Genomic DNA, 111,503 nt, shown 5'->3' with positions numbered 1-111,503 from the left:
GCGCAGGGTCCGTACGGTCGCGACGAGCATCAGCCAGACCACGGAGACCGGGATGAGGACCTTCCAGCCGAGCTTCATGAGCTGGTCGTAGCGGACGCGCGGGAGCGAGCCGCGCAGCCAGATGAAGAAGAACAGCAGCAGCTGCACCTTCAGGACGAACCAGAGCATCGGCCACCAGCCCTGGTTGGCGCCCTCCCAGAAGGTGCTGACGGGCCACGGGGCGCGCCAGCCGCCGAGGAAGAGCGTGGTGGCGACCGCCGAGACCGTCACCATGTTCACGTACTCGGCGAGCATGAACATCGCGAACTTGATGGACGAGTACTCGGTGTTGAAGCCGCCGACCAGGTCGCCCTCGGACTCCGGCATGTCGAAGGGGGCGCGGTTGGTCTCGCCGACCATCGTGACGATGTAGATCACGAAGGAGAGCGGCAGCAGGACGATGTACCAGCGGTCCGCCTGCGCCTCGACGATCGCGGACGTCGACATCGACCCCGAGTAGAGGAAGACGGAGGCGAAGGCGGCGCCCATGGCGATCTCGTAGGAGATCATCTGTGCGCAGGAACGCAGTCCGCCGAGCAGCGGGTACGTCGAGCCGGAGCTCCAGCCCGCCAGCACGATGCCGTAGATTCCGACCGAGGCGACCGCGAGGATGTACAGCATCGCGATCGGCAGGTCGGTGAGCTGCAGCGCCGTGCGGTGGCCGAAGATCGAGACGGTCGGGCCGAACGGGATCACCGCGATCGCCATGAAGGCCGGGATGGCGGCGACGACCGGCGCGAGGACGTAGACCACCTTGTCCGCGCGCTTGACGACGACGTCTTCCTTGAGCATCAGCTTCACGCCGTCGGCGAGCGACTGGAGCAGGCCCCAGGGGCCGTTCCGGTTGGGGCCGATGCGCAGCTGCATCCAGGCGACGACCTTGCGCTCCCAGACGATGGCGAACAGCACCGTCAGCATCAGGAAGGCGAAGCAGAACACCGCCTTGAGCGCGACCAGCCACCACGGGTCCTGGCCGAACAGCGACAGGTCCTCGGCGGCGAAGTACTGGCTCATGCCTCCACCTCCTGGGAGACCTGGGAGACCTGGGAGACCTGGGCGTCCTCGGGGGCGAGGGGCGCCGGGCCGATGCGGACGAGCGAGCCGGGCAGCGCCCCGGTGCCGGAGGCGACGCCCGTTCCGGCGGAGTTGAGCGGCAGCCAGACCACACGGTCGGGCATCTCCGTGATCTGCAGCGGCAGTTCGACGGAGCCCTCGGGGCCGCTCACCGCCAGGAGGTCGCCGTCCTCGACGCCCGCCTCGGCGGCCGTGGCGGCCGACACGCGCGCGCGTGCGGCGTGCCGTGTCCCCGCGAGGGCCTCGTCGCCGTCCTGGAGCCGGCCCTGGTCGAGCAGCAGCCGGTGGCCGGCGAGGACCGCCTCGCCGGTGGCCGGACGCGGCAACTGGCCGGCGCTCTCCATCGATTCGGTGGCCCGCGGCCCGTCCCAGGCTCCCAGCCGGTCCAGCTCCGCGCGCGTGGTGCGCAGGTCGGGCAGTCCGAGGTGGACGTCCATGGCGTCGGCCAGCATCTGCAGGACGCGGCCGTCGGTGGGCGCCAGACGGCGGGTCATCTGGTCGGGCTTGAGCGCGGCCTCGAAGGGGCGCACGCGGCCCTCCCAGTTGAGGAAGGCGCCCGCCTTCTCGGCGACCGCGGCGACCGGCAGGACGACGTCGGCGTGCTCGGTGACCTCGCTGGGCCGGAGCTCCAGCGACACCAGGAAGCCGACCTCGCGCAGTGCCGCACGCGCGCGTGCCGGGTCGGGCAGGTCGGCGACCTCCACGCCCGCCACCAGCAGGGCCCGCAGCTCGCCTCCGGCGGCGGCCTCGACGATCTCGCCGGTGGCGCGGCCGCGGCGGTGCGGGAGTCCGGCGAGGCCCCAGACGGCGGCCACCTCGTCCCGCGCGCGCGGGTCGGTGGCCGGACGGCCGCCCGGCAGCAGCGTCGGCAGCGCGCCCGCCTCGACGGCGCCGCGCTCCCCGGCCCGGCGGGGGATCCACACCAGCCGGGCGCCGGTGGCGGCCGCAGCGCGTACGGCGGCGGTCAGCCCGCCCGCCACTCCGGCGAGCCGCTCGCCGACGACGATCACCGCGCCCTCGGCGCGCAGCGCCTCGGCGGCCGCGGCTCCGTCCTCCTCCAGCCCGAACCGGCTCGCGAGGGCGTCCAGCCACTCCGGTTCGGTGCCGGGCGCGGCGGGCAGCAGTGTGCCGCCGACCTTTTCGAGGCCCCGGGTGGTGTACGTGGCCAGGGAGTACACCCTCTGCCCGTGCTTGCGCCAGGCCTTGCGCAGCCGCAGGAAGACTCCGGGGGCCTCCTCCTCGGCCTCGAACCCGGCCAGCAGGACGGCGGGCGCCTTCTCCAGGTCGGTGTACGTGACTCCCGTGCCCTCCCCGAGGTCGCGGCCGCGTCCGGCGACCTTCGCCGCCAGGAACTCGGCCTCCTCGGCGCTGTGCACGCGCGCGCGGAAGTCGATGTCGTTGGTGTCGAGGGCCACGCGCGCGAACTTGCTGTACGCGTAGGCGTCCTCGACGGTGAGCCGGCCGCCGGTCAGCACGCCCGCGCGGCCACGGGCAGCCAGCAGCCCCTGGGCTGCGGCCTGAAGGGCCTCCGGCCAGGAGGCGGGCCGCAGGACGCCCTCCTCGTCGCGTACGAGCGGAGTGGTCAGCCGGTCCGGGCGCTGCGCGTACCGGAACGCGAACCGGCCCTTGTCGCAGATCCACTCCTCGTTGACCTCGAGGTCGTTGGCGGCGAGCCGCCGCATGACCTTGCCGCGCCGGTGGTCCGTGCGCGTCGCGCAGCCGCCCGAGCAGTGCTCGCACACCGACGGCGACGACACCAGGTCGAAGGGCCGGGAGCGGAAGCGGTACGCCGCCGAGGTCAGCGCGCCGACCGGGCAGATCTGGATGGTGTTGCCGGAGAAGTACGACTCGAAGGGGTCGCCCTCGCCGGTGCCGACCTGCTGGAGCGCGCCCCGTTCGATCAGCTCGATCATCGGGTCGCCGGCGACCTGGTTGGAGAAGCGGGTGCAGCGGGCGCACAGCACGCACCGCTCGCGGTCGAGCAGCACCTGCGTGGAGATCGGCACCGGCTTCTCGTACGTGCGCTTGCGGCCCTCGAAGCGGGACTCGGCGTTGCCGTGCGACATGGCCTGGTTCTGCAGCGGGCACTCGCCGCCCTTGTCGCAGACGGGGCAGTCCAGCGGGTGGTTGATGAGCAGCAGCTCCATCACACCGTGCTGGGCCTTCTCCGCGACGGGCGAGGTGAGGTGCGTCCTGACGACCATCCCGTCGGTGCAGGTGATCGTGCAGGACGCCATGGGCTTGCGCTGGCCCTCCACCTCGACGATGCACTGCCGGCAGGCGCCGGCCGGGTCGAGGAGGGGGTGGTCGCAGAAGCGGGGGATCTCGATGCCGAGCTGTTCGGCGGCCCGGATGACCAGGGTGCCCTTGGGCACGCTGATCTCGATGCCGTCGATGGTCAGCGTGACGAGGTCCTCGGGCGGGACCGCCGCCTCTCCGCCCCCGGAGGGAGAACTGGTGGTCACAGTCATGCGTTCACCTCCAGGTGCTTGTCCGCCCAGGCCGTCGATTTGGCCGGGTCGAAGGGGCAGCCGCCGCCCGTGATGTGCTGCTCGTACTCCTCGCGGAAGTACTTGAGGGAGGAGAAGATCGGCGAGGCGGCACCGTCGCCGAGGGCGCAGAAGGACTTGCCGTTGATGTTGTCGGCGATGTCGTTCAGCTTGTCGAGGTCGCTCATGGCACCCTTGCCGGCCTCGATGTCACGCAGCAACTGCACCAGCCAGTACGTCCCTTCGCGGCAGGGCGTGCACTTGCCGCAGGACTCGTGGGCGTAGAACTCGGTCCAGCGCGTCACGGCCCGCACCACGCAGGTGGTCTCGTCGAAGCACTGCAGGGCCTTGGTGCCGAGCATCGAGCCGGCGGCGCCGACGCCCTCGTAGTCGAGGGGCACGTCGAGGTGCTCCTCGGTGAACATCGGCGTCGAGGAGCCGCCCGGCGTCCAGAACTTCAGCCGGTGGCCGGGCCGCATGCCGCCGCTCATGTCGAGGAGCTGGCGCAGGGTGATGCCGAGCGGGGCCTCGTACTGGCCGGGGCTCGCGACGTGGCCGCTGAGCGAGTACAGCGTGAAGCCCGGGGACTTCTCGCTGCCCATCGCCCTGAACCAGTCCTTGCCGTTCTTCAGGATGGCGGGAACCGACGCGATCGACTCGACGTTGTTCACCACAGTGGGGCACGCGTAGAGGCCCGCGACGGCGGGGAAGGGGGGACGGAGCCGCGGTTGACCGCGGCGGCCTTCGAGCGAGTCGAGCAGCGCGGTCTCCTCACCGCAGATGTACGCGCCCGCGCCCGCGTGCACGGTGAGTTCGAGGTCGAGTCCGCTGCCGAGGATGTTCTTGCCGAGGTAGCCGGCCGCGTAGGCCTCACGGACGGCCGAGTGCAGCCGCCGCAGCACGGGGACGACTTCACCCCGCAGGTAGATGAAGGCGTGCGACGACCTGATGGCGTAGCACGCGATGACGATGCCCTCGATGAGGCTGTGCGGGTTCGCGAAGAGGAGCGGGATGTCCTTGCAGGTCCCCGGCTCCGATTCGTCGGCGTTGACCACGAGATAGTGCGGTTTGCCGTCGCCCTGGGGGATGAACTGCCACTTCATCCCCGTGGGGAAGCCCGCGCCGCCGCGGCCGCGCAGTCCGGCCTCCTTGACGTACGCGATGAGGTCGTCCGGTGTCATCGCGAGCGCCTTGCGGAGCCCCTCGTACCCCTCGTGCCTGCGGTAGACGTCCAGCGTCCAGGACCTGTCCTCGTCCCAGAAGGCCGACAGCACGGGTGCGAGCAGCTTCTCCGGGCTGGGGTCCTTGACCTCGGTCGCCACGGTCATCACTCCCCCTCCTCGGCGGTGGGTCCGGCGGGGTTCGCCGGGTCGGAGGCCGAGGTGTCCTGCGGCGCGTCGTGCGAGCTGAGGTGCTCGGCCAGTGACGGGTCGTGCGGCGTCGCGTCACCGGGCGCCCGGTCCTGGGCTGCGTCGTGGGGTCCGCCGTCCCGCGGGTGCACCACGCGCGCGGCCTCGCCCTTGGCGAGCCGGAGGCCGGTCAGGGAGGCGGGTCCCGCGCTCCCGGACGCCTCCACCGCTCCCTCGCGCTCGTCGGGGAAGCCCGCCAGGATGCGGGCGGTCTCCTTGAACGTGCAGAGGGGGGCGCCCCGGGTGGGTGCGACCGGCACGCCCGTGCGCAGGTCGTCGACCAGGCGTTTCGCGCTCTCGACGGTCTGGTTGTCGAAGAACTCCCAGTTGACCATCACGACGGGGGCGAAGTCGCAGGCCGCGTTGCACTCGATGTGCTCCAGGGTGACCTTGCCGTCGTCGGTGGTCCCGCCGTTGCCGACGCCCAGGTGGTCCTGGAGCGCCTCGAAGATCGCGTCGCCGCCCATCACCGCGCACAGCGTGTTGGTGCAGACGCCGACCTGGTAGTCGCCGGAGGGCCTGCGCCGGTACATGGTGTAGAAGGTGGCGACCGCGGTGACCTCGGCCGTGGTCAGGCCGAGCACGTCGGCGCAGAACTGCATGCCGGTGCGGGTGACGTGGCCCTCCTCCGACTGCACCAGGTGCAGCAGCGGCAGCAGGGCCGAGCGCGAGCCGGGGTAGCGGGCGATGATCTCGCGCGCGTCGCGTTCGAGCCGGGCACGGACGTCGTCCGGGTAGTCGGGCGCGGGCAGTTGAGGCATGCCCAGACCGACTGAGTCAGGGGTGGTGGTCACCGGTCGACGCCTCCCATCACGGGGTCGATGGACGCGACGGCGACGATGACGTCGGCGACCTGGCCGCCCTCGCACATCGCCGCCATGGTCTGCAGATTGGTGAAGGACGGGTCGCGGAAGTGGACCCGGAAGGGGCGGGTGCCGCCGTCGGAGACGACGTGCACCCCGAGCTCGCCCTTGGGTGACTCGACCGCCGCGTACGCCTGTCCGGGCGGGACGCGGAAGCCCTCGGTCACCAGCTTGAAGTGGTGGATCAGGGCCTCCATGGAGGTGCCCATGATCGTCTTGATGTGATCGAGCGAGTTGCCCAGTCCGTCCGGGCCCAGGGCGAGCTGGGCGGGCCAGGCGATCTTCTTGTCGCCGACCATGACCGGGCCGGGGGCGAGCCGGTCCAGGCACTGCTCGATGATCCGGAGCGACTGGCGCATCTCCTCCAGGCGGATCAGGAAGCGCCCGTAGGAGTCGCAGGTGTCGGCGGTCGGGACGTCGAAGTCGTACGTCTCGTAGCCGCAGTACGGCTGCGCCTTGCGGAGGTCGTGCGGGAGGCCGGCCGAGCGGAGGATCGGGCCCGTGGCCCCGAGGGCCATGCAGCCGGCCAGGTCCAGGTAGCCGATGTCCTGCATACGGCCCTTGAAGATGGGGTTCCCGGTGGCGAGCTTGTCGTACTCGGTCAGGTTCTTGCGCATCTTCTTCACGAGCTCGCGGATCTGGTCCACCGCGCCGGGCGGCAGGTCCTGGGCGAGTCCGCCGGGCCGGATGTACGCGTGGTTCATCCGCAGGCCGGTGATCAGCTCGAAGACGTCGAGAACGAGTTCACGATCACGGAAGCCGTAGATCATGATCGTGGTCGAGCCCAGCTCCATGCCGCCGGTGGCGACGCACACCAGGTGGGAGGAGAGCCGGTTCAGCTCCATCAGCAGGACGCGGATGACGCTGGCCCGGTCCGGTACCTGGTCCTCGATGCCGAGGAGTTTCTCGACGGCGAGGCAGTACGCCGTCTCGTTGAAGAACGGCGTGAGGTAGTCCATGCGGGTCACGAAGGTCGTGCCCTGGGTCCAGGTGCGGTACTCGAGGTTCTTCTCGATGCCGGTGTGCAGGTAGCCGATGCCGCAGCGGGCCTCGGTGACCGTCTCGCCCTCGATCTCCAGGATGAGCCGGAGCACACCGTGGGTGGAGGGGTGCTGCGGGCCCATGTTGACGACGATGCGCTCGTCGTCGGCCTTCGCCGCGGACTCGACGACCTCGTCCCAGTCGCCGCCGGTGACGGTGTAGACGGTGCCCTCGGTGGTCTCGCGGGTACCCGCCGTGGACGAGGGGGTGTGCGTGCTCATGAGTACGACCTCCGCTGGTCCGGAGCCGGGATCTGGGCGCCCTTGTACTCGACGGGGATGCCGCCGAGGGGGTAGTCCTTGCGCTGCGGGAAGCCCTGCCAGTCGTCCGGCATCATGATCCGCGTCAGGGCCGGGTGGCCGTCGAAGACGATGCCGAAGAAGTCGTACGCCTCGCGCTCGTGCCAGTCGTTCGTCGGGTAGACGGAGACGAGCGACGGGATGTGCGGGTCGGCGTCGGGGGCGGAGACCTCGAGCCGGATCAGCCGGTTGTGGGTGATCGAGCGCAGGTGGTAGACGGCGTGGAGCTCGCGGCCCTTGTCGCCGGGGTAGTGGACGCCGCTCACCCCCGTGCAGAGCTCGAAGCGCAGCGCCGGGTCGTCGCGGAGGGTGCGGGCCACGCGGACCAGGTGCTCGCGTTCGATGTGGAAGGTGAGTTCGCCGCGGTCGACGACCGTCCTGTCGATGGCGTTCTCCGGGAGGAGTCCCTGCTCCTCCAGCGCCCCCTCCAGTTCGTCGGCGACCTCGTCGAACCAGCCGCCGTAGGGGCGGGAGGACGGGCCGGGGAGCCTGATGGAGCGGACCAGGCCGCCGTAGCCGGAGGTGTCGCCGCCGTTGTCCGCGCCGAACATGCCGCGCTGGACGCGGATCTCCTCGCCCTGGTCGCCGCGCTGGCCGGGGAGGTTCGTGGCGGAGAGGTCCTTCTCGGGGTTGACGCCCTCGTCGGAACCCTTCCCGCCCCCCTTGCCGGCGTCGCCGGTGGCCTTCGCGTCACTCATCGCAGCAGCCCCTTCATCTCGATCGTGGGGAGCGCCTTGAGCGCGGCCTCCTCGGCCTCGCGGGCCGCTTCCTCGGCGTTCACGCCGAGCTTGGAGTGCTGGATCTTGTGGTGCAGCTTGAGGATGGCGTCCATCAGCATCTCGGGCCGCGGCGGGCAGCCGGGGAGGTAGATGTCGACGGGGACGACGTGGTCGACGCCCTGGACGATGGCGTAGTTGTTGAACATGCCGCCCGAGGACGCGCAGACCCCCATGGAGATCACCCACTTGGGGTTCGGCATCTGGTCGTAGACCTGCCGCAGCACCGGCGCCATCTTCTGGCTCACCCGGCCGGCGACGATCATGAGGTCGGCCTGGCGGGGTGAGCCGCGGAAGACCTCCATGCCGAAGCGGGCCAGGTCGTAGCGTCCCGCACCCGTGGTCATCATCTCGATGGCACAGCAGGCGAGGCCGAAGGTGGCCGGGAAGACGGACGACTTGCGCACCCAGCCCGCGGCCTGCTCGACGGTGGTCAGCAGGAAACCGCTCGGCAGCTTTTCTTCGAGTCCCATGTCGTAAAAGCCCCTCAGTCCCAGTCCAGGCCGCCACGCCGCCATACGTACGCGTACGCGACGAAGACGGTGAGCACGAAGAGCAGCATCTCCACGAGCCCGAAAACACCCAGGGCGTCGAAGGAGACGGCCCAGGGGTAGAGGAAGACGATCTCGATGTCGAAGACGATGAAGAGCATCGCCGTCAGGTAGTACTTGATGGGGAAACGCCCGCCACCGGCCGGCGTGGGCGTCGGCTCGATCCCGCACTCGTAGGCCTCGAGTTTGGCCCGGTTGTAGCGCTTGGGACCGGTCAGCGCGGCCATGGTCACGGAAAAGATCGCAAAGCCTGCCCCGAGGGCTCCCAGCACGAGGATGGGCGCATAGGCGTTCACCGCTCCTCGCTCCTCTCAGTCGGCATTGACTGCATGGGGTCCCCCCTGCTCGAGCGAAGCCGAGAGCTTGGGGGAGCTCAGTCAGACCGGCATCCGCTTCGCCCGTCTCGCGGCCCCCGTGCGTCCCCACGAAGATCGCGAACATGTGAAGCAGGTCACAAGCCCAACTGCCCCGCATCCTATGCCTGCGGCTCTGTGATCTGCGACACGGGGTGCGCCAACTGCTTTGTGATCTATACCACCTGACGAAGGATCATGAAGTCGGATGAGCAGTGATCTTCACACCCGAAGCATCCAAGTGATCACCAGACGTGATAATCACGTCCGTCACCGCTGGTCAAAGAGGTGGCTCCAATATCAACAAAGTGCGGGCCGTCGCAAACTGGCGCCGGACACCGTGTCTTGATAATGGGGCGGACATTCACACACCGGTGGTACGCGAGGGCGGAAGTGAACGCGTGCACGCGTTCACGAGCGCCGGGAGCCGCCGATTCCCGCGCGCGGGACGCGCCCCCTGCGGTTACCGTTCCGTGACCTCCACCACACCCGAGACGGCCTCCCGGAAGCCGGGCTTGGCCACGCGACGCAAGCGATGGTAAGCACAGAGCAATTCGGGCGTAACGACGAAACCCCATGATCACAGGCTTGATCATTTAAGCCCGCAATGCCCGTTTCGGTGTCAGGAAGGGGCGACACGCCCGGGGTTCGGTGGTCGATTGAACAACTGTGGCGGACCACACGTTTCTTGAAGGTATGGAGCAGCCCCTGGTACCGCTTGTACCCATGTCCCACACCGCTCACATACGTAGCCACCGGAAGCCCCGCCGCAGCGCGTCGAAGATGGCGATGCGCGCCGGAGTCACCGGTGGCCTCCTCGGCACCGTGGCAGTGGCCGGTGCGTCCGCGTCGGCGAACGCCGCGGAGCCTGTGACCCAGACGCTCGAACTCCCCACTCTCACGGCCGACCTGGCCACCCAGGTCGCCCGGTCCGCGGAGGCCACGCAGCAGGCCGCGGCCAACTACGAGCTGCGCGCCGAGCGCGACGCGGCCGCAGCCCGGGCCGCCGAGCAGGCCGAGGCGGACCTCGCGGAGGCGAAGAAGGCGGAGGCCAAGAAGAAGGCCGAGGCGGAGCGGAAGGCCGAGGCGGAGCGGAAGGCGGCCGCGGAGCGCGCCGCGCGGGACGCCGAACGTGCCGAGCTCGCCTCGGCCTCGGCCACTTCCTCGGGTTCCTCGGTCTCCGGCTCGTCCTCGGCGTCCGCCTCCGCGTCGGTGACGGCGCCCGCCAGCGGCAGTGTGTCGGCCGTCATCAGCTTCCTGAAGGCCCAGGTCGGCGACGCCTACGTGATGGGTGCCTCCGGCCCCAACGCCTGGGACTGCTCCAGCCTCGTGCAGGCCGCGTTCAAGCAGGCCGGCGTGGACCTCCCCCGGGTCTCGCAGGACCAGTCGATGGTCGGCACCGACGTCTCGCTGTCCAACCTGGCGGTCGGCGACATCCTCTACTGGGGCGGCAAGGGCTCCGCGTACCACGTGGGCGTCTACATCGGGAACGGGCAGTACCTCGACGCCGCCAACCCCTCCAAGGGCGTCGTCATCCAGGACCTGTCCGGCTACCCGGCCTCGGGTGCGGTGCGGGTGCTCTGACCCGTACATCCCCTGACGAACGGCCGGTGGCCGCCGCCCCGAGGGGTGGCGGCCACCGGCCGTTCCGGGTGGGCGGCTCAGGCCCTCGGGGCCACCTTGCTCAGGCCGTTGATGATGCGGTCCATCGCGTCGCCGCCCGTCGGGTCGGTGAGGTTGGCGAGCATCTTCAGCGTGAACTTCATCAGCAGGGGGTGGGTGAGGCCCCGCTCGGTCGCCAGCTTCATGATCTTCGGGTTGCCGATGAGCTTCACGAAGGCGCGGCCCAGGGTGTAGTAGCCGCCGTAGGTGTCCTTCAGGACGCGCGGGTAGCGCTGGAGGGCCATCTCCCGCTGGGCGGGGGTGGTCCGCGCGTGCGCCTGGACGATGACGTCCGCGGCGATCTGGCCGGACTCCATGGCGTAGGCGATGCCCTCGCCGTTGAAGGGGTTCACGAGCCCGCCGGCGTCGCCGACCAGCAACAGGCCCTTGGTGTAGTGCGGCTGGCGGTTGAAGGCCATGGGCAGGGCGGCGCCGCGGATCGGCATCGTCATGTTGTCCGGGGTGTAGCCCCACTCCTCCGGCATCGACGCGCACCAGGCCTTCAGGACCTCGCGCCAGTCCAGCTCCTTGAAGGAGGCGGAGGTGTTGAGCACGCCGAGGCCGACGTTCGAGGTGCCGTCGCCCATGCCGAACACCCAGCCGTAGCCGGGCAGCAGGCGGTCCTCGCCCGGGCCGCGCCGGTCCCACAGCTCCAGCCAGGACTCCAGGTAGTCGTCGTCGTGGCGCGGGGACGTGAAGTACGTACGGACCGCGACGCCCATCGGACGGTCCTCGCGGCGGTGCAGGCCCATCGCCAGGGAGAGGCGCGAGGAGTTGCCGTCCGCGGCCACCACCAGCGGCGCGTGGAAGGTGACGTCCCGCTTCTCCTTCGAGTCCGCGTCGCCGAGCTTGGCGTGGACGCCCGTGATGCGGCCGGTGCGGTCGTCCACGACCGGGGCACCGACGTTGCAGCGCTCGTACAGCCGGGCACCCGCCTTCTGCGCCTGCCGGGCCAGCTGCTCGTCGAAGTCGTCGCGCTTGCGCACCAGCCCGTAGTCCGGGAACGAGGCGAGATCCGGCCAGTCGAGCTGGAGGCGGACACCGCCGGCGATGATGCGGAGGCCCTTGTTGCGGAGCCAGCCCGCCTCCTCGGAGATGTCGATGCCCATGGACACGAGCTGTTTGGTGGCGCGGGGCGTCAGACCGTCACCGCAGACCTTCTCGCGCGGGAAGGCGGTCTTCTCCAGGAGCAGGACGTCGAGTCCCGCCTTGGCCAGGTAGTACGCGGTGGTGGAACCGGCTGGACCGGCCCCGACGACGATCACATCGGCGGTGTGTTCGGTAAGGGGCTGGGGCTCGGTCACAGCGTCATCTCCCCAAGGCTAGAAATAGCGGGTGCCGACGGGCACGGGACATGGGCAGTCTATGCAGCGGTACAGATCGACCGGCTGAAGGGTTGTCCCCCTGTGAACCGAGCTCTCCCCGGCGTACGGCTGCGCGTCCCGACCGACGAGGACGCCGTGACCTGGCACCGGATCTTCGACCACCCCGAGGTGATGGAGTACCACGGCGGCAGGTCCGCCGAGCTGTCCGTCTACGAGGAGCTCACCGCGCGCCAGCGCCGCCACGACGCGGAGCGCGGCTTCTGCCTGTGGAGCGTGCTCGACGAGGAGGGACGGGTCATCGGCTTCACCGGCGCCCAGCCGTGGCCGCACGAGTGGGGCGCCGCGCCGGGCGACATCGAGATCGGCTGGCGGCTCGCGCGGCCGTACTGGGGCCAGGGGTACGTCACGGCCGCCGCCCACGAGACGCTGGACCGGCTGCGCCGGGCGGGGGTGCCGAGCGTCGTCGCCCTGGTCGCCGCCGGCAACGAGCGCTCGATCGCCGTGACCCGCCGCCTCGGCATGGAGCTGGAGGAGGTCTTCACGACGCCGTCCTCCGAACGGACGGGGCACCGCTACCGGCTCGCCCTGTGACGGTGCGTAGCCGTCGGCCGGGAATGAACACGCAGCGCTTCCGATGCCCGCCCCCACGCGGTTACCCTTCCAGTACCGCTGGGGGTGACATCTGTGCGCATACCACCCGAGACACCCGAAGTGCGCGTTCCGCGGCTCGTCGGTCTGATGGCCATGGACGCGCGCGCGACGGCCGAGGCGCGGGGTGTGGTGCTCGCCGCGCCCGACCGGCCCGACTTTCCCTGGACCGTCGTCGACTACGTCGCACGCCAGTACCCGCGGCCGGGGACCGAGATCCCGCGCGGGGCGGTGGTCACGGTGTGGTTCGAGCACGGTGAGGGGGAGGGGGGTGGCGGTGCGGGGGTGCGGGAGCCGCTCCGCGGAGGGCCCCCTCCCGGGGGGTTGCGCCGGGAGTTGGACGAGCCCGGGGAGCCGTTCCCCGTCGCGCGTTGAGGTCGCTCGGGGTTGTTCGCCGACCGCGGGTTCGTTGTGGCTGGTCGCGCAGTTTCCCGCGCTCCTTCCGGGGCGTGTGTCACGCCGCCTTGAAGCCCCTGTGCAGTGCCACCACGCCACCCGTGAGATTCCGCCACGCCACCCTCTCCCAGCCCGCGCCGCGCAGGCGTTCCGCCAGGGCGGGCTGGTCGGGCCAGTCGCGGATGGACTCGGCGAGGTAGACGTACGCGTCGGGGTTGGACGACACCGCGCGCGCGACCGGAGGCAGCGCGCGCATCAGGTACTCGGTGTAGACGGTGCGGAACGGCGTCCACGTCGGGTGGGAGAACTCGCAGATCACGACCCGTCCGCCGGGCCTGGTCACCCGCAGCAGTTCGCGCAGCGCGGCATCGGTGTCCTGGACGTTGCGCAGCCCGAAGGAGATGGTCACCGCGTCGAAGGTGTCCTCCTTGAACGGCAGCCGCGTCGCGTCGCCGGCCGTGAACGGCAGCCAGGACTGGCGCTGCTTGCCCACCTTGAGCATGCCGAGGGAGAAGTCGCACGGAACGACGTACGCGCCCGCGCGGGCGAAGGGCAGCGAGGAGGTGCCCGTGCCCGCGGCGAGGTCCAGGACCTTCTGCCCGGGCCGCGCGTCGACCGCCCGCGCGACCTCCTTGCGCCATCGCCGGTCCTGTCCGAGGGAGAGCACGTCGTTGGTGAGGTCGTACCGTGCCGCCACGTGGTCGAACATCGAGGCGACTTCGTGCGGCTGCTTGTTCAGGGAGGCGCGGGTCACCGATCCATTGTGGCAGCCCGGCCTCCTCGTCGGCGTCGACGGGTGACCTCTCACGGCAGCAGGCGTGGCCTCCGCCTCGCCGCCACGTCCTCCACCCACCCGCACGCCGGCACGGACAGCGCGAGCAGCACCCAGCCGACGCCGAAGAGGAACCACTGGCTGTCCAGCGGCAGGTACGTCTCGAAGGTCGGCACGTCCCAGAACCGGTCGATCAGCGGGACGGCCAGGACCAGCGCGATCCCGTGCCAGAGACAGATCGTGACCGCTCGGGCGTTGGAGACCGTCACGATCCGGTCGAGCCGCCGGAAGCGGGCGGGTCCGGCGAAGTCGGCCGAGAACCGTTCCTTCGCGTACACCAGCAGCGTCACGGACCCGGCGGAGAGGAAGGCCCGGGCGAGGGGGACGTCGTCCAGGTCGTACGACCGTGGGGGAAGGGGTGGCGGGGGCGGCTGGCATGGCTGGGGTTGGAGTTCCGTCAGGGGCCCCGGCGGGTGCTCCCGAGGGCGCCATGCCGCCCTGCGGCGGCGCGCCGCCGTCACCGGAGGGCAGCAGTCCGGACGGGGCGGACGAGATGCCCCAGCCCATGAACGCCAGGCCGAGCACGACGGCGTAGCCGAGGCGGACGGCGCCCACGAGCACGCCGATCCGGCGCAGGAACCTGGCCCTGCGCCCGGAGTTGTCGACGAAAGCGGGGCCCTCTTCGCGTCCGGCTCCCCTGCCGCGTTCAGGGCGCCGGCCGCGCACCGGAGCGGCGGCGTGTTCTTCCACGACGGACTCGGATTGCATTCCGTGGAGGACGGTAGAGATATTTCATGTGACCGGAATTCGGTATCCGTTGCGCATGAACCATGGAAAGTCCGCCACTCTGTCTTCTCCTCAGAGGTTGCAAGTTCGCAGGTGAGAGCACCGGAAGCGGACCGGTCCGTTAATTAACCTCTCGGGGACGCGGTAATCACGAGAGGGCGGGTGCGTACGCCGTGAGGAGTTTCCTCAAGCCGGCCGCCGGGCTGGTCCGTCTGGTGACGCCGGCCTGCGCGGGCTGCTCCTCGGAATACGCAGCCACGAATTCCACGACGGCGTACGCCCCCTACGTGAGCGCCACGACCGCGTCCGACCTCGACCCGGCGGGCAGGCCCTCCGCCTACAGCCTGGCGTTCGTGATCGTGGACGGCGACGACTGCACCCCGGCGTGGGGCGGGACGGCCGCGGTCGACGACGCGGCGGTGGCGTCCCGCGTCTCGGCGCTGAAGGAGTCCGGGGCGACGGTGCGGGTGGCGTTCGGCGGGGCGTCGGGGACGGAGCCCGCCGAGGCACGCGACAGCGCCTCGGCCCTCGCTTCGGCGTACGGACAGGCGCTCGACGCGGCCGGGGCGAGTGCGGCGGACTCCGACGTCGAGGGCGACGCGCTGACGGACGCCGCCTCGGTGGACCTCCGCTCGGAGGCGATAGCGCAGCTCCAGGAGGAACGGGAGGGTCTCTCGGTCTCGTTCACCCTTCCCGTCATGCCCTCCGGCCTCGACGACGACGGCGTGGCCCTGCTGGAGTCCGCGAACGACCACTCCGTACAGGTCTCCACGGTCGACGTCATGACCATGGACTACGGCAGCTCGTACGACGGTGACATGGGCGACTACGCGGAGACGTCCGCCGAGGCCGCCCACGACCGGCTCGCGGACGTCTTCGGGCTGTCGGACGAGACCGCCTGGCACGGCCTGGCCCTCACCTCGATGATCGATGAGAACGACGTGGAGAACGAGACCTTCACGCTCCACGACGCGGCGCGGGTGCGGGAGTTCGCCGACGAGAGGGGCTTCGCCTGGGTGTCGGTGTGGGGGTCCTTCCGCAACCGGCGGTGCGACACCACCGGCACCACTCGGCACCACCGGCACCACCAGCACCACCCCCACCGGCTCCGCGACCGACGACGCGTCCACCGACTGCAGCGGGGTGGACCAGGAGGACGGGGCGTTCGCGGAGGCGTTCTCCGGCTGACCGCGGAGTGCTGACCGGGGCGGGATTCCCCTCACCGCCTCCGGTGCACCAGCCGTCCCGCGCACACCGTGGCGAGGCAGACGCCGGCGGCGTCGAAGACGGCGAGGTCGGCGCGGGCCCCCGGGACGACGGCGGTGGGCCGCCCCCGCCGCAGGACCACCACGTCGTTCCGCTCGGCGGCCGCCCTCAGTTCGGGCGTGTCCGCGTACTCCTCCAGGACCGCGACGGCACCCGACTTGAGCACCGCGTGAATGCGTTCGCGCGGGGTCGGCGCGTCCGGGAGCGGACCGACATGGACGCGGGCGGGCCCCAGGGTGCCCGGCCAGCGCCGTACGCGGGCGCCCGGGTACGGCTTCAGCAGTTCGGCCAGGGTGCCGACGGCGGCCACCCGGCCGCCCTCCACGGCTACGGCGCCCTCCTTGAGCGGCTTCGTGTCGTCCCAGGCGTGCCGCAGCTCGTCCGCGGCGTGGATCGTCAGCACCTCGGCAGCGGTCCGCGCTAGTTGGTGCCGATCAGCTTCAGCTCGGGGTGGGCCGTGCCGCCCTCGATGGCCGTGGACGAGATGTGGGAGACCACGCGGTCGTCGACGGGGTCGTTGGCCGGGTCGTCGTGGACGACCAGGTGCTCGTACGTCGTGCTGCGCTGGGCGGGCACCCGGCCGGCCTTGCGGATCAGGTCGATCAGCTCCAGCCGGTTGGAGCGGTGCCTGGCGCCGGCCGACGAGACCACGTTCTCCTCCAGCATGACCGAGCCGAGGTCGTCCGCGCCGTAGTGCAGGGAGAGCTGGCCGATCTCCTTGCCGGTGGTCAGCCAGGAGCCCTGGATGTGCGCCACGTTGTCCAGGAAGATCCGGGCGATGGCGATCATGCGCAGGTACTCGAAGATCGTGGCCTGCGTACGGCCCTTGAGGTGGTTGTTCTCCGGCTGGTACGTGTACGGGATGAAGGCCCGGAAGCCGCCCGTCCGGTCCTGCACGTCGCGGATCATCCGCAGGTGCTCGATGCGCTCGGCGTTCGTCTCGCCGGTGCCCATGAGCATCGTGGAGGTGGACTCCACGCCCAGGTTGTGCGCGGTCTCCATGATCTCCAGCCAGCGCTCGCCGCTCTCCTTCAGCGGGGCGATGGCCTTGCGCGGCCGCTCGGGCAGCAGCTCGGCACCGGCGCCCGCGAAGGAGTCGAGGCCCGCCGCGTGGATGCGCTGGATCGCCTCCTCCACGCTCACCTTGGAGATACGGGCCATGTGCTCGACCTCGGAGGCGCCGAGGGAGTGGATGACCAGCTGCGGGAACGCCTGCTTGATGGCGGAGAAGTGCTGCTCGTAGTACTCCACGCCGAAGTCCGGGTGGTGACCGCCCTGGAACATGATCTGCGTGCCGCCGAGCTCGACGGTCTCCGCGCAGCGGCGCAGGATGTCCTCCAGGTCCCGCGTCCAGCCCTTCTTGATGTCCTTGGGCGCGGCGTAGAAGGCGCAGAACTTGCACGCCGTCACGCAGACGTTCGTGTAGTTGATGTTCCGCTCGATGATGTACGTCGCGATGTGCTCGGTGCCCGCGTACTTCCGCCTCCGGATGGCGTCGGCGGCGGCGCCCAGCGCGTGCAGCGGGGCGTCGCGGTAGAGGACGAGCGCCTCTTCCGGGGTGATCCGCCCACCGGCGGCGGCACGGTCGAGAACGGCTGTTACATCGAACGACGCGAGGTCGGCCTTCTCGGTCACCGGGGTCCCTTTCAGGTGGGTGTGGGCGGTCCGGACCAGCGTACGCCTACCCCCGGAACCGCCCCACTCCCGCCTGTGGACAACCGTGCCGCGCCGCACGTCAGACCGCGTGCGCCCCGAGCAGCAGCGCGACGTACGCCCCGGCGATCAGAGCCGGTCCGATCGGGTACGCGGTGCGCCGTCCGATCCGCCGCGCCAGGGCGAGCACCAGCCCGTACAGCCCGGCGAACAGGATGCCCGCGAACGCCCCCAGGACGACGACGCCCCACCCGTACCAGCCGAGCACGGCCCCGAGCCCGAGCCCGAGTTTCACGTCGCCGAAGCCGAAGCCGTCCGGCCGGACGAGGAAGAGCACGAGGTACAGGCCCCCGAGCGCCAGTGCCCCGAACACCGCGGTGCGCCACTGTCCCGCGTGCCCGGGCACGAGCGCCGCGGCGCCGAGCAGTACGAGGGCCGCCCCGGCCAGCGGCAGCGTCAGGACGTCCGGCAGCCGGTGCACCCGCAGGTCGACCAGGGACAGCAGGACGGCGACCGGCGCGAGCAGCAGCCAGACGGCCAGCTCGGGACGGGGACCGGTGGCGGCGGCGGACACCGCGCAGGCGACGGCCGTGACGCACGCGACGGGCAGGGCGCGGCCGTACGCGTGCCCACAGGGTGCGCAGCGGGCGCGCCCCAGCCAGCCCCTGACGGGGTGCCCCGCGGGGCACGCGGAGCGCCACGGCTCCTCGGGCGGTACGGCGAGCCGGTGGGCGGCCCGGGGCAGGAGCCCGCCGGCCGCCGCCCCCCACAGGGCGGCGAGGAAGATCAGTAACGACTCGCTCATCCCGCGCGGATCACCGTCCCGCCGTCACTGACCCCACGACCCTCACGTGAGTAACGCATGCCACATTCGCGGTGCCGATACAACCCTCTGGACATGTCGCGCATCTGAAGACTTGGCTGATCAGGTCACCGGGGCCCTGATCAGGACACCGATCAGGACACCGATCAGGACCAGTCACGCAAAGATCACGACTTGCCGCCCTCATGTAGGATTCAACCTCGCTTCATACACCATTCATCACAGTGCGCATGTCAGGCGAGGATTCGACACGCACCCCCCACTCTCCAGGAAGCTTCATGAGCCACGCGCAGAATCCGGTTGCTCCCCGAATAAGCCTTGTTGTCCCCGTTTACCGGGTGCAGGGGTATCTGCGCGCCTGCCTGGACTCCATTCTCGAGCAGTCCTTCGAAGACTTCGAGGTCATCGCGGTCGACGACAACTCACCGGACGGCTGCGGCCGGATCCTCGACGAGTACGCCGCGCGGGACAGCCGCGTGCGGCCGGTCCACCTCGACGAGAACCAGGGCATCGGCAAGGCCCGCGACCTGGGCGCGCAGCGTGCGACCGGTGACTACATCTTCTACCTGGACAGCGACGACACCCTCGCGGAGAACGCGCTCCAGGCGATCGCCGACCGCCTCGAACTGACCGACGACCCGGACATCCTGCTCTTCAACCACGTCCGCACGTACTGGACGAACCGGGTACAGGAGAGCGCCGCCGGCGAACTGCTCGCCGCGGCCGGCACCGACGTGTTCACGGCACTGGAGCGCCCCGAGTACCTCACGATGTTCGCCGTCGTGTGGAACCGGGTGTACCGCCGCGAGTTCTACGTCGGGGGCGGCTTCACCTTCACCGACGGCATCTACGAAGACGCGCTGATGGTCTACAAGACCATGCTGACCGCCGAGCGCATCGCCTGCCTGGAGCAGGTCTGCGTGGAGTACCGGCAGCGGCGCCAGGGCAACTCCATGCGCACCCCCGGGCGCAAGCACTTCGGGATCTTCGAGCAGTACGCCCGGCTGTTCGAGTTCCTCGACGAGCGGCCCCACCTCTCGGCCGTGCGCCCGCTGCTCTTCGAGCGGATGGTCAGCCACTTCCTGTTCACGCTCGTCCGTGCGGACCGCATCCTCCCGCAGGACCGGCCCGAGTTCTTCAAGCTCGCCTCGGCCCAGTACAAGCGGTTCAAGCCCGCGCGCTTCCAGAAGCCCGAGGGCACGCCCGGGCTGCGCTTCGACCTCGTGGAGCGCGGCTCCTACCCGGCGTTCGCGGCGGTCGAGTTCGCGGGTGCCACAAAGAAGAAGCTGGTCAAGCGGGCCTCCAAGATGCGGACGGCGCTCGGCAGGAGGGCGTACGACCGCCTGTACCGCATGTACCTGCGGCGCCCGATCGACGAGAACCTCGCGGTCTACAGCGCCTACTGGAACCGCGGTGTCGCCTGCAACCCCGCGGCGATCTACTACAAGGCCAAGGAGCTCGCCCCGCACATCCACGGCGTGTGGATCGTGCGTCCGGGCGAGGAGGCGACGGTACCGGCCGGGGTCGACTACGTGGTCGCCCGCTCGCCCCGGTACTGGGAGGTCATGGCCCGGGCGAAGTACCTGGTCAACAACGTCAACTTCCCCAACGAGATCGTCAAGCGGCCCGGCCAGATCCATCTGCAGACCCACCACGGCACCCCGCTGAAGCAGATGGGCATCGACCAGCAGCGCTTCCCCGCCGCCGCGAAGAACATGAGCTTCCACAAGATGCTCGAGCGCGTCGACCGCTGGGACTACAGCCTCTCCTCCAACCAGCACTCGACCGAGATCTGGGAGCGCGTCTACCCGTGCGCCTTCGAGTCGATCGACTCGGGCTACCCGCGCAACGACGTGTACTTCCGGGCCACTTCCGAGGACGTCACGCGCATCCGCGCCGAGCTGGGCATCGAGGACGGGAAGACCGCCCTGCTGTACTGCCCCACCGTGCGCGACTACCAGAAGGGGTTCGTCCCCCGCCTGGACCTGGAACGGCTCTGCCGCGAACTCGGCCCCGACTTCGTCGTGCTCGTGCGCACGCACTACTTCTACGGCGCCGACCCGCAGCTCCAGGCGCTGCAGGAGCGCGGGTTGATCAAGGACGTCTCCAAGCATCCGGTCGTGGAGGACCTCTGCCTGGCCGCGGACGCCCTGATCACGGACTACTCGTCGATCATGTTCGACTACGCCTGCCTGGACCGGCCCATCGTCTCGTACGTCGACGACTGGGAGGTCTACAGCAAGGCCCGCGGCGTGTACTTCAACCTGCTGTCCCAGAAGCCGGGTGAGACCCCCGGTGCCACGGCGACCAGCGAGGACGAGCTCATCGAGGTCTTCCGCAGCGGCGCCTGGAAGGGCGAGAAGGCCACGGCGCTGCGGGCCGCGTTCCGCGAGCGCTTCGTCCAGTACGACGACGGGCACGCGGCGGAGCGCGCGGTGCGCAGCGTGTTCCTGAACCAGGGGGTGACCCCGTCGGTCCTCCCGCTCGACCAGCGCACCCCGGCGCCGGCCCCGGGAGCGGCCCGCACGGCGCCGGCCGTCCCGGCGCAGCCCTCCGGGGAGGCGGGGCTGGTCTCGGCCTGACGCCTCGGCACCACGAACTCACGGGCCCCGGTCTCCGGGGCCCGTGAGTTTTTTGCGCGTCAGCGTTCCGTCACGAAGGAGCCCATCCCTCGTGTGGTGATGATGAGCCCCTCGTCACGGAGGGCGGCGGTGACTTTGCGGACCGTCACACGCGACACCCCGAACTCTTGTTCGAGCTTCACTTCGGAGATCAGCCCGCGTACGGGGTACTCACCGCTGGCGATCCTCGCCCGCACCACTTCGGCGATCTGGTGCCACTTGGGCCTCGTCGGGTCAAATTCGAACACAGGCGAACTGTACGTAAGGGCATCCCGGTAGGCATAGCAACAGCTCTAATAGCATAGGTATAGATAGGCAGTTACATGACACACTACGGTGAGGCAACCGAAAGCCCCGGCGACGGATAGCAGCCGTCCCGGGGCATGGCCAACGCTGATCGGAGCGTCGACATGGCGGACCTTATCGTCCACCTTCTCGCCTGGGTACTGGACCTCTTCCTGCCGAGCTCGCGCGGGCGCCACCGCGCCGGGGACGTGCTCCCTCCGCCGTTCCACATCCCCGCCCCGCCACCCCGCTTCACCGAGCGCCTCGACGGCGACGCGTCCGCCGTCGTGCGCCCCTACGTCCTCACACCCGAGGAGCGTCACGCGCTCCGCTTCGCGTACGCCGGAGCCGTCCGATGACGGAACAGAACGCGCCCCGTCGGCCGATCCGCCTGTGCGCCCGCTGCGGGTGCACCACCGACGACCCGGTCCTGGTGCACGAGGTGCACGCCGCCACCGGTCCGGGCTTCAACGTCTACGCCTGCCCGGACTGCGCCCCGCACTACCCGCCCTTGCAGGACCCCCTGATCACCTGACCCTACGGTCGCAGCAGTTCCACCCGTACGTCCGCCGGGAAGCCCGTGGTCGGGCCCACGCGGCGCGCGAACTCGCCCACCGCCGCCAGCTGCGGCTGTCCGAAACGGAAGTCGAGCGTCGTGAAGTACCGCTCCAGCACCTTCTCGTCGAAGGCCTCCCAGCGGGCCGCCTGCTCGGCGACCTTGTCCACCTCCACCAGCGAGAGGTCACGCGAGGCCAGGAACGCCTCGTGCACCTGCCGGGTGACCTCCGGCTCCCGCTCGGCGTACTCGCGGCGGGCCGCCCAGACGGCGAAGACGAACGGCAGCCCCGTCCACTCCTTCCACAGGGCGCCCAGGTCGTGCACCTGGAGGCCGTACTTCGGGCCGTCGATCAGGTTGGCCCGCAGCGCCGCGTCGCCGATGAGGACGGCGGCCTCGGCCTCCTGCATCATCAGGGCGAGGTCCGGCGGGCAGGTGTAGTACGACGGGCCGACCCCGATGTGCTCCGCGAGCAGCAGCTGAGCGAGCCGCACCGACGTGCGCGAGGTCGAGCCGAGGGCGACGCGGGCGCCGTCGAGCTGGTCCAGGGGACCCTTCGAGACGATCACGCAGGACATCACGGGGCCGTCGCAGCCGACCGCGATGTCGGGGAAGGCGACCAGTTCGTCCGCGTGCCTGAGGAACTCCACGAGCGTGATCGGCCCGATGTCGAGGTCGCCATGCACCAGCTTCTCGCTGAGCTTCTCCGGGGTGTCCTTCGTCAGCTCGAAGTCGAGGAGCGTCCCGGTACGCGCGAGCCCCCAGTACAGGGGCATGCAGTTCAGGAACTGGATGTGACCGACGCGCGGCCTGGTGCGAGGATTGTCCATATCGCGAGGCTAGCCCCCATGCGGTACGGTGCACCCTCCAGGGTGGTCCGGCCGGCGCAAACCGGTGACCCGTCGGCGTGTCTCCGCCATTCGCACCGCCGCGACAAGTAGGCGCCGACCCGCAAAAGCAGAGGTCATCCCGTCAATCCGGTTCCGGAGCGTTCAAACGTCCGGGTGAAGTGATCTTGACCTCTATTGCTTTCGGCTGCCCGCATGCTAGGCTCGCCGCAAGTTGCAGTTTGGTTTCCCTTGCAGTACAGAGCCTGCGGAGCATGTAACCGCGGGCTCTCGTCGTTTTCAGACGCCGCACGTTTTTACGCTTGCAGGTTCTGGAGCAGGGCAACCCTTTGGGCCCAAGGAGGGCTTATGGCTACCGGAACCGTGAAGTGGTTCAACGCCGAAAAGGGCTTTGGTTTCATCGCCCAGGAAGGCGGCGGCCCCGACGTCTTCGTCCACTACTCCGCGATCAACGCGACCGGCTTCCGCTCTCTCGAAGAGAACCAGGCGGTGACCTTCGACGTGACGCAGGGTCCGAAGGGCCCGCAGGCGGAGAACGTCACCCCCGTCTGAGCTCTGAGCCCAGTGCTCTGATCCGGAACCGATAGCAGTACCCAAGGAGTCCCGTGCCGTCCGGCAATGGGGCTCCTGCCTTTTTCCGCCCCTCACCGCCTCGCCCGGCCCTACCGGACCGCACCCGCGCTCAGCGCCTCCAGCACCCGGCGCGTCAGCGTCTCCTGCGTGAGGTCCGGTTCCAGGCCCCGGGCCCGCAGCAGGGCCGTCAGGGACGCCTGGACCACCTCGGCGCCCTCGGGGGCGACGCGCTCGGAGACCTCGAACCACTCCAGCGGCTCGCTCCCCCGTACCGTCCAGTGCTCCAGCCGTACCTCGTGGTGGCGCAGCCGTACGCCGGTCCAGCGGGCGGCGTGCACCGGGCCGAGGACCCTCAGGCCGCCCGCGTCGACGTACACGTCGGCGCACTCGGTGAGGAAGGCGCGCTGCCGGCCGGAGAACGCCGTGGCCGGCGGCCTGCCGCCGGAGATGACCGCCTCCACCGCCCTGCGGCCGCAGTCGGAGGCGAAGGAGGCCGCGAGGACGCGGCTCTCGCCGGAGAAGTCGCCGCAGAGGCGGAGCGAGTCGGGGCCCTGGGCCCGGAAGCCGAGCCAGCGCTCGGTGAGGCGGGAGGTGCGGCACGGGCGCAGCACCGCCGTGGCGTCCCCGCCACCGCCGCGTCCGCTCCCCGCCCGCAGCCGCAGCGTCACGCCCGCGTCCAGCAGGGGCAGCGATCCGGCGCCGAGCACCTCGCAGAAGTGGACGCTGCGCCGGGCACCCCCGTGGTCCGGCGCCAGCGCCCTGATCGCGGCGGCCGCGTCCGTACCGGAGAACGTCACCCGGATCTCGACCGAGTCGAGCCGGAAGTGCGCTCCCGCGGACACGAACATCGGCCGTCCCCCTCGTCATCCGCGACCAGCTTCCCCCGAGGACCACCATTCAAGGCCCCCGGACGGGGCGCCGCTTCCGGGAAGTCCCCACATCCCCCGTCGGCGCGCTTCTTGCCCTCCGCGGCGAGGAGCATGATGGACGACGGCGGCTCGGTGCCGGGGGGTGACGCATGCGGGAACTCGTGGGCCGGGAGCGCGAGCGCCGGCTGATGGACGACCTGCTGGTCGCGGGCGAGGCCGGCGGGGCCGCGCTGCTGCTGTGGGGCGAGCCCGGCATCGGCAAGACGGCGCTCCTCGACTACCTCGCGGAACGGGCGGGCGCGCACGGGGAGCGGACGGTGCTGAGAGCCCGGGGCATCGAGACCGAGACCGTGCTGCCGTTCGCCACGCTGGGCGACCTCCTCATGCCCTTTTCGTCCCGTTTCAGGGATATCCCCGGGGCCCAGCGGGCCGCCCTGGAGTCCTCCCTCGCGCTCGGCGGCGACACCGGTGACGCGCCCGGCAACCCGTACGCGGCCTGCATGGGCGCCCTGAACGTGCTCGCGGCCCTCGGTGACGAGCGGCCCGTGGTCGTCCTCGTCGACGACCTGCACTGGGTGGACCCGTCGTCCCGGCGGGTCCTGCTGTTCGTCGCGCGCCGGCTGTCCAGCGAGCGGGTCGCCCTCGCGCTGTGCTCCCGCGAGGACCACGGCGAGACGGGCACCCGCCGCACCGTCCCGGCGGTGCAGGTCTGCGGGCTGACCCCCGACGGCTGCGCCGACCTGCTGCGCGCCCTGGACCGCGGGATCGCCCCGGCCGTGCTCGCCGAACTCTGCCGGATCAGCGGCGGCAACCCCCTCGCGCTGCGCGAACTCGCCGCCGGGCTGTCCGGGGAGCAGGCGCGCGGCGCGCACCCGCTGCCCGACCCGCCGTCCCTCGGCCGTCATCTGGAGCGCGCCTGGGCGGCCCGTATCGACGGCCTCCCCGAGACGGCCCGCCGTGCGCTGGTCGTCCTGGCCGCCGGCCGCTGCGCGGACACCGGCCGGCTGCGCAAGGCGCTGGAAGCGGCCGGGCTCTCCCTCGACGCCCTCTCGGCCGCCGAGGAGGACGGCCTGATCACGGCCGTCCCCGACGGCCTCGACTTCCACCACCCGGTCCTGCGCCCCCTGGTCCTCGGGCGGGCTCCGCTCGCCCACCGCGTCGCCGCGTACCAGGCGCTCGCCTCGGTCAGCACCGGCCCGCTGCACGCCTGGTACCGGGCGGCGGCGAGCGCGGGCCCCGACGAGGAGACGGCGGCGGCGCTCGCCGAGGCGGCCCGGGAGGCGCGGCGGCGCAACGCGCTCGCCGAGTCCGCGCTGGCCTGGCGGCGCGCCGCCGACCTCACGCCCGACCCCGCCCCGCGCGCCGCCCGGCTGCACCGCGCCGCCTCGGACGCGGTGCTCGGCGGGCTGCCGGCCGGTCCGCAGTGGTGCGAGGAGGCCCTGCGCCTTACCCCGGACCCGGTGCTGCGCGCGGACGTCCAGGCCCTGCTGGGCTGGGTCATCACCTGGAACGGCGAACCGGCGAGAGCGTACGGCCTGCTGGTGGACGCGGCGGAGGCCGTACGCGGTCACGACCCCGCCCGCGCCTGCGTGCTGCTGGCGACGGCGACGGCCCCGGCCCGCCTCGACGGCCACTTCCCGGAGGCGGTCCGCGTGGCCGAGCAGTCCCTCACCCTGGCCTCGCCGGACGGTCCGGAGCGCTGGCACAGCCTCACCGTCCTCGGCGCGGTGCTCGTGATGGCCGGGCGTACGGCGCGGGGCCGGGAGATGCTGGAGTCCGCCGACCGCGTCGGCCCGGGCGACCTCGTGCGCGACCAGCGGGTGCACGCGATCGCGGGCCTGGCGTGGTGCCGGCTGGAGGAGCCGGCGCGCGGGCGCCGCCTGCTGAACGCGGCCGTGGAGTCGGCCCGGGGCCGGAGCGCAGTGGGGGTGCTGGGCTACACGCTCGCCGTCCGGGGCGAGCTGGAGATCCGCATCGGCCAGTGGGCCTCCGCCGCCGGTGACCTCACCGAGGCCCTGCGCTGGGCGGAGGAGCTGGGCCAGCTGACGACCGTGAGCTACGCGCTCTACGGCCTGGGGTGGCTGGCGGCGCTGCGCGGCGACCGGGTGGAGTGCGAGGACCTCGTGGCCCGCGCGCGCAGGGAGTGCGGGGCGCACGGCATCGGCTGCCAGGAGCTCCACATGACGGCGGTGCTCGGTCTGTCGGCCCTGACCCACGGGGACCACGCGGCGGCCGTGGACCAGCTCGAACAGACCTTCGCCCTGGCCGTGGAGCAGGGTGTCGGCAACCCGGAGACCGTGCCGTTCGCCGCGGAGCTGGCGGAGGCGCACCTGCGGGCCGGCCACGACGCGCGGGCCGCGCAGGTGGTGGCCTGGCTGGAGGAGCGCGCCCTGGTGACGGGCCTGCCCTCCACGGAGGCGGCCGCGGCGCGCTGCCGCGGTCTGCTCGCGCCGGACCCCGAGGAGGCCGAGGCCCGGTTCGGCGCGGCCCTGGAGGCCCACCGGCGCACGACGAGCCCCTTCGATCAGGCGCGCACGCTGCTGTGCGAGGCGGAGGTGCTGCGCCGGCACCGCCGTCCCGGGGCGGCCCGGGCACCGCTCGCCTCCGCGCTGGCCTGCTTCGAACGGCTGGGCGCGACCCCGTGGGCCCGGCGGGCGGCCGGCGAGCTGGCGGCCGCGGGCGGCAGGCCGGCGGCCCGGACGGCACCGCACCCGGGCGGGGCCCTGGACCTGCTCACCCCGCAGGAGTTCCAGGTGTCACGGGCGGTGGCCCGGGGCCTGAACAACACGGAGGCCGCGGCCTCGCTCTTCGTGTCCCGCAAGACCGTGGAGGCCCACCTGACCCGCATCTACCGCAAGCTCGGGGTACGGTCCCGGACGGACCTGACCCGGCTGCTCACGGCGGCGGACATGGTGGACTGAGGCCCCCGCGAGCGCGGGAGCCCGGGCCGGGCGCCTACCGCGAGTAGAGCTTGTCGATCTCGTCCGCGAAGTCCCGCTCGACGGCCGCGCGGCGGAGCTTCACGGACGGGGTCAGATGACCCGCGGACTCCGTGAAATCGGTGGTCAGGACGGTGAACCTGCGGATCGACTCCGGGCGGGACACCAGTTTGTTCGCCTCGTCGATCGCACGCTGGAGCACGGCCAGCAGCTCCGCGTCGTCGGAGAGGAACTCCAGCGGCACCGCGTGCCTGCCGTTCATCCGCCGCCAGTGGTTGACGCCCTCGGGATCGAGGGTGAGCAGGCAGGCGACGTACGGGCGGCCGTCGCCGACGACCATGCACTGGGAGATCAGCGGGTGGGCGCGCAGCCAGTTCTCCAGGGGCGCCGGGGCCACGCTCTTGCCGCCCGCCGTGATCAGCATGTCCTTCTTGCGGCCGGTGATGCTGAGGTAGCCCTCGTCGTCCAGCTGCCCGATGTCCCCGGTCGCCAGCCAGCCGCCGCGGGTCGCCGGCGCCAGGGCACCGGCCTGCGGGTCCCAGTAGCCGCGCAGCACCTGCGGGCCCGAGACCAGGATCTCCCCGTCGTCCGCGATGCGGATGCGGGTGCCCGGCAGGGGCCAGCCGACCGTCCCCAGGCGCGGCCTGAGCGGGGGCATGACCGTGGCGGCGGCGGTGCACTCGGTGAGGCCGTAGCCCTCGTGGACGTCGATGCCGACCCCGGCGTAGAAGGCGGCGAGGCGGCGGCCCAACGGGGAGCCGCCGCAGACGACGTGGCGGAGCCTGCCGCCCAGGGCGGTGCGGATGCGGCGGTAGACGAGCGGGTCGTAGAAGGTCCGGGCCGCCTTCAGGGTGGCGGCCGGCCCGTCGCCGGTGCCGCGCCTGCGCGCCTCCAGGGCCTCGCCGTAGCGCCGGGCCACACCGGTCGCGCGGTCGAACGCCGCCGCCCGGCGGGCGAGTTCGGCCCGGGCGCGGGCCACGTTGTACACCTTCTCCAGCATGTACGGGATGGCCAGCAGGGCCGTCGGCCGGAAGCTCGCCAGGTCCGCCATGAGGTCCTCGGACGCCAGGCTCGGCGCGTGGCCCAGCCGCACCCGCGCGCGGACGCAGGCGACGGCCACCATCCGGCCGAAGACGTGGGACATGGGCAGGAAGAGGAGGACCGACGCCTCCTCCTTCGTACGGGCCGTGAAGACCGGGTGGAGCAGTGCGACGGCGTTGTCGACCTCGGCGAGGAAGTTGCCGTGGGTGAGGGCGCAGCCCCGGGGGCGGCCGGTGGTGCCGGAGGTGTGGATGACGGTGGCGAGCGAGTCGGGCCCCAGCATCCCGCGCCGTACGGCCACTTCCTCGTCGGGTATGCGGGTGCCGGCCTCGGCGAGGGCCTCCACGTGGCCCTGCTCGACGGTCCACAGGTGCCGCAGGTCGGGCAGGAGCGCGCGTTCCGGGCCGAGGGCGGCGGCCTGCGCGGCGGTCTCGGTGACGACGGCGACGGCGCCGGTGTCCTGGAGGATCCAGCGGGTCTGGAAGACGGAGGAGGTCGGGTAGACGGGCACGGTCACCAGGCCGGCCGCCCACGCGGCGAAGTCCAGGAGCGTCCACTCGTACGTCGTCCGGGACATGACGGCGATCCGGTCGCCCGGTGCCAGACCCTGCGCGAGCAGCCCCTTGGCGACCGCCAGGACCTGGGCGGCGAACTCGGCGGCCGTCACGTCCGTCCAGTCCCCGTCGCCGGTCCGGCGGCTGAGGACGGCCTTGTCGGGCTCCCGCACCGCGTTGGCGAAGGGCACGTCGGCGAGGGACCCGTGCGTCACCGGCGCGACGAGCGGCGGCACGTACGCCTCCCGCACCACACCGTCCAGACGCTGGAGTTCGGGCTCCACGAGGACGGGTCCGGAGCCGGAAGCGGTGGCAGGGACCGACGAGGCGGAGGAGGGATACGACGGAGGCACGGAGGAGGACGGGTACGCGGACGACGAATGCATGAGGGACACGAGCGACTCCTGTGACGGCGGCACGCGCTGCTCCGCCGCATGACGTACGGGCGTACGGGCCTCGGGGTGCGCGGGGCGAGGCGGCGGTACGCCGGCGGGATCCGGTGGACGGACGCCGGGGTCAGGGGCGGCCGGAGCGGGCGGGTGTGATGCACCACCGGTCAGGAACCGGATCGTACGGCTTCGTCGTGAGGGGGCTGTGCCGGTTCGACGGGGCTCCGGAGGCGGAGATGTGCGGGATCGGCACCCTCCCCCGGCGCGCTTCGCCACGCACCGTCACACACGGCCGCGCACCACCGCGTACGGCCGTGCGGAGCCCGCGCGCCCCTCAACGCGTGCCAGGGCTCCGCACGTCCCTCACGCCGGTCGCAGTCCGTGAGCCCTCCCGCGGCCGGACCATGCGCCGCGTCCCGTCTACCCCGGTCCGGCACCTCGAAACGGGATCGGCGCCCGGCGGTCCGCGACGCGCCTTACCTCCGGTAACCTGACGCGCGGTCAACTGCCCGACCGCACTGGGAGCGTGACCGATGACCGTCCCCGCCGGGCCCGCCCGGTCCACCGTGCGCACCACCCCGCCCGCGCTCGCTCCGCTGCTCGCCCGCGGGGCCCTGTTCTCCCCGTTCAAACGGCCCCGCCCCGGCGCGCACTTCCCCCGCACCCGGCTGGTCCTGCCCGGCGTCCGCGTCGACGCGGCGCGCCTCGCCGCCTACGAGCGGGTGTGCGCCGTGCCGCCCGGAGACGGCACGCTGCCCGTCGCCTTCCCGCACGTCCTCGGCTTCCCGTCGGCCATGGCCCTGATGAGCCGCCCGGCCTTCCCGCTCCCCCTGCTCGGCCTGGTCCACACGTCCGTCGAGATCGAACGGCGCCGCGCCCTGCCGCCGTCCGCGACGTACGAACTCCGCGTGGAAATGGAGGCGTTGACGCCGCACCGGCGCGGCACGGAGGCGACGGTGACGACCGAAGTACGGCCAGACGGATCGGACGGACCGGACGGGCCGGACGACGATCCGGCCGCTCGGCCCGTCTGGACGTCACGCAGCACGTATCTGGCCCGGCACCGGACCCCCGACGACGCCCCCGCGCAGACCGCCCGCCTCCTGACGGCCCGCGACCTCCCGCCCGCGCTGACCCGCTGGCGGCTGTCCGGCGACATCGGCCGGCGCTACGGCTCGGTGTCCGGCGACCGCAACCCCATCCACCTGTTCCCGCTCACGGCCCGCCCGTTCGGCTTCCCCCGGGCCGTCGCGCACGGCATGTGGGCGCTGGCACGCTGCCTGGCCGAGCACGGCACACCGGAAGCGGTCGCCGTCCGGGCGGAGTTCAGGGCACCGGTGCTGCTGCCGGCCACGGTGACGTACGCGGCGGAGGACACCCGGTTCGCCCTGCTCGGCGACGGCAAGCGGCCGCATGTCGTCGGCGAGGTGCGGCCGCTGGAGAGGTAGGCGCCGTTACGACGCCTGCCCCTGCGCGGCCTTGCCCTGCGGCTGCGGCTGCGCCGCCTGCTCGCGCGCCCGGGCCGTGTCGTCGGCCCCGTCCTCCTGGTTGCGGTTGGCCTCCAGGTCGGCCTTCGCCTTGTCGACGCGCCGGACGATCTGCTCGGAGGCGCGGTCCCGCTCCTTGCGCAGCACCACGAAGCTGATCGGCGCGGAGAGCACCAGGGCCAGCAGGATCATCCAGGCGCCGTTGGAGGCACCGAGCCCGCGGGGAGCGACACCGGTGTAGACGAGGCCCCAGACGACCACGAAGCAGCCCACGAAGATACCGAGGCGCATCAGTGTGTAGCGGAGCATCTCAACCCACTCTTCCGTTCCCGACCAAGACCTTGCGAAAGGGGCACCACCCAGTGAACCACGGCGGCACCTCGATCTTGCAGGGGGGCCGTACCCCGTTCAGCCGCTCCGTTCAGCCGCTCCGCTCAGGCGCTTCGTTCAGCCGCTTCGTTGAGCCGCTTCGTTCAGCCAAGGGGCAGCAGCAGGTGGACGTCGTCCCGGTCGTCCCCGGGCGCGACCCGTATCGCGCCGGGCACCCGGCCGACCTCCTTGTACCCGCAGGACTCGTAGAACCGCTCCAGTCCCCCGCCGCCCCGGCAGGTGAGCCGGATCGCCTCGATGCCGCCGAAGCCCCGCGCGGCGTCCGCGGCCGCGGCGAGCAGGTCCCGCCCGTAGCCCTTGCCCTGGTGGCCGGGGTGCACCATCACGGTGTAGAGCCACACCCAGTGGGTCATCAGCCGGTGCGTGTTGAAGGTGAAGAAGGCGGTGGCGGCCACGTTCCCGTCCGCGTCGAACCCGGCGAGCAGCCGGGTCCGCCCCTCGGCCATCGCCACGAAGTGCTTCACGAGCTCGGGCCGGATCACCTCCGGCGTGACCGGGGGCACGAAGCCCACGGAGCCCCCGGCGTTGGACACGTCGGTCCACAGCCGGAGGATGCCGTCGCGGAGGGCGGGTGTGACGGGTGGGTCCACCTGGAACGTAAGGGCCATATGAGGACCGTACGCATTACGTACGGTCCTCAACAAATACGGTCCCAACAGGCGAGACCGGCAGGCGGGACCGTCAGACCCGCATCGGCTGCGGCGACTCCCGGCGGGCCGGGTCCGGGCCGTCGTACTCGCGGATGACCTCGTACCGGGTGTTCCGCTCCACCGGCCGGAAGCCGGCGTCCCGGATCAGCTCCAGCAGGTCCTCGCGGGTCAGCTTGTTCGGCGTGCCGTAGTTGTCCGCGTCGTGCGTGATCTTGTACTCGACGACCGAGCCGTCCATGTCGTCGGCGCCGTGCTGGAGCGCGAGCTGGGCGGTCTGCACGCCGTGCATGACCCAGAACACCTTCACGTGCGGCACGTTGTCGAACAGCAGCCGCGACACGGCGAAGGTCTTCAGCGCCTCGGCCCCGGTCGCCATCTGCGTCCGCGCCTGGAGGCGGTTGCGGACCTTCCCGTCCTTCATGTCCACGAAGTCGTGCTGGTAGCGCAGCGGAATGAAGACCTGGAAGCCGTTCGTCTCGTCCTGCAGCTCACGCAGCCGCAGCACGTGGTCCACGCGGTGGCGCGGCTCCTCGATGTGGCCGTAGAGCATGGTGCACGGGGTCTTGAGCCCCTTCTCGTGCGCCAGCCGGTGGATCCGCGACCAGTCCTCCCAGTGGGTGCGGTGGTCCACGATGTGCTGCCGGACCTCCCAGTCGAAGATCTCGGCACCGCCGCCGGTGAGGGACTCGAGCCCCGCGTCGATGAGCTCGTCGAGGATCTCGGAGGCCGACATCCCGGAGATCGTCTCGAAGTGGTGGATCTCGGTCGCGGTGAACGCCTTCAGCGAGACGTCCGGCAGGGCGGCCTTCAGCTCGCGCAGGGAGCGCGGGTAGTACCGCCACGGCAGGTTCGGGTGCAGCCCGTTGACGATGTGCAGCTCGGTGAGGTTCTCGCCCTCCATCGCCTTGGCGAGGCGGACGGCCTCCTCGATGCGCATCGTGTACGCGTCCTTCTCGCCCGGCTTGCGCTGGAACGAGCAGTAGGCGCACGAGGCCGTGCACACGTTGGTCATGTTCAGATGCCGGTTGACATTGAAATGAACGACATCGCCGTTCTTGCGGGTCCGCACCTCGTGGGCGAGTCCGCCGAGCCAGGCCAGGTCGTCCGACTCGTACAGCGCGATGCCGTCCTCACGGGTCAGCCGCTCACCGGCCCTGACCTTCTCCTCCAGCTCGCGCTTGAGCCCGACGTCCATGCCCACACCTCTCTTCGAACAGACTTCCCCACCGTACTCCCCCGCCCGCGCGGTCCCCGCCTGCCGGACCTACTGCCCCTCCTCCGGCAGCTCCCCCACCCGGTTCTCCCACTTCGTGGAGAGCACGACGGTGGTACGGGTCCGCGAGACGCCCTTCGTCCCGGACAGCCGCCGGATGGTCCGCTCCAGCCCGTCCACGTCCGACACCCGCACCTTGAGCATGTACGAGTCGTCGCCGGCGATGAACCAGCAGTCCTCGATCTCGTTGAGCTCCTTGAGCCGCTCCGCCACGTCCTGGTGGTCGACCGCGTCGGAGAGCGAGATGCCGATCAGCGCGGTCACGCCGAGGCCGAGCGAGGCGGCGTCGACGGTGGCGCGGTAACCGGTGATGACCCCGGCCGCCTCCAGCCGGTTGATGCGGTCGGTCACGCTGGGGCCGGAGAGGCCGACGAGGCGGCCCAGCTCCGCGTAGGAGGCGCGGCCGTTCTCCCTGAGGGCCTGGATGAGCTGCCTGTCCACCGCGTCCATTGCGATCGGTTGCCTTCCGCTGGAAGTTCTGAAGTTCTTGATCGTTGGTTCTGGATCGTTCTTGAGGTGCCGGTTCAGTCCGTACGGGAGTCCGTACGGGAACCCCCGCCGAGCTCACCGCGCCACCGCCGGTACAGCCCGTGCCCGACGCCCGCCGCGTCCAGCACGCGCCCGGCGACGAAGTCCACCAGGTCCTGGATGTGGGTGGCGCCCGCGTAGAAGGCGGGCGAGGCGGGAAGCACGACGGCCCCGGCCTCGTCCAGGGCGACGAGCTGCTTGAGCGTCTGCCCGTTCAGCGGTGTCTCCCGTACGGCGACGACGAGCGGCCGCCGCTCCTTGAGGGTGACGCTCGCGGTGCGCTGCAGCAGGTCCTTGCTGAGCCCGAGCGCGACGCCGGCGACACAGGCGGTGGAGGCGGGCACGATCAGCATGCCCTTGGCGGGGTACGACCCGGAGGACGGCCCGGCGGCGAGGTCACCGGCGCTCCAGTGCCGTACGTCGTCGAGGCGCAGGTCCCCGAAAACCCCCGGCTTCCCGTCGGCCCCACGCCCGAGCCATGCGCGTAGATCGTCACGCCAGTGCGCGTCCCGGAACGAGATTCCCGTCTCGTCGAGCAGCGTGAGCCGCGAGGCCCGGCTGACGACCAGATCGACGCTCTCGCCCGCCTCGAGCAGCCCACGCAGCACCGCAGCGGCATACGGCGTACCGGACGCCCCTGAAACCCCCACGATCCAAGGCCGCCGCTGCGATTTCCCTGCGTTCACGTACTTGAGACTACCGGCGCGGTGTGACGGGCTCAGGACCGGTGGGGGGCCTTCGGGCGCACGGGGGCCGCCCGCTGTCCGGCCGCGACGCACGGAGCGCCCCGTCCGACGGCACACCCGAACGGGTCAATGCCTCACGGGATTGACGCGCGGTGCGGAACGGCCCTGGTCAGCGGTCCACGTCGTCCGTACGGGGAGACGCAGACCGCGGGACTCGGCGACGCGCAGGGCGTCGGCGAGGCACTCGCCGAGCCGGATCGCCGTGTACTGCACTTCGGCGTACGGGGACATGGGGTCGGCGAGCACCGGCAGGGCGCGCCCGAGGACGTCCGCGCCTGCTGCGAGCTGCCGGGCTTCCGCCGCGTCGGCGAAACGGGGGAGGTACCCGCCGTCACGGTCGGTGGAGAGGTAGCAGGGGTTGCCCTCCGGGGAGGTCCAGGGCAGGAGGCGGAGCGAGGCGTCCATCACGCGGCCACCTCGCCCGTACCGACCAGATGCCGGTCGAGGTCGATCCCGAAGTCGGCGGCCGGCACGAGCGCGAGACGGCGCCGCCGCTGCCGGGCGCACTCCTGCTCGTGGGCGGCGAGGTAGGGGCGGACGAGCCGGGATGCGGCGCCGTCGAGGGGGTGGTCGAGGCCGTGGGGAGAGCGGTGGGCGGGGAGGGGTGAGTCCGGTGCGGCGGAGGGTGTGGGGTGCGGCTGCCAGGGGGGCTGGGCGCCCGCGTGGTGTTTCCCGGTTCCCGGGGCGAGCGTAAGGCTCAGCCGGCGGGCGGCACGGTGGACAAGGTGGCGCATGTCGACGCTCCTGGTAAGCGTTGGCCGTGCCCCGGGGCCCTGCCAGGCCGCCGGGGCTTTGTCGACGCCGAACGCACGCCGGGCTGTAGCCCAGTACATACAAGTGCAGAGGGAATCACTCGACCGTGTCACTCTCTGTACACCTATGTCGGACGCATGAGCGACACAGCGGGCAACAAGGCAGCCTTGGACCCAATGAGCGCGCGACCGCTCTACGTTCAGCTCGCCGACATAATCGCCGCGAAGATCAAGACCGGCCAGCTCTCACCGGACAGGCCAATTCCCTCGGAGAACCACCTGGCCGACGAGTACGGGGTAGCCCGGCTCACCGCACGGCGTACCGCCCAGGAGCTCCGCGAGCGAGGACTCATCGCCACCGTGAGGGGCAAGGGTTCGTTCGTCGTGGAGCAACTGCCGGCCGACGCGCGCGAGAAGGACGAGACCGCCGACTGACGAAAAGCAGTTGTCCTCGCTGCTCCTTCGCGGCAGGGTGCGGTGACCGCCCCCTCCCACCCAAGGAGTCGCCGTGCAGCATTCCGAGGTGCCGGTCGTCACGGAGATCGCCGTGGCGGACGACGGCGCCGGACCGTACGGCATCGCGACCGGCCCCGACGGCGCCCTGTGGATCACCCTGGTGCACAGTGGCCGTATCGCACGCCTCACCCTGGACGGCGAGGTCACGGAGTACCCGCTGGACGCGCCCACGTGCGGGCCCACGGTCATCACCCCCGGGCCGGACGGGGCCCTGTGGTTCACCCGGTACCAGGACCACCGGATCGGCCGGATCACCACGGCGGGCGAGGCGGCGGCCTTCGACGTCCCGACGCCCGGCAGCGGCCCCTACGGCATCACCGCCGGTCCGGACGGTGCGGTGTGGTTCACCGAGATGAACACCGACCGGATCGGCCGCGTCACCGGCGAGGGGGAGATCACCGAGTTCGAGCTGCCCGTCACGGGCGCCTTCCCCTCGGCGATCGTCACGGGCCCCGACGGCGCCCTGTGGTTCACCCTCAACCAGGCGAACGCGATCGGCCGCATGACCGTCGACGGTGACACCGCCCTGTACCCGCTGCCCACCCCCGGCGCCGCCCCCGTGGGCATCACCAGCGACGGCACCGCCCTGTGGTTCGTCGAGATCGCGGCGGGGCAGGTCGGCAGGATCTCGGTGGACGGCGCGGTCGAGGAGTTCCCGCTCCCCGACCGCACGGCCAAGCCCCACGCCGTCGTCGCGACCGGGCCCGGGAACTGCTGGTTCACCGAGTGGGGAGCCAACCGCATCGGTCGCATCACCGTGAACGGCGACGTCACCGAGTACGACCTGCCGACCCCGTCGTCCGAACCGCACGGCATCACCGTGGGCCCGGACGGCGCTGTCCACGCCGCGCTGGAGGTGGGAGCGGTAGCGCGAGTCTCGTAGGCCCTCAGGGCCTGCGGTGTACGGACACGGCGTACTCACCGCCCGCGTAGGACTCCCGGGACCAGGTCGCGAACCTGGCCTCGGGGACGAGCCCCGCCGCACCGCACTGCGCGTCGTAGTCGTCCAGCGCGTATCCACGGTCCAGGGAGAAGCCCGCCACGAGCCGGCCTCCCGGCCGGACGTGCTTCGCCACTCCCGCCACGAGGTCCGGTTCCGTGCCCGGCGGGGTGAACAGGGGGACGTTGCCCGCCATCACCACGACGTCGAACGACATTCCCAGATCGAGGCCGACCAGGTCGCGACGGTGCCAGGGGATGCCGGGGGCCAGGCGCCGGGCGGTGTCGAGCATCGACCCGTCGACGTCCACCCCCACCACGGCGATCCCGTGCCGGGCCAGCTCGATCGCGACCCGGCCGGTCCCGCACCCCGCGTCGAGGACGGTGGCGGGCCGGAAGGAGCGCACCAGCGCGGCCTCACCGTGCACGTCCCCGCCCTCGGCGGCGATGCGGTCGAACCGGGCCTGGTAGTCCTCGCCGTTCCACACCATGCGGAGACTGTGTCACATGCGCCGCGACGGCCCGGCTCGGCACCGAGGACACCTGGTGAACAGTGACACTGAAACGATCAGTCAGAGGTGTCGGCAGCCGCGTGGTCTTCGCCGTGGCGCACGGGGGCGGCTCCGCGCAGGAACTGTGACACCGCGTCCTGGACGAGCCCGTCAAGCCGCTCCGGGCCGACCAACCCGCTGTTGACCATGGCCGTGATGCCCAGGGCGGTGGCGTAGAGGATGAGTCCCACGTCCTCGCAGTCCCCCTCCGCCAGCATTCCCTGGGCCTGCCCCTCCTCCATCAGTTCGATGATCTGGCCGAACGCGGCTGCGGCGGCCTCCGTGACCGAGGGCGCGCCCGGGTGGTGCTTGCTCGAGTTCATCAGGTCGTTCAGTGCGGCGTTCTCCGTCGCGAAGCGGGCATAGGCCGTCACGGCGGCGCGCAGGCGTGCGGCGAGATCGCTGCCATCGCCGGCCTCTGCCACGGCGGCGCGCAGTGCCGCGCCCAGGCGGAGGAACCCCGACTCCGCGAGAGCGCTGAGCAGCGCGCGACGGTCCGCGAAGTGCCGTCGCGGCGCGGCGTGACTGACGCCGACCTCTCGCGCCAGGTCTCGCAGTGACAGTTGATCGGCCCCGTGTGTCTGCAGTCTGCGCTCGGCGGCACGGAGGAGTTCACTGCGGAGGTCCCCGTGGTGGTAGGGCCGCTGCTCAGCGAGTTCAGGCATGGGTCCCAGCCTACTCACGCCAATGTTTACGTTGACTACAATGTTGTCAGTGACTACTCTTCACCCATGCTTCGTTCTCCCGCCGCGGGCATCCCGCACATGGCGAACCGAACCGTCGTCGTCACCGGCGCGAACAGCGGAATCGGCCGCGTCACCGCCCGTGTGTTCGCCGAGCGGGGCGCGCGGGTCGTCCTGGCCGTACGCGACCCGGCCAAGGGCGAGGCCGCCGCCGCGACGATGAAGGGCGAGGTCGAGGTCCGAGCGCTCGACCTCGCCGACCTCTCCTCGATCCGCGCCTTCGCCCACGACTTCCCCGGCCCCATCGACCTACTGATCAACAACGCCGGCCTGTCCCTCGGACCACTGGCCCGGACCGCCGATGGTTTCGAACTGCAGTTCGGCACCAATCACCTGGGCCATTTCGCACTCACGAACCTGCTCCTGCCGCGCATCAGGGAGCGGGTCGTCACCGTGGCCTCCCTCGGACACCGCATCGGCACCATCGACTTCTCCGACCTGCAATGGGAACGCAAGCCCTACCGGCCCAACACCGCCTACACGCAGTCCAAGCTCGCCAATCTGCTTTTCGCCGCCGAACTCCAGCGGCGACTCACCGCCGCAGGATCAGACGTCGTTTCGACAGCCGCGCATCCAGGAATCTCGGCCACCAGCCTGATGAGGGCGGAAGAGAAGCCGTCCCTGGGATTCCGCGTCGAGAAGTTCCTCACGGGCCTCGTCGCGCAGAGCGCGGAGGACGGGGCCCTTCCCACCCTGTACGCCGCCACCGCGGACATACCCGGCGGCAGTTACGCGGGGCCGGGACGACTCTGGGGCATGCGCGGCGCACCGAAACTGGTCGGACGCGCGGCCAGGGCACGCGATACCCGCACGGCACGCCGATTGTGGACGGTCTCGGAAGACCTGACCGGCGTCACCTTCCCCTTCCACGCCGCGAACGTCTCCTGAAAGGACCGCCGACTGTGCCCCCCGCGCAGAAGAACGAGCTCATCGTCGTCTCCGGGGCCTCGACAGGCATCGGGGCCGCGACGGCCCTCAAGCTCGCCTCGATGGGATATCACGTCCTGGCCGGAGTACGCACCGACAGCGAGGCCGATGCCATCCGGACCGAGAACATCGACCCGGTCACCCTCGACATCACCGTGCCCGAGCACGTCGAAGCCCTCGCTCAGCGGATCACCGACGACCGCGAGCGACGACCGCTGCGTGCTCTGGTCAACAACGCCGGCATCGAGATCAACGCACCCGTCGAGGTCCTTCCCCTGCCCCTGTGGCGCGAGCAGTTCGAGACCAACCTGTTCGGGCACATCGCCGTCATCCAGAGGCTCCTGCCGTCCCTGCGACAGAGCCGAGGCAGGATCGTCAACATCAGTTCGGTGGGAGGGGAAGCCGCGCTTCCCCTCTTCGGTGCGTACGCGGGAACGAAGTCCGCACTCGAAGCAGCCAGCGACTCACTGCGCAGAGAGGTCACCCGGCAGGGCATCCAGGTGGTGGTCGTCCAGCCCGGCGGCGTCAAGACGGACATGGCCGCCCACAGCGGAGGCATCTCGCTCGAACTGGCCGCCGGAATGAGCACCGAGCACCAGCGCCTCTACAGCGATCTCATCGAAACGACAGTGGCCACGAACACGGCGTTCCTCGAACGCGCCGTAACGGCCGAGAAGGCCGGAGAGAAAATCGCCGAAGTGACCACCACGGCCCGCCCGCGCACCCGATACACGCTCGGCAAGGACGCCGCGTTCGTCATTCCGCTCGCCCGCCATCTGCCCGACCGGCTGATGGACAGGATTCTCGCGGTAAGCCACAGGTCCCGTAAATGAACGCACGTATGCACGCAGACCCGACACCGACAATCCGCCGCGAAGGATCTCCCATGACCACATCCACCGACCGGGCCGAGCTGATCGAACTGATGGGCCTGTACGCCGACATCGCGGACCTGCGGGAGTTCACCGCACTCCCCCACCAGGTCTACGCGGACCCCGTGACGCTGGACTTCGCGTCAGTCATCGGCCTGCCACCGATGACTGTACCGCTCGCCGAGTACCTGCCGGTGCTCCGCGGAGCCTTCGCGTCTTTCAAGGCCACCCACCACTCCATCACCGGCCACGTCATCGACATCGACACCGACCGCGCGACGATCCACGCGCACGTTCGCGCCGAGCACTGGGTCCCGGACGGCCTGGCGGACAGGGGTGCCGATCGCTGGCTGGTCGTCGGCTTCTACGACAACGAAGCGATCCGGACGGCGGACGGCTGGCGCCTCAGCAGCGTGAAGCTCACCGCCCACCATCAGGAGAACGCGCACCTGTCGAGCCCCACGCCGGAAGCAGGCCGCACCAGCATCTGAGGCTCACCCACCACACGCAGTCGCGGTCGGGCGATCAGCTCTCCGCGCCCGGCGGAGCAGGAAGGCGCAGCCCGCGGGAGTCTGCGACGCGCAGGACGTCGGCGAGGCATTCGCTGAGCCGGATCGCCGTGTACTGCAATTCGGCGTACGGGGACATGGGGTCGTCCAGCACCTGGCGGGCGCGCCCGAGGGCTTCCACACCTGCTGTCAGCTGCCGGGCCTCTGTCGCGTCGGCGAGACGGGAGAGGTACCCGCCGTCACGGTCGGTGGAGAGGTAGCAGGGTTTGCCCTCGGGGGAGCTCCAGGGCAGGAGGCGGAGCGTGGCGTCCATTACGCGGCCGCCTCGCCCATACCGACCAGATGACGGTCGAGGTCGATCCCGAAGTCGGCGGCGAGCACGAGGGCGACACGGCGGCGCCGCTGCCGGGCGCACTCCTGTTCGTGGGCGGCGAGGTAGGGGCGGACGAGTCGGCTTTCGGTGCCGTCGAGGGGGTGGTCGAGGCCGTGGGGGGAGCGGTGGGCGGGGAGGGGTGAATGCTGTGCGGGGGCGGAGGGCAGGGGGTGCGGCTGCCGGGCGCCCGCGCGGTGCCTCCCGGCTCCCGGGGCGAGCACGAGGCTCAGCCTGTGGGCGGTTCGGCGGATAAGGTTGCGCACGTCGACGCTCCTTCGAAGCGTTGGCCGTGCCCCGGGAGGCCTGGACCGCCTCGCCGGGGCTTTGTCGTAAGCGACCATACCGACAACTGCGTACCACCGCGACCCACTACAACGACCGCGTACGTACGCGGTAGTCTGCGCCCCGCCCGTGCCGAGCGCGTGCATGTGCGTCACCTTGGAAACATGAGTGAGCTGCCGCGCTACGAGTACGTGAAGCTTGCGGATGCCATCGCCGACGACATCGCGTCCGGAAAACTGCCGCAAGGAGCTGCGCTGCCGGGTGAGCGAGCCATGACGCAGTTGCACGGCGTGGGCCTCGGAACCGTGCGCCGCGCCATCGTCGAACTTCGCAAACGAGGACTCGTCGCGACCCTGCCCGCGAAGGGCACCTACGTCATCGGGGCGCCCGATGCACACACGGACGCCCCGGAGAACAACAACTAGGAAGACCTACGGAGTAAGCCCCCGCACCAGCAGATCCAGCAGTGCACAAACGAACAGCGCGATGCCGATGAAGCCGTTGACGCTGAAGAACGCCCGGTTCAGGCGGGACAGGTCGTTCGGGCGGACGATCGTGTGCTCGTAGACGAAGGCGCCCGCCACTATGACCAGGCCCAGCCAGAAGAACACGCCCGCGCCGGTGGCCAGCGCGAACCAGACGAACAGGGCCGTGGTGATCGTGTGGCAGACGCGGGCGCCCCAGATCGCCGCCGGTATGCCGAAGCGCGCCGGGACCGACTTCACGCCTATCTCTCGGTCGGTCTCCACGTCCTGGCAGGCGTAGATCAGGTCGAAGCCGCCGATCCAGACGCCGACCGCGAGGCCGAGGATCACCGCCTCCCAGGACCATTCGCCGGTGATGGCGAGCCAGCCGCCGACCGGGCCCATGGCCTGGGCGAGGCCGAGGATGGCCTGCGGGAAGTTCGTGAACCGCTTGCCGTAGGGGTAGACCACCATCGGGATCACCGCGACGGGGGCCAGGGCCAGGCAGAGCGGGTTCAGCAGCGCGGCCGCGGCGAGGAAGACGACGAGGGCGACGAGCGCGCCCGTCCAGGCGTGCCGTACCGACATGGCGCCCGTGACCAGTTCGCGGTGGGCCGTGCGCGGGTTCCGCGCGTCGATCTCGCGGTCGATGATCCGGTTGGCGGCCATGGCGAAGGTGCGCAGACCGACCATCGCGACGGTCACGAGGAGCAGCTCGACCCAGTGGACGCTCTCGTCCACCTCGAACATGGCCGTCAGTGCCGCGATGTACGCGAACGGGAGCGCGAACACCGAGTGCTCGATCATGACCAGGCGCAGGAACGCCTTCGTGCGCCCCGGCTGGGGCAGGGCGGCGGATGCCGAGGTCACAGGCCGTACTCCTTCCAGCGCCGGTCCACGAGGGACGCCGTCCCCGGGTCCGACACCACCATCTCGGGCCAGCCCCCGTCACGCGTGTAGCCCTCCTCGGGCCACTTGCGGGTGGCGTCGATGCCCGCCTTGCCGCCCCAGAACTGCTGGTAGGAGGCATGGTCGAGGTGGTCGACCGGGCCCTCGACCACGGTCAGGTCACGGGCGTAGTCCGTGTTGCCGAGCGCCCGCCAGGCCACCTCGTGCAGGTCGTGGACGTCGCAGTCGGAGTCCACGACGACGATGAGCTTGGTCAGCGACATCATGTGGGCGCCCCAGATGGCGTGCATCACCTTCTGGGCGTGCTTCGGGTACTTCTTGTCGATCGAGACGATCGCGCAGTTGTGGAAGCCGCCGGCCTCGGGCAGGTGGTAGTCCACGATGTCCGGGACGATGATTTTGAGGAGCGGGCGGAAGAACCGCTCCGTCGCCCGTCCCAGCGGACCGTCCTCCGTCGGGGGCCGGCCGACCACGATCGACTGCAGCAGCGGGCGCTTCCGCATGGTGATGCAGTCGATCCTGAGGGCCGGGAAGGGCTCCTGCGGGGTGTAGAAGCCCGTGTGGTCGCCGAAGGGGCCCTCGGGGAGCATGTCCCCCGGCTCCAGCCAGCCCTCCAGGACGACCTCGGCGTTGGCGGGGACCTGGAGCGGGACCGTCTTGCAGTCCACCATCTCGATCCGCCTGCCCGCGAGGAAGCCGGCGAAGAGGTACTCGTCGATGTCGCCGGGGAGCGGGGCGGTGGAGGCGTACGTCACGGCGGGCGGGCAGCCGAAGGCGATCGCGACCGGGAGCCGCTCGCCCCGGCGCGCGGCGACCTGGTAGTGGTTCCGGCTGTCCTTGTGGATCTGCCAGTGCATGCCGATGGTGCGCTTGTCGTGGCGCTGGAGGCGGTAGAGGCCGAGGTTGCGGACGCCCGACTCGGGGTCCTTGGTGTGGGTCAGGCCGAGGTTGAAGAAGGAGCCGCCGTCCTCGGGCCAGGTGAACAGGGCGGGGAGCCGCTCCAGGTCCACGTCGTCGCCCTGCAGGACGACCTCCTGCACCGGGGCGTCGTCGGCCTTGACCTTCTTCGGCGGTACGTGGGTCATCGAGCCGAGCTTCCCGAAGGCCTCGCGCACCCCGACGAACCCGTTCGGCAGCTCCGGCTTGAGCAGCCCGCCGATCTTGTCGCCGATGTCCTCGTACGACTTCAGGCCGAGCGCCTTCAGCAGCCGCCGGTCGGTGCCGTAGACGTTCATGGCGAGCGGCATGTCCGACCCGCGCACGTTTTCGAAGAGGAGCGCGGGGCCGCCGGCCTTGTTGACCCGGTCGGTGATCTCGCCGATCTCCAGGTGGGGATCGACCTCCACCTTGACGCGCTTGAGGTCGCCTTCCCGATCGAGGGCCCGGAGGAACGAGCGAAGATCGTCATAAGCCATGCGTTCCAGTATCCGGTACGCACTACTCTGGACCTGTCACCGGGGGGCCGGACCGCCGCCCGCCCCGGGCCTCCGACCGTGACCGTGCAAGGGGACCGACACATGCTCCGGGTGCTGATGATCCTGGTGCCGCTGGCACTGAGCGTCTACGCGTTCATCGACTGCATCACCACGGAGGAGAAGGACGTCAAGCACATCCCCAAGCCTCTGTGGGCCATCCTCATCCTGCTGTTCCCGCTGGTGGGCTCCATCTCCTGGCTGATCGTCGGCCGAGACCGCACCGGCGCGACCGGCCGCATCGGCGGTGGCCCGTCGCGCCGGTCCCGTGGCGGCTGGGTCGCACCCGACGACAACCCCGAGTTCCTCAGGTCGCTGGGTGGCGACGAGCGGAAGAAGGACGGGGACGGGGACGGGCCCAAGGCCGGGAACGACCGGAACCAGGCGGAGGACAGGGACAAGGAAAAGGACGAGGACAAGAAGGACGACCCCCGGGACTGAGCCGCCTGAGCCGCGCGGGGAGCGACGCATGAAGTCACTCCCGCCGCATGCGTGGCCTCACGCGCCCGTCGTCGTGACGCCGCGCGCCGTTGCTCCGGCACACCCCGCCGGGGACAGTGGGGACGTGACCCCACGCGCACGCGGACCCCGCATCCCGACCGTCGACCTCGTCCCCTGGCTGACCGGCGACGCCGATGCCCGCGCCGAGATCGCCCGCACCGTCGACGACGCCCTGCAGACCGCCGGCTTCCTGCTGGTGACCGGCCACGGCGTGGATCCGGGGCTGCGGGCCCGCATCCGCGCCGCCGCCCGCGTCTTCTTCGCCCTGCCCACCGAGGTCAAGCAGGCGTACTCGGCGAAGGTCGGCGGCCGGGGCTGGCTCGGGCCGGACGCGGAGGCCGCCGGCTACGCGGAGGGCACCGAGACCCCGCCCGACCTCAAGGAGTCGCTGACCTTCGCCACGCACGAGCCGTTCGACGACCCCGCCGTCAACGCGGAGTGGTACGCGCCGAACGTCTGGCCCGCGGAGGTGCCCGAGCTCCGGGAGCCGTGCGAGGAGTACCTGGCCCGCATGGTGGAGCTGGAGAACCACCTGCTGTCCCTGCTGGGCGAGGCGCTCGGGCTGGAGCCGGACTTCTTCACCCGCCACATGAGCCACCCGACGTACGGCTTCAACATCAACTGGTACCCGGGGCGGGAGCTGACCGGCGAGCCGCAGCCCGGCCAGTTCCGCATCGGCCCGCACACCGACTTCGGCACGGTGACGATCCTGGACCGGCAGACCGGCAAGGGCGGGCTCCAGGTGTTCACGGACCCCGCGGACGGCGGTACCGGCTGGGAGGACGCCCCGTACGACCCGGACGCCCTCACCGTCAACCTCGGCGACCTGATGGCCCGGTGGACGGGCGACCGCTGGCGGTCCGGGCGCCACCGCGTCCTGCCCCCGCCGGCCGACGCGCCCGCCGAGGAGCTGATGTCCCTGGTCTACTTCGGGGAGTGCACACCGGGCACGCGGGTCGAGTCCGTGCCCGCCCCGGTCGGGCGGGTGGCGTACGAGCCGGTGGACTCGCACGTGTACCTGCGCGGGAAGCTGGACGCGATCGCGGTCGGCTGACGGCCCGGACCGCTCGCGGGCCGACACGGGAGGCGGCCGGCCGATCGTACCGACCGGCGGCACGGCGAAGGCCGGTGTCCGTGACCTGGGTCACGGACACCGGCCTCCGGGCGGCCGCCGGGTCAGACTCCCGAGTAGGAGTGCTTGCCCGAGACGAAGATGTTGACGCCGTAGTAGTTGAACAGCCAGCAGCCGAGCGCGATGAGCGCGATGTACGCGGCCTTGCGGCCCTTCCAGCCGGCCGTGGCGCGGGCGTGCAGGTAGCCGGCGTAGGCGACCCAGGTGATGAAGGACCAGGTCTCCTTGGGGTCCCAGCCCCAGTACCGGCCCCAGGCGTCGCCCGCCCAGATGGCGCCCGCGATGATCGTGAACGTGTACAGCGGGAAGACGGCGGCGTTGACGCGGTAGGCGAACTTGTCGAGGGAGGCCGAGGCGGGCAGCCGTTCCATCACCGACGTCGCGAACCGGCCGGGGGTGCCGCCGTTCAGCAGCTTGCTCTCGTAGCTGTCCTTGAACAGGTACAGGACCGTGCCCATGCCTCCCACGTAGAACACCGCGCCACAGAAGATCGCGGTCGAGACGTGGATGTAGAGCCAGTACGAGTGGAGCGCGGGGACCAGCTGGTCGCTGTCGGTGTACAGGACGGTCACGGCCAGACCGAGGTCGAGCAGGACCGTGGTGACCAGGGGCAGGCCGAGCCAGCGGACGTTCTTCTTCAGCGCCAGCAGCGCCAGGTACACGCCGACGGCGACGGTGGAGAAGGTGATGTTGAACTCGTACATGTTGCCCCACGGCGCCCGCTGCACCGACAGGGCGCGCGTGAGCACACCGCCGAACTGGAGGAGGAAGGCCAGCACGGTGAGGGACACGGCGATACGGCCCCAGAGGTCGCCCTTCTCCGTGCCGCCGTGCGCGCCGGGCCCGTCCGGCACGTCACGGGCGCCGGCCGCGGCCCGGACGACCACCTTGGGCCGCTCCAGCACGGCGGTGGAGCCGCCCTGTTTGACGGTGACCGCGGGCGCGTCCGCCCTCTTCACGTCGGCGGTGAGCGCGGCGGCCGTACGGCCCACCTTGCTGCGGCTGCCGAGGAGCCACTCCGCGATGTACGCGAAGAAGGCCAGCGTGAGGACGGCCATCGCGGAGTAGATCAGCACATTGCTGATCTGTGCGAGGTTCTCGTTGGTCGCGGCGGCCAGGTCGGTCGCGGCGGCCGGGTCGGTGGCGGCGAGGGTCACTGCTTGTCAGCCCCTTCGGCATCGGTGGGGTCGGCGTCGGCGTCGGAAGGGTCGGGTACGGGGTCGGGCGCGGACGGTGCCGCGTCGTGGACCAGTGCCGCGAGGTCGCCCAGCTCCTCCGGCAGCTTGGCGGACTCGCTGCGGCCGAGTCCCGCCATCTCGACGACCGTGACGCCGTCGGCGCCCCGCACGGCCCGGACCCACACGCGGCGGCGCTGGATGAACAGGGAGGCGGCGAGGCCCGCGATCGCCGCGACGGCCCCGGCGAGCGCCCAGCCGCTGCCGGGCTGCTCGGTGATCTGGAAGCCGGCCCACTCCTTGACCTCCCGCTCGAAGGTGATCGAGCCGGCGCCGTCCGGGAGCTCCATGGTCTGGCCGGGCGCGAGCCGCTCGGTGAGCAGCTCGCCGTCGGAGTCCTTGAACTCCGTCAGCTTGTCGGTGTCGAGCTGGTAGACGTTCTGCGCGATGCCCGAGTCCACGCCGAGGTCGCCGTGGTACGCGCTGAGCGCGAGGCGCGGGTTCAGCAGCGCGGGGAACTGGGACAGCATGGTGCCCTGGCCCTCGCCCGCGAAGGTCGGCACGAAGAACGCGTTGAAGCCGAGCTGCTCGCGCTTGCCGTCGGCGTTGCGGTAGCCGTCCAGGACCTTGATGGCTCCGGAGGAGGTCACGTTGCTGTCCTGCGGCAGCAGCGGCACGGCGCCCTTGTAGACGACCTCGCCCTTGCCGTCCCGTACGGTGACGACGGGCGCGTACCCGTGGCTGACCAGGTAGACCTTGGAGTCGCCGATCTTCAGCGGCTCGTTGACCTCGATGGTCCGCTGCTGCTCCCTGCCGTCGGCGCCGACGCTGTACGTCACGTCCGCCTCGAACGTGCGCGGAGTGCCCCGGTTCGGTCCGCTCGGCTCGTAGGTGCCCTTGAAGTCCTTCAGATCGAAGCTGAAGGGCTCCAGGTCGTGGTCGACCGAGAACAGGTTGCCGGACTTGAAGTCGTCGTACTGGGTGATCGTGTTGGCGAAGCCGTCGCCCTCGACGATCAGCTTGTTGCCCTCGGACTTGTACAGCTGGCCCCAGGCGAAGGCGATCAGCATCACGATCAGCGAGAGGTGGAAGACGAGGTTGCCCGCCTCGCGCAGGTAGCCCTTCTCGGCGGCGACCGCGTCATCCGCCACATGGGCGCGGTAGCGGCGCCCGCCGAGCACCTTCAGCGCGGCCTCGCGCACCTGCTCCGGCTCGGCCGCGGTGCGCCAGGTGGTGTACGCGGGCAGCCGGGTCAGCCGCTTCGGGGCGCCCGGCGGGCGGCTGCGCAGCTGGCCGACGAACTGCCAGGTGCGCGGCACGATGCAGCCGATGAGCGAGATGAACAGCAGGATGTAGATCGCCGAGAACCACACCGAGCTGTAGACGTGGAACAAGCCGAGCTTGTCGTAGATCGGCCCGAGGGTCTCGTGCCGGTCCATGAAGGCGGCGACCTTGGTCTCGTCCTGTCCCGACTGCGGGATCAGCGAGCCCGGGATCGCCGCGAGGGACAGCAGGAAGAGCAGGAGCAGCGCGATCCGCATGGAGGTCAGCTGCCGCCAGAACCAGCGGACCCAGCCGATGACGCCCAGCGAGGGCAGGTTCGGCATCTCCTCGCGGGGCGCGGTGGAGAGCTGGGAACCGGCGGCGCCGAGGTCGTCGGTGGACGCCTCGGTCTCCTTGCCGGTCCTGTCGGTGTCAGTGGTACTCATGGATCAGATCCCCACCGTGAAGCCGTTCGACCAGACCTGCATCTCCTGCACGAGGCGGTCCCACGCCCCGGTCAGCAGGAGCAGGCCGGTCGCGATCATCATGACGCCCCCGATGCGCAGCACCCACACGTAGTGCCGCTTGACCCAGCCGAACGCGCCGAGCGCCTTGCGCAGGGCGACCGCGGTGAGGACGAAGGGCACGCCCAGGCCCAGACAGTACGCGACGGTCAGCAGCGCGCCGCGACCGGCACTCGCCTCGCTGGAGGAGAGTGCCAGGACGGAGGCGAGGGTCGGACCGATACAGGGCGTCCAGCCGATCCCGAACAGCGCGCCGAGCAGGGGCGCGCCGACCAGTCCGGCCGCGGGCTTTCTGTGGAAGCGGAACTCCCGCTGGGTGAGCCAGGGCATCAGGCCCATGAAGAAGACGCCCAGCAGGATCATGAAGACGCCGAGCACCTTGGACAGGACGGCCTGGTGCTCCTGGAGCGTCGAGCCGAAGTAGCCGAACAGCGCCCCGCCGGAGACGAACACGGCGGTGAAGCCGAGCACGAAGAGGGACGCGCCGAGGGTCATCCGCCCGCGCCGGGCCTCGGCCAGGTCGGTGCCGGTGACCCCGGTGACGTACGACAGGTAACCGGGGACGAGCGGCAGCACGCACGGGGAGAAGAAGGAGACGAGGCCGCCGAGCAGGGCGATCGGCAGGGCGAGCAGCAGGGCGCCGCTCATCACCGTCTGGTTCTGGTCCGTGAGCGCGGCCAGCGTGGACACTCCGGTCACGTCACTTCTCCGCGAGGACCGGCTCGATCATCTTGCGCAGCTTGGACTCGCTCAGCGCCTGGAGGGAGCGCGCGGCGACCTTGCCGTCGCGGTCGATGACCAGCGTGGAGGGGATCGCCTGCGGGTTGAGCGTGCCCTTCTCGAAGCGCAGCATCAGCTTGCCGGTCGGGTCGTACAGGCTCGGGAAGGTGACCTCGTACTCCTTCTCGAAGGCGATCGCCGGGCCGGTGCTGGTGTCGCGGGTGTTGATGCCGACGAACTGCACGCCCTGGTCGGCGAGGTCCTCGGAGACGGTGACGAGGTTGGGGGCCTCGGCGCGGCACGGCGCGCACCAGGAGCCCCACACGTTGAGGACGACGACCTTGCCCTTGTACTCCGAGAAGACGTCGAGCTGCTCGCCCTCCAGGGTCTGCCCGGAGAGGTCGGGGGCGGCGGTGCGCTCGCCCTTCTTCACCGTGGCGATGCCCTCGGAGCTGGTGACGAAGCCGGTGCCGCCGCCACCCCCCGAGGTCCCGCCGGAGCTGCACGCGGAGACGGCCAGCGCCAGCACGGCGGCCCCGGCCGCGAGCAGGGCGGCGCGGCCGCGGCGCGTACGGGTCACACGGGTGCGGTTCTCGCGCTGCGGAGCGCGGGCACTGCTGGCGGCACTCATGTGAAAAGTTTCGCATGCCCGTTTAGGGGATCTTCCGCACCCCCCTCGGGACGGGGACCTTTCCCTACGCCGTCTTCCCCCCGTCTTCCGCGGACCCGCTCCCGCCCCCGGCCCGCCGGTCACCGGCGTCCGCGAGGAACCGCTTCCAGCCACCGGCGGGCCGCTCCCCCACCCCCAGCGACCGCAGCTCCGCCAGTACGTCCTCGCGCTGGACGTCGAGCCAGTCCGTGAACTGCCGGAACGACACCATCCGTATGTCCCCGCCCCTGTCCCGCTCCCGGGCGATGTGCTGGAGCGCCTCCTCCACGGCGTCCATGTAGATGCCGCCGTTCCACTCCTCGAAGTGATTGCCGACGAAGAAGGGCGCGCGGTTCGTCTCGTACGCCCGCCGGAAGCCGGCGATGTAGGCCTCGGTGGCCTGCTCGCGCCAGGCCGGATAGTTGGCGGGCGGGGCCTTGGTGGCGTTCAGGGACTGGTTGGCCAGCATGTTGTAGTCCATCGAGAGCACTTCGAAGGAGCGCCCGGGGAACGGTATGGCCTGCAGCGGAAGGTCCCACACCCCTTCCTTCCTGTCCGGCCACACCTGGAGCCCGCCGGGTGAGGAGGCGTCGTACCGCCAGCCCAGCTCGCGCGCCGTCGGCAGCAGGTTCTCCTGCCCGAGGAGGCACGGGGTGCGGCCGCCGACGAGTTCGCGGTCGTAGTCGAAGGGCAGCGGGTCGAGGTCGTGGAAGCCCGTGTTCGTGCGCCACTCCTTCACGAACGACTTGGCCTGGTCTATCTCGCTGCGCCACTGCCCCGGCGTCCAGTGGGCGACCGAACCGTGGCCCTCGCCGCAGAAGTGGCCGTTGAAGTGGGTGCCTATCTCGTGGCCGTCGAGCCAGGCCCGGCGCAGGTGCTCCAGCGTCGTCCTGATGTGGTCGTCGGTGAGGTAGCCGATGTCGGAGGCGCCGGGCGCGTTGTTCGGCGGCCGGTACACGCGCTTCTTCGACTCGGGCAGCAGGTACAGCCCGGACAGGAAGAACGTCATGTGGGCGCCGTGTTCCCGGGCCGCCTTCAGGAAGCGCGGGAACAGGCCGTTGCCGACGTCTCCGGCGCCGTCCCAGGAGAACACCACGAACTGCGGCGGCGTCTCGCCGGGCTCCAGTGGCCGGGGCTTCTCCGGCTGGTGGGGCTGGGGCCCCGTGTCGGCGGTGGAGCCGTCCCCGATCGGCTTCGCGCCGACTTCGGGCGGCGCGGGCTCGGAACCCTGGACGTCGCCCTTCCCACCTGGCTGGTGCCACCGGTCCCGTACGGCGGTGCCGCAGCCGGCGAGCCCCAGCGCGGTGACGGCACCCGCTCCGAACCCCAGCATCCCCCTACGGCTGATGTGACGCATCGCATCCCCCTTGGTCGCACGACGTCCCTCGTGGCCGAGAGACACCGTGTGAGAGGGCGTCACGAGGGGCGGAGTTCCGCCAGTGCGGGGATTATTTCCCGATCTTTACCGAGAAACGCTTCGATGCCGCTTGTGTACGCTTTGTTACTACGCGTACGCCGGGGGCGTGGCCGTATGGACGCTGACAGGGGGGCACGCGCCCCTCCAAGGAGCGCGGGGCGCGGGGAACTGCGCGAGCGACCACGAACGAACAACCCGCAGCCGCCGCACCACACCAGGCACCGAGCTCTCAGGCGCCGAAAGCCTTGCCTTCCCCCTTCACCCGCTTCGCCCCCGCCAGCAGATGCGCGGGCACCAGATCGCGCGCCGGCTCGCTGTACCCCACGGACACGATCTTGTCGTCCTGGTACGTGAACGTCGTCAGCGACGCGAGCGTGCACTGCCGCCGGCGCGGGTCGTGCCACAGCCGACGGCGCTCGACGTGCGACCGCACGATCCAGATCGGGAGCTGATGACTGACCAGCACGGCCTCGTGCCCCCGCGCCGCGTCCTTGGCCGCGTCCAGCGCGGCCAGCATCCGTATCACCTGCTCGGCGTACGGCTCGCCCCAGGACGGGCGGAACGGGTTGGTCAGGTGCCGCCAGTTCCCGGGGCGCCGCAGCGCGCCGTCGCCGACCCCGAAGGTCTTGCCCTGGAAGACGTTGTCGGCCTCGATCAGCCGCTCGTCGGTCGCCAGGTCCAGACCGTGCGCCTTGGCGATCGGGGTCGCCGTCTCCTGCGCGCGCTCCAGCGGGGACGCCACGACGTGCGTGACGTCTCTGGAGGACAGGTGCTCGGCGACCCGGTCGGCCATGCGGCGCCCGAGGTCGGAGAGGTGGTAACCGGGGAGCCGGCCGTAGAGGATGCCGTCGGGGTTGGCGACCTCGCCGTGCCGCATCAGGTGGACGACGGTGATGTCACTCATGCTGCCGTGGCCTCCGCCGCCGCTCGGGCCGCCGCCGGGAGGGCGTCGGCGATCCGCTGGACGGCCTGCTCGTCGTGGGCGGTGGACACGAACCACACCTCGAACGCCGACGGCGGCAGGTAGACGCCCTGCGACAGCATCGAGTGGAAGAAGGCGTTGAAGCGGAAGGTGTCCTGCGCCTTGGCGTCCTCGTAGTTCCGCACCGGGCGGTCGGTGAAGAAGACGGAGAACATGTTCGAGGCGGTCTGGAGGGTGTGCGCCACGCCCTCCTTGGTGAGCGCCTCGGAGACCAGCGCCTGGATCTGCTCCGACACGGCGCCCAGCTTGGCGTACGCGGCGTCGTCGAGCAGCCGGAGCTGGGCCAGCCCGGCGGCGGTGGCGACCGGGTTCCCGGAGAGCGTGCCCGCCTGGTAGACGGGGCCGGCGGGCGCGAGGTGGGCCATCACGTCGGCCCGGCCGCCGAAGGCCGCGGCCGGGAAGCCGCCGCCCATCACCTTGCCGAAGGTCATCAGGTCGGGGCGCACGCCGTCGACCCCGTACCACCCGGCCCGGCTGGTCCGGAAGCCGGTCATGACCTCGTCGGAGATGTAGAGCGCGCCGTTCTCGGCGCACAGGTCCGCGAGGCCCTGGTTGAAGCCGGGCAGCGGCGGCACGACGCCCATGTTGCCGGGCGAGGCCTCGGTGATGACGCAGGCGATCTCGCCGGGGTGGGCGGCGAAGGCGGCGCGCACGGCGTCGAGGTCGTTGTACGGCAGCACGATGGTGTCGCCGGCCTGGGCGCCGGTGACGCCCGGGGTGTCCGGCAGCCCGAAGGTCGCGACACCGCTCCCGGCCGACGCGAGCAGCGCGTCGACGTGCCCGTGGTAGCAGCCGGCGAACTTGATCACCTTGGCCCGCCGGGTGAAGCCGCGGGCCAGCCGGATGGCGGACATGGTGGCCTCGGTGCCGCTGGAGACGAGCCGCACCCGCTCGAGCGGCTCGACGCGGGCGACCATCTCCTCGGCGAGCGCGACCTCGCCCTCCGCGGGCGTACCGAACGAGGTGCCGCGTGCGACGGCCTCCTGCACGGCGGCGACGACCTCGGGGTGGGAGTGCCCGAGGATCATGGGCCCCCACGAACACACGAGGTCGATGTACTCGCGCCCGTCGGCGTCGGTCAGCCGGGGGCCGGCACCGGACACCATGAAACGGGGCGTACCGCCCACGGCGCCGAAGGCGCGTACCGGAGAGTTCACGCCGCCGGGCGTGACGGCCGCCGCGCGCTCGAAGAGATTCTGCGAAACTGGGGCATCGAACGGATAGCTCACACAAGCCATGGTGTCAGAGGCTCGGAGAATCCCGCGGACTGGTGTTTCCACGCACGTTTCGGCGTGCGGCCGCGGGGGAGGTCAACTGACACGATGATCGGGTTGCGCGGCGGGGGCCACGCGTCCCAGAACAGCAGTCGGGTGGAGATATGCATCGCGGTGGCGGACGGGGCGAGGGGACCGATGACCTCGGTCCCCGGCGTGCCCGGCGGGGAAGGCACCGGCGCGAAGCGGAGGAATCGACCGAGACACGAGGCGAGGCGCGCCATGGATCGCCGGGTCCCCAGAACGCACCGGGCCCCCACACCCCACCGACCCCCGCAAGCCCCCAGGGCTCCACAAGCTCACAGGGCCTCGCTGGACCGCAGGGTCTCACCAACGCGCGGGGCCTCACAGACCCGCAGGGTTCCACCGGCCCGCGAGCTGGTTCCACTGGTCCCCAAGGTGATGTCGCGGGCCCGCAGAGTCCGTCGGCCGCACAGAGCCCTCCGGTCCCCCAGCACCCCACGGTTCCCCGGAACCCGTTGCCTCCACGGAATGACTCGGCTCCACAGCACCAGCACCAGCACCCGTCGGCCTCACCGGGCCCGGCGGCCCCGCAGGGCCCCGTGGTTCCTCAGGGCCCCGTCAGTCCTGTCACTCCGCCCCTTCACCCCGCTCCGCGGCAGCAGGAGTTCCCCGGTCGCCTCCCCGATCCCGAGCGGATCGACCCCGGGCGGGCCGCTTCTGAGCGAATCGACCGTGCGGGCCGTATGGACGGTATGGACCGTATGGATCGCATGGATCAGCCCCGCAGGAGGAGCCGCGCCAACCGGAAGGGCCGGGCGGAGCACGTGGACCGCATCGACCCGGTGGACCGCGCCCTCGACCGGCTGCGGACAGGGAGCGGGAGTGGTGGCCGGGTGGGGGTGACGTACAAGTACTTCGGCGCACCGGACGGCGCGACGGCGGCCCGCGTCCCGATCTCGATGCGGCCCGAGGAACTCGGCGGCGACGAGCTCGGCATGAACGGCATGTTCACCAAGATCAAGCCGGAGACGATGGCGGCCATGGTGCTGACCGGCATCGAGGGCGTACCGCTGCACAGGGTGCCCCCGCTGGAACTGGTGGTCCTCCACCCCGACTACGCGGTGGTGAAGCTGCCCATGACGGTCGTCGACCCGCTGCGCGGCATCGGCGAGGAGGCGGTCGGCGCGGCGGCCTTCATCTGGTCCACGGTCCCGGACCGCGGCGGCCCCCGGGACGCGTTCAACGTGTACCAACTGCTGCACGAGTGGCAGGACTTCAGCCACCGGCTGCACGAGGCGGGGCACCAGCCGTACTGCCTGGTCTGGCCGTAGGCCCGGTCGTCGTCGTTTCGGTACCGGGCGATCTGGGTACCCGGCGGCGGCTTCCGTCGCCCACCCGCCTGGAGGACTGGATGCCCGTCGGCCCCCCGCAACGGCACGGCATGCCGCTGACACGCCGCACCCTGGCCGGAGGCATCCTGGTCGGGGTCGGGGTGGCGGCGTTCGTGGACGAGGTCGTCTTCCACCAGTTGCTGCACTGGCACCACTTCTACGACAGGTCGACCACCGACGTGGGACTCGTCTCGGACGGCCTCTTCCACGCGGGCGGCTGGCTGGCCACGGTCGCCGGGCTGTTCCTCTACGCCGACCTGCGGCGGCGCGACGGCCTGGTGCGGCCCGCCTGGTGGTCGGGGGTGTGCCTCGGCATCGGGGGCTTCCAGCTCTACGACGGGACGATCCAGCACAAGGTGCTGCGCCTGCACCAGATCCGTTACGACGTCGATCCGGCGCCGTACGACTGGACCTGGAACGTGATCGCCGTGCTGTTCCTGGCCGCCGGGGCGGCCCTGTGGCTGCGGGCGCGCCGCGCGGGGGCGGCGGCGCACGGGCGTGCGGACGCGCACGCCGGTACCGCATGACCGTCGCCGCCGTCCTCCTGGCCTGCGTGCTCTACACGTACGCCGCCGGCCGGCTGCGGCGGCGCGGTGACGCCTGGGCGCGGAGCCGGGAGGCGTCCTGGTGGCTGGGCGGGGCCGTGCTGGTCTGCGCGGTCGAGGTGCCGTGGGGGACGTGGCTGCCACCGTTCACCGCGCACACGGCCGCGCATCTGGGCGCCGGCATGGCGGCACCGCTGCTGGTCGTGCTCGCCCGGCCGGGCACCCTGGTGCTGCGGACCGCTCCCGTCCCGGTGCGGCGCGGACTGCTGTCGCTGACGCGGACGCGGCCGGTGCGGTTCCTCGTCCTCCCGCCGGTCGCGGCCCTGTTCGACATCGGCGGGCTGTGGGTGCTGTACCGGGTGCCGCTGCCCGCCGGTGTGCACCACAGTCCGCTGCTGTACGTGCACCTCTTCGCCGCCGGGACGCTGTTCACCTTCTCGGTGCTGGCCCTCGACCCGCTGCGGCACCGCCCCGGGCTGCCGCTGCGCGCCGGGACCCTGCTCGCCGCCGCCGCGGCCCACGCCGTGCTCGCCAAGAGCCTCTACGCGGCGGGCCCGCCCGGCACGGCGTACGCGGCGGCCGACCTGCGTCTGGCCTCGCAGCTCATGTACTACGGCGGGGACGTCGTCGAGATCGCCCTGGCGGTGGTGGTGGCGTACCAGTGGTACCGGGCCGAGGGGCGGGCGCTGCGCCGTGCGGGGCGTCCGGGCCGGCGACCGGTGCCGGTGCCGGTGTCCGTGCCGGTCAGCGGTCCGCCGCCGCGCGGCCCCCGGCCGCCCGCGCCGTGAAGCCGAGGACCGCCCCGCCCCCCTCCCGCCGCCCTGCGAAGGGCATGCCCCCGTGGGCCTCGGCCACCTCCCGGACGATGGACAGTCCGAGGCCCGAGCCGGGGAGGCTGCGGGCGGCGGGGGCACGGTAGAAGCGGTCGAAGACGCGGACCAGGTCGTCGTCCGCGATCCCGGGGCCGCGGTCGCGCACCTCGACGCGGACGGGCTCGGTGCCGCCGCCGTCACCGTCCCCGCCTGTTCCGGACGGTGAGGGCGCCCTGGCCCCCGTCACCACGATCTCGATCGGTTCCGATCTCCCGTGGTCGTCGTGGTCGAACTTCGCGGCGTTCTCCACCAGGTTCGACACCGCCCGCTGCAGCGCGCCCGCCCGGCCCTCCACCGTGGTGTCCCCGTCCGCGCGGACCACGATCCGGCGGCCGGTGCGGCGGCGGGCGAGGGCCGCCACGTCCTGGGCGACGTCGGCGAGGGCCACCCGCTGGACGGGCTCGGTGCCGGACTGGCCGGCCGCCAGGTCCACCAGCTCGTTGACCAGGTCGGTGAGTTCGCGGGCCTCCTCGGCGAGGTCGTTGACCAGCTCCTCGCGGACGGCGGCCGGTAACTCGTCGATGCGGCGCAGCAGGGAGATGTTGGTGCGCAGGGACGTCAGGGGGGTGCGGAGCTCGTGGCCCGCGTCCTGCACCAGCCGCCGCTGGTCCTCCTCGGCCCGCGCGAGCCGGACCAGCATGCGGTCGAAGGAACGGCCGAGGCGGGCCACCTCGTCCCGGCCGGCGACGGGCACCTGGATGGCCGGCCGCCCGGTGCGGGCGACGTCCTCCGCCGCCCCGGCGAGCCGTACCAGGCGCCGGGTGACGCGGCGGGCCAGCCACCAGCCGAACAGTCCGGCCGAGACGACGACCGCCCAGACCACGAGCACGGTGCGCTGCTGGAGCTCCCGCAGCAGGTCCTCCGTGTCGCTGAACTCCTGCGCCAGCTGGACGGCGCCCCGCCCGCCGCCGAGGGACACGGTGGCCACGCGGTAGCGTCCGTCGCCCTGCGCCACCTCGTCGTGCTCGGTCACCCGGCCCGCGGGGGCGGTGTCGGCCAGGCGGCGGTCCAGGGAGCGCACGGGCAGTTCCTGGCTGCTCCGGTCGACGACCGTCCCGCCGGGGCCGAGGACCTGGACGACCGTACGGCCCGTGCGCATCAGCTCGTCGCGCGGTCCGCTGCGGCCGGAGGGCACGTAGTCGCCGGGGCCGAGGTCGTGCGCCCGTACCTGCCGGCGCAGCTCCCGCACCTCGCCGGCGAACACGGTCTGCTGGTCGACCCGGACCAGCCGGGCGGCCGCGCCGTAGCCGATGAAGCCGACGAGGACGGTGACGACGGCCGCGACGGCGGCGAAGGACACCGTGAAGGTGGTCCGGAGGGAGGAGGCCCGGGGCCGGCGCGGGCGCACTCAGTCCTCCCTCAGCACGTACCCCACGCCGCGCACCGTGTGGATCAGCGCCGACGCCTCCGGCTCGTCGAGCTTGCGCCGCAGGTAGCCGACGTACACGGCGAGGTTCTTGGAGCCGGGGCCGAAGTCGTAGCCCCAGATGCGGTCGTAGATCGTCGTGTGGTCGAGGACGGTCCCGGCGTTGCGGACGAGGAGCTCCAGCAGGTCGAACTCGGTCCGGGTCAGCTCCAGCTCCCGCGCCCCCCGCCAGGCCCGCCGGGCGTGGACGTCCATGCGCAGCCCCGCCGCGGCGAGCACCCGGGCACCGGTGCCGGTACCTGTACCGCTACCGGTCTCGGTGCTGGCACCGGTACCGGTACCGGTCTCCCCCGGTGACGGCCGGGACATGTCCCCCGACGGTCCAGAACCGGCACCGTCCGCCGGGCCGCCCGTCCGGCGGAGCAGGGCCCGCAGCCGGGCGAACACCTCCTCCACGTCGAACGGCTTGACGACGTAGTCGTCCGCCCCGGCGTCCAGACCGGCGATCCGGTCGGCCGTCTCCACCAGCGCGGTGAGCATCAGTATCGGCGTGCGGTCCCCCTCGGCCCGCAGCACCCGGCACACCTGGAGCCCGTCGACGCCCGGCATCATCACGTCCAGGACGAGCACGTCCGGCGGCGTCCGGTGGGCCTGCGCGAGCGCCTCCACCCCGTCGGCGACGGCCGTCACCTCGTACCCCTCGAGGGTCAGCGCGCGTTCCAGCGCGTGGCGGATGGCGCGGTCGTCCTCGGCGAGCAGCACAGTCTGCGGCACCGCACCAGTCTGCCAAGGCCCCGGCCCCGAACCACCGGGCGGGAACGGGCGGGAACGGCTTCTTACTCGCCTCTCACCGGCGCCGGGCCGGTCGCTTATCCGGCCGCACCACCGTGTCCGGTACGCGGGGCCGGGCGTCGGACCGGAACCACGCGGGGGGAGGTTCGTATGAGGCAGACGGCGCAGCGCGCGCGGCGGGGCGGGCAGGGCGGGTACGCGCTCCCTATGGAGCCGACCCCTATGGAGCCGACGACCCACCGCACGGCGCCGGAGTCCCGGCACAGGGCCCCGGAGGCCCCGCGCGCCACGGCCGGGCCCCGGCGCATGAAGATCGTGTTCCTGCTGCACAACGCGTACGCCGTCGGCGGCACCGTCCGCACCACGCTGAACCTGGCGTCGGCGCTGGCGGACCGGCACGAGGTGGAGATCGTGTCGATGTCCCGGCACCGCGACACGCCCCGCTTCCGCATCGACCCGCGGGTCGGGCTCGTCCCCCTGGTGGACCTGCGGCCGGGCAGCGCGGACCTGGCGAACCCCGCGTACGGGCGGCCGGCCGTCGACTTCCCCGTCGAGGACGGGCGGCACCACCAGTACAGCCGCCTGACCGACCGGCGGGTCCGTGCCCATCTGTCCGGCTGCCGCGCGGACGTCGTCATCGGCACCCGTCCGGGCCTGAACGTGTACGTCGCCCGCTTCGCGCCCCGTGACGCGCTGCGCGTCGGGCAGGAGCACCTGCGCCACGACGCGCACGGCAGGGCGTTGCTGCGGGTCCTCGCCCGTCACTACCGCGCCCTGGACGCGGTGGTGACGACGACCGAGGCGGACGCCCGGGTGTACCGGGAGCGGATGACGCTGCCGGGGGTACGGGTGCTGTCGGTGCCGAACATCGTGCCGGAGGCGGGCGTCCCCCCGTCCCCCCGCACCGCCCCGGTGATCGCGGCGGCCGGCCGGCTGACCCGCGGCAAGCGCTTCGACCTGCTCCTGGAGGCGTTCGCACGGGTGGCGGCGAAGGAGCCGGACTGGGAGTTGCGGATCTACGGCGGCGGCAAGGAGAAGGGCCGTCTGCGAGAGCTGATCGAGGAGTTGGGCCTCGCCGGCCGGGCCCGGCTGATGGGCGTGCGCACCCCGATCGAGGCCGCGTTCGCGCAGGCGTCACTGGTGGTCAGCGCCTCGGACGCGGAGTCGTTCGGGATGACGCTGGTGGAGGCGATGCGCTGCGGGGTGCCCGTCGTCAGCACGGACTGCCCGCTCGGGCCCGCCGAGATCGTCACGGACGGCGTCGACGGCCGCCTCGTCCCCGTGGGCGACGTCCGTGCCCTCGCCGACGCGATGCTGGAACTGATCGTGGCCGACGGCACCCGGCGCGCGATGGGTGAGGCGGCCCTGCGGAGCGCGCACCGTTACGACCCCGCCCCGATCCTGACCCGCTACGAACTGCTGTTCGCCGAGCTGCACGCCACGCGCCGCCGACGCGGATGGGTGCGCGAGAAGGCCCGCGCGAGGGGCTGGGTACGGCGCCGGGTACGGCTGGTACGGCGCCGGGTGCGGGCGTGGCGGAGCAGGGCGGGCCGGCTGTCCACGCGGATGCGCGCGTCGACCGCCCGTACAACGCCGGGGACGCCACCCGGAGGGCCTGCCGCCCGAAGGAGCGAACAGAGCCCGGACCCCGGGCATCGCCCCGCTGCCGTCCCGGACCCCATGCCCGGCCCGTCCGGAACCAGCGGCCACGCGCGCTCGGTGACGGCCGGCCGGCCCGGAGACCCCCGGCCCGGGCCGGCCGGCACGGACGGCTGAGCGAGGCGGACGCGCCGGGCCGCCCCACGCCGGCCGGCCGCCCGCCGGATCTCGCCCGTCGGCACGGTGCGTAGCGGGGGCCGGGACGAACGGCCCACGACGGACCGGTTCGCCCCGTTCGCCACACCCGCCCCGGCTGACCACGCACCGGATCCCGCCCGCCGGAACTCACCTGCGGACGGCACCGGCCCCCTGGCGAAGCCACGGGGGCCCCGCCAGGGGGCCGCCACCGTCGGCACTGCCCCGCTACGGCCTCAGCGCAGCGAGCTGCTGCTCGAAGGGGATCACGGCGGGGAGGTCCGCCCCGGGACCGGGGGCGGTCGAAGATCCGGGCCCCGGCCCGATGTCCGTGCCGTACGCGTCCCCGGACGGGGTCTCGGGTCCACCCTCGTCCGAGTCCGAGCCCGAGCCCGAGCCCGAGTCCGCGGCCGGGGACTCGGACGAGGCGCCGGCCGCGGACTCGACCCCGCGCGGGCCGCGCAGCATCCCCGCCAGCTCCTCCGCCGCCCGCTCGATCCGCTCGGCGAGTCCCTCCGCTCCCCAGTCCTCCGAGGCCGCGTAGACCGCGGTGGGCACGGTCGTCGCGCGCAGGTACGCGAACAGCGGGCGCAGCGCGTGTTCGAGGACCAGCGAGTGCCGGGCGGAGCCGCCCGTGGCCGCGAGGAGCACCGGCTTGCCGATCAGGGCGTCCTTGTCGAGCACGTCGAAGAACGACTTGAACAGCCCGCTGTAGGAGGCGGAGAACACCGGCGTGACCACGATCAGGCCGTCCGCCGCCCGCACGGCGTCCAGCGCGGGGGCCAGGCGCGGTCCCGGGAAGCCGTTCGTGAAGTTGTGCGCGATCTCGACGGCCAGGTCGCGCAGCTCGACGACCTGGACGTCGGCCCCGGCGGGCACGCGTGCGGTGGTCGCGGCGGCCAGCCGGTCGCCCAGCAGCCGGGTGGACGACGGCACGCTCAGCCCCGCCGAGACGACGACGAGCTTGACGGTCCTCACGCGCTCCGCACCTCCTCGCCGGAGTCCTCCGTGGCCTCGGCCGCGCGGACCGCGGCGACCAGGGACCCGTGGGTGGGCGCGTCCGGCACGTTCGCCGGGCGGCCCTTCGCGAACTCCTCGCGCAGCACCGGCACGACCTCCTCGCCGAGGATGTCGAGCTGCTCGAGCACGGTCTTCAGCGGCAGCCCCGCGTGGTCCATCAGGAACAGCTGGCGCTGGTAGTCGCCCGCGTACTCGCGGAAACCCAGCGTCTTCTCGATGACCTGCTGCGGCGAGCCGACCGTCAGCGGCGTCTGCGCGGTGAAGTCCTCCAGCGACGGCCCGTGCCCGTACACCGGCGCCACGTCGAAGTAGGGGCGGAACTCGCGCACCGCGTCCTGCGAGTTCTTCCGCATGAACACCTGGCCGCCGAGCCCGACGATCGCCTGCTCGGGCGTGCCGTGCCCGTAGTGCGCGTACCGGGTGCGGTACAGCTCGATCATCCGCTTGGTGTGGTCGGCGGGCCAGAAGATGTTGTTGTGGAAGAAGCCGTCGCCGTAGTACGCGGCCTGCTCGGCGATCTCCGGGGAGCGGATCGAGCCGTGCCAGACGAACGGCGGCACGCCGTCCATCGGCGCGGGCGTTGCGGTGAAGCCCTGGAGGGGCGTGCGGAACTTGCCCTCCCAGTTCACCACCTTCTCGGTCCACAGCCGGCGCAGCAGGGCGTAGTTCTCGATGGCGAGGTTGATGCCCTGCCGGATGTCCTGTCCGAACCACGGGTAGACCGGGCCGGTGTTGCCGCGCCCCATCGTCAGGTCGACGCGCCCGTCGGCCAGGTGCTGGAGCATCGCGTAGTCCTCGGCGATCTTCACCGGGTCGTTGGTGGTGATCAGCGTGGTCGCGGTGGAGAGGACGAGCCGCTCGGTGCGGGCGGCGATGTAGCCGAGCATCGTGGTCGGGGAGGACGGCACGAACGGCGGGTTGTGGTGCTCCCCCGTCGCGAACACGTCCAGGCCGACCTCCTCGGCCTTCAGCGCGATCGCGACCATCGCCTTGATGCGCTCACGCTCGGTCGGCGTCCGGCCCGTGGTCGGGTCGGGCGTGACGTCACCGACGCTGAAGATTCCGAACTGCATCATGGCTGCCGCCCTCCAAGTTGTTTACGATTCAACTATACCTCCGGAACAGCCCTCCCGCCTTCCCTATTCCGCAGCCGTCGCCGCCCCCGGGGTGCGCTTCTCCGGTGGAGCCCGTCGGTACGGCGACCAGGACGGGGACCAGGAGACGGGGACCAGGACGGGGACCAGCATTTCGAGGGTCGCGGAGGTGCCTGGATCGGCCTCGGCCCGTTCGCCCGGAGGCTGGAGGGGCGCGACCGGGTGTGGCGGCGTCCGGCGCGCTCCGGCGCCTCTTCACCGAGTACATGGAGGTCGGGCCAGGGGGTCCCCTGCTTGAGCGAAGCCGCGAGCTCGGGGAAGGGCGGTCCTGCGCCATCGCATCCACGAGGCCCTGGAGCACGCCGGGACCGACCGCGCCATGGACCGGGCCGCTCGGGCCGCCGACCGGGCCGACCGCGCCGCCGACCGGGCCGACCGCGCCGCCGATGTCGGCTACGCGGACCAGGCCCACCTGGTCCGCGACCTCACCGCGACCGTGGGCGTGCCGCCGACGGCGTACGCCCAGGCCGTATCGCTGACACCGGACGCGGTACCAGCGATACGTACGCCGGGAGGCTCAGAGCTCCCGGTGCACCTTCGTGTTCGACGCCTGCGCGCGCGGGCGCAGGACGAGCAGGTCCACGTTCACGTGGCTGGGCCGGGTGACCGCCCAGGCGATGGTGTCCGCCACGTCGTCCGCGGTCAGCGGCTCGGCGACGCCTTCGTAGACCTTGGCGGCCTTCTCCTCGTCCCCGCCGAACCGGTTGAGCGAGAACTCGTCCGTCTTCACCATGCCCGGCGCGATCTCGATCACGCGGACCGGCTGCCCCACGATCTCCAGCCGCAGCGTCTCCGCGAGGACGTGCGCACCGTGCTTGGCGGCGACGTACCCGGCACCGCCCTCGTACGTGGCGTGGCCCGCCGTGGAGGACACCACGACCACCGTGCCGTCGCCGCTCGCGGTGAGCGCCGGGAGCAGTGCCTGGGTCATGTTGAGGGTGCCGATGACGTTGGTCTCGTACATCCGGCGCCAGTCCTCCGGGGCGCCGGTGGCGACCGGGTCGGTGCCGAGCGCGCCGCCCGCGTTGTTCACCAGCACGCCGATGGTCCTGAACGCCGTGGCGAACTCGTCGACCGCCGCGCGGTCCGTCACGTCCAGGGTGTACGCCGTGGCCGAGTGGCCCGCCGCGTTGATCTCCTCCGCAAGGGCCTCGATACGGTCCTTGCGGCGGGCGGTCAGCACCACGCGGTAGCCGGCCGCGGCCAGCTGCCGGGCCGTGGCGGCACCGATGCCGCTGCTCGCGCCGGTGACGACGGCGATACGGGAGGCGGCGGAGGGGGTGGCGGGGGCGGTCATGGACGTAACTCCTCGGTGCCGTACTGGGGCAGCGGGCTGCTGCCGTGCCGGGTCCCCGCCAGGATAGGTGCGGGATGCACGGGAGTGCCGGGGCGTCCCGTTCCGTGGGCCGTGGGCCGTGGTCCCCGGGGCGTTCGGGCGGCGGCGGACCGGACTCAGTTGCCGCCGCGGGGCGCATACATGATCAACGCCATCCCCACCAGGCAGACCAGCGCACCGGCCACGTCCCAGCGGTCGGGCCGGTAGCCGTCCGCGACCATGCCCCAGGCCAGTGACCCGGCGACGAACACACCGCCGTACGCGGCGAGGATGCGGCCGAAGTTCGCGTCCGGCTGGAGCGTCGCCACGAACCCGTACGCGCCGAGCGCGACGACGCCCGCGCCGATCCACAGCCAGCCGCGGTGCTCGCGCACGCCCTGCCACACCAGCCAGGCACCGCCGATCTCGAACAGCGCGGCGAGGACGAACAGGACGACGGATCGAACGATCACCATACGGGCAGCCTGCCATGCCGCCCCGCCCGCCGAGGACGCCGCCTCACCTGATGGGCGGCGCCTGAGCCGTACCGCCGGGTGGCATGTATGGCGGTGCACTCACGTTCCACGACCAGGGAGCCGACGTCATGCGCATCCTCGGCGCGCTCACGGCGGGCGCGGTCCTCCTCGGCGGCGCCACCGCCCTCGCGGCGGGTCCGCCCGTCCCCGAGGCCGACCTCGCCTACCACGGTCACGTCGCCCTGGACGCGGGCCGTGCCGACGTGACGCTCGTCGCGCACAACCACGGCCCGTCCCCCGTCGACGACGCCACCGTGCGGCTGCGCTGGTCGACGCCGATCGCCGACGCGCAGTCGCTGCCGCACCGCTGCACGCGGTCGGACGCCTGGACGGTGCTGTGCGGCACGGGCGCGCTCGCGGCGGACGGCCCCGGCACCACGATCAGCCTGCGGGTACGGCTGGTGGGCGCGCCGCCCGAGGTCCTGCTGGAGATCGGCACGGCCTGGAGCGGCGGCGGCGCGGTCGACGGCAACCACCTCAACGACCGGCAGCGCGTCCTGGCCCTGGACACGGACGACACGTACCGCTTCTGACCAGTCCTGCGCGCGGACGGCTCAGCCCTTCACGCAGATGACCTGCTTCAGCTTCGCCACCACCTGTACGAGATCCCGCTGCTGGTCGATGACCTGCTCGATCGGCTTGTACGCACCGGGGATCTCGTCCACCACACCGGCGTCCTTGCGGCACTCCACGCCCCGCGTCTGCTCCTCCAGGTCCTTCGTGGAGAAGCGGCGCTTGGCCGCGGTGCGGCTCATGCGACGGCCCGCCCCGTGCGAGGCGGAGTTGAAGGACTTCTCGTTGCCGAGCCCCTTCACGATGTACGAGCCGGTGCCCATCGAGCCCGGGATGATGCCGTACTCACCGGCCTTGGCGCTGATCGCCCCCTTGCGGGTGACGAGCAGGTCCATGCCCTCGTACCGCTCGCGGCTCACGTAGTTGTGGTGGCAGCTCACCTCGGGCTCGAAGGTGACCCGGGCCTTCTTGAACTCCTTGCGGACCACGTCCTTGAAGAGCGCCATCATGATCGACCGGTTGTGCCTCGCGTACTCCTGCGCCCAGTAGAGGTCGTTCTGGTACGCGGCCATCTGCGGTGTGTCCGCGACGAAGACGGCCAGGTCGCGGTCGATCAGCCCCTGGTTGTGCGGGAGCTTCCGGGCGACGCCGATGTGGTGCTCGGCCAGCTCCTTGCCGATGTTCCGGGAACCGGAGTGCAACATGAGCCAGACCGAACCGGTCTCGTCCAGACAGAACTCGACGAAATGATTTCCGCTGCCCAGCGTTCCCATCTGCTTCTCCGCCCGGTCGTGACGGAATCTGACTGATTCGGCGACCCCGTCGAACCGTGCCCAGAAGTCGTCCCATCCCGCGGTGGCGAACCCGTGCAGCCGCCCCGGCTCGACCGGGGAGTCGTGCATGCCCCGGCCCACCGGGATCGCCTGCTCGATCCTCGACCGCAGCCTGGACAGGTCCCCCGGCAGATCGTTCGCGGTCAGGGAGGTCCGCACCGCCGACATCCCGCACCCGATGTCCACGCCCACCGCCGCCGGGCAGACCGCACCCCGCATCGCGATGACGGAACCCACCGTGGCACCCTTTCCGTAATGGACGTCGGGCATGACGGCCAGGCCCTTGACCCACGGCAGTGTCGCCACGTTCTGGAGCTGCTGCATCGCGCCGCCCTCGACCGACGCCGGGTCGGTCCACATGCGGATCGGCACCCGCGCGCCAGGCACCTCGACGTACGACATATCGCCCTCGTTCCCCCGAAAAAACAACAGAAGCATGGAATGCGCAAAACCAGCGCCAAGGCCGACGAATGGGATACGGGACCGGCGTTCACGGCGTTGCGTGCGATACACATTGTGTGCGGCGGCCGCACTGGTGCGGCAAGCGAATAACCGCGAGACGAACGACCGGACGACCAACCGGACGAACGACCCCAGGAGACCACCGCGCCGGGACCGCGCGGCCGGCGGTCCGTCGAGAGGAGCCCCCGTGCAGCCGAAGGCGTACGTACCCGGTATCGCCGTGCTCCTCGCGGCGCTGCTGGCCGGCTGCACCGGCTCGGACGCCTCCGACGACGCCACCGACAACCGCCCCGGCGACACCGGCGCCACCGCGCCCGCCGCCCAGCCGGGCCGCTACCGCACCCTCCCGGAGGCCTGCGGAGCGGTCGGCCACGACTCCCTCGACACACTGCTGCCGGGCATCAGGCAGATCACGGACGTGGAGCAGCGCGCGACGGCGTACGAGGGCGAGGCCACGCTCACCTACGACACGGACCGGCGCGTGGGCTGCCGCTGGAAGGTGGAGTCGGCGACCGCGACGGACCATCTGCTGGTCGACTTCGAACGCGTGGTGTCGTACGACAACGCGGTCAGCGACGACGACGCGGCCCAGGAGATCTACGCGGCCAAGGTCGAGGCGGCCGACCTCCCGGAACCCTCCCCGACGGCGAGCGGGAGCGACGCGACGGACGCCACCGCCACGGCCGCCCCGACCGCCACCGCCACGGCCGACGGGTCGGCCGGAACGGAGGGGACGGCCGGGACCGGGAGCGGCGCGGAGGGCGTCCACCCCGACGGCGGCACCGAGGACGACCTCGGTGACGGCACGCCCTCGGGCGGCGCGACCCCTTCCGCGTCCGCCTCGGGCAGCGCCTCCGGGTCGGCCTCCGACCCGGCACCGGACCCCACCGGCGCGACCGCGACCCCGCCCTCCCTCCAGCCCCGCGCCCTCGACGACCTCGCCGACTCCGCGTTCCTGGACGACGAGCTGAGCACCGCCCACCAGCGCACGGTGACTGTGGTCTTCCGCACGTCCAACGTCATCGTGACGATCGAGTACGCGGAGCAGCCGACGACCATGACGGACGTCCCGGACAGCGAGGAAATGCAGGACAGGGCCCGGAATCTGGCCGCACGGCTGGCGGACTCGCTCGACGGCTGACCGCACTTGGGCGGCCGTCGGGCCCGCCGGCGAACCACCCGAACCACGACCGCCCTCCTTCCCCACCGCGTACCGTGGCCCCCGCGGACCCGATCCGACAGTCCGACCGCAGGAACCACGAGCGTCAGACACGTCATGAGTGAAGGAACCATGCACCGATCAGCACAGCGCGACCAGCAGCACCAGCGAGTCGAACCGGCCGGGCGGGCCGGACGCCCCGGCGGCAGCGCACGCGGGCGCCGTCTCCTCGTGGCTGCCACCGCCGTTCCGGTGCTGCTCATGGCCTCCGCCTGTTCCTCGGACTCCGGCTCGGGCGCCGGTTCGGGCTCGGGCGGCGACGCGAAGGACGAGTCCAGTGCGTCGGCGTCGCCCACGCCGTCGGCGAGCGCCGTGCAGGCGGCCGCGTACGGCAAACTGCCCGACACCTGCTCGGTGTTGTCCGAGAAGACCCTGAAGGACCTGGTTCCGGAGGGCGCGAAGTCCGGCAAGGCCATCAGCGAGGGCCAGCCGGACGTCAGCGGCGACTGCCGCTGGACCAGCCTCGCGGACAACGGCGTGGACGGCTCCCAGTACCGCTGGCTGAGCGTGTCGTTGCTGCGCCTGGACTCGGACGAGGCGCGCGGCCCGGGCGAGGAGCGGGCCGCCGAGCAGTACGAGAAGAAGATCGGCGAGGCCAAGTCGGTCGACGGCGCGAAGAACGTCAGGACCGAGCAGGTCGGCGGCACCGGCGACCAGGCGACGCTGGTGCGGTACGACCTGAAGAAGGACGAGGGCGACTTCAGGCAGCAGACGGTCGTGGTGCGGGCCGAGAACGTGGTCATCACGCTCGACTACAACGGCGCGGGTCTGGCGGGCGACAAGACCCCGGACGCCGACGACCTGTCGAAGGACGCGAAGGCCGCGGCCAAGGAGGTCGTGACGGCGGTGGCCGAGGCGAACGAGGCCGGGTCCGGGTCCCCGTCCGCCCCGGCGTCCACGGACAAGCCGGACGCGGGCTCCGGCTCCGCCATCGACAAGGACTCGGGCTCCGGCTCCGGGTCCGATTCCGGCTCCGACTCGGGCTCGTCCGGCAGGAAGAGCTGACCCGAAGTCACACGCGCATCAGACGCACAAGTCGCACCAGACGCACCGGTAATCGGCACACCGCACACGTGTGCCACCCTGTAGCGCGCAACTACACGCTTCGGGAGGGGAGAAACGGGTGGCCGCGCCACTGCAACTGACACGGATGCACCGCGTTCTCATCGGCGTGGTCGTCGCCGGTGCGGTCGTCATCGCCGGTATCGGCTTCGCGGGTTCGTACGCGGCCGTCCGTGAACTCGCCGTCGAGAAGGGCTTCGGGAACTTCTCCTACGTCCTTCCCATCGGCATCGACGCGGGTATCTGTGTCCTGCTCGCCCTGGATCTCCTCCTCACCTGGATCCGCATCCCGTTCCCGCTGCTGCGGCAGACGGCGTGGCTGCTGACCGCGGCGACGATCGCGTTCAACGGCGCGGCGGCGTGGCCGGACCCGCTGGGCGTGGGCATGCACAGCGTGATCCCGGTGCTGTTCGTGGTGACGGTCGAGGCGGCGCGGCACGCGGTCGGCCGCATCGCCGACATCACGGCGGACCGGCACATGGAGGGCGTCCGCCTCACCCGCTGGCTGCTCTCGCCGGGCCCCACCTTCCTCCTCTGGCGCCGCATGAAGCTGTGGGAGCTGCGCAGCTACGACCAGGTGATCAAGCTGGAGCAGGAGCGCCTCGTCTACCAGGCCCGCCTGCGCTCGCGCTACGGCCGCGCCTGGCGCCGCAAGGCCCCGGTGGAGTCGCTGATGCCGCTGCGGCTGGCCCGCTACGGCGTGCCCTTGGCGGACACCGCGCCCGCCGGCCTGGCCGCGGCGGGCATCGAGCCGGCACTGCTGCCCCCGGCCCCGCAGCAGCCGGAGCTGGAGCCGGCACCGGGCCCGGCACCCGCGGCCGTGGCGCAGGACGGCCGCGCCGCCGCTCCGGCACAGCTGACGAAGAGCGCACCCCGGCAGACCTCCGCCGCGCAGGCCCCTGCCGCGCAGGGTCCGCAGCAGCCCGCCCGGGCGACGAGGGCGGAAGCCGAAGCAGAGGCAGCAGCGGAGGCAGCAGGGGCGGAAGCGGAGCAGCAGAGCCCGTGGTTCGCCGCCACGACCCCGCAGGACGTCGTGTACCAGGGCGGCTACGACCCCTCGTACGACCCGGAGAAGCAGTACGAACAGTGGTACGAGGAGCAGCAGCCGGAGCAGTACCAGCCGGCCTCGTCGTCGGAGGAGACGGGCAGCTTCCCCATCCCGGCGGGCCCCGGCCGCACGCGCCAGCTCGGCGAGGGCGGCGTGCACCAGCCGCAGCAGCAGGCCCAGCTGCCCATCCCCCACCCCCGTGAGGAACCGTCACCGGCACAGGCGCAGGCCCCGGCGCCGGCCCCCGCGGCCCAGCCGGACGAGCAGGCCGAGGAGGAGGCGTACTACCAGGTCTTCCGCCAGTCGATCGACGGCAGCCTGCCCACCCCGAAGACCCTCGGCGACAACATCGAGGCGACGTACGGCACGAAGCTGAGCCCGAGCGCTCTCAAGGCCCTCTCGGACCGCTTCGAGCTCCGCTTCAACGCGGAGCTCGAGGAGGACCACATCGCCTGATCCCCGCGACCACGACGGTGGGGGCGCCCGGAGATCTCCGGGCGCCCCCACCGTCGTGACAGCCGCGATCAGTCCCCGAGCAGCGTGCGCACCCGCTCCTGCCCCACCGCCAGCAGCAGCGTGGGCAGCCGCGGACCGGTGTCCCGCCCGACCAGCAGGTGGTAGAGCAGCGCGAAGAACTTCCGCTGGTCGCCCTTGATCTCCGGCGGGAGCTCCTTGGGCGTGGCGTCGGCGGAGAACCCGGCCTGGACCTTGGGCACGCCGTACACGAGGTGGGTGAGCCCGTCCAGCGACCAGTGCGCGTCGAGCCCGTCGAGCAGCAGCCGCAGCGAGCCCCGCGCCTGCTCGTCCAGGGACTTCAGCAGCTCGGCGTCGGGCTCCTCGCGCACGATGGTGCGCTGGTCGGCCGGCACGTGGGTGTTGATCCACGCCTCGGCCCTGTCGTACCGGGGCCGCGCCTCGTCCAGCGAGCCGAGCGGGTTCGCCGGGTCGAGGTCGCTCAGGATGCGCAGCGCCTGGTCCTCGTGCCCGGCGGTGATGTCGGCGACGGAGGCCAGGGTGCGGTACGGCAGCGGCCGGGGCGTGCGCGGCAGCTCACCGGCGGCCGTGCCCACCGCGCGCGCGTGCGCGGCGACGTCGGCCGGGAGCGCGGTCCCGTCGGCGACCTTGGCGTCCAGCTTGTCCCACTCGTCGTAGAGCCGCTGGATCTCCTGGTCGAAGGCGATCTTGAAGGACTGGTTGGGCCGGCGGCGGGCGTACAGCCAGCGCAGCAGCTGCGGCTCCATGATCTTCAGCGCGTCGCCGGGGGTGGGCACGCCACCGCGGCTGGACGACATCTTCGCCATCCCGCTGATGCCGACGAAGGCGTACATGGGCCCGATCGGCTGCTCGCCCCCGAAGATCCCGACGATCTGCCCGCCGACCTGGAACGACGATCCCGGCGAGGAGTGGTCCACCCCGCTCGGCTCGAAGATCACACCTTCGTACGCCCAGCGCATCGGCCAGTCGACCTTCCACACCAGCTTGCCGCGGTCGAACTCGCTCAGCCGAACCGTCTCGGTGAAGCCGCAGGCGGTGCAGGTGTACGTGAGCTCGGTGGTGTCGTCGTCGTAGGCGGTGACGGTGGTGAGGTCCTTCTCGCAGTCGCCGCAGTACGGCTTGTACGGGAAGTAGCCGGCGGAGCCGGAGCTGCCGTCGTCCTCGGCCGCGGCGCCCGAACCCTCGGCGGCCTCCAGCTCGGCCTCGTCGACGGGCTTCTGCGACTTCTTCGCCTGGGCCGCCGGGCTCTTCTTGGTCCGGTACTGGTCGAGGATCGCGTCGATGTCACCACGGTGCCTCATCGCGTGCAGGATCTGCTCGCGGTAGGCGCCGGAGGTGTACTGCGCGGTCTGGCTGATGCCGTCGAACTCGACGCCCAGCTCGGCCAGCGCCTCGACCATGGCGGCCTTGAAGTGCTCGGCCCAGTTCGGGTGCGCCGAGCCCTTGGGCGCCGGGACGGAGGTCAGCGGCTTGCCGATGTGCTCGGCCCACGACTCGTCGACACCGGCGACGCCCGCGGGCACCTTGCGGTACCGGTCGTAGTCGTCCCAGGAGATGAGGTGGCGCACCTGGTGCCCCCGCCGCCGGATCTCGTCCGCGACGAGGTGCGGGGTCATGACCTCGCGGAGGTTGCCCAGGTGGATGGGGCCGGAGGGCGACAGACCGGACGCGACGACGACGGGTTTGCCCGGGGCCCGGCGCTCCGACTCCTCGATGACCTCATCCGCGAAACGGGAGACCCAGTCGGTGGTCTCGGTGCTCTGAGCCACGATCGGCACGTCCTTCTTTCCTCATCCGCAGCCGGGACGGTCGCACGGCTGACCGCATCCATTCTCCCAGCTCGGGCCACAACCACGAAAACGCCTTTTCACGGCGGTGGCGGGCCGGCGGCGGGACGGCGAGAACCGCCCCGTCACCCGGGAAAACCGCTGGACCCCCCGTGGGATACTGGCCACATCCACCCGTACCCACGAGGAGAACGGCACCCACTCCATGGCCTCGGTCCAGTCCCTCACCGCCTCCGTCCACCAGCGCCTCGCGAACGCCCTCTCGGCAGCCCTGCCGGAGGCCGCCGACGCGGACCCGCTGCTGCGACGCAGCGACCGGGCCGACTACCAGGCGAACGGCATCCTCGCCCTCGCCAAGAAGGCCAAGGCCAACCCGCGGGAGCTGGCGACCCGGGTCGTCGCCCGGATCGAGTCGGGTGACCTGCTGAAGGACGTCGAGGTCTCGGGCCCCGGCTTCCTCAACGTCACGATCACCGACAGGGCGATCACGGAGAACCTGGCCGCGCGGTACGCGGACCCCGACGGCCGCCTCGGCGTGCCGTACGCGGAGAACGCGGGCACCACGGTCATCGACTACGCCCAGCCGAACGTGGCCAAGGAGATGCACGTCGGCCACCTCCGCTCCGCCGTGATCGGTGACGCGGTCGTGCAGATCCTGGAGTTCACGGGCGAGACGGTGGTCCGGCGCCACCACATCGGCGACTGGGGCACCCAGTTCGGCATGCTCATCCAGTACCTGATCGAGCACCCGCACGAGCTGGACCACGAGGGGGGCGAGGTCTCCGGCGAGGAGGCCATGTCCAACCTGAACCGGCTCTACAAGGCCTCCCGTGCGCTCTTCGACTCCGACGAGGAGTTCAAGACGCGGGCCCGGCGCCGGGTGGTCGACCTCCAGGCGGGCGACCCGGAGACCCTGGCGCTCTGGCAGAAGTTCGTGGACGAGTCGAAGATCTACTTCTACTCGGTCTTCGACAAGCTGGACATGGAGATCCGCGACCCCGACGTGGTCGGCGAGTCCGGCTACAACGACATGCTGGAGGAGACCTGCCGGCTCCTGGAGGAGTCCGGCGTGGCCGTCGACTCCGAGGGCGCGCTGTGCGTGTTCTTCGACGACATCAAGGGCCCCGACGGCAACCCGGTCCCGCTGATCGTCCGCAAGTCCGACGGCGGCTACGGCTACGCGGCCACCGACCTCTCCGCGATCCGCGACCGGGTCTTCAACCTGAAGGCGGACACCCTGCTGTACGTGGTGGACGCCCGGCAGTCCCTGCACTTCAAGATGGTCTTCGAGACCGCACGGCGGGCCGGCTGGCTGAACGACGACACGACGGCCGAGCAGCTGGCCTTCGGCACGGTCCTCGGCAAGGACGGCAAGCCGTTCAAGACCCGTGAGGGCGAGACGGTCCGGCTGGTCGACCTCCTCGACGAGGCGATCGACCGCGCCACGGCCGTGGTCCGCGAGAAGGCCGAGAAGGTGGGCCTGACCGAGGAGGAGATCGCCGAGAACGGCCGGTACGTCGGCATCGGCGCCGTGAAGTACGCGGACCTCTCCACGTCGGCGGTCCGGGACTACAAGTTCGACCTGGACCAGATGGTCTCGCTCAACGGCGACACGTCCGTGTACCTCCAGTACGCGTACGCCCGTATCCAGTCCATCCTCCGCAAGGCCGGCGAGGCCCGGCCGGCCGCCCACCCGGAGCTGGACCTGGCTCCCGCGGAGCGCGCGCTCGGCCTGCACCTGGACCAGTTCGGCGAGCTGCTGCTGGAGGTGGCGCGGGGCCACGAGCCGCACAAGCTGGCCGCGTACCTGTACCAGCTGGCCTCGCACCTGACCACGTTCTACGACCAGTGCCCGGTCCTCAAGGCGGAGACCCCGGAGCAGGTGGAGAACCGCCTGTTCCTGGTCGACCTCACGGCGCGCACGCTGCAGAGGGGCATGGCGCTGCTGGGCATCAGGACGCCCGAGCGGCTCTGAGAGCCTGTGACGCGCGTGCCCCGGCCCCCGGTTCCGCCCGGGGCCGGGGCATCGGCGTGCGCGTCAGACCTTGGCGCCCACCCCCGCGTACACGTTGATGTCCGCGTCCGTGACGTCGTTGATGTCCGCGTACCGGACCTTCTCGATGTCGTTCAGCCCCGCCAGGTACGACTCCTCCGGCCGCTCCGGCACGGGGGCGGCGTGGTCCGGGCGCCAGTGGTGCGCCGGCACGACCCCCGGGGCGGCCTGCTCCAGCCCGTTCTCCGTGAAGAAGCGCTCGACGTCCTGCTTGCTGCGCAGCACGAAGGTGAAGCCACGCTCGGTGTAGGTGCGCTGCACCGCGCGTATGTTCTCCGGGTTGAGGTCCTCGGTGAGGTGGCTGAGCACGAGCCGGCTGCCGGAGGGCAGCGCGCCGAGCAGATCGCGCACCAGCGGGTAGGCGGCCTCGTCCTCGACGAAGTGCAGGACGGCGACCAGGCACAGCGCCACCGGCCGGTCGAAGTCCAGGGTCTTCGCGGCCTGTTCGAGGATCCGCGCCGGGTCCCGCAGGTCGGCGTCGATGTAGTCGGTACGGCCCTCGGGGCCGCTGGTGAGCAGGGCGCGTGCGTGGGCGAGGACGACGGGGTCGTTGTCGACGTAGACGACCCGTGACTCGGGGGCGATGCGCTGGGCGATCTGGTGGACGTTCTCCGCGGTCGGCAGGCCGGTGCCGATGTCCAGGAACTGCTGGATGCCGTCCTCCCGCGTCAGCGCCGTCACCGCGCGGCGCAGGAAGTCGCGGTTGTGGCGGACGTCGAGGTAACCGCGCGGGTTGGCGGCGAGCCCGGCGGCGGCGGCGTCGAGGTCCGCCGGGTAGTGGTCCTTGCCGCCGAGGAAGACGTCGTACACGCGGGCCGGATGCGCCTTGCTGCTGTCGATCCTCCTCCTCAGCTCCGCGGGGTCCTGGCCGAGGGCGTCACCGGACATGCACGTCTCCTTGGGAAGCCGGTCGCTGGTCGCCGGTCTTGGTCGTTGCAAGGTCAATCAAACCGGTCAACAACCTAGCCCACCAACGGATTTGACCGCCCCCGCCCCCGTGCCCGCCCCCGTGCCCGGCCCCATCCCCGGCCTCCTCCCCGGCCCCGGCGTGGTACCGGATCGTCCCCGCCCCGCCCCGCGGCGCGAGGCCGCGAGGGCCGTGACGATGTCAGTGGTCCCCCCTACAGTCACGGGCATGGCGACTCTCCCCAACCCGCTGCCCCGGCTGGCGGCCGACCCGAGCGGCCGTTCGCTCGGTCTCGCGCTCCCCCTCGGGCGACTGATCGACGCGACGGCCGAGGGCCCGTGGCACGAGCCGCTGCTGTGGCACGGCGCGTACGACGCCGCCCCGGGCGCCTGGACGGCCCTGGGCTCGCCGGCGGCGCGGGTGGGGCTGCTGCCGGTGCTGATGGAGACCGGGAGCGCGCACGGCGCGCCGGACGAGTGGGAGCTGGCGCCCGCGATGATGTCGTACCCCGGGGACCACGACGCCGAGGAGGTGCTGGCGGAGTTCTGGGACGGTGACAGGGACGGGGCGGACGAGCTTCTCGCGGCCGGGTGGCCCGGGCTCGCTGCCGCCGGGACGCTCACCGCCTCTCCGGCCGCCCGCGCCGCCGAGGTCGCCGACTCCCTCCTGGCCGACGGCGGCCGGCTCAAGGAGCCGCGCCTCGCGCTGGTCCCCGCACGCCGCAGCGCCGACATACCGGCGGCGATCGGCTGGACGGGCCCGCTGAACCACGAGAACGACGTGGCCCGGCTCTGCGCGGTGCTCCGCTCCTGGGAGGACCGCTTCGGGATACGGGTCGTCGGGCTCACCTTCGACCAGCTCGTCCTGTCGGTGGCGGCCCCGCCCGCCACCGGGGCGGAAGCCGAGGCCGTGGCCGCCGAGCACTACGCGTTCTGCCCGGACAACCTCACGCGGGGACGCCACGGCTCCCTGCGCGCGTACGCGGCCGAGGAGGTGCTCGGGCAGCGGCTGTGGTCCTTCTGGTGGGACTGACGGACGCGGCCCCGCCCGGGACGGTCAGCCCCGCCCGGGCGGCTGTCCCGCCAGCCCCTTCGCCAGCCGCCGCAGCCCCTCCCCGATCTCCTCCGGCGTCTGCGTGACGAAGCACAGCCGGAGGGTTCCCCGGTCCGGTGCACCGGCGTGGAAGGGCGCCCCGGGCACGTACGCCACGTCGTGCTCGACGACGCGGGGCAGCAGGGCCGTGGTGTCGTACGGCTCCGGCAGGCGGACCCACAGGAACATCCCGCCCTCGGGCCGGCTCCACGTGGACCCCCGCGGGAGGGCGTCCGGCAGACCGGCGAGCATGGCGTCGCGGCGCTCGCGGTAGACCACGGCCACCCGCGCCACATGGGCGTCCAGGTCACGGTCGGCCAGATAGCGGGCCGCGGCCAGCTGGTTGACGGTCGGGGTGTGGAGGTCGGCGGCCTGCTTGGCGACCGCGCAGGCCCGGCGCAGCGCCGCGGGCGCCCGCAGCCAGCCGAGCCGCATGCCGGGCGCCATGACCTTGGAGAGGGAGCCCAGCAGCACCGTACGGTCCTCCGCGCCCGGGTACGTGGCGATCCACGGCACCCGCTCGCCCTCGAAGCGCAGTTCGCCGTACGGGTCGTCCTCGACGATCCACACCCCGTGCCGGGCCGCCACCGAGGCGACGGCCGCACGGCGCGCGGCGGGCAGGGTGCGCCCGGTCGGGTTCTGGAAGGTGGGGACGGTGTAGAAGAGCTTGGGCCGCTCGCGCACGACCAGTTCCGCCAGCGCGTCCGGGTCCACCCCGTCGCCGTCGCCCGGCACGGCGACGATCCGCGCGCCCGCGAAACCGAAGGTCTGCAGGGCCGCCAGATAGCAGGGCTCCTCCACGAGGACGGTGTCGCCGGGTTCCAGCAGGGCGGTGGCGAGCAGCGACAGCGCCTGCTGCGAACCGGTGGTGACCAGCAGGCCGTCCGCCGCGGTGGGCAGCCCGCGGACGGTGTGCCGCGCCGCGAGGGCGGATCTGAGCGCGGGGTCGCCCTCCGTCGTCGCGTACTGGAGCGCCCGGCCCGGCAGTTCCGCGAAGACGTCCCGGTAGGCGGCCGCTATGCCCTCGGTGTCGAACAGTTCCGGCGCGGGCAGCCCGCCCGCGAAGTTGACGACCTCCGGCCGCTCGGTCACCGCGAGGATGTCCCGTACGGGGGACCCGCCGACCGCGGCGACCCGGGCGGCGAGCGAAGGCACTGGCGAACTGCTGGTCACGGCGGCTCCTCGGGGACACGGGAGGTGGCGCGGAAGACGGCACGGGAGATGGCGCAAGAGGCGGCACGAGAGATGGCAAAAGACCGAACCGTACCCTAAATAAACCGGTGCCTATTACATCCATACGTTCCGCCATACGGACGGGCCCCGGCACCTCTAGGCTGCCGCGCATGCTGCCCAGCGTGGACACGGTCGACGAATTGGACGAGATCATTCGGGACGAGGCGCTGCTGCGCCCGGCCGTCCAGGACCTCTGCCTGCAACTCGGCCTAGGAAAAATCAGAGTGCTGCGGTTCGAGGAGGGGTCGCTGCCGGTGTACGAGGTCGGCGACTCGCTCGTGCTGAAGCTGTATCCCGGGTTCGAGTCCGCCGAGGCCATCAGAGAGGCGCGGGTGCTGTCCCACCTGGAGGGCCGGCTCCCGGTGCCGACGCCCAGGGTGCACGCGGCCGACCTGTACAAGCACAACTGGCGCTACCTGCTGATGTCCAGGCTGCCCGGCGAGGGCCTCGGCCGGACGTGGCCGCGTATCCCGCCGGCCGACCGGGACCGGCTCGTCACCGAGGCGGCCGAACTGCTGGCCGCGCTGCACGCGATGGACCCCGCGCCGCTCACCGACGTCGTCGGACCGGCGGACTGGAGCCGGTTCGTGGCCGCGCGGCGCGCGAACGCGCTCGACCACCACCGCTCCACCGGACTGCCGCAGCCCTGGCTGGAGCAGATCCCGGACTTCCTCCGCTCCGTGCCGCTCGCCCCGTCACCGCGGGGCGTGCTCCTGCACACCGAGTTCATCCGCGAGCACCTGATCGTCGACCCGGCCGACGGCTGGCGCCTCACCGGCCTGTTCGACTTCGAACCGGTCATGATCGGCGACCCGGCGTACGACCTCGCGGGCGCCGCCCTGTTCCTCACCCGCGCCGACCCCCGGCAGCTCGGCCGCTTCTACGCCGCGTACGGCCGCGCCCCGCACCCCCCGCGCGAACTGCTCGCGTACGCGCTGCTGCACGTCTACAGCGACCTGGTCTGGAACCTGCGCGAGCTGCCCGCCCCGCCCCGGCCGCACCTGGAGGACCTGGCGGAGGCGTGGTTCGGCACGGTCGGCTGAGGCGGGCGTGCGTCCCGTCAGCCGCCCTGCTGCTCGCCGAGCGTCGTCCCCTCCTCGACCCATCCCGACCCGTCGAGCGGGTGCTCGTACGCGGGACGGCCGTTGTTACCGCTCGTACGGAACGGCCGGCCCTCGTCGTCGACGACCAGCGTCCCCTGCCGCGAGCCGCTGGACCACTTCAGCACCAGGTACCAGCTCACGTCGTACGCGGAGGCGTCGGCCCGTATGTAGTAGACCTCCGGGTCCGACTCGCTCACCTTGTACGGGAAGTCGTCGCTGCCCGCCTCGGGTTCGACACCGGGGCGGACGGCGTCCAGTGCCACGTTGAAGGTACGGGTCTGGACACCGCCGCCACAGCCGGCACCGGGGAACGCCATGGCGTAGTCGTTCCAGGCGAGCGGCGACCGCTTGGCGGCGATACGGACCGAGATGTTCTCCACGACCACCGTCTCCGGCCCGGTCCCCTGCACGGTGAGGATGATGAACTGCTTCCCCGACGTGACGGCGCCCTCCGCCCGCACCCAGGCGGCCGCGTTGCCCTCGACCGGTGGCGGGCCCACCTCGGACGGCGGAGCGTCGACCAGGTAACGGGCGTCGCAGGGGCTCTCCCAGCTGTACGGCTGCGTGTGCACGGTCAGGGGCGGACCGGACGCGGTGTCGCCGCCCTGCTCCTCGCCCTCGGCCGGGCCCGTGGCGTCGGCCTCGTCCCGCTGCCGCTCCCCCTCCTCCGGGGCGGACGCGGACGCGGAAGGCGAGGCCGTGGACGGCGAGGAGGAAGGCGACGGCGACGGCGAGGTGTCCTCATCCGCTTCCCCGTCCCCGTTCCCGGACTCGACGGGCGCGGCGACCTCGGCGTGGCCGGAACGGCCGTCGTCCTTCCCGTTGTCGGTGGGCAGGTTCACGAGCAGTGTCACCGCACCGAGCACGGCGGCGACGGCGATCCCGGCGACGACGGCCGTACGCGTACGCCGGCGCTTCCCGCCACCGCTTGCGCCCGCTCTCGCCCCAGCCTCCGCCCCAGCCCCAACCCCAGTCCCAGTCCCAGTCCCAGTCCCAGTCCCAGTCCCAGTCCCAGGGGAGCTGACCAGCTCACCCGGGCCCGCCGGTTCGTCGGTGGACTCCGCTTCGGACTCGGACCCGGGCTTGGACTCGGACCCGGGCTTGGACTCGGACCCGGGCTCGGACCCGGGCTCGGGCTCGCCCGATCTCCCCGGCTGCCCAGCGCTTCCCTGCCGCCCAGCGTTCCCCGCCTGCTCGCCCCCCGCCGCCTCGCTCCCAGCACGTGACTCATTCACCGCGCCCGAGGCGGCAGCCGCCCCCTCGCCACCCCCCTTGCGCCCACGCGCCGCGTCGGCGAGCACCCACCGCCGGTGCAGCTGCACGAGCTCCTCGGGGGACGCCTTGCAGAGCCGGGCGAGCCGCTCCACGGGCGCGTAGTCCGTGGGCACGGCATCCCCGTTGCAGTACCGGTGCAGCGTCGACGTACTCATGTGGAGCCGCTTGGCCAGCGCCCCGTAACTGAGTCCGGAACGATCCTTCAACCCCCGCAGCATCGCCGCGAAAGCGGTAGCCGCATCGGCCTCCGACACCATCTCTCCCACTCCCCGCGTCCCATTCCAGTGTTCCAGGGAAGGGCCATTCCCGCAGGTCATGACCCATTCAAGCGTTCCAGCGTCCCTGATGGCCCGCCAGGTGTGGCGGCCGGGACGGAGCGCCCCCCAAGCTGTGGTCATCCAAGCACGCCGCTCCCGGAAACCGGTCGAGCGGTCGGCTTCGACCCATCTACTCCACAGGGGGAATCAGCCATGCGCGCCTTCCGTACCTCGCTCCGTCCCGCCACCCGTACCCGGCTCCGTACGGGCCTGTTCGCCGGCGCCGCCGCGCTCGCCGCCCTCTCGCTCACGGCGTGCCAGGACGGAACGGGCGTCCAGGACGAGGGCGCCTCGCAGCCCGCCGTGACGGCCTCCGAGAAGCCCGCGGGCGGCTCGGGCTCGACCGACACCGGGATGACCCAGGCGAAGGACTCCGACAAGAACACGGCCTCGGACACGAACGCGAACACGAGCACGAACGTGGAGTCGAAGCCGAACGTGAAGCCGGACACGGACTCGGACGCAGCCGAGGGCGCGACCGAGGAGGACCCGTACGCCCCCGAGAACCGCGACATCTGCAACAGCTCCAACACCCAGGTCACCGTTCAGGAGGTGTCCCGCCCCCTGAACCACATGCTGGTCACCGTCACGAACAAGGGTGACAAGCTCTGCGACCTCCCGTACTACCCGTGGGTCCGCTTCGGCCAGATGCAGTGGGCCCCGCAGATCGCGGAGTACACCAAGCCCCAGGCCGTGGTGACGCTCGCCCCCGGCGAGTCCGGCTACGCGGGCGTCATGCTCGCCTCCGCCGACGGCAGCGGGGAGAACCCCGAGAAGGCCGACAAGGTCTCGATCGGCTTCCAGGACCTGAACGGCGAGGGCTCCGGTCCCGCGACGACGGTGAACCTGCCGGGCGACGGCGTGTACTTCGACAGCACGCTGCGGGTCACCTACTGGCAGCAGTCGATCGAGGACGCGCTGTACTCCTGAGCCGCAACGGCACACGAAGAGGGCCCCGCGCCATGCGACATGCGGGGCCCTCTTCGCGTACGGACAACGGCTAACGCAGCTTCTGCGCGACCTCGGTGGCCCAGTACGTGAGAATGTTCCGCGCCCCGGCCCGCTTGATGCCGAGCAGCGACTCCAGGATGGCGCCGTCCCGGTCGATCCACCCCTTCTCGGCGGCGGCCTCGATCATCGAGTACTCGCCGGAGATCTGGTACGCGGCGACCGGCACGTCCACGGCGTCCGAGACCCGGGCGAGGATGTCGAGGTAGGGCCCGGCCGGCTTGACCATCACCATGTCGGCGCCCTCCGCCAGGTCGAGCGCCAGCTCCCGCATCGACTCGCGGATGTTCGCCCCGTCCTGCTGGTACGTCTTGCGGTCGCCCTGCAGCGAGGACCCGACGGCCTCCCGGAAGGGCCCGTAGAACGAGGACGCGTACTTGGCGGTGTACGCAAGAATCGCGACGTCCTCACGCCCGATCTGATCAAGGGCATCACGGATGACCCCGATCTGCCCGTCCATCATCCCGCTCGGCCCGACGACGTGCGCGCCCGCGTCGGCCTGCACCTGCGCCATCTCGGCGTACCGCTCCAGGGTGGCGTCGTTGTCGACGCGCCCCTCCGCGTCGAGCACACCGCAGTGCCCGTGGTCGGTGAACTCGTCGAGACACAGGTCGGACATGACGAGGAGCTCGTCCCCGACCTCGGCCCGCACGTCACGCAGCGCGACCTGGAGAATTCCGTCCGGATCGGTCCCGGCGGTCCCCAGGGCGTCCTTCTTCGACTCCTCCGGCACACCGAACAGCATGATCCCGGAGATCCCGGCCTCCACCGCGTCCAGCGCCGCCTTCTTCAGGCTGTCCCGGGTGTGCTGCACGACACCGGGCATCGCCGCGATCGGCACGGGCTCACCGACACCCTCCCGCACGAAGGCGGGCAGGATGAGGTCGGCGGGGTGCAGCCTGGTCTCGGCCACCATCCGACGCATCGCGGGGGTGGTGCGAAGCCGACGAGGCCGTGTTCCGGGGAAGGATCCGTACTGCGTCATGCCTTCCACGCTACGCCTGTCCCAGATGCACCTTTACCGACGCGGCGTCGGCCCTACGCTCACCGCACGAACGTCGTGCACCTCGTGTGGATACGTTCCCGTCCTACTCGGCAAGGACTGCGCGGGAGAGCTCGCGAACACCGCTGACGTGCGGGTGCTTGCGTTGAAGCTCCCGGACGATGGCTCGCATACTGGGCCGGTCCCGCACCTCCGGGGTGACGCGGAAGGCATTCAGCAGAGACTGTGCCGTCTGCTCGGGCTTGCCCCACTGCCACCAGGCACGGGCCATGTCCGTGTGCAGGCGCGCCTTTCGCTCGGCGGTGGCGAACTGGTCCTGGTGCAATTGCTGGCCTGCCCTGATCGCGGCCCCGGCATCACCGAGGGCCCAGTGCACTCCCACCTCATAGAGACGCACGGATGCAGGAGTGATGGAGAAGAGGCGATCCGCCGGGGCCACAGCGGAGAGGCCACGGGCTGCCCGCGCAGCTTCGTCGATCATCGTCCGATACCTACGGGAGACCGACGAGACGTACGACGCGGTGTTCTCCATCTGGGGCGCCGTATGGTTCACGGACCCCGAAGAGCTCTTCCCGCTCGTCGCCAAGCGGCTGACACCTGGCGGCCTGTTCGCCTTCTCGCACGGCGAGACCGCCTCTCACCTCCATGGCCGCCAGCTGATGTACGGGAAGGGGCCTGGGGGCACCGAGATGACCGTTGACCGCTGGTGCTATCCCCCCGCGGCATGGGCCGAGCTGGCACGTCGCCACGGCTTCACGGACGTGCGGGCGACATGCCTTCCGGCACCGGGTGACCAGGGAATGGGGACGATCGTGGTTACAGCGCGATCGCCCTACTGACCTCGCTATGAACCAGGTCGGGATCAGGGGCAGCCGTCCGGGCGACACGACAGTCTCGGCACATCCGCTCCGGTCCCGAGCTGTGGATGACGCACCCGCAGTCGCCTTCGCAGTCCCGCCAGAGCTCCTGTCGGGGCAGCGGAAGGGCATCGCTGTCCTGAGGTGAGACCACGATGGTGTCCGCCGTGGACGGCAACGACGGTGGAAGCCACTCCCTCAGGCGGTGGGCGACCAGTGCGGCCGGATTGTGCACCTCAGGCGGCAGCCGGTCGGTCAGCACTTGCATCAGGGCCACCCGACCGACCCCACGGGCGATCCATTCGGCGGCGGCGGGCGCGAGGCACTGCACGTCCCGTTCAGAAAGCATGATCCGCTTGTCGAGCTTGCGTGCTCGTGTGAGCGCGGCGACGGCCTCTTCGTGGTGAGGCCCGGGGACCGCTTCCTCGGCAGGTGGCTCCGACGGCTGGGGAGCCGGTACGGGCTCTGCTTCGACGGGAGAGGGATCTTCTCGCTCAGGTTCGGGCACGGTCACGGGCTCCAGCTCGACGACCCGGCCGGGAACCGGCTCCGGTACCTGCTCGCGCACCGGCTCACGGACTGCCGAATCCCGGACCACCGGCTCACTCGTCCGAGCCGTACGCCCCGGCACGTGGTGCGCGTACGTACGCGTCACCACCTGCCCCGCACCCGTGCGCTCCCGCACCCGCTCGAAGTACCCGTGCGCCTCCAGCTCCCGCAGCGCGAAGGCGATCCGGTCGCGTCCTTCCGGGAAACGCCCGGCCAGCGTGCGGATGTCGACGGCCGCACCGTCGGGCAACGACAGGATGTGCAGGGCCAGCCCCATGGCGACGAGGGACAACTCGCGGTGCTGGGCGAGGTGATTGCCGATGATCGTGTACCGCTCCGGCTGGTAAGCCTTGAGCTGGATGACACCCGAAGGGCTGCCGGATCGCGGAACACCGGGATGCGGACGTACAGCAGCGTTAGTCTTGCGCACAGCCATGAGGGAAGGTCCTGCTTCCTTGGTGGTCAGGCCCTCGTCCGGGAGTGCTAGTCCCGGCGGGGGCCGTCGCATGTCTGCGGATTGTCTGAAGTTCGGTCTGTGTAGCTCTCCGGGCCGAGCCTGCCCGCCCGTTCCGCCGACGCGCCAGCCAGATCGCCCCGATTCACCCCCGCGGGTGACGTACGAGAGGTTTGGCTGGTTGGGAGGGTTCTTTCCCCGAGTTCTTTACTCCTTGACCGCCCGCCGCCCCGGCCGCTGCGCCCCCGGCTCCCGTGTTTCCGGGCTCCGGTGACGAGGGCTCCCGCGAGGCCGAGACTCCAGAATCGAGTTCGGCCCATACGGTCTTCGCCGGCACCGGCCCGATCCGTACGCCCCATCGGTCCGCCAACTCCTCGACGAGACGCAGGCCGTGTCCGGACTCGGGGAGCCCTTCGCCTACCGCTGTCGACGGCGCGGGCAACCGATCACCGCGAGTGTCGGCGACCTCGATACGCAGCGTGCCGGACCCCATGACGGAGAGGGTGAGGCGGAAGCCGCGGCCGGCGACACGGCCGTGCAGCACGGCGTTCGCCGCGAGTTCCGCGACGACGAGCCGGGCCGGGTCGGGTTGCAGCCCCCAGTCCAGCAGTTGCTCGGTCGCGAGCAGCCGGGCGAGGCGCGCTCCACGGCGCGTGGCGGAGAGCGGCACGGTGAACCGGTGCGGCGGGGACGGGATGTCGGGCGTGGCACTTCGCTCATTCACATCACTCAGCGTGTTCACACCTGCGTAGCCTGTGAAGAAGGTGCCCCCGTGCGACGGATGGCTGTCCGGGCCGCGCCCGGTTGCGTCCGGGCGGTACGGCATGACCGGCTGCGGGCGCGCGCGTTGGACAGAGAACAGCTCGGCGGGAGGGGGCGGTGGACGTGAACGACTGGGATGCGGAGCTGGAGGACGCCGAGGCCGGGGCCGTGGTGCGGACGGTCGCACGGCAGCTGAAGCTGTGGCGCGAGGCGGCCGGCCTCACACAGGCGGAGTTCGGAGCGGCGATCGGGTACGGGGAGGAACTGGTCTCGTCGGTGGAGCGGGGACGGCGCATCCCCCGGCCCGAGTACTTGGACCAGGCGGACGAGGCACTCGCGGCGAGCGGCAGGATCGCGGCGCTGAAGGAGGACGTGGCGGAGGTCCGGTACCCGAAGAGGGTGCGGGACGTGAAACGCCTGGAGGCGGGGGCCGTCGAGATCTGCTCGTACAACAACTCGGTCGTGGACGGCCTGCTCCAGACCGAGGACTACGCACGAGCCGTCTTCACCTCTCGCCGACCGCCGTTCCCGGAGGAGGAACTGGAACGGCGGGTCACCGCACGCCTGGCCCGGCAGGAAGCCCTGAACGCCGAGCCCTTGTTCAGCTTCGTGCTGTGCGAGACGACGCTCCGCCGCTCGATCGGGGGCAAGATGGTGATGCGCGCCCAACTCGAACGCCTGTTGGCGGCGGCCCGGTCACGTAACGTCGACCTCCAGGTCCTGCCTCTGAGTCGGGACGAGAACTCGGGCCTCGGCGGCCCGTTCCGGCTACTCAAACTCAAGACCGGCGAGTCCATCGGTCTGTACGAAGTGCAGCTCACGAACCGCGTGATCACCGACCCGAAGGAAACCACGGTCCTCGACATGCGCTACGGAATCATCCGGGCGCAGGCTCTCGCGCCACGGGAGTCACTGGCCTTCATCGAGAAAGTGCTGGGAGAGTCATGACGCTCAAGCCCTCTGACGGAACCGGTACCGAGCTGAACTGGATAACAAGCAGCTACAGCACGGACGACGGCCCGTCCTGCGTCGAAGTGGCAGCAACCCCCGCCCACATCCTCGTCCGCGACTCCAAGGACCCCCGGGGCCCCCGTCTCACCCTCACCCCCACCGCTTGGGCGACCTTCCTGTCCTACGCCTCCGAACGCTGACCCAGCACCCGCGCCGTGAAGTCGGCCAACTGACTCCGCAGCCGCTCCCGTTCCACCCCACGCGCCCCCACCAGGTGCTCCACCATGTCGGCCCGCACGGCGGCAAGCAACGCGTGTGCGGCGAAGTCACCGGAGCCGTCGCCGCCCCCGAACCCGGGCACCTGCTCCAGCGCGTCCCGCAGCAGGGCGTGCCACCGGTCGTAGTGGTCCGCGTCGTAGGGGCTGTCGCTGCCCGTCGCCTCCAGGGCCAGCGCGAGGTGACGGTGGTCGATCTTGAAGCAGAGGACGGCGTCCAGTAGCGCGGGGACTCGCTCCAGCGGCGGGGTGCCGGGGCCCAGCGGCGGCGGCCCCGCGGTCACGGCATCCCTCAACGGCTCCAACCGCGCCTCGTACAGCGCGCGGATCAGCCCTGTCCGGTCCCCGAATGCGCGGAACAGCGTCCCCTTGCCGACCCCGGCCGCAGCCGCGACGTCGGACATGGTCACGTCCTCGGGGCGTGCGCGGCTCGCGAAGAGCTCCTCGGCGGCGGCGAGCAGGGAGGCACGGTTGCGGACTGCGTCCTTGCGCGGCTTGCGATCGGTCATGCGGATTCTCTCCAGCTAGCTACGGGTTGCAATCCGGACCGGCGGTCCGTATCTTCGAGAGCAAGAAACCGGACCACCGGTCCGCATCGTATGCCATGGAGGCTCCCATGTCCTCGAACCCGACCACCCCTACCCCCACCGCACCGGCGGACCTCTTCCGCCACAGTCTGCGCCTGCTGCTGGAGAAGGACATCCCCGCCTGGGTCGGGCTGTGGGCCGAGGACGGCGTGGCGGAGTTCCCGTTCGCTCCCGAGGGCTGGCCTCGCCGACTGGACGGCAGGGAGGCCGTCGCGGCGTACATGCGGAACTACCCGGACCACATCGACCTGCACGACTTCCCCGACCTGACGATCCACCGGACCACCGACCCCGAGGTCATCGTCGTCGAGATGCGCGGAGTGGGGCGCCTGGTGCGGACGGACAGCCCCTTCGACATGACGTACGTCGTCGTCGTGACCGTCCGGGACGGCCGCATCACCGCCTACCGCGACTACTGGAACCCCCTCGCCCTGCAGGACCCCGCCGCCGACTTCACCCGGAGCGCCCGATGACCACCACCGCGACCGAGGGCACCGTCCTCGTCATCGGTGCCACCGGCACCACCGGCAGCCGTGTCACCGCGCACCTGCTCGCCGCCGGGCACCGCGTCAGAGCCGCGTCCCGGCGCGCCACCCCGGTACCGGGCGCCGACTCGACGCGCTTCGACTGGTACGACCCCGCCACCTTCCGCGACGCCCTCCGCGGTACCGACCGCGTGTACCTCGTCCCGCCGGTCGGCGACCCCGACCCGGCCGCCGTCATGCTCCCCTTCCTCCAGCGGGCCCGCGCCGCCGGAGTGCGCCGCGCGGTGCTGCTCAGCTCCTCGGCCGTCCCGGCCGGTGGCCCGGCCGTCGGAGCCGTGCACCAGGCACTCCCCGGCCTCTTCGCGGAGTGGGCGGTGCTCCGACCCTCGTGGTTCATGCAGAACTTCACCGGGGACCACGCCCACGCCACCACCCTCCGCGAGCACGGCACCGTCCTGACGGCGACCGGTGACGGCCGTGTCGGCTTCGTCGACGCGGGCGACATCGCGGCCGTCGCCGTGCACGCCCTCACGGACGGCACCGCACCCTGCACCGATCTCGTCCTGACCGGCCCCGAGGCCCTGAGCTACGACGACGTCGCCGCGGTCTACGGCGATGTCACCGGCCGGCCCGTGACCCACCGGCGACTGACGTACGAAGAGATGTGCGACCACCTGACGCGCACCACCGGCATCCCATCCGAGTTCGCCGCGATACTGGCCGCCATGGACCGGGCCATCGCCGGGGGAGCCGAGGACCGTACCACCGACACGGTCCGGCGGCTCACCGGCCGCCCGCCGCACGACCTGCGCACCGTCCTCCTCCGGGAGGGCGTCGGGGAGGGCGTCGGGATGCCACAGCCGACGGTGTGAACCCTCAGAGTGGTGGAAGGTCCGTGTCGGCGGCCGGCTGGAGAAGCATCAGGGTGAGGTCGTCGGCCGGGACAGCGTCTCCGGTGTGCCGGTGGAGGAGGTCCAGGAGACGGTCGAGGGCCTGATCGAGGGTGGGGGCGCGCAGAGCGGCGCGGGCGCGCCGGTCGAGAGGGAAGAAGGTGCCGTCGGCGGCACGGGCGTCGGTGAGGCCGTCGGTGTGGAGCAGCAGGCGCTGATGGGGGAGGACTTTGGCGCGCTGGACCTGGGGTTCCGGGTCCAGGCCCAGGGGCGGGGAGGGCTGGGGCGGGGCGAGGCGGGCGAGGCGGTGGTCGATGCGCAGGGGCGGTGGATGACCGCAGTTGACCAGGCGGATCTCGTCGGGAAGGAGATCGGCGATGAGGAGGGTGACGAAGTCCTCCTCACCCAGGTGGGGGCGGAGGCGGGCATCGAGGGCGCGGGCGAGACGGACGAGGTCCTCCTCGGTGGCCGCGATGTCCCGGAAGGCGGCCAGGACGGCGGCGGCCAGCGGGTAGGCGGCGGGGCCGTGGCCCCTGACGTCGCCGAGGATCAGACGGGGTCCGGTCGGGGTGAGCACGGCGTCGTGCAGGTCGCCGCCGAGCCGCGCGCCGTCGGCGGGGCGGGAGCGGACGGCCAGGGCGAGGGATGCCTCGGCGATCAGTGCCGGCAGCGGCCGGGCACGGTCCGCGTGCACCACACCCCTCCCCGAGCTGACCAGACTCCCCTCCTGTCCCTGCGGGCGGAAAGGTGTGGAGCACTTTCTCACCTCCGGCGGCGGGCCGTGGGCGAAGCGGCCGAAGTTCTGCGGGCGGGCCCGATGTGCTGCTAGCACCGACTCACCCGCGGACAGAAGCCGCGTCGGGACGAGGAGGAGTTCGCAGTGGCGGAAGAGCGGCGGGTGGGGAACCTGCCAAGGGAGACGGTCCGTCTGGTGGGGCGGCGGGCGGAGCTGGCCCAGGTGGGGCAGACGTTCCGGCGGTCGCGGCTGGTGACGGTGACGGGCGTGGGCGGAGTGGGCAAGACCCGGCTGGCCCGGCGGGTCGCGGGCGAGGTGCAGCCGGGCTTCGCGGACGGAGCGTGGTGGGTGGAGCTGTCTCCTCTCAGTGCGGGCAGAGGGGCGCTGCCGTACGCGATCGCCGAGGCGCTGCCCCTGGCCGACCAGACCACCCGGCCCATGCTGGAGGTGGTCGCCGAGTACCTGGCCGGCCGCGACCTGCTGCTGGTGTGGGACACCTGCGAGCACCTGGTCGAGGACTGCCGGGAGACGGCGGAGACGCTGCTGGCCGCGGCCCCGGGCCTGCGCATCCTGGCCACCAGCCGCCGCCCGCTCGGCCTGCCCGCCGAGGAGGTGGTCACCCTGGAGCCGCTCCCGGTGCCCGAGGCCGACGATGCGGCGGCCGAGGGCAACGACGCGGTGGTGCTGCTGACCGAGCGGGCGGCCGAGGCGGTCCCCGGATTCGCGGTCACCGACGCCAACCGGGGCGAGCTGGCGGCGCTGTGCCGCCGTCTGGAGGGGCTGCCGCTGGCGTTGGAGCTGGCCGCGGCCCGCCTGCGCGAGATGCCGCCGGCCGAGCTGAACCAGCGCCTGGCCGACCGCTACACCACCCTCGGCGACACCGACGGCGCGGACTGCGACGCCGATCCTCCCCCAAGCTCTCGGCTCCGCTCGAGCAGGGAGGGACCCCCATGGCACCAGGCACTGCGCACCGCCATCGGCTGGAGCCACCAGCTGTGCACCCCGGCCGAACGGCTCGCCTGGGCGCGGCTGTCGGTGTTCGCCGGTTCCTTCGACATGGAGGCGGCCCGCCGGGTGCTGGCCGACGAGCGCCTGCCCATCGCCCAGGTCCCGCACCTCGTAGCGGCGCTGGTGCAGGACTCGATCCTGGAGTGGACGCCCACCGGGGCCGGGGAGCGGTACCGGATGCTGGACACCCTCCGTGAATACGGCGCCTTCTGGCTGCACGAGCTGGGCGAGGAGCGGACCGTGCGCCGTCGGCACCGCGACCACTACCTGGTCCTGGCCCGCGCCGCCGACGCCGCCTGGATCGGCCCCGGCCAGGCGGCCCTGTACGACGGGATGACCGCCGAGCACGCCAACCTGCGCGCCGCGCTGGACTTCTGCCTCGCCGAGGGCGACGGAGGGACCGCGCTGGAGATGGGCGGCGTGCTGTGGTTCTTCTGGTTCGCCTGCGGCTTCGCCCGGGACGGCCGCCACTACCTGGACCGGGCCCTGGCCCTGGACCCGGCCCCCGGGCCGACTCGGGCCAAGGCCCTGTGGGCCTGCGGCATCGCCGCCATCGCCCAGGGCGACACGGAGACCAGCAGCCGTTTCGCCACCGCCTTCCGAGCCGCCGTGGCCGACGACACCGACCGTACCGCCCCTCTCGCCGCCGCCTATCTGGAGGGCGGCAGTCTCACCGTCAGCGGTCACCAGACGCGGGCCGCCGAGGTACTCGACGTATCGGCGCACACCCGGCCGTGCCGCGGGCGCTACGACGCGGCGTGGTTCCTGGCACGCGCCGCACGGGCCTTCGTCCACGTCCACCTCGGGCAGTTCGCCGACGCCTTGGCCGTCGCCGACGATCTGTGTGCCGAATGCGGTCGGCGCGGTGAGACCTGGGCCCGCGCCTGGGGCGACTACATGCGCGCCCTCGCCGCGCTGGGACTGGGCCGGGCCGAGGAGGCCGCCACCCATGCCCGCACCGCCCTCGACGGCAAGCGCCGCCTCCGCGACAGTCTCGGTATCGCCATGGCCGTCGACCTGCTCGCCTCCGCGGCCGTCGCGGCCCGGAACGCCGCACAGGCCGCCCGGTTCCTCGGCGTCGCCGAGCGGATCTGGCGCACCCTCGGCACCCCTCAGATGGGTATGCCCGAACTCGTCGCGGCCCGGCGCGCGTGCGAGGCGGAAGCGCGCCGCCTCCTCGGCGACGACGCCTACAAGGCCGCCTTCCATGGCGGCTACCACACCGACCCGGACGCCGGCATCGCCGAAGCCCTGCGCCCGTCCGGCCCCTCGCACCACGCCCCCGCACAGCCCGGACCCACCGGCTGACCAGCCAGGAACCCACGGCGACGCACCGCTGCCCCTCCGGCTGACCCCGGCCCGCCCGGAACATCCCGACGGGCGAGGGCCCGGCCTCGCCGTGAAGCCGGCTCAACCCGTCGAGGAGGCCGTGGCCGCGGGGCCACCCCTGCCGACGTGAACCGTCAGGGTGGTGAGAGGTGGGTGCCGGGGGCCGGCTGTAGGAGCATCAGGGTGAGGTCGTCGGTCGGGGCGGCGCTTCCGATGTGCCGCTGAAGGAGGTCCAGGAGGCGGTCGAGGGCCTCGTCGAGGGTGGGCGCGAGCAGGGCGCCGAGGGCGTGCTCGTCGAGGGAGAAGAAGGTGTCGTCGGCGGCGCGGGCATCGGTGAGGCCGTCGGTGTGGAGCAGCAGGCGCTGGTGGGGAAGGACCTTGGCGCGCTGGACCTGGGGTTCCGGGTCCAGGCCCAGGGGCGGGCAGGGGAGGGGCGGGGCGAGCGGCACGAGACATTCGTCGATGCGCAGGGGCGGTGGGTGGCCGCAGTTGACCAGGCGGACCTCGTTGGGGCGGAGGTCGGCGAGGAGGAGGGTGACGAAGTCCTCCTCGCCCAGGTGGGGGCGGATGCGGGCATCGAGGGCGCGGACGAGGCGGACGGGGTCCTCCTCGGTGGCCGCGATGTCCCGGAAGGCGGCCAGGACGACGGCGGCCAGCGGGGCGGCGGCGGGGCCGTGGCCCCTGACGTCGCCGATGAGGAGCCGGGGTCCGGCCGGTGTCATGACGGCGTCGTGCACATCGCCGCCCACCCGGACCCCGCCGGCGGGGCGGACGCGGACAGCCAGGGCGAGACGAGCCTCGGCCATCAGCATCGGCAGCGATCGGGCGCCGTCCGCGTGCACCGCACCCCTTCCTGTAATGAACACGGCTCGCCCCGGCTTGTGAGCAAGGAGGCGCGCAGCACTATCTCACTCGCGGTGGCGGTCCGTGGGCGAAGCGGCCGAAGTGCTGCGGGCGGGCCCGGCGCGCTGCTAGCACCGAGTCACCGCGCGCGAGGAAGCGCGGCGGGAGCGGGAAAGGGGACGGTCACGGTGGCGGCGGAGCGACGGGTGGGCAACCTGCCGGAGGAGAGCAATCGTCTGGTGGGGCGGCGGGCGGAACTGGCGCAGGTGACGCGGGCGTGCAGGCGGCACCGGCTGGTGACGGTGACCGGAGTGGGCGGGGTCGGCAAGACCCGGCTGGCCCGGCGGGCGGCGGACGAGCTCCAGCCGGGCTTCGGGGACGGAGCGTGGTGGATGGAGCTGTCCCCGCTCAGTGCGGGCATGGAGGCGCTGCCGTACGCGGTCGCCGAAGTGCTGCCGCTGGCCGACCAGAGCACCCGGCCCATGCTGGAGGTGATCGCCGAGTACCTGGCCGGGCGGGAGGCGCTGCTGGTGTGGAACACCTGCGAGCACCTGGTCGAGGACTGCCGGGAGGCGGCGGAGACGCTGCTGGCCGCGGCCCCGGGCCTGCGCATCCTGGCCACCAGCCGCCGCCCGCTCGGCCTGCCCGCCGAGGAGGTGCTCACCCTCGATCCGCTCCCGGTGCCCGGGACCGACGACGACGGTGCGGCGGACGCGGTGGTGCTGCTGGCCGACCGGGCCGCACAGGCCGTGCCCGGCTTCGCCGTCACCGACGCCAACCGCGCCGAGCTGGCCGCCCTGTGCCGCCGTCTGGAGGGGCTGCCGCTGGCGTTGGAGCTGGCCGCGGCGCGGCTGCGCGAGATGCCGGTGACCGAGCTGAACAAGCGGCTGGCCGACCGCTACGCGGTCCTCGGCACCACCGACGGCGGGACCTACGGCGTCCGTCCGCGCTGGCACCAGGCGCTGCGTACCGCGATCGGCTGGAGCCATGAGCTGTGCACCCCGGCCGAGCGGTTGCTGTGGGCGCGGCTGTCGGTGTTCGCCGGCAGCTTCGACGCGGAGGCGGCCCGGCAGGTCTGCGCCGACGCGCGGCTGCCCGGGGAAGAGGTGCCGGCGCTGCTGGGCGCGCTGGCGGACAAGTCCATCCTGACCTGGGTGCCGACAGGGGGCGGCGAGCGGTACCGGATGCTGGACACCATCCGGGAGTTCGGCACGTTCTGGCTGCACGAGCTGGGCGAGGAGGCAGCGCTGCGGTGCCGGCACCGGGCGTACTTCCTCACGCTGGCCCGCGCGGGGGACGCCGCCTGGCTGGGGCCGCATCAGTTCGCCTGGTACGACCGCATGGCCGACGAGCACGACAACCTGCGCGCCGCACTGGAGTTCTGCCTGGCCGAGCCGGCCGGGCACGCCGCGCTGGAGCTGGCCGGCGCCCTGTGGTTCTTCTGGTACGCCTGCGGGTTCGCCCGGGAGGGCCGGCACTACCTGGACCGCGCCCTGGCCGCGGACATCGCACCGAGCGGGGCGCGCACCCAGGCCCTGTGGGCCGCGGGGCTTGCCGCGGTCGGCCTCGGCGACGCGGAGTCCGCCGCCGCCCGCAGCGAGGAAGGGCTGGCTGCCGCCGAACAGCAGGGCGACGACGCCCTCGATCCCGCCCTGGGGGCCTTCGTGTGCGCCGTGGCCCTGCGGGGTGACCTGGCGGCCATGGAGGCCGTGGCCGACCGCATCTTCGCCCTGCCGCAGAAGGACGACGTACTCACCCTGGCCCCGCTCTTCGGCCTGCAGGTCCGTAGCCACGCTCTCATCTCCGCGGGAGAGCCCGCGAAGGCGCTGCTCCACCTCGAGCGGCTGCGCACGCTGTGCGACCGGCACGGCGAGCGATGGACACGCGCGTTCGGTGACTACTTCCAGGCCCAGGCCGAACTGGCGCTCGGCCGGCCCGACGCGGCGCAGCACCACGCCCGGGAGGCGTTGCGGATCAAGCACCGGCTCCACGACCGCATGGGGATCGGTCTGCTCATGGACACGCTCGCCGTGGCCACCGGCGCCGCCGGGCAGGCCGAGCGCGCGGCCTGGCTGCTCGGCCTGGCCCATCAGGTCTGGGACACCCTGGGGGCGCCGCAGATGGGCCAGCCCCAGTGGGTGGCCGCCCGCCAGGCGTGCGAACGACAGGCCCGGACCGCCCTCGGCGACCACGGCTACCGGCTCGCGTTCGACACCGGCCACGCCACCGACCTGGACACCGGCATCGCCGAGGCCCTCGTCCCGCCCGACCCGGCACCCCACACCCCCGCACAGCCCGGCGCCACCGGCTGATCAGGCCGGAACCCACGGCGATGTACTGCTGTCTCCGCCGATCAGGTCGTCGACCGCCTGCGCCGAGCAAGAAGACGCAGGGCACTTTCTCACTTCCGGTGGCGGGCCGCGGGCGAAGCGGCCGAAGTGCTGCGGGCGGGTCCGGCGCGCTGCTAGCACCGAGTCACCACGCGCGAGGAAGCGCGGGCGGGAGCGGGAAAGGGGACGGTCGCGGTGGTGGCGGAGCGGCGGGTGGGCAACCTGCCGGAGGAGAGCAATCGCCTGGTGGGGCGGCGGGCAGAGCTGGCGCAGGTGAGACGGGCGTGCGGGGAGCACCGGCTGGTGACCGTGACCGGAGTGGGCGGGGTGGGCAAGACCCGGCTGGCCCGGCGGGTCGCGGACGAACTGCAACCGGGCTTCGCGGACGGGGCCTGGTGGGTGGAACTGTCCCCGATCGGCGCGGGCAGGGACGCGCTGCCGTACGCCATCGCCGAGGCACTGCCGCTGGCCGACCAGACCACCCGCCCGATGCTGGAGGTGGTCGCCGAGTACCTGGCCGGGCGACAGGCACTGCTGGTGTGGGACACCTGCGAGCACCTCGTCGAGGACTGCCGGGAGATGGCGGCGACGCTGCTGACGATCGCCCCGGGCCTGCGGATCCTGGCCACCAGCCGCCGCCCGCTCGGCCTGCCCGCCGCCGAGGAGGTGCTCACCCTCGATCCGCTGCCGGTGCCCGGGACCGACGAGGACGAGGCGGCGGACGCGGTGGTGCTGCTGGCCGACCGGGCCGCGCAGGCCGTACCCGGCTTCACCGTCACCGACACCAACCGCACCGAACTGGCCGCCCTGTGCCGCCGCCTGGAAGGGCTGCCCCTCGCCCTGGAGCTGGCCGCGGCCCGGCTGCGCGAGATGCCGGTGACCGAGCTGAACCGGCGCCTGGACGACCGCTACGCGATCCTCGGCACCACCGACGGCCCGGACTACGACGCCGACCCGCCCTGGCACCAGGCGCTGCGCACCGCGATCGGCTGGAGCCACCAGCTGTGCACCCCGGCCGAGCGGTTGCTGTGGGCGCGGCTGTCGGTGTTCGCCGGCACCTTCGACACGGAGGCGGCCCGGCAGGTCTGCGCTGACAAGCTGCTGCCCGGCCAGGAGGTACCGGCCCTGCTCGGGGCGCTCGTGGAGAAGTCGATCCTGGTCTGGGAGCCGACCGGGGCCCAGGAGCGGTACCGGATGCTCGACACCATCCGCGAGTACGGCGCCCACTGGCTGCGCGGCCTGGACGAGGAGCGGGTGGTGCGCCTTCGCCACCGTGCCCACTTCCTGGACCTGTCCCGCACCGCCGACGCCGCCTGGTCCGGGCCCGGTCAGGTCGCCTGGCACGACCGGACGGTCGAGGAGTTCGCCAACCTGCGGGCCGCACTCGACTGCTGCCTCGCCGAGGAAGACGGGCACGCCGCGCAGGAGCTGGGCGGGGCGCTGTGGTTCTTCTGGTACGCCCGTGGTTTCTCCAACGAGGGCCGTCACTATCTGGACCGGGCCCTGGCCCTGGCCCCGGGCTCCGGGCCGGCCCGCGCCAAGGCCCTGCTGGCCCGCGGTCTGGTCGCCGTCGTCCAGGGCGACGGACTGGCCTGTCTCCGCCTCGCCGCCGAGTTCCGCGAGGCCGTGGCCGGGGACACCGACGACACCTCCGTGTTCGCCGCCGCCTTCCTGGAGGGCGTCGGTCACGCGGAGTGCGGCCGGCACGCGCAGGCGGCCGAGGTGTACGACGCGACGCCGCGCACTCGGCCCGGCACCGGGCGGTACGCCGCGATGTGGTTCCAGTTGCAGGCCAGCTCGGCCTTCGTCCGCGTCAACCTCGGACAGTTCGACGACGCCGAGGTGATCGCCACGGAACTGCGCGCCGAGTGCGTCCGGCGCGGCGAGGTCCATGTCCGCGCCTGGAGCGACTACATCCATGCCCTCGCCACGCTGGCCCTGGGACGGGCGGAGGAGGCCATGGCCCACGCCCGCAACGCCCTGGACGGCAAACGCCGCCTGCATGACAGCCTCGGCATCGCCGTGACCATCGAGCTGCTCGCCTCCGCCGCCGGCACCGCCGGGGACGCCGCACAGACCGCACGGCTCCTCGGCCTCGCCGACCAGATCTGGAACACCCTCGGCAGCCCTCAGGCGGGCATTCCCGAACTCATCGCCGCCCGCCAGGCGTGCGAGGCGCGCACCCGCCATCTCCTCGGTGACGACGCCTATCGGACCGCCTTCCGCACCGGCTACGACACCCACCTCGACACCGGCATCACCGAAGCCCTGCGCCCACCCGACCCCTCGTACCAGGCCCCCGCACAACCCGACCCCACCGGCTGACCGGGCCGACCCCCACGACGACGGCTCAGGGGTGCCCCGAACACCGGGACACCCCTGAGCCGTCGTTCCACCAGGCAGCGTACGAGGGACCGATCAGGTCGTCGTCGTCCGCCTCCGCCGAGCCCCCGGCCGCCGCTCGCTCGGCCGCGTCACCGGGTCCCCGGCCTCCAGCGCGGCCGCGCGCCGGCGTGCGCCGAAGTCCGCCAGCGCCTCCGCCAGCTTGTGCACCGACGGCTCCGGAGCCATGACGTCGACCCGCAGGCCGTGCTCCTCGGCGGTCTTGGCCGTCGCCGGGCCGATACAGGCGATCACCGTCACGTTGTGCGGCTTGCCCGCGATGCCGACCAGGTTGCGCACCGTGCTCGACGAGGTGAACAGCACCGCGTCGAACCCGCCGCCCTTGATCGCCTCACGCGTCTCGGCCGGCGGCGGCGACGCGCGCACCGTGCGGTACGCCGTGACGTCGTCGACCTCCCAGCCCAACTCGATCAGCCCGGCGACCAGGGTCTCCGTGGCGATGTCGGCGCGCGGCAGGAACACCCGGTCGATCGGGTCGAAGACCGGGTCGTACGGCGGCCAGTCCTCCAGCAGGCCCGCGGCCGACTGCTCGCCGCTCGGCACCAGGTCCGGCTTCACGCCGAAGGCGACCAGCGCCTTCGCCGTCTGCTCGCCCACCGCCGCGACCTTGATGCCCGCGAAGGCGCGCGCGTCGAGCCCGTACTCCTCGAACTTCTCCCGTACGGCCTTGACGGCGTTCACCGAGGTGAAGGCGATCCACTCGTAGCGGCCCGTCACCAGGCCCTTGACCGCGCGCTCCATCTGCTGGGGCGTGCGCGGAGGCTCGACGGCGATGGTCGGGACCTCGTGCGGCACGGCCCCGTAGGACCGCAGCTGGTCGGAGAGCGACGCCGCCTGCTCCTTCGTCCGCGGGACGAGCACCTTCCAGCCGAACAGCGGCTTGGACTCGAACCACGAGAGCTGGTCGCGCTGCGCGGCGGAGGACCGCTCGCCGACCACGGCTATCACCGGGCGCCCGCCGTCCGGCGAGGGCAGCACCTTCGCCTGCTTCAGCGTCTGCGCGATGCTGCCGAGGGTCGCGGTCCAGGTGCGCTGCCGGGTCGTCGTACCGGCGATCGTGACCGTGAGCGGGGTGTCCGGCTTGCGGCCCGCCGACACCAGCTCACCGGCCGCCGCCGCGACGGAGTCCAGCGTCGTGGAGACGACGACGGTGCCGTCGGAGACGCCGACCTCGGTCCAGCAGCGGTCGGAGGCCGTACGGGCGTCCACGAACCGTACGTCCGCGCCCTGCGCGTCCCGCAGCGGCACACCCGCGTACGCGGGCACGCCGACGGCGGACGCGATGCCGGGCACCACCTCGAACGGCACGCCCGCGGCGGCGCACGCGAGCATCTCGCCGGCCGCGTAGGTGTCGAGTCCGGGGTCCCCGGTCACCGCACGGACGACCCGCCTGCCGCCGCGCGCGGCCTCCATGACAAGATTGGCCGCGTCCCTGGCAGCAGCGGGGGCTGCAGCGGTTTTTGACGAACCGTCGACTACCGCGAGCTGCGGCGTGCCCGTGCCGGGGAACGCGTCCGAGGACGGCCCGGCGTCCGTGTCAAGGACGGCAACGCCTGCCCGGGCATGGGCGCGGACCACGTCGAGCACTTCGTGCTCGCCCACGAGGACGTCCGCGTTGGCCAGCGCCTCGACGGCGCGCAGGGTGAGGAGTCCCGGATCCCCGGGTCCGGCACCGAGGAAGGTGACGTGCCCGTGTTCCGGACCGGCGGGAAGGGTGGTGGGGCTCAATGTGCTCGCTCCCCCATCAGACCGGCCGCGCCCTTGGCGAGCATCTCGGCCGCGAGTTCGCGTCCGAGTGCCATCGCCCGGTCGTGCGTCCCGGGCACGGGACCGGTGGTGGACAACTGCACCAGCGTCGAGCCGTCGGTCGTGCCGACGACGCCGCGCAGGCGCATTTCCTTGACAATCTGCTCGTCGGCCATGGGAGCCTCCCCTGCTCGAGCGGGGTCGAGAGCTCGGGGAAGGTCGGCGAGCGCGCCCACGGGTGCGCTGCAGCCTGCCTCCAGGGCGGCGAGAAGGGATCGCTCGGCGGTCACGGCGGCCCGCGTGTACGGGTCGTCGAGCTCGGCGAGCGCGGCGACGAGATCCGCGTCGTGCGCGGCACACTCGATCGCGAGGGCCCCCTGGCCGGGGGCGGGCAGAACCACGTCGACCGACAGGAAGTCGGTCGCCTCGTCGATGCGGCCGATCCGGTTCAGCCCGGCGGCGGCGAGCACGACGGCGTCCAGCTCGCCCTTGCGGACGTATCCGATGCGGGTGTCGACGTTCCCGCGGATCGGCACCGTCTCGATGGTGCGGCCGTGACTGCGCGCGTACGCGTTGAGCTGGGCCATGCGGCGCGGCGAGCCGGTGCCGACCCGGGCGCCGTCGGGCAGCTCCTCGAAGCGCAGCCCGTCGCGGGCGACGAGCACGTCACGCGGGTCCTCGCGCACCGGGACCGCGGCCAGCGCCAGGTCGGCGGGCTGCGCGGTGGGCAGGTCCTTCAGGGAGTGCACGGCGAAGTCGACCTCACCGCGCACCAGCGCGTCGCGCAGCGCTGTGACGAACACACCGGTGCCGCCGATCTGCGCGAGGTGCTCACGGGAGGTGTCGCCGTACGTGGTGATCTCCACCAGTTCGACGGGCCGTCCGGTGACCCGGCGCACCGCCTCCGCGACCTGCCCGGACTGCGCCATGGCGAGCTTGCTCCGCCTGGTCCCGAGCCTCAAAGCCTGCTGGTCACTCATGCTTGCTCGCCCTCGGTTCTGGCGTTTCGGTCGTTCTCGGTCTCATCGGCCCGCGAGACGGCCGCGACCGTCTCCTGATCCAGGTCGAACAGGGTCCGCAGCGCGTCGGCGTACCCGGCGCCACCGGGCTCGGCCGCGAGCTGCTTGACCCGTACGGTCGGCGCGTGCAGCAGCTTGTCGACCACGCGCTTCACGGTCTGCGCGATCTCGCCGCGGTGCTTGTCGTCGAGCCCCGGCAGCCGGCCCTCGAGGCGTGCGATCTCGCTCGCGACGACCTCGGCGGCCATGCTGCGCAGCGCCACGACGGTGGGCGTGATGTGCGCGGCCCGCAGCGCGGCGCCGAAGGCGGCGACCTCGTCGGAGACGATGCGCCGCACCTGGTCCACGTCGGCGGCCATGGGCGCGTCGGCGGAGGCCTCCGCCAGCGACTCGATGTCGACCAGCCGCACCCCGGTCAGCCGGTGCGCGGCCGCGTCGATGTCACGGGGCATCGCCAGGTCGAGGAGCGCGAGCACGGGCTCGGGCCGGGGCGCCGCGGGGGCGGGCTCGGGGCGGCGCCGCTCGGGCACCCGGCCGGTCACGGAGGCGGTCGCGGCGAGCGCGGTGATCAGCTCGGCGTCGGCGGCACCGGACGCGGGACGGGTCCCCGGCCGGTCGACGGTGCTGCCCTTGTCGACCCAGGTCGCGTGCTGCTCCAGCGTGGCCGCGTCCATCCCGGCCACCGCGCCCTCGCCGAGGACGGAGAAACCGCTCTGCGCGGCCGGCAGGTCGAGGGGGCAGCCCTCCTCGGTCCCGACGGAGGCGGGCGGCAGCGGCGTCTCCTCGCGCGCGGTCGTCCGTACGGCGGCGGACTGCTCCGTACGGCCCGTACGGCCCGTACGACCGGACGCAGGGTCGGAGGCGACGGGCGGCTCGACGGCGACCGGCGCACCGACGCGGCCCTCGACCGCCGCCGCGACCGCCTCGGCCGTCAGGACCAGGCCCGTCGCTCCCGTGCAGGAGACCGCCACGTCGGCACGTGTCAGCTCGTCGTGGATCGCGTCCATGCGGACCGCGCGGGCGACGACGTCCGTTCCGTCCGCTTCGGTGAGGATCTGCGCGAGGCGCTCGGCACGGTCGTACGTCCGGTTGGCGATGACGATCTCGGCGACACCCGCGCGCGCGAGCGTCGCGGCGGCCAGCGAGGACATGGAGCCCGCGCCGATGACGAGGGCGCGCTTGCCCCGGGCCCAGGTCCCGACGTCGGCGCCGTCCGCGAGCTGCTCCAGGCCGAAGGTGACCAGGGACTGGCCGGCGCGGTCGATGCCGGTCTCGGAGTGGGCGCGCTTGCCGACCCTGAGGCCCTGCTGGAACAGGTCGTTCAGCAGCCGGCCCGCCGTGTGCATGTCCTGCGCCCGGGCGAGGGAGTCCTTGATCTGGCCGAGGATCTGGCCCTCGCCGACCACCATCGAGTCCAGGCCGCAGGCCACGGAGAACAGGTGGTGGACCGCGCGGTCCTCGTAGTGCACGTAGAGGTAGGGGGTGAGCTCGTCCAGGCCGACCCCGCTGTGCTGGGCGAGCAGCGTGGACAGCTCGGCGACACCGGCGTGGAACTTGTCCACGTCGGCGTAGAGCTCGATGCGGTTGCAGGTGGCGAGCAGGGCGGCCTCGGCGGCCGGCTCGGCGGCGACCGTGTCCTGGAGCAGCTTGACCTGGGCGTCCTGGGACAGCGCGGCCCGTTCGAGGACGCTGACCGGGGCGCTGCGGTGGCTCAGCCCGACGACGAGGAGACTCATGCGGGCATCACGGCGGGTACGTCCCCGTCGGGTCCCTTCCCGGTCTCCTTGGGCGCCTGCAGCACGGTGCCGGGCTCGCCCGCGGCCTCCTCGCCGGCCTTGCGCTGCTCGTGGAAGGCGAGGATCTGCAGCTCGATGGAGAGGTCGACCTTGCGCACGTCGACACCGTCCGGCACGGACAGCACGGTCGGCGCGAAGTTCAGGATGGAGGTGACCCCGGCGGCCACGAGCCGGTCGCAGACCTGCTGGGCGGCGCCGGCGGGCGTGGCGATCACACCGATCGACACACCGTTCTCCTCGATGATCGATTCCAGGTCGTCCGTGTGCTGCACGGGCATGCCCGCTACGGGCTTCCCGGCCATCGCCGGATCGGCGTCTATGAGGGCGGCGACACGGAAACCACGGGACGCGAACCCTCCGTAGTTGGCCAGCGCGGCGCCGAGGTTGCCGATACCGACGATCACAACCGGCCAGTCCTGGGTGAGCCCCAGTTCACGGGAGATCTGGTACACGAGATACTCGACGTCGTAACCGACCCCACGCGTCCCGTAGGAGCCCAGGTACGAGAAGTCCTTGCGCAGCTTCGCGGAGTTCACCCCGGCCGCGGCCGCCAGCTCCTCGGAGGAGACGGTGGGCACCGAGCGCTCCGAGAGCGCGGTCAGAGCGCGGAGGTACAGCGGAAGACGGGCGACGGTGGCCTCGGGAATTCCTCGGCTACGGGTCGCCGGTCGGTGAGTTCGGCCAGTTGCCACGGTGCTCCTGCGGGTAGAGCGGGGCTGCAGGCGGTCACACGTCCCCAGACCGCCCCGTCGACAGCAGGCTATGTCTTTGTGAACGCGTGCACAAAGATGGTGTCCGATTTGCCCGCCCAACGTGACCGGGCTCACGCACTTCCGGCGCCTCTGCGGGGAACCGGCGCACGAGCCCCGCCGTTCCTCAGATATTGGGGGCAAAACCGCACACTCTCCTCAACGATGCCCGCCCCCGGAATCAATTCACCATCGATCCTAAGCGACCTTCCGGGCCAGTCGGACTACTCGGTCAGGGCGGCGCGGAGACGTTGTTCATTCACGCGCCAGAACGTGTGCTGCGCGCCGTTCACCAGAACGACCGGAATCTGTTCCCAGTACGCACGGTGCAGCTCCTCGTCCTGGGTGATGTCCTTGCTCTCCCAGGGGACCCCGAGCTCCCCGCACACCCTTTCGATGACCGCCTGGGCGTCCGCGCACAGATGGCACCCGGGCTTGCCGATCAGAGTGACGAGGTGATGCGCTCCAGCCTCTTGGGCCTGCTGTGACTCACGCGGCTCGCGAGTGCTCTGAGGTGCGGTTTTCTCCGAGGTACGGCGATCGGCGCGCCGGAAGATGGGGCTCATGTCGGCCATTCTCGCGCCGCACCGTCCACAGGGCACCCCCCGCGCCCCGGCTCACGCCGGGCCCGCAGCCTGCTCCGTCCGCGCGCCGGCGCACCGTGCGGCGCAAGGCTTTAACGACACGGTCGCGGAGTGTTCACACCCTCCGAACCTCTCAGCTCCGGAAGCACTGAACGGACTGGCTATGCTCACCGCATGGCCGCTCTCGGATGGCTCACCCCTCGTAGGCGCTCCGCCACGGCGCGGAGCGTATTGGCAGGCGAGGCCTCGGCGGAGGCAGCACGCAAAACATCGCAGGACCATGAACTCACCGGCGACCTCGAGCCGCAGTTCCCGGTCCACGGTGACGACAAGGCCGCCGCCTTCTTCGACCTCGACAACACCGTCATGCAGGGTGCCGCACTGTTCCACTTCGGCCGTGGCCTGTACAAGCGGAAGTTCTTCGAGACCCGCGACCTCGCCCGGTTCGCCTGGCAGCAGGCGTGGTTCCGGCTGGCCGGGATCGAGGACCCCGAGCACATGCAGGACGCGCGCGACTCCGCCCTGTCGATCGTCAAGGGCCACCGGGTGGCCGAGCTGATGACCATCGGCGAGGAGATCTACGACGAGTACATGGCCGAGCGCATCTGGCCGGGCACGCGCGCGCTGGCGCAGGCGCACCTGGACGCGGGCCAGAAGGTGTGGCTCGTCACGGCGGCGCCCGTGGAGGTCGCCACGGTGATCGCCCGCCGCCTGGGCCTGACGGGAGCCCTCGGCACGGTCTCGGAGTCGATCGCCGGCGTCTACACGGGCAAGCTGGTCGGCGAGCCGCTGCACGGCCCGGCCAAGGCGGAGGCGGTGCGCGCGCTGGCGGCGGCGGAGGGCCTGGACCTGACGCGCTGCGCGGCGTACAGCGACTCGCACAACGACATCCCGATGCTCTCCCTGGTGGGGCACCCCTACGCGATCAACCCGGACGCCAAGCTGCGCAAGCACGCGCGCGCGTACGACTGGCGGCTGCGCGACTACCGTACGGCCCGCAAGGCGGCCAAGGTCGGCCTGCCCGCGGCGGCCGGGGTGGGTGCGGTGGCGGGCGGCACGGCCGCGGCGATCGCCCTGCACCGCCGCCGCCGCTGACCTCCCGCGCCGGCACCCTTCCACGCGCGTCCGGGAGGGCGGGACGTCCCGCCCTCCCGGACGCGCGTTCGTCGCTCCGCGTCGCCGCTCCGCCCCTCGCCTCACCCTCTCCCGCACACGGGCACAACACGCCCTGAGCGAAGCGCAACTTGGCCTGATCCGATCAATAGCCAGTCACCAACCGGCACTTGAACGTGCGTCGATCGATAACAGAAGCGACGTAATCGGCGAATTGGGCAACTGGGTGTAGCAGGGCCTGCACGAAGCGTTATTCTCCTCAGACGCAAACCGGAACCCCACCGTCGCTACGACGAGTGAAAGGTCCCGCACTGCACGTGATGGAAGCTCTGCCTCTGGGAGTCCCGTGTACCCACACGTCGGGGTTGACGCCTCGGGCCTGGCTACGCTGCGCGCAAGGGTCCTGGACCTGTTGCGCGACTTCGTCCCCACCGCGTATGCCGTCCCCGCGCTCGCCGTTCCCGCTGCCCCCGTCCGCCCGTGCTACGCGCTCGCCGACGGCATCGAGCAGGGGTCTGCGCGCAGCGCCGTCACTGCCGGCCGACGGTCCGGGGACGTCACCAGACGCGGCCGACCCGGCTCGGCGGGCACCGCCCGCCGTCCCGCCGCGGACAGTGACAGCGCGCGGATGATGGAGCTCGTCGAGCGCGCCCAGGCCGGCGAGGCCGACGCGTTCGGGCGGCTGTACGACCAGTACAGCGACACCGTCTACCGCTACATCTACTACCGGGTGGGAGGCAAGGCGACCGCCGAGGACCTCACCAGCGAGACCTTTCTGCGCGCTCTGCGCCGCATCGGGACGTTCACCTGGCAGGGGCGCGACTTCGGCGCCTGGCTGGTCACCATCGCCCGCAACCTCGTCGCCGACCACTTCAAGTCCAGCCGCTTCCGGCTCGAGGTCACCACCGGCGAGATGCTCGACGCCAACGAGGTCGAGCGCTCCCCCGAGGACTCCGTCCTGGAGTCCCTGTCCAACGCCGCGCTCCTCGACGCCGTCCGGCGCCTCAACCCCCAGCAGCAGGAGTGCGTCACCCTCCGCTTCCTGCAGGGCCTCTCCGTCGCCGAGACCGCCCGCGTGATGGGCAAGAACGAAGGCGCCATCAAGACCCTGCAGTACCGCGCCGTGCGCACCCTCGCCCGGCTGCTCCCCGAAGACGCCCGCTGAGCGTCGCCTCCTCCCCGCGCGCGAGCCGCCGGGACACCGGACCACGCACCGGCCCCGGCACGACCGGGGCCGGTCGCCTACGCTCGGCGACGTTCAACTCACGCAGTGCACGCGCCCGTTGGCGCGCGGGTTCCTTCACGCTTCGTCCGTAACCCAAGTGCCGCGCCGCTCGTTGTGCGGGATGCAGGCTCCCTGTGGTCACACCTTGGCCGACATCGATCACTCGATCGTGTTCAAGTGGTCGGGGGTGTGCAACCCTCAGGAACCCCTGGGGAGTCGACCGTCACGACGAGAGGAGGTGCCGCCAGTGATCGCGAACGTATCGGCGCACCGGCGGGCGAACGCCTTCGCCCAGGCTCTGGAGGAGCTGTCCGACCGGGGCACGGCGGCCGAGCAGCCCGAGGCCCCGGCCCCGGCTGCCGCGGAGCGAACCGAACAGGGCCGTCTGCTGGCCCTCGCGACGGGCCTGGGCGAGCTGCCCCGGCCGGAGCTCGATCCCGAGGTCAAGGTCGTGCAGCGGGCGCAGCTCGTGGCCGCGATGGAGGCCATGCTGCAGGAGGGCACGGCCGCCGGGGGCGAGGCGGCGGCCCGTTCGGTGCCCGCGCAGAAGGGAAGCATCCACCGGGTACGGGGCGCGCACCGGGCCGGACCGCTGGGGAAGCTGCGACCCCGTTCCCGGCTGAGCAAGGGGCTCGCCGCGGGCGGGCTCAGCGTCAGTGTGGCCGCGGGAGCCTTCGGCGGTGTCGCCGCCGCCAGCTCCGACGCCCTCCCCGGTGACTCGCTGTACGGCCTCAAGCGCGGCATCGAGGACTTCCGGCTGAGCATGACCGACGACGAGGGCACGGACCGCGGCCGGCTCTACCTCGACCAGGCGTCCACTCGGCTCGCCGAGGCCCGCCGGCTCGTGGAGCGCGACCGCGGTGGCTCCCTCGACCACGAGGCGCTCGGCGAGGTCCGCCGCGCGCTGAACGGCATGCAGCACGACGCGTCGGAGGGCCACCGCCTGCTCCGCGCGGCGTACCGGAGCGACCCGGACTCCCTGGACCCCATCAAGACCCTCTCCGCCTTCTCCGACTCCCACCGCGGCGCCTGGGGGGCACTGCGCGACAGGCTCCCCGTGCAGCTCGGGGACGTGAGTCAGCAGGTCTCGTCGGTGTTCGCGGCCATAGACGACGAGGTGGCCCCGCTCCAGTCACTGCTGCCGGAGTCCCCGGCCCGGAGCGGCGACGGCCGTCAGCACGGCGCGGACACCGGTTCCACCGGCTCCACGGAGCACACCGGCGGCCCGGCCCCCAGCGTCGACGACTCCGGTGCCCCGGACAGCGGCCGCAGCAGCCACCCTCCGAAGCCGTCCGCCTCGGACTCCGGTGGCGGTGAGCGCGAGGACGAGGGCCTGCTCGGCGGCAACACGGGCGGCCTGCTGAACCCCCCGCAGGAGGACACCGGCGACTCCTCCCCGTCCTCCGGCAGGAGCAGCCCGGCCGCAGAGCCGGACGTCACCCTGTCCCCACTCCTCCCGGGCCTGCTGCCCGACCTCGGCATCGACGGCGGGGGCGCCGAGTAGACCCAATCCTCGTGTACGGCGCTGGGGGCGCCCCCTGAGCAGGGGGCGCCCCCAGCGCCGTACACGAGGACACGCGCCGAAGAACGCATGCACGCGCCGAAGAACTCAGAAGAACACCGACCGCCGCTGCACCAGAAGCTTGTACAGCGTGTGCTGGATCTGCTCCCTGACCTGGTCCGTCAGGTTGAACATCAGCATCGGGTCGTCGGCGGCCTCCGGAGGATAGCCGTCCGTCGGGATCGGCTCGCCGAACTGGATGGTCCACTTCGTCGGCAGCGGCACCGCTCCCAGCGGACCCAGCCACGGGAACGTCGGGGTGATCGGGAAGTACGGGAAGCCGAGCAGCCGCGCCAGCGTCTTGGCGTTGCCGAGCATCGGGTAGATCTCCTCGGCGCCCACGATCGAGCACGGAATGATCGGCGTACCCTGGCGCAGCGCGGTCGACACGAAGCCGCCGCGGCCGAACCGCTGCAGCTTGTACCGCTCGCTGAACGGCTTGCCGACGCCCTTGAAGCCCTCCGGCATCACCCCGACCAGCTCCCCCTGCGCCAGCAGCCGCTCGGCGTCCTCCCCGCAGGCGAGGGTGTGCCCGAGCTTGCGGGCCAGCTCGTTCACCACCGGCAGCACGAACACCAGGTCGGCCGCGAGCAGCCGCAGGTGACGGTCGGCCGGGTGGTGGTCGTGCACGGCGACCTGCATCATCAGGCCGTCCAGCGGCAGCGTTCCGGAGTGGTTGGCGACGATCAGCGCCCCGCCTTCGCTGGGGACGTTCTCGATGCCCTTCACCTCGACCCGGAAGTACTTCTCGAACATCGGCCGCAGCAGCGACATCAGCACCTGGTCGGTGAGCTCGGCGTCGTACCCGAAGTCATCGATCTCGTAGTCGCCCGTGAGGCGCTTGCGCAGGAAGGCCAGCCCGCCGGCGACACGGCGCTCCAGGCCGCCCTCCCGCGGCTGGTCGAGCCGCTTCGGCGGCTCCGGCTGCTCATGCGTCACGGAAACATCATCCTGCCCGAGCGATCGCTTGGGCAGGGGCTGGACCTCACGGATCACCGCGGGCTCGCCCTTGCGCCGGTTCCCCGCGGTCCGGCGGCGTGACGGGCGCTGCAGTGCACCGGCACGCGACCGGTCGTCGTCGAACGGAATGACCTTGGCATCCGCCATGGTTGATGCGCTCCTCAGTTGGCGCTCTGTGTCGGGGGGTGGCCTCCGCCCAGGGCGGGCAGTGCGGCGAACCGGTCGACGACTCTGGCGAGGGCCTCCGGCGGCAGCAGTCCCGGGCCGCGGCTGCGGACGAAGTCGGCGAACGTCTCCGCTGTCGTGTACTTCGGCTGGTAGCCCAGCGTCTCCCGCATCTGGTTCGTCGCCACGACGCGTCCGTGGGTCAGCAGCCTCAACTGCTCGGGCGAGAAGTCCGTCACGCCCAGCGTACGCACGGCCGAGCCCAGCCAGCTGATGGCCGGCATCAGCAGCGGCACCGTCGGCCGGCCGAGCCGCCGGGCGCACTGCGACAGCAGCAGCACGCCGTCCCCCGCCACGTTGAACGTCCCGCTGTTGAGCGTCCCGCGCTCGGGCTCGTGCGAGGCGATCCGCAGCACCTCTATGACGTCGTCCTCGTGCGCGAACTGCAGCCGCGGGTCGTAGCCCAGCACGGTCGGCAGCACCGGCATCGAGAAGTACGAGGCGAGCGGCGAGTCCGCGCTCGGCCCGAGGATGTTCGCGAACCTCAGCACGCACACGGCGACGTCGGGCCGGCGGCGCGCGAACCCGCGCACGTACCCCTCGACCTCGACGGTGTCCTTGGCGAAACCGCCGCTCGGCAGCGACTTGGGCGGGGTGGTCTCGGTGAACACGGCCGGATCGCGCGGCGCCGAGCCGTACACGTTCGTGCTGGACTTCACCACCAGCCGCTTCACGGCCGGGGACTTCTGGCAGGCGCCCAGCAGCTGCATGGTGCCGATGACGTTGGTCTCCTTGACCGTGGCCCGGCTGCCGCTGCCCAGCGGGGTCCCCGTGACGTCCATGTGCACCACGGTGTCCACGTCGTGCTCGGCCAGCACCCGCCCGATCGTGGGCTGCCTTATGTCCGCCTGCACGAAGTCCGCGCCGCCCAGGTGGTGCTCGGGCTGCAGCACGTCCACGGCGATCACCCGCTCGACCTGGGGGTCGCGCTGGATCCGTCGTACGAACCGGCCCCCCAGCTGACGGGCCACCCCGGTCACGAGTACGACCTTGCCCAAGATCAGCGCCTCACTTCCAGACGTCGGGACGGCACCGAGTGCCTCTGCCCGTACTCTGCCGCGTTCCCCGTGTGCGGCCACGTTAGCGGGTTGTTGTTGCGCTGTGATGACCGTCCGATGCCCGAAGTGACGGCGCACCCCGACGTCCGACCAGACCCGGCCAGTTGTGGAACGGTCACAGGTCGGAGGCCCACCGCGCGCGTCGCGGCACCGGAGGACGACTGTGGCCCCTCACCGGAACCGGTGAGGGGCCACAGAGCGCGCTTTTCGCAGCGCTGCAGCGCTCTCGCAGAAGCGCAAGGCGACCCGGGAGGGACGAGCCCTCACGGGACACCGCCCTGACGGGGCGTACCCCGTGACGGTGCCGGTCCCCAGGGGCCGGCACCCGCAGGGCGTGCCTTACTTCTTGTTGCGACGCTGAACGCGGGTGCGCTTGAGCAGCTTGCGGTGCTTCTTCTTGGCCATCCGCTTGCGCCGCTTCTTGATAACAGAGCCCACGACTACCCTCGCTCACTTCTCATCACTCGGTGCTGGGCGCCATGGGCCCATACGACCTACGAGGGGCTAGCCTACCCGCCCGAGCCCTGAGCTCGTAATCGAGGGGGCCGAGGAGCTCACCGGCACCCCGTGGGGCAGGCCGGAGCCCCTCGACCCCTTCGATGACCATCAGGCTGTCTCCACCCCCACGTAGCTCTCGCGGAGGTACTCGTGAACCGCTTGCTCCGGAACTCGGAATGACCTCCCCACCCGGATCGCCGGCAGATGACCGCTGTGCACCAGCCGGTACACGGTCATCTTCGACACTCGCATCACCGAGGCGACTTCCGCCACGGTCAGGAACTGAACCTCGTTCAGAGGCCTCTCGCCAGCTGCAGCCATGACACACCTGAACCTTCCGCACTCGACGGCCACCGGCTTCCCCTTCCGGTGACTCTTCGTCGTTGCGCGCTCACTCCCCAGACTAGGGGCGGGTGATGCGAGTGGGGAAGAGGGGATGGCATCGGCGGCTTACTGTGACAGACACGCCCGATTGAGTACGTAGCGGGTCAGCGGTCGGTAGTAATCAGATCGCACAGCGTCATCTACCGGAACGACGACGGACACCCGCCCCTCTGCCTGTCCGACGAAGAGCGCGGGATCGTTCGTATCCGCCAGACCGATGGCCTCGAACCCCAGCTGACCTGCGCCGCAGACCCATCCGTGGTCCCCGATGACGAGTTCCGGCAGCGGTCCGCCCCGCTGCGCGACGGCGTCCAGAACCGTGCGTACCGGGAGCGGCGAATGTGTGTGCGCGCCGGTTTCACAACTCGTGCTCCGCGCGCCGGGTTCGCGTACCAGCGCGACTCTTCGTACGTAGTCGAGGTTGTACGTGCGTAGACCGAACCGGGTCGTTATGTCGACTCGTTCACCCGTCGCCGGGGTGAGAACCTCACATCCCGCCGCCGACAAGGCGTCTGCCAGCGCGCCGTAGAAGCCGAGCAGACGGTGCGGGTGCCCGGTGCCGAGGAGTACCGGCGCCCCGCGTCGTGCGGCATCCGCGAGGCGTTCGGCGAAGGCATGCAACCCGCTCAATGTCCGCTCCGGATCGATCACATCCAGCCCAGAAGTGACGCAGGGATCGTCCGAAACTCCACACTTCTCTGCCATCAAGCGGAGCAGATCCGCCTGGCGCCAGGACCGCCGGGGGTTGAGCCCGATCAGCACCCGGGGATCCCGGGCCTCGAACAGCCGGTAGCTGCGCAGGCTCTGCTCCCGCGTCGTGGCGACGGTTCCCGCGAGCCGCACGGCCAGCAGATGGGCCCGCAGCGCTCCGGTGCTCAACACACGGCCGATGGTGGCGTACGCCTCCCGGCGGCCACCCCGGATCGGCGGAAACACCGCACAGTCGGCCTAAGCGGCCGCGACGAGGAGGCCGTCACGGCGCTACGGGGCCGGTACGGTGAGGCGGCTCCGGGTCCGCCCGGACCTAGGCCAGCAGGCCCCGCAGCGGGAACACCGCACGCCGTGCCGCGAGCACGGCCTGGTCCAGCCGGTCCGCCGGGTCGTACCCGGCCTCCCAGTCCGCCCAGGAGACCGGCCACCGGCCGTCGGTCATGCGCCGGGGCGCGGGCTGCCGCGTACGGGCGTAGACCTCCTGCCGCCAGCTCTCGGGGATCACCGTCGCCGGCTCGACCGGCCGCCCCACCGCGATGGCCACGAGATGCGTCCAGGACCGCGGCACGACGTCCACCACGGCGTATCCGCCGCCGCCCAGGGCGACCCACCGCCCGTCGGCGTACGCGTGCGCCAGGTCGTGGCAGGCCAGTTGTACGGCCCGCTGGGCGTCCAGCGACACGGCCAGATGCGCCAGGGGGTCCTCGATGTGCGTGTCGGCCCCGTGCTGGGTCACCAGGACCTGCGGCCGGAAGCCGGCGAGGACCTCGGGCACGACGGCGTGGAACGCCCGCAGCCAGCCCGCGTCACCGGTGCCCGCCGGCAGCGCCACGTTGACCGCCGAGCCCTCGGCGGTCTCCGCTCCCGTCTCCTCCGGCCACCCGGTCTGCGGGAACAGCGTCCGCGGGTGCTCGTGCAGGGAGATCGTCAGCACCCGGGGGTCCTCCCAGAACGCCGCCTGGACCCCGTCCCCGTGGTGCACGTCGACGTCCACGTACGCGATCCGCTCGGCGCCCAGTTCCAGCAGCCGCGCGATGGCCAGCGCCGCGTCGTTGTACACGCAGAACCCGGACGCGGCACCCGGCATGGCGTGGTGCAGCCCGCCTGTGAAGTTGACCGCGTGCAGTGCGTCCCCGCGCCACACCGCCTCCGCCGCTCCCACCGACTGCCCGGCGATCAGCGCGGACGCCTCGTGCATACCGGCGAAGGCGGGATCGTCCACGGTGCCCAGGCCGTAGGACCCGTCGGCGGACCGGGGATCGGCGGAGGCCGCCTTGACCGCCGCCACGTAGTCCTCGCGGTGCACGAGCCGCAGGGTCGACTCCCCGGCGGCCGCGGCCGCGGCGACACGCACCTCCCGGTCGAGACCGAGGGCGCCGACCAGGCTCCGGGTCAGGGCGAGCCGGACCGGGTCCATCGGGTGGTCCGGGCCGAAGTCGTAGCCCGTTACTGCCTCGTCCCACATCAGCTGTGCGCGGCCGCTCATGACCGCCACGGTAGCGGTCCGGTCAAGTATTGAAAGATCAGCTCAGCAGATCGACCAGCTGCCGCATGTCCGCGAAGTGTCCCCGCACCCCGCTCAGCCTGTCGGCGGGCGTCATGGCCGTGAACCCGTACACGTCCATCCCCGCCGCCACGGCCGCCCGTACGCCGAGCGGACTGTCCTCGACGACCACGCACCGCTCGGGCGGTACGCCCATGCCTGCGGCCGCGTACAGGAAGAGGTCCGGCGCCGGCTTGCCCCGGCCGACGTCCTCCGAGCTGAAGACCTGCCCGTCGTCGAACCACCGGTCGAGACCGGTCTTCCGGTGCCCCACCCGGATCCGCTCATGGCTCCCGGAGGAGGCCACGCAGTACGGCACTCCATCCGCGGCCAGCTTTTCCAGCACGTCCGTGACGCCGTCCACCGGCTGCAGCTCCCGCTCGAACCCGGCGAACACCCTCCGGTGGAACACCTCGTCGAACTCCTCGGGCAGCCGCTGTCCCGTGCGTTCGAGGACGAGATCGTGGACGCGGTGCAGGGCGGCTCCCATGTAGTCGCGGATGGAGTCCTCGTACGACGTGGGGTGCCCCAGCTCGGTGAGATAGGCGGCCAGGAGCCGGTTGGAAAGGGGCTCACTGTCGACGAGAACACCGTCGTTGTCGAAGATGACGAGGTCGTAGCGCATGGCTAGACCATAAACGCCCTGAACGCAGAAATCCCCCGCACCGAAGGTGCGGGGGATTTCTCTCTCAAAATTTGTTCGGCGGCGTCCTACTCTCCCACAGGGTCCCCCCTGCAGTACCATCGGCGCTGTAAGGCTTAGCTTCCGGGTTCGGAATGTAACCGGGCGTTT

At 71.8% G+C, this 111,503-nt stretch carries 105 protein-coding genes, 1 rRNA gene and 4 pseudogenes (1 of these 110 running past the window's edge); 41 read left to right on the top strand and 69 right to left on the bottom strand.

What is annotated here, in order from left to right:
* The 8 genes in view from nuoH to IEZ04_RS17500 are tightly spaced (at most 29 nt apart) and all read right to left on the bottom strand, a layout consistent with a single transcriptional unit that may run on beyond the window.
* A protein-coding gene (nuoH, locus tag IEZ04_RS17535; RefSeq protein ID WP_189217827.1) for an NADH-quinone oxidoreductase subunit NuoH crosses the window boundary here: on the bottom strand, nt 1–1,053 show its 5' portion. The gene continues 300 nt to the left of window position 1, outside the view; the window shows 1,053 of its 1,353 coding nt (coding positions 1–1,053); its start codon is at nt 1,051–1,053; the stop codon falls past the left edge of the window.
* Nucleotides 1,050–3,584 (bottom strand): NADH-quinone oxidoreductase subunit G, encoded by a 2,535-nt coding sequence (locus IEZ04_RS17530; protein WP_189217826.1) that lies wholly within the window; start codon nt 3,582–3,584, stop codon nt 1,050–1,052. The genes nuoH and IEZ04_RS17530 overlap by 4 nt, the downstream gene beginning before the upstream one ends.
* Nucleotides 3,581–4,933, bottom strand: a complete 1,353-nt coding sequence (gene nuoF, locus IEZ04_RS17525) for an NADH-quinone oxidoreductase subunit NuoF (protein WP_189217825.1) — start codon at nt 4,931–4,933, stop codon at nt 3,581–3,583. The genes IEZ04_RS17530 and nuoF overlap by 4 nt, the downstream gene beginning before the upstream one ends.
* Nucleotides 4,930–5,772, bottom strand: coding sequence for an NADH-quinone oxidoreductase subunit NuoE (gene nuoE / locus IEZ04_RS17520; protein ID WP_189217824.1), 843 nt, complete (start codon nt 5,770–5,772; stop codon nt 4,930–4,932). Before nuoE ends, nuoF begins: the two co-directional genes overlap by 4 nt.
* Nucleotides 5,773–5,801: 29 nt before the next feature.
* Nucleotides 5,802–7,136 carry an NADH-quinone oxidoreductase subunit D gene (locus IEZ04_RS17515; RefSeq protein ID WP_189217823.1) on the bottom strand — a complete coding sequence of 445 codons (1,335 nt, stop codon included), beginning with the start codon at nt 7,134–7,136 and terminating at the stop codon, nt 5,802–5,804.
* The gene (locus tag IEZ04_RS17510) at nt 7,133–7,912 is read right to left on the bottom strand and encodes an NADH-quinone oxidoreductase subunit C (protein WP_189217822.1); all 780 of its coding nucleotides are present in this window, start codon (nt 7,910–7,912) and stop codon (nt 7,133–7,135) included. Before IEZ04_RS17510 ends, IEZ04_RS17515 begins: the two co-directional genes overlap by 4 nt.
* Nucleotides 7,909–8,463: a NuoB/complex I 20 kDa subunit family protein gene (locus IEZ04_RS17505; RefSeq protein WP_189217821.1), complete on the bottom strand. Its 555-nt coding sequence runs from the start codon at nt 8,461–8,463 to the stop codon at nt 7,909–7,911. Before IEZ04_RS17505 ends, IEZ04_RS17510 begins: the two co-directional genes overlap by 4 nt.
* Before the next feature lie 14 nt (nt 8,464–8,477).
* Nucleotides 8,478–8,837 (bottom strand): NADH-quinone oxidoreductase subunit A, encoded by a 360-nt coding sequence (locus IEZ04_RS17500; protein WP_189217820.1) that lies wholly within the window; start codon nt 8,835–8,837, stop codon nt 8,478–8,480.
* A 753-nt stretch (nt 8,838–9,590) separates the two neighbouring features.
* Between IEZ04_RS17500 and IEZ04_RS17495 the strand changes: the two genes are divergently transcribed.
* Nucleotides 9,591–10,478: a C40 family peptidase gene (locus IEZ04_RS17495; RefSeq protein WP_189217819.1), complete on the top strand. Its 888-nt coding sequence runs from the start codon at nt 9,591–9,593 to the stop codon at nt 10,476–10,478.
* A 77-nt stretch (nt 10,479–10,555) separates the two neighbouring features.
* On the opposite strand, the gene IEZ04_RS17490 is transcribed toward IEZ04_RS17495, so the two are convergent.
* The gene (locus tag IEZ04_RS17490) at nt 10,556–11,860 is read right to left on the bottom strand and encodes a geranylgeranyl reductase family protein (protein ID WP_189217818.1); all 1,305 of its coding nucleotides are present in this window, start codon (nt 11,858–11,860) and stop codon (nt 10,556–10,558) included.
* 102 nt (nt 11,861–11,962) lie between these two features.
* On the opposite strand from IEZ04_RS17490, the gene IEZ04_RS17485 reads away from it, so the two are divergent.
* Both IEZ04_RS17485 and IEZ04_RS17480 read left to right on the top strand, forming a co-directional pair.
* Nucleotides 11,963–12,472 carry a GNAT family N-acetyltransferase gene (locus IEZ04_RS17485; protein ID WP_189217817.1) on the top strand — a complete coding sequence of 170 codons (510 nt, stop codon included), beginning with the start codon at nt 11,963–11,965 and terminating at the stop codon, nt 12,470–12,472.
* A gap of 93 nt (nt 12,473–12,565) precedes the next feature.
* Nucleotides 12,566–12,904 carry a PASTA domain-containing protein gene (locus IEZ04_RS17480; RefSeq protein WP_189217816.1) on the top strand — a complete coding sequence of 113 codons (339 nt, stop codon included), beginning with the start codon at nt 12,566–12,568 and terminating at the stop codon, nt 12,902–12,904.
* 79 nt (nt 12,905–12,983) lie between these two features.
* On the opposite strand, the gene IEZ04_RS17475 is transcribed toward IEZ04_RS17480, so the two are convergent.
* Both IEZ04_RS17475 and IEZ04_RS17470 read right to left on the bottom strand, forming a co-directional pair.
* Nucleotides 12,984–13,679 carry a demethylmenaquinone methyltransferase gene (locus IEZ04_RS17475; RefSeq protein ID WP_189217815.1) on the bottom strand — a complete coding sequence of 232 codons (696 nt, stop codon included), beginning with the start codon at nt 13,677–13,679 and terminating at the stop codon, nt 12,984–12,986.
* Between the two features lie 50 nt (nt 13,680–13,729).
* Nucleotides 13,730–14,101 (bottom strand): annotated as a pseudogene (locus tag IEZ04_RS17470) (acyltransferase family protein); the annotation flags it as partial.
* Between the two features lie 555 nt (nt 14,102–14,656).
* Between IEZ04_RS17470 and IEZ04_RS17465 the strand changes: the two are divergent.
* Nucleotides 14,657–15,671: pseudogene (locus IEZ04_RS17465) on the top strand (glycoside hydrolase family 18 protein).
* Nucleotides 15,672–15,702: 31 nt separating this feature from the next.
* Here IEZ04_RS17465 and IEZ04_RS17460 read toward each other — a convergent pair.
* From IEZ04_RS17460 to IEZ04_RS17450, 3 genes are all read right to left on the bottom strand, one after another.
* Nucleotides 15,703–16,152 carry an imidazolonepropionase-like domain-containing protein gene (locus IEZ04_RS17460; protein ID WP_189217813.1) on the bottom strand — a complete coding sequence of 150 codons (450 nt, stop codon included), beginning with the start codon at nt 16,150–16,152 and terminating at the stop codon, nt 15,703–15,705.
* Between the two features lie 17 nt (nt 16,153–16,169).
* Nucleotides 16,170–17,384, bottom strand: coding sequence for a cyclic dehypoxanthinyl futalosine synthase (gene mqnC, locus IEZ04_RS17455; protein ID WP_189217812.1), 1,215 nt, complete (start codon nt 17,382–17,384; stop codon nt 16,170–16,172).
* Nucleotides 17,385–17,484: 100 nt separating this feature from the next.
* Nucleotides 17,485–18,207: a prepilin peptidase gene (locus IEZ04_RS17450; protein ID WP_189217811.1), complete on the bottom strand. Its 723-nt coding sequence runs from the start codon at nt 18,205–18,207 to the stop codon at nt 17,485–17,487.
* Nucleotides 18,208–18,503: 296 nt separating this feature from the next.
* Here IEZ04_RS17450 and IEZ04_RS17445 point away from each other — a divergent pair, with 296 nt between their 5' ends.
* Entirely contained in the window at nt 18,504–20,807 is a 2,304-nt protein-coding gene (locus tag IEZ04_RS17445) for a bifunctional glycosyltransferase/CDP-glycerol:glycerophosphate glycerophosphotransferase (RefSeq protein ID WP_189217810.1), read from the top strand.
* 59 nt (nt 20,808–20,866) lie between these two features.
* Here IEZ04_RS17445 and IEZ04_RS17440 read toward each other — a convergent pair whose 3' ends face one another.
* Nucleotides 20,867–21,094, bottom strand: a complete 228-nt coding sequence (locus IEZ04_RS17440; RefSeq protein WP_189217809.1) for a GntR family transcriptional regulator — start codon at nt 21,092–21,094, stop codon at nt 20,867–20,869.
* Between the two features lie 162 nt (nt 21,095–21,256).
* Here IEZ04_RS17440 and IEZ04_RS17435 point away from each other — a divergent pair, with 162 nt between their 5' ends.
* Both IEZ04_RS17435 and IEZ04_RS17430 read left to right on the top strand, forming a co-directional pair.
* A complete protein-coding gene (locus IEZ04_RS17435; protein ID WP_189217808.1) occupies nt 21,257–21,490 on the top strand; it encodes a hypothetical protein in 234 nt (77 codons plus the stop codon).
* The gene (locus IEZ04_RS17430; RefSeq protein WP_189218002.1) at nt 21,487–21,666 is read left to right on the top strand and encodes a hypothetical protein; all 180 of its coding nucleotides are present in this window, start codon (nt 21,487–21,489) and stop codon (nt 21,664–21,666) included. Before IEZ04_RS17435 ends, IEZ04_RS17430 begins: the two co-directional genes overlap by 4 nt.
* A gap of 2 nt (nt 21,667–21,668) precedes the next feature.
* Here the strand turns inward: IEZ04_RS17430 and IEZ04_RS17425 are convergent, their stop codons facing one another.
* A complete protein-coding gene (locus IEZ04_RS17425) occupies nt 21,669–22,517 on the bottom strand; it encodes a menaquinone biosynthetic enzyme MqnA/MqnD family protein (protein WP_189217807.1) in 849 nt (282 codons plus the stop codon).
* A gap of 366 nt (nt 22,518–22,883) precedes the next feature.
* Here IEZ04_RS17425 and IEZ04_RS17420 point away from each other — a divergent pair, with 366 nt between their 5' ends.
* Nucleotides 22,884–23,087 (top strand): cold-shock protein, encoded by a 204-nt coding sequence (locus IEZ04_RS17420; RefSeq protein WP_189217806.1) that lies wholly within the window; start codon nt 22,884–22,886, stop codon nt 23,085–23,087.
* A 110-nt stretch (nt 23,088–23,197) separates the two neighbouring features.
* Here IEZ04_RS17420 and IEZ04_RS17415 read toward each other — a convergent pair whose 3' ends face one another.
* Entirely contained in the window at nt 23,198–23,956 is a 759-nt protein-coding gene (locus IEZ04_RS17415; protein ID WP_189217805.1) for a hypothetical protein, read from the bottom strand.
* 170 nt (nt 23,957–24,126) lie between these two features.
* Here IEZ04_RS17415 and IEZ04_RS17410 point away from each other — a divergent pair, with 170 nt between their 5' ends.
* Nucleotides 24,127–26,898, top strand: a complete 2,772-nt coding sequence (locus IEZ04_RS17410) for a helix-turn-helix transcriptional regulator (protein ID WP_189217804.1) — start codon at nt 24,127–24,129, stop codon at nt 26,896–26,898.
* Nucleotides 26,899–26,932: 34 nt separating this feature from the next.
* Here the strand turns inward: IEZ04_RS17410 and IEZ04_RS17405 are convergent, their stop codons facing one another.
* Nucleotides 26,933–28,897 (bottom strand): AMP-dependent synthetase/ligase, encoded by a 1,965-nt coding sequence (locus tag IEZ04_RS17405; RefSeq protein WP_189217989.1) that lies wholly within the window; start codon nt 28,895–28,897, stop codon nt 26,933–26,935.
* A gap of 536 nt (nt 28,898–29,433) precedes the next feature.
* Between IEZ04_RS17405 and IEZ04_RS17400 the strand changes: the two genes are divergently transcribed.
* Nucleotides 29,434–30,348 carry a MaoC/PaaZ C-terminal domain-containing protein gene (locus IEZ04_RS17400; RefSeq protein WP_189217803.1) on the top strand — a complete coding sequence of 305 codons (915 nt, stop codon included), beginning with the start codon at nt 29,434–29,436 and terminating at the stop codon, nt 30,346–30,348.
* A gap of 6 nt (nt 30,349–30,354) precedes the next feature.
* Here IEZ04_RS17400 and IEZ04_RS17395 read toward each other — a convergent pair whose 3' ends face one another.
* The 7 genes from IEZ04_RS17395 to IEZ04_RS17365 form a co-directional block, all read right to left on the bottom strand.
* Complete coding sequence (locus IEZ04_RS17395; protein ID WP_189217802.1) at nt 30,355–30,696, bottom strand: DUF4229 domain-containing protein; 342 nt, start codon at nt 30,694–30,696, stop codon at nt 30,355–30,357.
* A gap of 164 nt (nt 30,697–30,860) precedes the next feature.
* A complete protein-coding gene (locus tag IEZ04_RS17390; protein ID WP_189217801.1) occupies nt 30,861–31,385 on the bottom strand; it encodes a GNAT family N-acetyltransferase in 525 nt (174 codons plus the stop codon).
* A 73-nt stretch (nt 31,386–31,458) separates the two neighbouring features.
* Nucleotides 31,459–32,622 (bottom strand): aminofutalosine synthase MqnE, encoded by a 1,164-nt coding sequence (gene mqnE, locus IEZ04_RS17385; protein WP_189217800.1) that lies wholly within the window; start codon nt 32,620–32,622, stop codon nt 31,459–31,461.
* Between the two features lie 69 nt (nt 32,623–32,691).
* Nucleotides 32,692–33,150, bottom strand: a complete 459-nt coding sequence (locus IEZ04_RS17380; RefSeq protein ID WP_189217799.1) for an Lrp/AsnC family transcriptional regulator — start codon at nt 33,148–33,150, stop codon at nt 32,692–32,694.
* Nucleotides 33,151–33,224: 74 nt separating this feature from the next.
* Nucleotides 33,225–33,914 carry a UbiX family flavin prenyltransferase gene (locus IEZ04_RS17375; RefSeq protein ID WP_189217798.1) on the bottom strand — a complete coding sequence of 230 codons (690 nt, stop codon included), beginning with the start codon at nt 33,912–33,914 and terminating at the stop codon, nt 33,225–33,227.
* Nucleotides 33,915–34,040: 126 nt separating this feature from the next.
* On the bottom strand, nt 34,041–34,379 hold the full coding sequence (locus IEZ04_RS17370) for a hypothetical protein (RefSeq protein ID WP_189217797.1): 339 nt from the start codon (nt 34,377–34,379) through the stop codon (nt 34,041–34,043).
* On the bottom strand, nt 34,379–34,708 hold the full coding sequence (locus tag IEZ04_RS17365; protein ID WP_189217796.1) for a hypothetical protein: 330 nt from the start codon (nt 34,706–34,708) through the stop codon (nt 34,379–34,381). Before IEZ04_RS17365 ends, IEZ04_RS17370 begins: the two co-directional genes overlap by 1 nt.
* Before the next feature lie 195 nt (nt 34,709–34,903).
* On the opposite strand from IEZ04_RS17365, the gene IEZ04_RS17360 reads away from it, so the two are divergent.
* On the top strand, nt 34,904–35,161 hold the full coding sequence (locus IEZ04_RS17360) for a GntR family transcriptional regulator (RefSeq protein WP_189217795.1): 258 nt from the start codon (nt 34,904–34,906) through the stop codon (nt 35,159–35,161).
* A 73-nt stretch (nt 35,162–35,234) separates the two neighbouring features.
* Nucleotides 35,235–36,125, top strand: coding sequence for a Vgb family protein (locus tag IEZ04_RS17355; protein WP_189217794.1), 891 nt, complete (start codon nt 35,235–35,237; stop codon nt 36,123–36,125).
* Between the two features lie 4 nt (nt 36,126–36,129).
* Here IEZ04_RS17355 and IEZ04_RS17350 read toward each other — a convergent pair whose 3' ends face one another.
* The gene (locus IEZ04_RS17350) at nt 36,130–36,672 is read right to left on the bottom strand and encodes a class I SAM-dependent DNA methyltransferase (protein ID WP_189217793.1); all 543 of its coding nucleotides are present in this window, start codon (nt 36,670–36,672) and stop codon (nt 36,130–36,132) included.
* Nucleotides 36,673–36,749: 77 nt separating this feature from the next.
* Entirely contained in the window at nt 36,750–37,397 is a 648-nt protein-coding gene (locus tag IEZ04_RS17345) for a TetR/AcrR family transcriptional regulator (RefSeq protein WP_189217792.1), read from the bottom strand.
* Nucleotides 37,398–37,463: 66 nt separating this feature from the next.
* Here IEZ04_RS17345 and IEZ04_RS17340 point away from each other — a divergent pair, with 66 nt between their 5' ends.
* Genes IEZ04_RS17340 through IEZ04_RS17330 form a run of 3 tightly spaced genes read left to right on the top strand, consistent with a single transcriptional unit; the run spans nt 37,464 to nt 39,765 of the window.
* Nucleotides 37,464–38,363: an oxidoreductase gene (locus IEZ04_RS17340; protein WP_189217791.1), complete on the top strand. Its 900-nt coding sequence runs from the start codon at nt 37,464–37,466 to the stop codon at nt 38,361–38,363.
* Between the two features lie 14 nt (nt 38,364–38,377).
* The gene (locus tag IEZ04_RS17335) at nt 38,378–39,235 is read left to right on the top strand and encodes an SDR family NAD(P)-dependent oxidoreductase (protein WP_229821095.1); all 858 of its coding nucleotides are present in this window, start codon (nt 38,378–38,380) and stop codon (nt 39,233–39,235) included.
* 53 nt (nt 39,236–39,288) lie between these two features.
* Nucleotides 39,289–39,765 carry a nuclear transport factor 2 family protein gene (locus IEZ04_RS17330; RefSeq protein WP_189217790.1) on the top strand — a complete coding sequence of 159 codons (477 nt, stop codon included), beginning with the start codon at nt 39,289–39,291 and terminating at the stop codon, nt 39,763–39,765.
* A gap of 34 nt (nt 39,766–39,799) precedes the next feature.
* On the opposite strand, the gene IEZ04_RS17325 is transcribed toward IEZ04_RS17330, so the two are convergent.
* Nucleotides 39,800–40,096 carry a hypothetical protein gene (locus tag IEZ04_RS17325; protein WP_189217789.1) on the bottom strand — a complete coding sequence of 99 codons (297 nt, stop codon included), beginning with the start codon at nt 40,094–40,096 and terminating at the stop codon, nt 39,800–39,802.
* The gene (locus IEZ04_RS17320; RefSeq protein WP_189217788.1) at nt 40,096–40,419 is read right to left on the bottom strand and encodes a hypothetical protein; all 324 of its coding nucleotides are present in this window, start codon (nt 40,417–40,419) and stop codon (nt 40,096–40,098) included. Before IEZ04_RS17320 ends, IEZ04_RS17325 begins: the two co-directional genes overlap by 1 nt.
* Before the next feature lie 183 nt (nt 40,420–40,602).
* On the opposite strand from IEZ04_RS17320, the gene IEZ04_RS17315 reads away from it, so the two are divergent.
* Nucleotides 40,603–40,863, top strand: coding sequence for a winged helix-turn-helix domain-containing protein (locus tag IEZ04_RS17315; RefSeq protein WP_189217787.1), 261 nt, complete (start codon nt 40,603–40,605; stop codon nt 40,861–40,863).
* 6 nt (nt 40,864–40,869) lie between these two features.
* On the opposite strand, the gene mqnP is transcribed toward IEZ04_RS17315, so the two are convergent.
* Together mqnP and IEZ04_RS17305 are read right to left on the bottom strand one after the other, a co-directional pair.
* Nucleotides 40,870–41,772, bottom strand: coding sequence for a menaquinone biosynthesis prenyltransferase MqnP (gene mqnP / locus IEZ04_RS17310; protein WP_189217786.1), 903 nt, complete (start codon nt 41,770–41,772; stop codon nt 40,870–40,872).
* Nucleotides 41,769–43,226, bottom strand: coding sequence for a menaquinone biosynthesis decarboxylase (locus tag IEZ04_RS17305; RefSeq protein WP_189217785.1), 1,458 nt, complete (start codon nt 43,224–43,226; stop codon nt 41,769–41,771). Before IEZ04_RS17305 ends, mqnP begins: the two co-directional genes overlap by 4 nt.
* Nucleotides 43,227–43,328: 102 nt before the next feature.
* Between IEZ04_RS17305 and IEZ04_RS17300 the strand changes: the two genes are divergently transcribed.
* Nucleotides 43,329–43,724 carry a PLD nuclease N-terminal domain-containing protein gene (locus tag IEZ04_RS17300; protein ID WP_189217784.1) on the top strand — a complete coding sequence of 132 codons (396 nt, stop codon included), beginning with the start codon at nt 43,329–43,331 and terminating at the stop codon, nt 43,722–43,724.
* Between the two features lie 124 nt (nt 43,725–43,848).
* Nucleotides 43,849–44,838 (top strand): isopenicillin N synthase family dioxygenase, encoded by a 990-nt coding sequence (locus IEZ04_RS17295; RefSeq protein ID WP_229821094.1) that lies wholly within the window; start codon nt 43,849–43,851, stop codon nt 44,836–44,838.
* 122 nt (nt 44,839–44,960) lie between these two features.
* On the opposite strand, the gene ccsB is transcribed toward IEZ04_RS17295, so the two are convergent.
* The 7 genes from ccsB to hemL form a co-directional block, all read right to left on the bottom strand.
* Nucleotides 44,961–46,073: a c-type cytochrome biogenesis protein CcsB gene (gene ccsB / locus IEZ04_RS17290; RefSeq protein ID WP_189217782.1), complete on the bottom strand. Its 1,113-nt coding sequence runs from the start codon at nt 46,071–46,073 to the stop codon at nt 44,961–44,963.
* The gene (gene resB / locus IEZ04_RS17285; protein ID WP_189217781.1) at nt 46,070–47,800 is read right to left on the bottom strand and encodes a cytochrome c biogenesis protein ResB; all 1,731 of its coding nucleotides are present in this window, start codon (nt 47,798–47,800) and stop codon (nt 46,070–46,072) included. The genes ccsB and resB overlap by 4 nt, the downstream gene beginning before the upstream one ends.
* A gap of 3 nt (nt 47,801–47,803) precedes the next feature.
* Complete coding sequence (locus tag IEZ04_RS17280; RefSeq protein WP_373296325.1) at nt 47,804–48,577, bottom strand: cytochrome c biogenesis CcdA family protein; 774 nt, start codon at nt 48,575–48,577, stop codon at nt 47,804–47,806.
* Nucleotide 48,578: 1 nt separating this feature from the next.
* Nucleotides 48,579–49,229, bottom strand: coding sequence for a TlpA family protein disulfide reductase (locus IEZ04_RS17275; RefSeq protein WP_189217780.1), 651 nt, complete (start codon nt 49,227–49,229; stop codon nt 48,579–48,581).
* Between the two features lie 64 nt (nt 49,230–49,293).
* Complete coding sequence (locus tag IEZ04_RS17270; RefSeq protein WP_189217779.1) at nt 49,294–50,604, bottom strand: polysaccharide deacetylase family protein; 1,311 nt, start codon at nt 50,602–50,604, stop codon at nt 49,294–49,296.
* Between the two features lie 289 nt (nt 50,605–50,893).
* The gene (locus IEZ04_RS17265) at nt 50,894–51,568 is read right to left on the bottom strand and encodes a histidine phosphatase family protein (RefSeq protein ID WP_189217778.1); all 675 of its coding nucleotides are present in this window, start codon (nt 51,566–51,568) and stop codon (nt 50,894–50,896) included.
* On the bottom strand, nt 51,565–52,884 hold the full coding sequence (gene hemL / locus IEZ04_RS17260) for a glutamate-1-semialdehyde 2,1-aminomutase (RefSeq protein WP_189217777.1): 1,320 nt from the start codon (nt 52,882–52,884) through the stop codon (nt 51,565–51,567). The genes IEZ04_RS17265 and hemL overlap by 4 nt, the downstream gene beginning before the upstream one ends.
* Before the next feature lie 770 nt (nt 52,885–53,654).
* On the opposite strand from hemL, the gene IEZ04_RS34880 reads away from it, so the two are divergent.
* From IEZ04_RS34880 to IEZ04_RS17245, 3 genes are all read left to right on the top strand, one after another.
* Nucleotides 53,655–54,215, top strand: a complete 561-nt coding sequence (locus tag IEZ04_RS34880; RefSeq protein ID WP_229821093.1) for a hypothetical protein — start codon at nt 53,655–53,657, stop codon at nt 54,213–54,215.
* Between the two features lie 80 nt (nt 54,216–54,295).
* Nucleotides 54,296–54,802 (top strand): DUF2243 domain-containing protein, encoded by a 507-nt coding sequence (locus tag IEZ04_RS17250; RefSeq protein WP_189217775.1) that lies wholly within the window; start codon nt 54,296–54,298, stop codon nt 54,800–54,802.
* A complete protein-coding gene (locus IEZ04_RS17245) occupies nt 54,799–55,608 on the top strand; it encodes a cytochrome c oxidase assembly protein (protein WP_189217774.1) in 810 nt (269 codons plus the stop codon). Before IEZ04_RS17250 ends, IEZ04_RS17245 begins: the two co-directional genes overlap by 4 nt.
* On the opposite strand, the gene IEZ04_RS17240 is transcribed toward IEZ04_RS17245, so the two are convergent.
* Both IEZ04_RS17240 and IEZ04_RS17235 read right to left on the bottom strand, forming a co-directional pair.
* On the bottom strand, nt 55,565–57,040 hold the full coding sequence (locus tag IEZ04_RS17240) for a HAMP domain-containing sensor histidine kinase (RefSeq protein ID WP_189217773.1): 1,476 nt from the start codon (nt 57,038–57,040) through the stop codon (nt 55,565–55,567). The genes IEZ04_RS17245 and IEZ04_RS17240 overlap by 44 nt on opposite strands.
* Nucleotides 57,041–57,832 carry a response regulator transcription factor gene (locus tag IEZ04_RS17235; protein WP_189217772.1) on the bottom strand — a complete coding sequence of 264 codons (792 nt, stop codon included), beginning with the start codon at nt 57,830–57,832 and terminating at the stop codon, nt 57,041–57,043. It abuts the gene before it with no gap.
* Nucleotides 57,833–58,156: 324 nt separating this feature from the next.
* Between IEZ04_RS17235 and IEZ04_RS17230 the strand changes: the two are divergent.
* Nucleotides 58,157–59,404 (top strand): annotated as a pseudogene (locus IEZ04_RS17230) (glycosyltransferase family 4 protein); the annotation flags it as partial.
* Nucleotides 59,405–59,872: 468 nt separating this feature from the next.
* On the opposite strand, the gene IEZ04_RS17225 reads toward IEZ04_RS17230, so the two are convergent.
* Together IEZ04_RS17225 and IEZ04_RS17220 are read right to left on the bottom strand one after the other, a co-directional pair.
* On the bottom strand, nt 59,873–60,622 hold the full coding sequence (locus tag IEZ04_RS17225; protein WP_189217771.1) for an FMN reductase: 750 nt from the start codon (nt 60,620–60,622) through the stop codon (nt 59,873–59,875).
* Entirely contained in the window at nt 60,619–61,737 is a 1,119-nt protein-coding gene (locus IEZ04_RS17220; RefSeq protein ID WP_189217986.1) for an LLM class flavin-dependent oxidoreductase, read from the bottom strand. The genes IEZ04_RS17225 and IEZ04_RS17220 overlap by 4 nt, the downstream gene beginning before the upstream one ends.
* Before the next feature lie 346 nt (nt 61,738–62,083).
* On the opposite strand from IEZ04_RS17220, the pseudogene IEZ04_RS34875 reads away from it, so the two are divergent.
* Nucleotides 62,084–62,293, top strand: a pseudogene (locus IEZ04_RS34875) (hypothetical protein); the annotation flags it as partial.
* 42 nt (nt 62,294–62,335) lie between these two features.
* Here the strand turns inward: IEZ04_RS34875 and IEZ04_RS17215 are convergent.
* Together IEZ04_RS17215 and IEZ04_RS17210 are read right to left on the bottom strand one after the other, a co-directional pair.
* Nucleotides 62,336–63,115, bottom strand: coding sequence for an SDR family NAD(P)-dependent oxidoreductase (locus tag IEZ04_RS17215; RefSeq protein WP_189217770.1), 780 nt, complete (start codon nt 63,113–63,115; stop codon nt 62,336–62,338).
* Between the two features lie 155 nt (nt 63,116–63,270).
* Nucleotides 63,271–63,609 carry a YnfA family protein gene (locus IEZ04_RS17210; RefSeq protein ID WP_189217769.1) on the bottom strand — a complete coding sequence of 113 codons (339 nt, stop codon included), beginning with the start codon at nt 63,607–63,609 and terminating at the stop codon, nt 63,271–63,273.
* Nucleotides 63,610–63,737: 128 nt separating this feature from the next.
* Here IEZ04_RS17210 and IEZ04_RS17205 point away from each other — a divergent pair, with 128 nt between their 5' ends.
* Nucleotides 63,738–64,202, top strand: coding sequence for a hypothetical protein (locus tag IEZ04_RS17205; RefSeq protein WP_189217768.1), 465 nt, complete (start codon nt 63,738–63,740; stop codon nt 64,200–64,202).
* Between the two features lie 21 nt (nt 64,203–64,223).
* Here IEZ04_RS17205 and IEZ04_RS17200 read toward each other — a convergent pair whose 3' ends face one another.
* Nucleotides 64,224–65,417 carry an RtcB family protein gene (locus IEZ04_RS17200; RefSeq protein ID WP_189217767.1) on the bottom strand — a complete coding sequence of 398 codons (1,194 nt, stop codon included), beginning with the start codon at nt 65,415–65,417 and terminating at the stop codon, nt 64,224–64,226.
* A 247-nt stretch (nt 65,418–65,664) separates the two neighbouring features.
* On the opposite strand from IEZ04_RS17200, the gene IEZ04_RS17195 reads away from it, so the two are divergent.
* From IEZ04_RS17195 to IEZ04_RS17185, 3 genes are all read left to right on the top strand, one after another.
* On the top strand, nt 65,665–66,618 hold the full coding sequence (locus IEZ04_RS17195; RefSeq protein WP_189217766.1) for a DUF3558 domain-containing protein: 954 nt from the start codon (nt 65,665–65,667) through the stop codon (nt 66,616–66,618).
* 150 nt (nt 66,619–66,768) lie between these two features.
* Entirely contained in the window at nt 66,769–67,701 is a 933-nt protein-coding gene (locus IEZ04_RS17190) for a hypothetical protein (protein ID WP_189217765.1), read from the top strand.
* Between the two features lie 118 nt (nt 67,702–67,819).
* Nucleotides 67,820–69,262, top strand: a complete 1,443-nt coding sequence (locus IEZ04_RS17185) for a DUF2637 domain-containing protein (protein ID WP_189217764.1) — start codon at nt 67,820–67,822, stop codon at nt 69,260–69,262.
* Nucleotides 69,263–69,330: 68 nt separating this feature from the next.
* Here IEZ04_RS17185 and lysS read toward each other — a convergent pair whose 3' ends face one another.
* A complete protein-coding gene (lysS, locus tag IEZ04_RS17180; RefSeq protein WP_189217763.1) occupies nt 69,331–71,079 on the bottom strand; it encodes a lysine--tRNA ligase in 1,749 nt (582 codons plus the stop codon).
* Nucleotides 71,080–71,293: 214 nt separating this feature from the next.
* On the opposite strand from lysS, the gene argS reads away from it, so the two are divergent.
* Entirely contained in the window at nt 71,294–73,063 is a 1,770-nt protein-coding gene (gene argS / locus IEZ04_RS17175; protein WP_189217762.1) for an arginine--tRNA ligase, read from the top strand.
* A gap of 63 nt (nt 73,064–73,126) precedes the next feature.
* Here argS and IEZ04_RS17170 read toward each other — a convergent pair whose 3' ends face one another.
* Nucleotides 73,127–74,029, bottom strand: coding sequence for an SAM-dependent methyltransferase (locus tag IEZ04_RS17170; protein ID WP_189217761.1), 903 nt, complete (start codon nt 74,027–74,029; stop codon nt 73,127–73,129).
* 247 nt (nt 74,030–74,276) lie between these two features.
* Between IEZ04_RS17170 and IEZ04_RS17165 the strand changes: the two genes are divergently transcribed.
* Nucleotides 74,277–75,080, top strand: a complete 804-nt coding sequence (locus tag IEZ04_RS17165; RefSeq protein WP_189217760.1) for a DUF4253 domain-containing protein — start codon at nt 74,277–74,279, stop codon at nt 75,078–75,080.
* A gap of 24 nt (nt 75,081–75,104) precedes the next feature.
* Here IEZ04_RS17165 and IEZ04_RS17160 read toward each other — a convergent pair whose 3' ends face one another.
* Nucleotides 75,105–76,313 (bottom strand): aminotransferase-like domain-containing protein, encoded by a 1,209-nt coding sequence (locus IEZ04_RS17160; RefSeq protein ID WP_189217759.1) that lies wholly within the window; start codon nt 76,311–76,313, stop codon nt 75,105–75,107.
* Between the two features lie 170 nt (nt 76,314–76,483).
* Here IEZ04_RS17160 and IEZ04_RS17155 point away from each other — a divergent pair, with 170 nt between their 5' ends.
* Nucleotides 76,484–77,416: a phosphotransferase family protein gene (locus IEZ04_RS17155; RefSeq protein WP_189217758.1), complete on the top strand. Its 933-nt coding sequence runs from the start codon at nt 76,484–76,486 to the stop codon at nt 77,414–77,416.
* A 17-nt stretch (nt 77,417–77,433) separates the two neighbouring features.
* Here the strand turns inward: IEZ04_RS17155 and IEZ04_RS35975 are convergent, their stop codons facing one another.
* Nucleotides 77,434–79,008 carry a helix-turn-helix domain-containing protein gene (locus IEZ04_RS35975; protein WP_189217757.1) on the bottom strand — a complete coding sequence of 525 codons (1,575 nt, stop codon included), beginning with the start codon at nt 79,006–79,008 and terminating at the stop codon, nt 77,434–77,436.
* Nucleotides 79,009–79,221: 213 nt separating this feature from the next.
* On the opposite strand from IEZ04_RS35975, the gene IEZ04_RS17145 reads away from it, so the two are divergent.
* On the top strand, nt 79,222–79,998 hold the full coding sequence (locus tag IEZ04_RS17145) for a DUF4232 domain-containing protein (RefSeq protein WP_189217756.1): 777 nt from the start codon (nt 79,222–79,224) through the stop codon (nt 79,996–79,998).
* A 70-nt stretch (nt 79,999–80,068) separates the two neighbouring features.
* On the opposite strand, the gene hemB is transcribed toward IEZ04_RS17145, so the two are convergent.
* The 4 genes from hemB to IEZ04_RS17125 all read right to left on the bottom strand — a co-directional run bounded on the left by hemB (nt 80,069) and on the right by IEZ04_RS17125 (nt 83,663).
* Nucleotides 80,069–81,061, bottom strand: a complete 993-nt coding sequence (gene hemB / locus IEZ04_RS17140) for a porphobilinogen synthase (RefSeq protein ID WP_189217755.1) — start codon at nt 81,059–81,061, stop codon at nt 80,069–80,071.
* A gap of 103 nt (nt 81,062–81,164) precedes the next feature.
* Complete coding sequence (locus tag IEZ04_RS17135) at nt 81,165–81,611, bottom strand: hypothetical protein (RefSeq protein ID WP_189217754.1); 447 nt, start codon at nt 81,609–81,611, stop codon at nt 81,165–81,167.
* A 284-nt stretch (nt 81,612–81,895) separates the two neighbouring features.
* Nucleotides 81,896–82,921, bottom strand: a complete 1,026-nt coding sequence (locus IEZ04_RS17130) for a helix-turn-helix domain-containing protein (RefSeq protein ID WP_229821092.1) — start codon at nt 82,919–82,921, stop codon at nt 81,896–81,898.
* A 163-nt stretch (nt 82,922–83,084) separates the two neighbouring features.
* Entirely contained in the window at nt 83,085–83,663 is a 579-nt protein-coding gene (locus IEZ04_RS17125) for an ATP-binding protein (protein WP_229821091.1), read from the bottom strand.
* Between the two features lie 161 nt (nt 83,664–83,824).
* Here IEZ04_RS17125 and IEZ04_RS17120 point away from each other — a divergent pair, with 161 nt between their 5' ends.
* Nucleotides 83,825–84,649 carry a helix-turn-helix domain-containing protein gene (locus IEZ04_RS17120; RefSeq protein ID WP_189217753.1) on the top strand — a complete coding sequence of 275 codons (825 nt, stop codon included), beginning with the start codon at nt 83,825–83,827 and terminating at the stop codon, nt 84,647–84,649.
* Nucleotides 84,646–84,852 carry a DUF397 domain-containing protein gene (locus IEZ04_RS17115; protein WP_189217752.1) on the top strand — a complete coding sequence of 69 codons (207 nt, stop codon included), beginning with the start codon at nt 84,646–84,648 and terminating at the stop codon, nt 84,850–84,852. Before IEZ04_RS17120 ends, IEZ04_RS17115 begins: the two co-directional genes overlap by 4 nt.
* Here IEZ04_RS17115 and IEZ04_RS17110 read toward each other — a convergent pair.
* On the bottom strand, nt 84,834–85,436 hold the full coding sequence (locus IEZ04_RS17110) for a TetR/AcrR family transcriptional regulator (RefSeq protein ID WP_189217751.1): 603 nt from the start codon (nt 85,434–85,436) through the stop codon (nt 84,834–84,836). The genes IEZ04_RS17115 and IEZ04_RS17110 overlap by 19 nt on opposite strands.
* A 107-nt stretch (nt 85,437–85,543) precedes the next feature.
* On the opposite strand from IEZ04_RS17110, the gene IEZ04_RS17105 reads away from it, so the two are divergent.
* Entirely contained in the window at nt 85,544–85,987 is a 444-nt protein-coding gene (locus IEZ04_RS17105) for a nuclear transport factor 2 family protein (protein WP_189217750.1), read from the top strand.
* Nucleotides 85,984–86,871 carry an NmrA family NAD(P)-binding protein gene (locus IEZ04_RS17100; protein ID WP_189217749.1) on the top strand — a complete coding sequence of 296 codons (888 nt, stop codon included), beginning with the start codon at nt 85,984–85,986 and terminating at the stop codon, nt 86,869–86,871. The genes IEZ04_RS17105 and IEZ04_RS17100 overlap by 4 nt, the downstream gene beginning before the upstream one ends.
* A 4-nt stretch (nt 86,872–86,875) precedes the next feature.
* Here IEZ04_RS17100 and IEZ04_RS17095 read toward each other — a convergent pair whose 3' ends face one another.
* Complete coding sequence (locus IEZ04_RS17095; protein WP_189217748.1) at nt 86,876–87,583, bottom strand: PP2C family protein-serine/threonine phosphatase; 708 nt, start codon at nt 87,581–87,583, stop codon at nt 86,876–86,878.
* Nucleotides 87,584–87,769: 186 nt separating this feature from the next.
* On the opposite strand from IEZ04_RS17095, the gene IEZ04_RS17090 reads away from it, so the two are divergent.
* Nucleotides 87,770–89,941 (top strand): ATP-binding protein, encoded by a 2,172-nt coding sequence (locus IEZ04_RS17090; RefSeq protein WP_229821090.1) that lies wholly within the window; start codon nt 87,770–87,772, stop codon nt 89,939–89,941.
* 155 nt (nt 89,942–90,096) lie between these two features.
* Here the strand turns inward: IEZ04_RS17090 and IEZ04_RS17085 are convergent, their stop codons facing one another.
* Nucleotides 90,097–90,804 carry a PP2C family protein-serine/threonine phosphatase gene (locus tag IEZ04_RS17085; protein ID WP_189217746.1) on the bottom strand — a complete coding sequence of 236 codons (708 nt, stop codon included), beginning with the start codon at nt 90,802–90,804 and terminating at the stop codon, nt 90,097–90,099.
* Nucleotides 90,805–91,011: 207 nt separating this feature from the next.
* Here IEZ04_RS17085 and IEZ04_RS17080 point away from each other — a divergent pair, with 207 nt between their 5' ends.
* Entirely contained in the window at nt 91,012–93,117 is a 2,106-nt protein-coding gene (locus IEZ04_RS17080; protein ID WP_229821089.1) for an ATP-binding protein, read from the top strand.
* 216 nt (nt 93,118–93,333) lie between these two features.
* Nucleotides 93,334–95,460 (top strand): ATP-binding protein, encoded by a 2,127-nt coding sequence (locus tag IEZ04_RS17075; protein WP_189217744.1) that lies wholly within the window; start codon nt 93,334–93,336, stop codon nt 95,458–95,460.
* A gap of 93 nt (nt 95,461–95,553) precedes the next feature.
* On the opposite strand, the gene IEZ04_RS17070 is transcribed toward IEZ04_RS17075, so the two are convergent.
* From IEZ04_RS17070 to IEZ04_RS17050, 5 genes are all read right to left on the bottom strand, one after another.
* On the bottom strand, nt 95,554–97,266 hold the full coding sequence (locus IEZ04_RS17070) for a bifunctional uroporphyrinogen-III C-methyltransferase/uroporphyrinogen-III synthase (RefSeq protein ID WP_189217743.1): 1,713 nt from the start codon (nt 97,264–97,266) through the stop codon (nt 95,554–95,556).
* Nucleotides 97,263–98,264: a hydroxymethylbilane synthase gene (gene hemC, locus IEZ04_RS17065; protein ID WP_189217742.1), complete on the bottom strand. Its 1,002-nt coding sequence runs from the start codon at nt 98,262–98,264 to the stop codon at nt 97,263–97,265. The genes IEZ04_RS17070 and hemC overlap by 4 nt, the downstream gene beginning before the upstream one ends.
* Entirely contained in the window at nt 98,261–100,039 is a 1,779-nt protein-coding gene (locus IEZ04_RS17060; RefSeq protein WP_189217741.1) for a glutamyl-tRNA reductase, read from the bottom strand. Before IEZ04_RS17060 ends, hemC begins: the two co-directional genes overlap by 4 nt.
* Complete coding sequence (locus IEZ04_RS17055) at nt 100,036–100,791, bottom strand: redox-sensing transcriptional repressor Rex (protein ID WP_189217740.1); 756 nt, start codon at nt 100,789–100,791, stop codon at nt 100,036–100,038. Before IEZ04_RS17055 ends, IEZ04_RS17060 begins: the two co-directional genes overlap by 4 nt.
* Nucleotides 100,792–101,072: 281 nt before the next feature.
* Complete coding sequence (locus tag IEZ04_RS17050; protein ID WP_308429810.1) at nt 101,073–101,414, bottom strand: glutaredoxin family protein; 342 nt, start codon at nt 101,412–101,414, stop codon at nt 101,073–101,075.
* 192 nt (nt 101,415–101,606) lie between these two features.
* Between IEZ04_RS17050 and IEZ04_RS17045 the strand changes: the two genes are divergently transcribed.
* The 3 genes from IEZ04_RS17045 (at nt 101,607) to IEZ04_RS17035 (ending at nt 105,274) form a co-directional block, all read left to right on the top strand.
* Complete coding sequence (locus IEZ04_RS17045) at nt 101,607–102,527, top strand: HAD family hydrolase (RefSeq protein WP_189217738.1); 921 nt, start codon at nt 101,607–101,609, stop codon at nt 102,525–102,527.
* Nucleotides 102,528–102,891: 364 nt separating this feature from the next.
* Nucleotides 102,892–103,710, top strand: a complete 819-nt coding sequence (locus IEZ04_RS17040; RefSeq protein WP_189217737.1) for an ECF subfamily RNA polymerase sigma factor, BldN family — start codon at nt 102,892–102,894, stop codon at nt 103,708–103,710.
* 307 nt (nt 103,711–104,017) lie between these two features.
* Nucleotides 104,018–105,274, top strand: coding sequence for a DUF5667 domain-containing protein (locus tag IEZ04_RS17035; protein ID WP_189217736.1), 1,257 nt, complete (start codon nt 104,018–104,020; stop codon nt 105,272–105,274).
* Between the two features lie 105 nt (nt 105,275–105,379).
* On the opposite strand, the gene IEZ04_RS17030 is transcribed toward IEZ04_RS17035, so the two are convergent.
* The 8 genes from IEZ04_RS17030 to rrf form a co-directional block, all read right to left on the bottom strand.
* Nucleotides 105,380–106,438, bottom strand: a complete 1,059-nt coding sequence (locus IEZ04_RS17030; RefSeq protein WP_189217735.1) for a lysophospholipid acyltransferase family protein — start codon at nt 106,436–106,438, stop codon at nt 105,380–105,382.
* A gap of 14 nt (nt 106,439–106,452) precedes the next feature.
* Complete coding sequence (locus tag IEZ04_RS17025) at nt 106,453–107,514, bottom strand: NAD-dependent epimerase/dehydratase family protein (protein ID WP_189217734.1); 1,062 nt, start codon at nt 107,512–107,514, stop codon at nt 106,453–106,455.
* Nucleotides 107,515–107,913: 399 nt separating this feature from the next.
* A complete protein-coding gene (locus tag IEZ04_RS17020) occupies nt 107,914–108,012 on the bottom strand; it encodes a 30S ribosomal protein bS22 (RefSeq protein WP_003948845.1) in 99 nt (32 codons plus the stop codon).
* 168 nt (nt 108,013–108,180) lie between these two features.
* Complete coding sequence (locus IEZ04_RS17015; protein ID WP_004984898.1) at nt 108,181–108,393, bottom strand: helix-turn-helix domain-containing protein; 213 nt, start codon at nt 108,391–108,393, stop codon at nt 108,181–108,183.
* A gap of 129 nt (nt 108,394–108,522) precedes the next feature.
* Nucleotides 108,523–109,338, bottom strand: a complete 816-nt coding sequence (locus IEZ04_RS17010; protein WP_189217733.1) for a phosphatase — start codon at nt 109,336–109,338, stop codon at nt 108,523–108,525.
* Nucleotides 109,339–109,480: 142 nt separating this feature from the next.
* On the bottom strand, nt 109,481–110,653 hold the full coding sequence (locus IEZ04_RS17005; RefSeq protein WP_189217732.1) for an acetoin utilization protein AcuC: 1,173 nt from the start codon (nt 110,651–110,653) through the stop codon (nt 109,481–109,483).
* Nucleotides 110,654–110,690: 37 nt separating this feature from the next.
* Nucleotides 110,691–111,335, bottom strand: coding sequence for an HAD family hydrolase (locus tag IEZ04_RS17000; protein WP_189217731.1), 645 nt, complete (start codon nt 111,333–111,335; stop codon nt 110,691–110,693).
* A 73-nt stretch (nt 111,336–111,408) separates the two neighbouring features.
* Nucleotides 111,409–111,503 (bottom strand): 5S ribosomal RNA (gene rrf / locus IEZ04_RS16995); the annotation flags it as partial.

The organism is Streptomyces ruber, from assembly GCF_014648075.1.
GTDB classification, from domain to species: Bacteria; Actinomycetota; Actinomycetes; order Streptomycetales; family Streptomycetaceae; genus Streptomyces; species Streptomyces ruber.
Note: the sequence above shows the minus strand (reverse complement) of the source record. Positions and strands in the feature narration are given on the sequence as shown.

Excerpts from the sequence above, each read along its gene's own strand:
- IEZ04_RS17530 (WP_189217826.1), bottom strand. The coding sequence starts at position 3,584 with ATGACTGTGACCACCAGTTCTCCCTCCGGGGGCGGAGAGGCGGCGGTC.
- nuoE (WP_189217824.1), bottom strand. The coding sequence starts at position 5,772 with ATGCCTCAACTGCCCGCGCCCGACTACCCGGACGACGTCCGTGCCCGG.
- IEZ04_RS17515 (WP_189217823.1), bottom strand. The coding sequence starts at position 7,136 with ATGAGCACGCACACCCCCTCGTCCACGGCGGGTACCCGCGAGACCACC.
- IEZ04_RS17510 (WP_189217822.1), bottom strand. The coding sequence starts at position 7,912 with ATGAGTGACGCGAAGGCCACCGGCGACGCCGGCAAGGGGGGCGGGAAG.
- IEZ04_RS17505 (WP_189217821.1), bottom strand. The coding sequence starts at position 8,463 with ATGGGACTCGAAGAAAAGCTGCCGAGCGGTTTCCTGCTGACCACCGTC.
- IEZ04_RS17495 (WP_189217819.1), top strand. The coding sequence starts at position 9,591 with ATGGAGCAGCCCCTGGTACCGCTTGTACCCATGTCCCACACCGCTCAC.
- IEZ04_RS17450 (WP_189217811.1), bottom strand. The coding sequence starts at position 18,207 with ATGAGCGAGTCGTTACTGATCTTCCTCGCCGCCCTGTGGGGGGCGGCG.
- IEZ04_RS17445 (WP_189217810.1), top strand. The coding sequence starts at position 18,504 with ATGAGCCACGCGCAGAATCCGGTTGCTCCCCGAATAAGCCTTGTTGTC.
- IEZ04_RS17435 (WP_189217808.1), top strand. The coding sequence starts at position 21,257 with ATGGCGGACCTTATCGTCCACCTTCTCGCCTGGGTACTGGACCTCTTC.
- IEZ04_RS17430 (WP_189218002.1), top strand. The coding sequence starts at position 21,487 with ATGACGGAACAGAACGCGCCCCGTCGGCCGATCCGCCTGTGCGCCCGC.
- IEZ04_RS17425 (WP_189217807.1), bottom strand. The coding sequence starts at position 22,517 with ATGGACAATCCTCGCACCAGGCCGCGCGTCGGTCACATCCAGTTCCTG.
- IEZ04_RS17420 (WP_189217806.1), top strand. The coding sequence starts at position 22,884 with ATGGCTACCGGAACCGTGAAGTGGTTCAACGCCGAAAAGGGCTTTGGT.
- IEZ04_RS17415 (WP_189217805.1), bottom strand. The coding sequence starts at position 23,956 with ATGTTCGTGTCCGCGGGAGCGCACTTCCGGCTCGACTCGGTCGAGATC.
- IEZ04_RS17410 (WP_189217804.1), top strand. The coding sequence starts at position 24,127 with ATGCGGGAACTCGTGGGCCGGGAGCGCGAGCGCCGGCTGATGGACGAC.
- IEZ04_RS17405 (WP_189217989.1), bottom strand. The coding sequence starts at position 28,897 with ATGCATTCGTCGTCCGCGTACCCGTCCTCCTCCGTGCCTCCGTCGTAT.
- IEZ04_RS17400 (WP_189217803.1), top strand. The coding sequence starts at position 29,434 with ATGACCGTCCCCGCCGGGCCCGCCCGGTCCACCGTGCGCACCACCCCG.
- IEZ04_RS17395 (WP_189217802.1), bottom strand. The coding sequence starts at position 30,696 with ATGCTCCGCTACACACTGATGCGCCTCGGTATCTTCGTGGGCTGCTTC.
- IEZ04_RS17390 (WP_189217801.1), bottom strand. The coding sequence starts at position 31,385 with ATGGCCCTTACGTTCCAGGTGGACCCACCCGTCACACCCGCCCTCCGC.
- mqnE (WP_189217800.1), bottom strand. The coding sequence starts at position 32,622 with ATGGACGTCGGGCTCAAGCGCGAGCTGGAGGAGAAGGTCAGGGCCGGT.
- IEZ04_RS17380 (WP_189217799.1), bottom strand. The coding sequence starts at position 33,150 with ATGGACGCGGTGGACAGGCAGCTCATCCAGGCCCTCAGGGAGAACGGC.
- IEZ04_RS17370 (WP_189217797.1), bottom strand. The coding sequence starts at position 34,379 with ATGGACGCCTCGCTCCGCCTCCTGCCCTGGACCTCCCCGGAGGGCAAC.
- IEZ04_RS17365 (WP_189217796.1), bottom strand. The coding sequence starts at position 34,708 with ATGCGCCACCTTGTCCACCGTGCCGCCCGCCGGCTGAGCCTTACGCTC.
- IEZ04_RS17360 (WP_189217795.1), top strand. The coding sequence starts at position 34,904 with ATGAGCGCGCGACCGCTCTACGTTCAGCTCGCCGACATAATCGCCGCG.
- IEZ04_RS17350 (WP_189217793.1), bottom strand. The coding sequence starts at position 36,672 with ATGGTGTGGAACGGCGAGGACTACCAGGCCCGGTTCGACCGCATCGCC.
- IEZ04_RS17345 (WP_189217792.1), bottom strand. The coding sequence starts at position 37,397 with ATGCCTGAACTCGCTGAGCAGCGGCCCTACCACCACGGGGACCTCCGC.
- IEZ04_RS17340 (WP_189217791.1), top strand. The coding sequence starts at position 37,464 with ATGCTTCGTTCTCCCGCCGCGGGCATCCCGCACATGGCGAACCGAACC.
- IEZ04_RS17330 (WP_189217790.1), top strand. The coding sequence starts at position 39,289 with ATGACCACATCCACCGACCGGGCCGAGCTGATCGAACTGATGGGCCTG.
- IEZ04_RS17325 (WP_189217789.1), bottom strand. The coding sequence starts at position 40,096 with ATGGACGCCACGCTCCGCCTCCTGCCCTGGAGCTCCCCCGAGGGCAAA.
- IEZ04_RS17315 (WP_189217787.1), top strand. The coding sequence starts at position 40,603 with ATGAGTGAGCTGCCGCGCTACGAGTACGTGAAGCTTGCGGATGCCATC.
- IEZ04_RS17305 (WP_189217785.1), bottom strand. The coding sequence starts at position 43,226 with ATGGCTTATGACGATCTTCGCTCGTTCCTCCGGGCCCTCGATCGGGAA.
- IEZ04_RS17300 (WP_189217784.1), top strand. The coding sequence starts at position 43,329 with ATGCTCCGGGTGCTGATGATCCTGGTGCCGCTGGCACTGAGCGTCTAC.
- resB (WP_189217781.1), bottom strand. The coding sequence starts at position 47,800 with ATGAGTACCACTGACACCGACAGGACCGGCAAGGAGACCGAGGCGTCC.
- IEZ04_RS17275 (WP_189217780.1), bottom strand. The coding sequence starts at position 49,229 with ATGAGTGCCGCCAGCAGTGCCCGCGCTCCGCAGCGCGAGAACCGCACC.
- IEZ04_RS17270 (WP_189217779.1), bottom strand. The coding sequence starts at position 50,604 with ATGCGTCACATCAGCCGTAGGGGGATGCTGGGGTTCGGAGCGGGTGCC.
- IEZ04_RS17265 (WP_189217778.1), bottom strand. The coding sequence starts at position 51,568 with ATGAGTGACATCACCGTCGTCCACCTGATGCGGCACGGCGAGGTCGCC.
- hemL (WP_189217777.1), bottom strand. The coding sequence starts at position 52,884 with ATGGCTTGTGTGAGCTATCCGTTCGATGCCCCAGTTTCGCAGAATCTC.
- IEZ04_RS34880 (WP_229821093.1), top strand. The coding sequence starts at position 53,655 with ATGGATCAGCCCCGCAGGAGGAGCCGCGCCAACCGGAAGGGCCGGGCG.
- IEZ04_RS17250 (WP_189217775.1), top strand. The coding sequence starts at position 54,296 with ATGCCCGTCGGCCCCCCGCAACGGCACGGCATGCCGCTGACACGCCGC.
- IEZ04_RS17245 (WP_189217774.1), top strand. The coding sequence starts at position 54,799 with ATGACCGTCGCCGCCGTCCTCCTGGCCTGCGTGCTCTACACGTACGCC.
- IEZ04_RS17220 (WP_189217986.1), bottom strand. The coding sequence starts at position 61,737 with ATGCAGTTCGGAATCTTCAGCGTCGGTGACGTCACGCCCGACCCGACC.
- IEZ04_RS17215 (WP_189217770.1), bottom strand. The coding sequence starts at position 63,115 with ATGACCGCCCCCGCCACCCCCTCCGCCGCCTCCCGTATCGCCGTCGTC.
- IEZ04_RS17210 (WP_189217769.1), bottom strand. The coding sequence starts at position 63,609 with ATGGTGATCGTTCGATCCGTCGTCCTGTTCGTCCTCGCCGCGCTGTTC.
- IEZ04_RS17205 (WP_189217768.1), top strand. The coding sequence starts at position 63,738 with ATGCGCATCCTCGGCGCGCTCACGGCGGGCGCGGTCCTCCTCGGCGGC.
- IEZ04_RS17200 (WP_189217767.1), bottom strand. The coding sequence starts at position 65,417 with ATGTCGTACGTCGAGGTGCCTGGCGCGCGGGTGCCGATCCGCATGTGG.
- IEZ04_RS17190 (WP_189217765.1), top strand. The coding sequence starts at position 66,769 with ATGCACCGATCAGCACAGCGCGACCAGCAGCACCAGCGAGTCGAACCG.
- argS (WP_189217762.1), top strand. The coding sequence starts at position 71,294 with ATGGCCTCGGTCCAGTCCCTCACCGCCTCCGTCCACCAGCGCCTCGCG.
- IEZ04_RS17170 (WP_189217761.1), bottom strand. The coding sequence starts at position 74,029 with ATGTCCGGTGACGCCCTCGGCCAGGACCCCGCGGAGCTGAGGAGGAGG.
- IEZ04_RS17165 (WP_189217760.1), top strand. The coding sequence starts at position 74,277 with ATGGCGACTCTCCCCAACCCGCTGCCCCGGCTGGCGGCCGACCCGAGC.
- IEZ04_RS17155 (WP_189217758.1), top strand. The coding sequence starts at position 76,484 with ATGCTGCCCAGCGTGGACACGGTCGACGAATTGGACGAGATCATTCGG.
- IEZ04_RS35975 (WP_189217757.1), bottom strand. The coding sequence starts at position 79,008 with ATGGTGTCGGAGGCCGATGCGGCTACCGCTTTCGCGGCGATGCTGCGG.
- IEZ04_RS17145 (WP_189217756.1), top strand. The coding sequence starts at position 79,222 with ATGCGCGCCTTCCGTACCTCGCTCCGTCCCGCCACCCGTACCCGGCTC.
- hemB (WP_189217755.1), bottom strand. The coding sequence starts at position 81,061 with ATGACGCAGTACGGATCCTTCCCCGGAACACGGCCTCGTCGGCTTCGC.
- IEZ04_RS17135 (WP_189217754.1), bottom strand. The coding sequence starts at position 81,611 with ATGGAGAACACCGCGTCGTACGTCTCGTCGGTCTCCCGTAGGTATCGG.
- IEZ04_RS17130 (WP_229821092.1), bottom strand. The coding sequence starts at position 82,921 with ATGGCTGTGCGCAAGACTAACGCTGCTGTACGTCCGCATCCCGGTGTT.
- IEZ04_RS17115 (WP_189217752.1), top strand. The coding sequence starts at position 84,646 with ATGACGCTCAAGCCCTCTGACGGAACCGGTACCGAGCTGAACTGGATA.
- IEZ04_RS17110 (WP_189217751.1), bottom strand. The coding sequence starts at position 85,436 with ATGACCGATCGCAAGCCGCGCAAGGACGCAGTCCGCAACCGTGCCTCC.
- IEZ04_RS17105 (WP_189217750.1), top strand. The coding sequence starts at position 85,544 with ATGTCCTCGAACCCGACCACCCCTACCCCCACCGCACCGGCGGACCTC.
- IEZ04_RS17100 (WP_189217749.1), top strand. The coding sequence starts at position 85,984 with ATGACCACCACCGCGACCGAGGGCACCGTCCTCGTCATCGGTGCCACC.
- hemC (WP_189217742.1), bottom strand. The coding sequence starts at position 98,264 with ATGAGTGACCAGCAGGCTTTGAGGCTCGGGACCAGGCGGAGCAAGCTC.
- IEZ04_RS17060 (WP_189217741.1), bottom strand. The coding sequence starts at position 100,039 with ATGAGTCTCCTCGTCGTCGGGCTGAGCCACCGCAGCGCCCCGGTCAGC.
- IEZ04_RS17050 (WP_308429810.1), bottom strand. The coding sequence starts at position 101,414 with ATGAGCCCCATCTTCCGGCGCGCCGATCGCCGTACCTCGGAGAAAACC.
- IEZ04_RS17045 (WP_189217738.1), top strand. The coding sequence starts at position 101,607 with ATGGCCGCTCTCGGATGGCTCACCCCTCGTAGGCGCTCCGCCACGGCG.
- IEZ04_RS17030 (WP_189217735.1), bottom strand. The coding sequence starts at position 106,438 with ATGGCGGATGCCAAGGTCATTCCGTTCGACGACGACCGGTCGCGTGCC.
- IEZ04_RS17015 (WP_004984898.1), bottom strand. The coding sequence starts at position 108,393 with ATGGCTGCAGCTGGCGAGAGGCCTCTGAACGAGGTTCAGTTCCTGACC.
- IEZ04_RS17005 (WP_189217732.1), bottom strand. The coding sequence starts at position 110,653 with ATGAGCGGCCGCGCACAGCTGATGTGGGACGAGGCAGTAACGGGCTAC.
- IEZ04_RS17000 (WP_189217731.1), bottom strand. The coding sequence starts at position 111,335 with ATGCGCTACGACCTCGTCATCTTCGACAACGACGGTGTTCTCGTCGAC.